A 114,373-nucleotide genomic window follows, 5' to 3' on the forward strand; every position below is an offset into this window, starting at 1 on the left:
TTGGTCTTTCCACCCGACTGACCACTACCTCATTTGGGGACCTGACCGAAGGGAAGGCAACGGCTTTGCGGTCGCCTTTTCTTTGCTTACTTTCTTTTGGCGAAGCAAAAGAAAGTGAGTAGCTGCCGGGCTACCCCCGGCGTGTATCCACGGAGTAGTGAACGTTTTAAGTAACGACGGCCGATCGTTCATTGAATGCCACGGCACTTACTCCGTGGCCCGTTAAATGGGGTCAGAGTAATTTTCGCAAAGGGCCGCGAAAAAAAACTCTGACCCCATTTAACTAATTATGCCGGCTCTATGTCGAAATGCCCGAGATAATCGAGCTTCCCCACCGCCACACCCTTGTTCCGCAAAATGTCATGCACCGTCGTCACATGAAAGAAAAAATTCGGCAAGGTAAACGTCAACAGATAAGCATCGCCCAGCAAGGTAGTTTTGAATTTCCCAAAACTCAAGGAAACCGACCGCGTCTCACTCCCCTGCAAATCCTCCAACCGCACGTCATCCAGAAAAGCAATCGTCTTCGCCACCCGCTCCTGCAACTCAGCAAACGTCGCCTCATTATCCTCAAAGCGCGGCGCCTCAATCGCCGACAAGCGCCCAATCGCATTCTTCGAAGTATCGCTAGCCCGCTGTATCTGCCCCGCCAGCGACAACATATCCGGCGCCAGTTTTGCATTCACCATCTCAGCCGGATCGATATTGTTAGCCTTGGCATAAGCCTCAGCCTTCTCCAGATAAGCAGCCAGCACACCAAGTCCACGCACGAACACCGGAACGGAAATTTGATACATCGATAAGGACGACATGTTGAACTCCAGAAAAAGGAAAGGCGTCAAGCCGGGACCATCATCCTATCCGTTTTGGCACATCGCCGCATTTCCTGGCAAGCCCGCGCACGGCTCTACTTTGACAGCGAATCTGGTAACACCCGCGACTGCAGGTCGAACGGCACATTGAGCGGTATGGCGGCCGGATCATCCTTGTGCTGGAACAGCAGCGAATACTTGGACTCGATGAAATAGACGCGATTGCCGACAATCACGCCGGAAGACGGATCGTTAAGCCCGGCCACGATGGTTTCCAGCGTCGCGCTGTTGCCGTTTATTTTGGCTACGCTGATCTGACCGCCGTAAGCGCCGGTCTTGCCAAAAGCATTGCTTTCGAAAATCGCCATCCGCCCCGGCGCGTAAATACGTATCGCATCCGCATTCTTCAAAACCCGCGGCATATCGACACGGCTAACCGCGCCCGCAGCGCCGTCCTGACCAACATCCACCTTCAGCACATAAGGCACTGCTGTCACCAAACTCACATAAAGCTGCCGATCGCCATCCAGCGCAATCCCGTTCAGGAACACACCATCGCTGCCGGCGCCCATAGTGGGATCCTCCTTCCATACAGTCAAAGCCGAAGCCCCAGGCAACAGACGCAACACGCGCGGATGGAAGGAATCGGTGACATACAAGACGCCTTGGCTATCCTGTGCCAGATCGTTGCAGTAACCCTTGTCCGGCATCAGATAGCTGGCGCGCGGCGCGCCGCTGGCAAGGTCGTAGCTTTTCAGCGCGCTGGGGGTCGACGACACGCTGGTGTAACCCCAGTTGCCGGAACAGACCCAGAGCAACTGATGCGCGGCGTCGACCAGCACACCCTGGCCGTTAGCCAGGCCATTGGAGCCGGGCGCAACCAGGATTTCCGGCGCGCCGCCGTGCGGCGAGACACGGGCCACCGCTCCCTGGCGCCAGCTGCCGATATAAAACGCGCCATCCGGCCCGGTCGCAATACTTTCCGGATACCAGTCCGCCGGCAGGGCCAAGGTCGGCAGCGCAGCAGCGCCGGCGTCGGCATGGGCCGGCCGTTGCCAGCAAAACAAGGCGGCCAAAAAGGTGGCCAATAAAGCGACGCTATGCAAAAGGGTGTTCGACTTCATTTTTTCTCCACTGAGGACAAGGACAAGCCATTCTCAATCCAGCGCCAAATTTGATAAACTGGCCTTTTCTTTCTTCACTCAACACTCAGGCTTTGGAATGGATCGATTAACCAGCATGGCTGTGTTCGTACGGGTAGTGGAAAAAGGCAGCTTCGCAGCGGTTGCCGAGGAGTTCTCGCTCTCCACCACCATGGTGGCGAATCACGTACGGGCATTGGAAAGCCATCTGGGCGCCCGCCTGTTGGACCGCACCACCCGGCGCCACAGCCTGACCGAAATCGGCAGCGTGTACGTCGAGCGTTGCCGCGATGTGCTTAACAGCGTGCAAGCCGCCGACTATGTGGCCGAAGCCTTGCGCGCCGTGCCGCGCGGCAAATTGCGGATGACCGCGCCGGTCACCTATGGCGCACATCGGCTGGTGCCGCTGATCGGCGAATACATGGCCTTGTTCCCGGAGGTACAGGTGGAGCTGGTGTTGAACGACCGCGTGGTGGATATGGTGGAGGAGGGATTCGAAGTGGCGCTGCGTTCCGGCAGCTTGAGCGGCGCCAACCTGATCGCCCGCCCCCTGCGCCCATCGCGCATGTTCGCAGTGGCCAGCCCGGCTTACCTGGAGCGTCACGGCAGGCCGCAACATCCGGCCGATCTGGCCAATCACAATTGCCTGGGTTTCATGTCTTGGGGCAAAGATCACGAATGGCGGTTTACCCAGGGCGAGCAGGCGCTGTCGATCCCGGTGCGCGGATCGTTTGTCAGCAATAGCGGCCAGGCTTTACTCAGCGCGGCTGTGAGCGGCATCGGGGTGGTGGTGCAAGGGGATGTGCTGCTGGAGAGCGCTATCGCTTCGGGACAGCTGCTGCAGTTGCTGCCGGCCTGGGACTTGCCGACGCGGCCGATCCATCTGGTGCGCACCAGGGACGCCAGGCCGACCGCCAAGCTGCGCACCTTCGTCGATTTCCTGGTGCAGCGGCTGGGCTGAGGCAGCCATCAATCGAAAAAAAAAGAGAGCCTGGGTGGCTCTCTTTTTTTTGATTGCTTAGGTTCGACTGCTTATGTTCGACTGATTATTTCGGTACGGCGCCAGGCGCTTGCTGAACCGCAAATTTCGTATTGGCTTTGAGCAGATCCGATTGATCGCCGAGAATTTGCGCGGCCTCGTTCAGCAATACGTCCTTCGCATTCTTCTGCGCTTTTTCAGCCGCGAGCTGCGCACTCAGGCTGCGTTCGTTGACTTGCAAACCGTCATCCTGGAGGTCGAGATCGGTGGCGTCTTTATCGCCATCCTTGGCACGCGCCTTGAGGCGGGCTTCCTGCAGATTCATTTCAGCGCGGCGGTCGGCTTCGTTGAGCGAGATGACGCGCTTCTTGCGTTGCACATTCAACTCAGTCACATCTTCCAGGAAACGCTGGAAATCCTTGTCTTTCTCGACGCGTGCATCGTGCCGGCTCTGGATCTGCGGCAGCAAATCCTTGACACTGCCGACAGGCGCATAATCCGCCGCCTTCACTTGCGTCCACGGCAACGCATTGTCGTAGCTCGACTCGCCAAAACTCTCGGTATCCGAGAAACCCGGCAAGCTGATGTCAGGCGTTACGCCGCGCAGCTGGGTGGTGCCGCCGTTGATGCGGAAAAACTGGGCGATGGTCATTTTCAGTTCGCCGTATTTTGGCTTGTCGTTGTGCGTCAGTTCGTCAAGATTGACCATGGTTTGCACCGTGCCTTTGCCAAAACTGCCTTCGCCAATGATGACGCCGCGGCCATAATCCTGGATCGCCGCCGCAAAAATTTCCGAGGCCGAGGCCGAACCGCGATTGATCAGAACGGCCAGCGGGCCGGTCCAGGCTGGAACAGAGCGATCGTCGGCTTCGACATTGACGTCGCCACGCGCATTGCGTTGCTGCACGATCGGCCCCTTGCCGACAAACAGGCCGGTCAGATCTACCGCCTCGGTCAGCGAGCCGCCGCCGTTATTGCGCAAATCGATCAGTACGCTGTCGACCTTGTCTTTTTTCAGTTCGGCCAGCAGTGCCGCCACATCGCGGCTGGCGCTGCGGAAATTCTTGTCGCCTTTACGCCGCGCATCGAAATCTTCATAGAAGGCAGGCAAGGTGATCACACCCACTTTGCGAGTGGCGTCGCCGTTCTTGGTGGTGATGATGGTTTTCTTTGCCGCCTGTTGTTCCAGGCTGATCTTGTTGCGCACCAGGTTGATCAGTTTGTGCTTGCCATCCGGACCGGCGTCGGCCGGCAATACATCCAGCCGTACCACAGTGTCCTTGGCGCCGCGAATCAGTTTCACGACGTCGTCGATACGGGTGCCGACCACGTCTGTCATGACGCCCTTGTCGCCTTGGGCCACGCCAACGATCCGGTCGCCGACTGCAAGCTTGCCGGACAATTGCGCCGGGCCGCCCGCCACCAGCTCGCGGATGGTGGTGTATTCATCTCTTTCCTGCAGCACCGCGCCGATGCCGACCAGGGACAGCTTCATGGAAATATCGAAATCCGCAGCTGCGTTGGTGCCCAGGTAATCGGTATGCGGCTCAATCGATGTCGCATAAGCGTTCATGAAAATCTGGAATACATCGTCGCTCTTGTATTTATAGGCGCGCGTCAGGGAATTTTCATAACGCTTGCTGAGCGTATCGCGAATCGCCGTGTCTTTCTTGCCAGCCAGTTTCAGGCGCAGCCAGTCGTTCTTGACACGTTTGCGCCATAGCTCGCGGCTTTCTGCTTCGGATTGCGGCCAAGGCTCCTTGTCGCGCATGAAGGAATAATCTTCTTTCTGGCTAAAGTCGAACCCCTGCTTGAGCAACCCGCGCGCATACGTCAGGCGTTCGACAATGCGCTGTTCGTACAGATTGAAAATGGCGAAAGGGATGCGCAGGTCTTCTTTATAAATCGCGTCATCGAGCTTGCTGTTTTGCGCCGTGAACTGATCGATATCGGCTTGCACGAAAAAGAATTTCTCCGGATCAAGCGACTTGATATAACGGTTGATGATCTTGGCGGACAAGGTATCGTCCAGCGGCACCGGCTTGTAGTGGAAGCGTGTCAGGAATTGCGCGCTCAGGTGCGCCGCTTGCGCTTGTTGCTGCAACGGCGCCAGGACTGGCGGTGGTCCGGCTTCCAGCGCGTGGGCGGCAGTGGAAATTGCCAAAATTACACATAACAGACTATTTTTTACGCGCATATAACCTTCAATTCGATGTTCGATGTTAGCTGCTGATTTGAGCGGCAAGAGCATTTTTCTTGCCGGCCGCTCCTGCTTATAACCTTGCTTACTACAGCAGGAATGGCCGCCGGAAGGCTGGGTGTTATGCCATTCGACCGGCACAGCGGGCAAGCGTTCAAATTGGGTAATTCTACTGCGCTTTGCTTAAGGTTTACTTAAATCGGGGTTTTCCCGGGGCAGGCTGAGGGCCGGATCTCGCGCCGGTCATCAGCGCAGTTTTCCCGGGGCAACTCTTGCTTGCTTTTCAAGCAGGAGTTGCCCCTGGATCAAGGCAGTGGCTGTCAGCCCTTGACGCCGACAATCACGTGCGACGCTTTAAAAATCGCCACTACCGGTTTGCCGGCGGCCAGACGAAGTGCAATCGCGCTTTCCTGGGTAATGATGGCCGTCAGCGTCGCGCCGCCATTCAGGCTGACTTCTATTTCGGTATTCACTGCGCCGGGTTTCACCGTTTTGACGGTGCCTTGCAGGCGGTTGCGTGTAGAAAACTTGATGCCGGCGTCAGGTGCGGACAAAATTATCCAAGGCGCCTTTACCAACGCCAAGGCTTCTGCGCCTGGCTTCAGGTCCAGGTATTTGGTGCTCTCGCGCGTGATGACCGCAACGATGCGATCGCCGCCGGGAAGAGTGATCTCCACCTCGTCATTGACCACGCCCTGGTTAATGGCGGTGACCTTTCCTGCGAATTCATTGCGTGCGCTAGTCAACATTTTTAACTCCTTGGTTTTACGATGAGAGCCGGTTTGAGGCGGCTTGGAAGGACGGGGTTTTATCATACCGGATCGCTTGATCCTGATGGCTGCCTCAAGCTTCTAATGCTTATAGCTCAATAGCAATAATTCTAGCCAAATTGTCATGCTCAGGCTTATGACGAATGTATTGCGCAAGCGATTCCGATGCATCTGCATGGCGACGGATGGTGCTGAGAAAATCGCTGTAAAATATTTCTGCTCAGAAATGAACTGTCTCCCCTCGCGTCAGGTCAGACCGGTATCGGCATGCAGCAGCCATTGCCATCCGCCGCAAGCTTATTTGCTGCCGGCTCGCAGCATTTGCTGAAATCGAAATATCTGTTTGTCCTTCCACGCTGTATCTGTTTCAGAAACGGAGTAACACAGTCATGGCAAAAATCCCTGTCCCCGGCAGCGAACGCACGGCCCTCTCTGGAGCCCGATGCGTCGGTGCTGCCGACCCTTCCGAGCAGCTCGAAGTAACGATTATCATGCGCCGCAATGCCGATCTGGAATTGTGCGATATGGTCGATAAGCAAAATAAGCAGGACGCCAGCGGCGCCTGCGAGGCGCATCTTTCACGTGAAGAATTCGCTCGCAGATTTTCTGCCGCGCCACTGGATATCGCCAGGATAGCCGTGTTTGCGCGAGACCATTCATTGCAAGTGGTACGCGAGAACGCCGCTGGCAGCAGCGTCACCTTATCCGGATCCGTGGCGCAGTTTAATCAGGCCTTCGATGTCGATCTGCAGCGTTATGAATCGCATCTTGGCAACTATCGCGGACGTACCGGCGCAGTCAAGATCCCGGCTGAATTGCAAGATATCGTGACGGCGGTGGTCGGTCTCGACGATCGGCCGCAGGCGCATTCGCATTTCCGTTTGCAGCCGCCATTCCGCTTCGCCCCGCACAAGGTTTCCACCTCTTATCTGCCGCCGCAACTGGCGTCCTTGTATGACTTTCCAGGCAACTTGGGTAAAGGCCAATGCATCGGCATCATCGAGCTGGGCGGCGGTTATCAGGCGGCCGATCTGAAAACGTATTTTTCCAAGATCGGGGTGGCGCTTCCTAACGTCACTTCGGTAGCGGTGAATGGTCCGGGTAATCAGCCTAGCGGCGATCCCAATGGCCCCGATGGCGAGGTGGTGCTGGATATCCAGATTGCTGGTGCGCTGGCGCCGGAGGCGCACATCGTGGTGTATTTTTCGACGAATACAGACGCCGGTTTCCTTAACGCACTCAACAGCGCCGTGCATGACAGCAGCAATCAACCGTCCGTCATCTCGATCAGCTGGGGCAGCGCCGAGCCACGCTGGACGCAGCAAGCCATGCAAGCCTTCAATGCAGCGTTGCAGGCGGCGGCAGCGATGGGGATCACGGTATGCATCGCCTCGGGCGACAGCGGTTCTGGCGACGGTGTGGCAGGCGGCGGCAATCATGTCGACTTTCCCGCATCCAGTCCCTACGCCCTGGCTTGCGGCGGCACCCGCCTGCTGGCTGCCGGCACGGCTATCGAGAGTGAGGTTGTCTGGAACGACGGCGCCCAAGGCGGCGCCGGCGGCGGTGGCGTCAGCGCCGTCTTCGCATTGCCGGCCTGGCAGCAGAACCTGGTGCTTACCGGCAGCGACGGCAAGCAGCAGCCGCTGTCCAGGCGTGGCGTGCCGGATGTGGCCGGCAACGCCGACCCGATCACCGGCTATCAGGTGTATATCGATGGCAGCGATGCGGTGGTAGGCGGCACCAGCGCCGTGGCGCCGCTATGGGCGGCGCTGATCGTGCGCATCAATGCGGCGAAGGGCAGCGCGGTAGGTTTCGTGAATCCAAAGTTATATCGGCAGCAGGCTGCCTTCCATGATGTCACGCAGGGCAACAACGGCTATTTCGCCGCGGCGCCGGGATGGGACGCATGCACCGGGCTCGGCAGCCCTGACGGCAAGAAACTGGCAAGCGTACTTTGATGCACCGTATTTGATCGTGCTTGATCGTATTTGACCGTACTTAACCGTGGCGGCCGCCCGATCGGCCGGCCACATCTAGAAAAGGAAAAGATCATGAGTGCCACGCATGCATCGGTCGGCGCAACGGACGCGCCGCAAGACCAACCTTGTTTCGATCCCACCGCCTACGGCAACGGTCCTGGCGATGCGGTCACCGATACGACAGAAAATGCAGCCGTCACCCACCACAACATCACCATAGGCAAGCGCGCCTACCCCTACACGGCGACTGCCGGCCATCTGGTAGCGGTGGACGCTGGCAGTTCGCAAGCCGCGGCAAAAATGTTCTACGTCGCGTTTACCGTCGACGGCCAGGATCTGAATGCTCGACCGCTCACCTTTTTCTATAACGGCGGACCCGGTTCGTCGTCGGTGTTTGTGCTGCTGGGTTCGTTTGCGCCGAAGCGTATCAAGACTTCCATGCCTGGCTTCACGCCACCGCCACCCTATACCCTGGAAGACAATCCGGACAGCCTGCTCGACAAGAGCGACCTGGTCTTCATCAATCCGGTCGGCACCGGTTATTCGGCCGCCATCGCACCCTACAAAAACAAGGATTTCTGGGGCGTCGACCAGGACGCCAAATCGATCAGGCAATTCATCAAACGCTACCTCACCGCGAATGACCGCTGGAACTCGCCGAAATTCCTGTTCGGCGAATCGTACGGCACGCCGCGCAGCGCGGTGCTGGCGTATTTGCTGCACGAGGATGGCGTCGATCTGAACGGCATTACGCTACAGTCGTCGATCCTCGATTACGCGCAGGCTGGCAATCCGGTAGGGGCGCTGCCGACGGCAGTAGCCGACGCCTGGTATCACAAGAAAACCAAGCTCACGCCCGCACCGATCAGTCTGCCGGCGCTGATGGCGGACGCGGCGCTGTTTGCACGCAGCGACTACGCTACCGCGTTGCAGAATTTTCCAAAAATCGATCCGGCAACGCTGCAGAAATTGAGCGACTTCACCGGCATCGATCCCACCACGCTGACCGCATGGGGGCTGGATATGACCGCCGGCGACAGCCACGGCAGAACCTTGTTCCTGATCAGTCTGTTGCGGAGCCAGGGGCTGGCGCTGGGCTCCTATGACGGCCGCGTGACCGGCATCGATACCGGGATTGCCGCCGACATCTCGCCCAACTCGGGCGGCAACGATCCAAGCATGACGGCGGTCTCCGGCGTATATACCGCGATGTGGAACAACTATTTGAATGACGGCTTGAAGTTCACCTCGAATTCTGCCTTCACCGATCTCAACGACCAGGCGTTCCAGAATTGGGATTTCAGCCATATCGATCCGACCGGCGCGCAAAAAGGCGTCGACGCCACCGGCAATGTCATCTTGTACACGGCTGGCGATCTGGCGGCGACGATGAGCTTGAACGTCGATCTGAAAGTACTGTCTGCCAACGGCTATTACGATTTCGTCACGCCGTTCTACCAGACCGTCATCGATCTGCAGAAAATGCCGCTGATCGATCCGGCCATACGAAAAAACCTGAGTGCGAAATTTTATCCGTCGGGCCACATGATCTATCTGGAAGCGGCTTCACGCACCGCTCTGAAAGCCGATGTGGCGGCAATGATAGACGGCGCCACCTCAGATCACCAGGCGATGGCCAGGATCAGGACATTGCAAACGCTTAAAACCGTTTGAAACCGCTAAGCGCGTGGCGGATAGATATGCTTATCCATAGTTCATGCGACGTGCCACCCTGTCAAAATTGACAGTCTTACCCAATCGATTGCCATGTCCTAACATATTTCATAGTGAGGGCGTCGTATCCATCGATTGGGGGGAGTATCTTGAAGCTAGCCGTGATCAATACCGGTGGCACGATCAGTTGCGTCGGCACACCCCTCAGCCCAATGTCGGCGCAAGCTTTTGCCAGCGCATGCGAGAGTCTTGTAAATCCGATAATCAAGCAAAACTATCCGGCATTGAGTATCCACTATGTGGTGGATCTGAAGTTCCCGGAATCTCCCAAAACCGGGACGCTGGACAGCACCAATCTGCAGCCAACGGACTGGTGTCTTATCGCAAATCATGTGTTGAAAAACTATGCGGCTTATGACGGCTGGGTGATATTGCATGGCACCGACAGCATGGATTTCACCGGAACGGCTCTACCGTTCTTGCTATCGTCATTCAATGCAAACGGCATTCCAACTGCCGCACTCAGCAAACCCATCATTCTCACCGGATCGCAGATGCCGATGTTTTATCAGGCGCGGGGCAGTCAAACGCCATCGTCGCTGATATTCAACACTGACGCATTGCAGAATTTTTGCGGTGCAATTGCAGCGGCACAAAGCGGCGTCCCTGAGGTCTGCGTCTATTTTCAGAACCATTTGTTGCGTGGAAACCGGGTACTGAAAACCAATGCAAGCGGGTTTGATGCGTTTTCTTCTCCCAACTATCCTGCACTTGGAGAGTACGGGCTGAACTTCGATATCTACAATGAAAATGTATTGCCGCCACCGGTCAACTATGACGTAAGTCTTGATAATTCGTCGGTACTTGGAGACGCGCTTGCACAACTGGAAGACATAAGCGCGACTATCAACACATTTCCGGTAATGCAGTTCAACGCGTTTCCGGCGTGGTACGAATTCAACGATGCTACCGGTACTAGCTCCGGCCTCCTTGCGAACCTGCTTAACGCCTGTGTTGCGCAGGGTATCAAGGGACTTATTCTGGAATCCTATGGGGAAGGGAATTTCCCTTCCGGAAATCCGGACACGCCGTCCCTGGGTGCGACCTATCAGGCCTTGGACAGTGCTAACCGCAGTGGCGTTGTGATTGTCGACTGTACCCAGGTGATAAAGGGTGTGGTGAATAACAATGCTTATGCTGCCGGCGCCTGGTTGCCTGCCGTCGGCGCATTGAACCCTGCCGATATGACGCCTATGGCGGCTTTTGCGAAACTGATGGTGTTGCTGTCGTCAGCTAGATACAACGACTGGAACGCTGCCGATGTGAAGAATCTTTTTCAGCTGAACCTGCTTGGTGAAATGATGAGTGTCAGCAGACTGGATAGCCGCGCCAATGCCGAGCTGCTGGCGGGGCAGTCTCTAAGTGCAATTGACGGTAGCGCAACGCTCGTCAACGATCCGGTGCTTGGCCCGATATTGCGAGACAGCAGCGGCAAACAATTGTGGACAGCCCTGTCATCGCAACCTTCCGCAGATAAGATTCCAGGGCGCTTGATCATGCAGAACGATGGAAACCTGGTGTATTACAGCCGCTCCAATTCGGCGCTGTGGGCAAGCAACACCGGCATCAGCACTGGCGCCTCGTCCATGTTGATTTTAGGTGGGTCGGCGTCTGCCAGCGCCAATAATCTGTCGCTGCAGGTTTACAACTATTCGGCCAACACTGTCAGTAAGACTCTGTACTCACAATCAAAAAAAGGGGAGTGACAATGAATACGCCAATCCGACAATTCAAATTCAGCGGCATGATCGCACCGCAAGATCCTTTTCATCAGATAACCAGAGCCCAGCCGGGCGCCGCGCTGGCTGATGAACACTATATTGCCCCAACCACGGTCAATGTGACCGTCATCGTGCCTCCCGGAACCGGCACGATCGGCGTGCCGCAATACGCGCCGACAGTCATCGGCGAGCCGGCAGCTGCTTATGATCCGGCGCATGATTGCCGCGGCAATTACATGTCATACAAATTTCAGCCGAACAATAATTGCTATGCCTATGGCTGCAATATCACTCCAAATACTTTTCCGCAGCCAGGGCGGCGCAGTGGCTACCTGCTGACGGCAGCAGACTTTCAACAGTCGTTCGATGCGCTTGGAACGGCGGTGAGCGGCTATGCCGTGCGTGACGGTCTTACCTTTGTCGGCAAGACAATGGCAGATATCGTGGCGTTCAAATCGGCGCGGCAAGGCACATCGCCAGCCACACAATCCAGCGCCGCCAGAGCCGGCTATCTGGGCGGTCACTTCGTGGCGCTGATGGTGTCGACGGCCGGCGATGCAAACTGGCCGGGAGATTATCATTGGGCGCGCTGCGACAATTCTTCAGGGCCGTGCGATTCGTGGTCGCAGAAGGACGGCGGCGACCAGGTGACCAACTTCGACTTCGCCGGCAATCCGATTACCGATCCGTCGACAGCAAACTGGACCGTCAATCAAGGACCGTCCCCTCAACCACCCAATCAGGGGCAAGATCAAATCGTCGGCTACGGGTTTTACTGTTTTATGTTCGTGCCGGATAAAAACGTAAACATCGTTTAGCCGGTTTCGGATTCAATCGTAGGAGTTGACGCTGCATCGCGCTGCGGCGTCAACAGATCGACATAAGCACCTTCGATCAGCTGTGTTGCTTCGATGCCAATCTTGGCCATCAGCGCATGCGCTTCATCGACTCCGGCTTCGGCAGACTCGCCGTCGCCGAGAACAACTTCCAGTTCCAGAAAATCACCCAGGCCTTCGACACGGTCAAGATGGATACGAGTGCGTCCCGCCAGATACAGCGTGCGCTGTTTCACAACCCTGCCGACGCGGCCATGCGCCGCGGACAATACTTCGCGCAGCAAATCCGGCTCGGAGCTGTTTGAAATCAGATAGAACGATTCCTTTGGTCCGTCCCGATCCGAGCGGCGATAAAAAATCAGCTGGCAGCTGCCATTGCCAAAAGCGCGCAGTTTCAAGCGGCCATTGGCGCAGCCAAAGAATGCGTCGTCCTGGGCAATTTCAATCGGGCCTTGATCTGCAATCGCTGCTACTTTGGTGATCAGTGCGGGAGTGATATCGATGCGCGCTTTTATTTCTATATTGCTTGCCATGTAGTGCTGCCTAATCTATATGAAGGGATTGTTGAACATTAGACAGTGTCCCGCAAGGCGCGCTTTAGTGGCGCCGGCATAAAAATTACAGATTCAAAGAGACCGCCGAATGTGACGGTCTCTTCCATTGTGACGTTACGCTGCTGTGCATTACTCAATAGCCCGCGCTCAATAACCCAGCGCCAATCCCGAATTGCGGCGCGGATCGTTGGCGCCGTAGAAGCGGTTCTTGCCGACCGGCTTGCCAGCTAGCGAAGGCGCGCCAACCAAGATCGCTGCAACATGGTTGAACGGCTGCGGCACGGTGAATTTCTGGCCCCAGCCTTCGAGGATTTTCTGTGTGTCAGGGCTGAGAGTGAACGGTTCAAGATTGGTTGCCTCCGGCAGCCATTGCTGATGGAAGCGCGGCGCATCGACTGCCTCCTGGATATTCATGCCGTAGTCGATCACGTTCAGCATGGTCAGCAGGGTTGCCGTGATGATGCGGCTGCCGCCCGGCGTGCCGACTACCATCACGGTCTTGCCGTCCTTGGTGACAATGGTCGGGCTCATCGAGGACAACGGACGTTTTCCAGGTGCGATAGCGTTAGCCTCGCCTTGCACCAGGCCGTACATATTGGGCACGCCTATCTTGGCGGTGAAATCGTCCATCTCGTCGTTCAGCAAGACGCCGGTCTTGCTGGCCATGACGCCGGCGCCGAACCAGTCGTTCAGGGTGTAGGTCACCGAAACCGCGTTGCCCCATTTGTCGACGATCGAGTAGTGGGTGGTGTTGCTGCCTTCGTGCGGCGCGACTCCTGGTTTGATGTCTTGCGACACTCCCGCTTTGTGGGGATCGATGGCGGCGCGTATCTTGGCCGCATAACCCTTGTCAAGCAGCCGCGCCAACGGATTTTTCACGTAGTCGGGATCACCCAGGTAGCTGTTGCGGTCGACATAGGCGTGCCGCATGGCTTCGATCTGGTAGTGCATCGCCTGGGCCGAGCGGAAGCCGAGGTTTTGTATCGAGTAGCCTTCGAGGATATTCATGATCTCGCAGATAACCACGCCGCCTGAACTTGGCGGCGGCGCTGAGACCACATGGTAGCCGCGGTAGTCGCACTCGACCGGCGCCAGCTCGCGGGTCCGGTATTGATCGAGGTCAGCCTGCGTGATGAGACCCTTGCCAGCCTGGCTCGAAGCGACGATGGCTTTGGCAACCCAGCCCTTGTAGAAACCGTCGCTGCCCTTGGCGCCAATTTCGCGCAAGGTCTTGGCCAGATCCTTTTGCACCAGCTTCTGGCCGACGTGGAACGGCTCGCCTTTATTCAGGAAGATAGAACCCGAGTCAGCCGCGTCCTTCTTGAAAACCTCGGTCGCGGTCGCCAGCAAGTCAACGTCGCCCTGGTCCAGTACGAAGCCGTCCTCGGCGTACTTGATGGCCGGTGCGATCACCGCAGCGCGTTTCATCGTGCCATATTTGCTTAACGCCAGCTCCATGCCAGACACCGTGCCCGGCACGCCGACTGCCAGGTGGCCCTTGGTGCTCAGGTTTGGAATCACATTGCCGCTCTGGTCGAGGTACATATTGGCGGTAGCAGCCAGCGGCGCTTTTTCGCGGAAATCGAGGAAGGTCTTGCGGCCGTCGGCAAGCTGGATGGTCATGAAACCGCCGCCGCCGATGTTGCCTGCGGCGGGGTAGACCACTGCCAGCGCGTAGCCAACCGCGACTGCGGCGTCGACTGCATTGCCGCCATCCTTAAGGACGTCGACGCCAATCCGGGTGGCCAGGTGCTGGGCCGTGACGACCATGCCGTTTTCGGCGGCGGCCGGGGCTTGCGAAGCGGCTTGTGCGCCGGCATAACAAAGGGCGAACGCCGTTGCCAGCAGCGATTTGACCAGGGGATCGAATTTCATGGTGTGAGTCTCCAGTGCTGAACAGTGCAGAAAAAGAGGGACCTTGTTAGCAGCACGGCCTGGCGCTCCACGCTAGGAGTCGCCAGGACCGTGCACAACATTCTATAGTGAATGAAGGGGGATGAAGCGTGAAGAATAGCAACTAAGACAGCAACTAAGACAGCAACTAAGCGGCGCTGGATTTCGCGTTGCGCATCTCTGTCAGCGATGTGCGCTGCTGTCCTTGCGCATCGAAGTTATCCGGCGCCAGCCACCTTTCAAAGGCCGCGCGCAGCGCCGGCCATTCGCGGTCGAGGATGGAGAACCATGCGGTATCGCGCGAGCGCCCCTTGTAGATGACGGCCTGGCGAAATATGCCCTCGAACTGGAAGCCAAGGCGCGCGGCTGCCTGGCGCGAGGGTCCGTTCAAACTGTCGCATTTCCATTCGTAGCGCCGATAACCCAGTTGCTCGAAGGCGTGCTGCATCAACAGGTATTGGGCTTCGGTGGAAACCGGCGTGCGCTTTAAAAGGGGCGAGAACGTGACATTTCCGACTTCGATGACACCGTTAGCCGGGTCGATCCGCATCAGCGCCAGGGTGCCGACTGCGGTTCCGGTCTTGAGCTCGATGACCGCGTAGTGCAGGGGATCGGTGCTGGCTGCGGCGCGCTCGGCATAATCGAGGTAGCTGGCAGCATCGGCGAACGGGCCAACCGACAAGTAGGTCCAGTCGCGGCCATCTGCGGCTTTGCTGTAGGCCGCATACAGGTCTGCAGCGTGGCGTTGCGGGTCTAGTGGTTCCAGGCGGCAGTAGCGGCCTTCGATCGGGTTGTTATGCGGTGGCCGCGGGCGTGCGCTCCAGGCCGGTAAAGGTTCACCGATTGGTTGCTGGTATTGGTTCAGGGTATTGGGCATAGATGGTTCCTTGCTTCCTTGGTTGCTCGCTGCATGAAGCCAGACGTGTGCCGGGCATGTGCTAAAGTATGCGCTTCGTGGCTCCTGTAAAAGCGCCACATCATATGTATTTCATGGTGCCACGAGTTTGAGTCCACGCCCGCACCATACGTTCGCATTACGCTCCTAGCACATTCGGATCCTGCCATGACGACGACCGCCCCGGCCCTGGTGCCACAGGTTTTGCTCGAAGCCCCACTGGACAAAGAGCGCGACGCGCTGTCCATGCAACGCCAGCTGCATCATCGTATCAAGGAAGCGATCCTGGATGCTCGCCTGGCGCCCGGAAGCCGTCTGCCGGGCTCGCGCGCCTTGGCCGAGGCCTTGTCGATTTCCCGCAATACAGTGACTGCTGCTTACGACCTGCTGGCTGCGGAGGGTTATGTGCAACCCGACCGCCAGGGAACCAGAGTGGCGGCGCTATCGCGTCCAGCGCCGCCGCATGCCATGAGGATGACGGACTCGCCGCCATCGGTACCGGTCATCGCGCTACGTCTGGAGCGTATTCAGCCGACCGCACCACGTGCCGACGCCGGCGCGACCTTGCGTCCGGGCGTGCCGGCCTTGTCTCACTTCCCGCTGGCTGCCTGGCGTCGCGCCGTCGACCGCGCTATCCGCCAGGCGGGATCAGCGGCGCTGGGTTATGGCGATCCCCTGGGCGAGCCCGCGTTGCGCGCAGCCATCGCGCGCCACCTGGGCATCGCTCGCGGCGTACGTTGCACGCCGGCTCAGGTCGTGATTACCGAGGGCGCACAAGAAGCCCTGGCCTTATGTGTGCGTTTGTTAAGCAATCCCGGCGACACGGCCTGGATTGAGGATCCGGGCTATCGCGGTGCGAAGGCGGCGATGCACGCGGGCGACCTGCACATAACGCCGATGCGGATCGACGCCGACGGCCTGATCGTGACTGAAAGCGATTGGAAATCTCAGCCGCCGCGCCTGATCTACACTACGCCTTCGCATCAGTACCCTAGCGGCGCGGTGCTGACCGTGGCGCGCCGCCTGGAGCTGATCGCGCAAGCGCGGCGCCACGGCGCGTGGATCATCGAAGACGATTACGACAGCGAATTCCGCCACGCCGGCGAATCCATCGGCGCCATGCAGGGGCTGGTGCCGCAGGCGCCGGTGCTGTACGTCGGCACTTTCAGCAAGACCATGTTCCCATCCTTGCGCCTGGGATTCCTGGTGCTGCCGCAAGCGCTGGTCGCGGCAATCCAGACGCCGCTGGAAGAAATGCTGCGCGGCGGCCACCGCTATGAACAGCTGGCGCTGGCCGAATTTATCGAAAGCGGCCAGTTCAGCCGGCACCTGGGCCGCATGCGCCGCTTGTACCGCGATCGCCAGCAAGCGCTGCGGCATGCCTTGACCCGGCACCTGCATCTACCGCATGCGATCGCAGGCGGCCACTGCGGCTTGCACCTGACTGTGCGGCTACCGGCGCGTTACCCGGACCACAAGATCGCCGAGGCAGCCCGGCGCTACGGCATCGCACCCGGGCCGCTTTCGGGTTTTGCGCTGCGCCCCATGCCCGAGGACAACGGCTTGGTGTTGGGATATGGCAATACCCCCGCTGAGTTGTTCGAACCCTTGGTCCGACGCTTGTCGCAACTGATCCAGGCAGCCGAGATTTCCTAGTGTGCGCTTAAGCAACGCAGCTAACTGGGGTCAGAGTGAACTTTCTGCGCGCTTTTTGCAGAAACTTCACTCTGACCCCACTTAGCGGACCACATGACTCTTGCCGTGGCGATGTCATGAATTATGGAACTCGCAATTATTGCGAATATCGCGACTTTATTTAGCACGCATTTGGCACATAAATTGCTATCCTCCTCTTGTTCACGCGCCTATGTTCCCACTGCGTGCGATATGAGATGGCCCTCACACTTCCTACTGGGGTAAAAAATGAGATTCGCGAAATTGCTCGTACTTCTGTCTGCCGGCCTGATTGGTGTAGCCGCTCAAACCGCTAAAGCGGACGCCCTGGCGGATATCAAAAAGACTGGTGTCCTGCGCATCGGTGTGCCGCAGGATTTTCCACCGTTTGGGTCGGTTACTTCTGATATGCAGCTGCAAGGCTTGGATATCGACGTTGCAAAATTGCTGGCCAAGAGTCTTGGCGTGAAAGCAGAGCTGATTCCGGTTGGCAGCGCAAACCGGATCGCCTACCTGCAGACACACAAGGCGGATCTGATTATTTCATCGCTCGGTAAAAATGCAGAGCGCGAAAAAGTGATCAGTTTTTCTCAGCCTTACGCCCCATTCAACAACAGTCTTTTCGGTATGGCCGATATCAAGGTAGCGGGCCCTGCTGACTTGGAGAATCAAACTGTCGGCGTAGCCAGAGGCACTTTCGAGGACACCTTGTTAACCGAAACGGTGCCAAAAACCACTGTGCTAAAGCGCTACGAGGATAACAACACCTTGATCTCCGCGTATGTTTCCGGCCAGGTAAAGCTGATCGGCACAGGAGATTTTGTAGCGACCACGATCGGCGTAAAAGATCCTGCCCGCAAGCCGGTAATGAAATATGTGATCAAGGAATCGCGCTGCCTGGTGGGCTTGAATAAAGACGAGCCGGCGCTGATGGCGAAAGTAAATGCAGCGCTGACCAGCGCCAAGAAATCGGGAGAGCTGAACACGCTGGTCAAGAAATGGCTGAATGTCCCTCTGCCCGACAAGCTGGCAAACGCGATCGAATAGTGATTGCCTTGCCAGAACGAGTCATGTTTTGTCGATATGATTTTTCAGTTCATCGATGAATACACGCGTCTTCTTCGGCCGGTGCCGTGCGGCCGGGAACACCGCGTGAATGCCGCCGCCCGGCAGATGCCAGTCGGGCAGTACCCGCAGCAGGCGACCGGCCGCGACATCCTCCGCCGCGGCAAAGTCCGTCAATATCGCCAGCCCGGCTCCCGCCAGCGTGGCGATGCGGCCAGCGTAGGCCGTGTTCGCGGAAAACGCCGAGTTGAAACGGATGGTTCTTTCTGCATTGCCCTCTGTCTTTCCCTCGGTCTTACCCTGCGTCTTAAAGGTCCAGGTCACCGGCTGTGGCAATACCGATAGCGCGATAAACGGCAAGTCCCGGAGATCTTCCGGTGTTTGCGGCTCGCCAACCCGCTCAAGAAACTGTGGAGTAGCCACCAGCCATTCGGCAAAGCTGCCGATGCGCACCGCTTGATAACCGGAATCAGGCAGCCGGCCGATACGGATGGCGACATCGATGCCGTCCGCGATCAGATCGAAGTAGCGGTCGCCGGCCAGCAATTCTATTTTCAGCAGCGGATAGCGCTGTTGCAGCGCCACGGCAAGCGGCGCGACGACAGTCGCGCCATAGTCGATCGGCGCGGTGATGCGTAAAGTGCCGCGCGGCTCTGCCGTATCGTGTCCGGCTGCCGAGATTGCAGTCTCGGCATCGTTGAGGATGCGACGGCTGGCTTCGTAAAAGGCTTCTCCGGCGTCGGTCAGATTGAGGCGGCGCGTGGTGCGCACCAGCAGGCTGGCGCCGATCTCACTCTCCAGCCGCTGCATGTGGGTACTCACCATGGTCTTGGCCAGGCCCAGCCGGTTAGCGGCCGCAGTCAGCGAGCCGGCCTCCACTACCGTAACAAACACCAGCAGACGATTGAGATTGACCGAAGCAAGATTTGCCATGTTGATTGGAGTTTTTATTGTCCATTATTAGTGAACATAGTTTAACCAATTATCCATCTTATCGACGCTGTTGAATACAGGTATCTTTCTCCTATGGAATATTTTAAAGAATAAAAAAATCACCGCCCACCATTCTTTCCCATCAGGAGAACAACATGAAATCGAAATTGATAGGATTATTCATTACGCTGCTTTCCGCGCTTGAGGCGCACGCCGCGGCACAGGTGTCTTACCGCACCCAGGACGTGGATGGCGTCAAGATCTTTTACCGCGAAGCCGGCGACCCAGCCAATCCGACCATTCTGCTGTTGCACGGCTTTCCTTCGTCATCGCATATGTACCGCGATCTGATTCCTGCGCTGATGGGCAGATTTCACGTGATTGCGCCTGACTATCCGGGCAGCGGCTATAGCGAAGTGCCGGAAGGCGTCAGCTTCACACCGACATTCGACGGCCTGGCCGATGTCATGACGCGCTTCGTGCAAAAGAAAGGACTCACAAAATTTGCGCTGTATGTCCAGGATTTTGGCGGGCCGGTCGGCTTCCGCATGGCCGCCAATCACCCTGAATGGATTTCCGCCCTGGTTATCCAGAACGCCAACGCCTATAAGGAAGGCCTGTCTTCGCAATTGGCAAGCGAGATCAAGCAGCTCAGTGCCGGCATCAACGCCGACACCGAACGCGCCATGTCGCAGGTCCTGAGTCCGCAAGGTGTGCAATTCATGTATAAAACCGGCGCCCGCAATCCGGAACGCTTGAATCCGGATGCGTGGAAGCATGATGAAGAGAGCTTGCAAAATGACTTGAATCGCAAGATCCAGATGCATCTGCTGACCGACTACCATTCGAATCTTGAGCAATACCCAGCCTGGCATGCGTATTTCCGCAAGAGCCAGCCGCCGACCCTGATCGTGTGGGGCAAGAACGACCCCTTGTTTATAGAGGCTGGCGCCAAGGCTTATTTGCACGACATCAAAAATGCCGAGCTTCACCTGCTCGATAGCGGCCACTTTGCGCTGGAAGAGGATTCAGCAGAGATCGCCAGCCGCGTTACCAGCTTCCTCGATGCTCGCTCAACTCTCGTAAAGTAATTGGGCTTAAATACGGGCTTAAATACGGGCTTAAATGCCCCGGTATGTTTCTAGCTCAGTTTCGACAATTCTCGATAAAAGAAAGATAAAAATGAAATCGCAATCAAGCCAACGCGGCGTTTTAAAAATCGGTTCGCTCCTATTCGCAGCAATGATGCTGTCCTGGCTGCCCGCAAGCGCTCAGGCGCAGGCCGCTTCGGAGACGCCGGCAAAGAGCTTGCTAGAGATTCACGGTAAAGGCCAGTTTGCGCCTTCGAAATTCGGCAAGATCTATTATGAAACCGAGGGTTCCGGTTCGCCGGTCTTCCTTATCGCCGGCGGCCCCGGTTCAAGCCATGCCTCATTTCACCCGTGGTTTTCGCGGCTCGCCGCGGAACATACCGTGGTCTATCTGGATAACATCGGCAGAGGCCGATCGGATAGATTGGCGCCGCAACGCTCCTCGGAATACACAGTAGAACGTGACGCGGAAGACATCGAAGCACTGCGCATCGCGCTCGGCTATGAACGGATCTCGGTGATCGGTCATTCATACGGCGGCATGCCTGCGCTGGCTTACGCACTGAAGTATCCGCAGCATGTCTCGCGGCTGGTCTTATCCGACACCTTGCTCAATGCACAGACCTGGCAACAGAATATCGACAGCGTGAATTTCACTGCGCGCAATCAGTTTCCGGAGATATGGGAGCAACTGATGCAGCTGCGGGCACGTGGGGTTAAATCGGGCGCAGATGAATATGGCGAGCTCTACGGCAAGACGGAACTCGACATCTACTGGCGCGATCCGGATATGGAAAGCAAGCTCTACCTATCCGGCGACAAGGCGGACGCCTACAATTCCAATGTGTACCTGAGTTTCATCGGCGACGATCCGGAGTGGCAGGTGGGCGGCAGCATGAAGCGCTACGATCCGCGCTCCCGCATGCAAGCCCTGACTGTTCCGACTTTGGTTTGCGTCGGCCGTTACGATCGTGTCGGTACGCCAAAAATCGCCAGTGAAATCAAGGCAGCCCTGCCTGCCGCCAGCAGTAAGCTGGTGGTGTTTGAACGCAGCGGGCACCGGCCCTGGGTGGAAGAAACGGATGCGTATTTCAGTCTGCTGAAGGAATTCTTGCCAATTGAAGATGGCAGTTCAGCGCCGGTCGTAAGCATGCAACAGTAAATAAGCAGTTTCTATCCGATACGACATTATCTTGGAGCCGTGCGCGGAGCCGTACCCGCAAAGCGCCGCTGGATAGGTTCTCCAGCGGCCGGCCCGGCGGCCATGACATGTTCTGCTTCGCTGATCCGCTTACCGGTCGCGCCGTCGACCAGCACCGGCTCGACCTTCTTGCCGGTGCTGGCGTCGAGCAGCACCACGCTTGCCCCCTCGGGAGCGAAGTGTTTGTTGCCCCACTCCAGCAGCGCCAGCAACACCGGCCGGAAATCGCGGCCGCGCTGGGTCAGGCGGTATTCGGAGCGGGGCGGTTTTTCGCAGTAAAGATGACGCTCCAGCAGACCTTCCTCGACCAGCGCGTTAAGCCGCCGCGTCAGCATGTTAGGGGCGATGTCCAGACTCTTCTGGAACTCATCGAAACGGGTCAGGCCGTAGAAGGCGTCGCGCAGGATCAGGATGCTCCACCATTCGCCAACCCGTTCCAGGCTGCGGGCGATGGGGCATTGCATGTTGCCGAAACTCTTGCGTTGCATGATGGCTATCCTCTCAGCGTTCTTAAGACTTTCAATATGATAGCAACTATGCCCTGATACCGGGACAAATCCTCAAGCGCCCCTCACGGTTTGTAAAGGAAGCCAGGCTATCGGCCTCAGCGTTGCAGCGGCGCCAGGTAGATGCTGCTCGACAAGCCCTGCTTGACGGTGCGCGTTATGTCGTCCGCCAGCACTTCTTCCAGACCGGCTTCCAGTCCGGCCAGGGTTTGCACTGCAACTTCCTGCGCACTCACCTTGGGCAGATCGAAGCCGTGCGTCATGTCGGTATCCATGAAGCCGACATGCAAGCCGAGCACCTGGGTGCCTTGTGCGCGCAGGGCAGTGCGCAAGCCGTTGGTGAAGCCCCAGGCGGCAGACTTGGATGCGCCATACAGCGACAGTTCCGGCGAGTTGACCCAGCTGGCCACCGACAATATGTTGACGATAGCGCCACCGCTGTTATGGGCGAGGACAGGGGTAAATGCCTGGCTCATGCGCATCGTGCCGAAGAAGTTGGTTCTGAAAATCTCGCGTGCGGTTTCGATTGCGTCCGGATCGAGATAGCTGAATACGCGGGCGATGCCGGCATTGTTGATCAGCAGCGACACGTCCTGGCATTGGGCGGCAGCCGCGGCAACTTGTTCGGCATTGGTGACGTCCAGCTTGACCGCGACCACGCCCGGCAGCTTGATGCTGGCCGGATCGCGCACGCCGGCGTAGACCTTGCTGGCGCCGCGCGCGAGCAATTCATGCACCAGGGCCAGCCCGAGGCCGCGATTGGCGCCGGTAACGAAAGCGACTGAGTCTTTGATTTTCATGATGTGTTTCCTTGGTTTCGGTTGAGGGGGCAACAAAAAAATAACGGCAGATTGAAATTGCATCTGTGCAACTTGGGACTAGCAGTAAAAGCAAATTACTTTCATGATGAAAGTAACTTTACACGCGTGACTAGCGTAATGCAAGTCACTGCCGATACCTTTTAAACCGTCAAGCTCGCATGGTTTTGGCGGCAGACGAGAGCCGTGCCGATAGCGATTTGCTGGAGCTGGTCAACTTGCGTTTGAAGGAGGGCATGGCGACCCAGCGCGAGCAAGCCCAGACGGAAGCGCGCCTAGCGGCATCCAACGTGCGCATCGGCGTGCCGGCGGCAGCCCAAGAAGCCGCGCAGAATAATCCTCTTAGCGGAACTTTCCTGCCTCCTCCTAGTTGTTTTGTCCTGCCCCCTCCCGGATTAAAAGAGACCTTGGTCCTATCCAAATAAGGACCGCTCGTCCATGTACTTGTCCTGTTGCCTTTCTATACTCACTTCAACGACGCGAGCATTGCAGTCGAATTGAAACAAACCGAGCCGAACCATCAAAAAATACCGTGGAGAAGAGTATGCGATTACCCGACGACCTATCGCACGCCCTCACGCGTTTCTTGAAGGAAGAGGATGGTGCCTCGTTTATAGAGTACGCGCTGGTGGGAGCGCTGGTGGTTGTGGTCTGCACGCTTGTGATGCTGGCTCTGGTAAAGACCGCATAAGAAGCCGTCTTGGATGCAAGCCGCAGTTGATTTCCGATCACGTTTTATTTCAACGATTACAGAGACCGATCATGCAAGCTTTTTATTCACTACTCGACCTTCTCGGCATGCTCATCACGAATCCGCGCACGGGTGTCCTGATTGCCCTGCTGATTGTGGCGTCGGTGTGGGATTACCGGGTCTACAAGATTCCCAACTGGCTAACCGCGAGCGGCGCAGTTTTCGGTCTGGTGTACAGCACGGTAGCCGCCCTGTCGCCGCAGGCTGGATTCTTCTTCGCGCTTGAAGGCATGTCGCTCGGCTTGCTCATGATGCTGCCGCTGTATGTGATCAAGACCACCGGCGCCGGCGACGTCAAGCTGATGGCGATGGTCGGAGCTTTCCTCGGCGCCCCCGATATATTTTATGCGGTCATCACCACTTTTATTGTCGGCGGCGTCGCAGCGCTGGGGTTTGCACTGTTTAACGGAGTGTTGGGACGCATGCTAGGCAATGTAAAGAACATCGTGCAGATCGTGGTGGTGTCGGCAAGCGGAGGCATTCTACCGGACGCCCATATCGAAGCAAGCAAGTCGGTGGGGAGATTGCCGTATGGCGTCAGTGTCGGCATAGGCACCGTCGGCTATATGGTGGCGCGGCAACTAGGTTATTTGTAACTTGCAAAACAAACCTGACTAGGATCGAAAATGAAAAACGTCAAAGCAATCGGATTGCTCATGCTGGCCTCGGTGATCGGTCTGGGAGCCGCTGTATATGCGGCTGGGTGGGTGTCGAAGCAAGGCAACATCGCGTCCAACAAGGTCGTGGTGGCTGTGTCCGATATCGAACTGGGAAGCAAGATCAATGCGCAAATGCTGTCGACCATCGATTGGCCCAGCGGATCGGTGCCCGCAGGCGCTTTCAAGGAAATCAAGGATTTGCAGGACCGGGTGGTGAAAGTCGGTGTGTTGCGCGGCGAAGCGATTCTCGATGGCAAGCTGGCGCCGGTTGGCACGCAAGGGGGGCTGTCCGCCGTGATTGCCGAGGGCAAGCGGGCCATGACGGTAAGGGTCAACGATGTGGTCGGGGTGGCTGGGTTCGCGCTTCCCGGCAACTATGTAGACGTCATGGTGAATGCGCAGCAAGACAAAAACAAGGGCGAAGAAGGCAAGCAGATAAGCAAGACCGTGCTGGAGCATGTGCTGGTGCTGGCGGTGGCGCAAGAGGCTGGCCGCGACGATACCAAGCCTCGGGTAGTGAGTGCGGTGACGCTGGAATTGACGCTGGAAGATTCCGAGAAGCTGGATCTGGCGCGCAGTGTCGGCACCCTGTCGCTAGTGCTGCGCAACCAGGTCGACAAGAACACAGTAGCAACCGCAGGCATTACCAAGAACCAGCTGTTTGGAGAGCGTGCAGAACCAGAAGCATTACCGGTCAAGGTTGCGCTTGCCAAGACCAGGGTGGTGCGCAGCAAACCGATGGTGGCGTCAGCCTCGCAATCGCAATGCGTCGAGGTAGTTCAGAACGGCAGCCGGACGCTCAACTGTTTTTAATTAAAACAATCTAGGGAGCAGTTCAAGTGAACAACAACTACAGAAATGCGATTTTCTTCGCTGCGCTGGCCTTGTGTGACGGAGCATTCGCGGCAAGCGCACCTTTCGCCAACCAAACTCCAGGCTCTTCCGGCCTGAGGCCTTGCGGATCCGTGACGGTTGACCCTGTTACCTACGTCACGCTCGGCAAGTCGAGTGTCATCCGGCTGGATGTTCCCGCTGCACGTATGCTGGTCGGCGGCCTGCCGTCGAGCCGGGCAGGCCGGCCAGCTGCAGCATCGAATGACAAGACCGTGCCGCCGGGGCCGGCAAATGCACCTCCAGCTCCGGCGCAAGCGGCTTCAGACGGTGTGGCAGATGTGGATATCACGCTGCTCAGTCCTACCGAACTGTTCTTTCTAGGACGGAAAGCAGGATCGATGAATGTGGTCCTGCAGAGTTCGGATGGACGCTGCGTCATCAAGGACATCATCGTTACCGTCGATCCAGGCACCTTGCAAGCCAAGCTAGCCGAATTGATGCCTGAAGAAACCGGGATCAAGGTGCGCGGCGCGGAAAATGCACTGGTGCTGACCGGTAAAGTCAGCGACGGCGTCAAGCTCGACGAGGCGATGAGCCTGGCCACTGCTTACGGTGACGGCAAGAAGGTGGTCAACATGCTGCGCATCATGACTCCGCAACAGGTCATGCTGGAAGTGAAGATCGCCGAAGTCAGCAAGACGCTGCTCGACAAACTGGGATCGAGTGTCAACCTGCTTCGCTCCAGCAATGGTGGTGGAAATACCTATTCCCTGCTATCCAATTTCCTGAGCGGCGGCAATGCCTTGTTACAGGCGTTGAAGATCGGCAGGACTGCGGTAAACATCGACGGACAAAAGGATGACGGCCTGGTGCGGGTACTGGCTGAGCCCAACATCATGGCGATCAGTGGTCAACAGGCCAGCTTCCTGTCGGGCGGTAAGATTTTCATCCCGGTATCGCAAACCAACAATGCCGGCGTGCCCACCATCACTCTGGAAGAAAAGGAATTCGGCATCGGCGTGAAGTTCATGCCCACCGTGCTGGACGGCACCCGGATCAACCTGAAGATGGTGTCCGAAGTATCCGATCTGTCGCAGGTAGGCTCGCCGTTCACCACCGTCGGCGGCGTCACGGCAGTGCTGCCATCGCTGACGGTACGGCGGGCGGATACCACCGTCCAACTCAACGATGGCCAAAGCTTCGCGATTGCCGGCCTGATCAAGAACAACGTCACGGAAACCATGAAGCGTTTCCCCGGCTTGGGCGAGGTGCCAGTGCTGGGGGCCCTGTTCAGGAGCTCCGAGTTCCAGACCGATCAGACCGAACTGCTGTTCGTGATTACGCCGCACCTGGTGAAACCGCTGGCAGAAGCGCCGACGCTGCCGACGGACAATCATGTTGTCCCTAGTCGTGGCGAAGTGTATTTCAACGGCAGCCTGGAAGGATCCGCTCCGGCTCAGGTTCCAGCCCCAGCTTCGGCTCCAGCTCCAGCTCCAGCCATGCCGCCAGCAGCTAGTGCTGAAGACACCGCCGCTCCTGCAATCAAATAAAAGGAAAGTCCATGAACAAGCTCGCAATCGCACTGTTGCTCGTCCTGACGGCGGGCTGCTCGACAGTCACTCCTAACTACGACACCAAGTTCGGCGACGCCGTGCGCGCCGCCAAACTGAAGATGACCATCAATCCTGACGCTGGCAAGAATCCCGACCAGGTGGCAGGCATGGATGGCAAGGCGGCCAGGGAGGCCATCAATCTGTATCAAGGAAGCTTCAAGGCGCCGCCGCCGGCAATCAACGTGATCAATGTTGGCGGCAGCCTGGGCGCCACCCAGTAACGTAAGAATGATGCACCAGGGATCTTATTGATTAAGGCAGCAGGATAAGCTGCCAGTAGGAAAGGGAGTCATATTTTTATGGCTTTGCAGGAGAAGCAGGTAGTAAGCAAGCAGCACCAGGGAAGTAAATTTCAATTCACAATTAATCTAAAGAGGTAAAAAAATGAACGCTACTCTTAAATTGGTCAAAACCTCCGTCCGTTCCTTCGCGCAAGACGAAGACGGCGCTCAAGTCGTCGAATATGCGCTGATCATCGCTGTCGTGTCGATCGCGCTGGTGGTGGCATTGAAGGCGCTTACTGCCAATGGCGGCGGTTTCGCGACTTTTATCACTCGCGTGACAACCTGCCTGACGACAGCGGCATGCGTTTGATCTCAGTTGGTGTCGGCGAGGCGGCCGTATGGCCGGCTCGTCTACCAGTTCAAAAGGAGATTGTCATGTTTCATCAATTTTTGCAGGAGGAAGACGGCGCCCAGGTCGTTGAGTACGCATTAATCATTGCGGTCATATCGATAGCGTTGGTCATAGCGCTCCAGGCTCTGACCAACGGCGCCAGCTTCACTACCTTTATCGCTCGCGTGGCAACCTGTTTGACGACAGCGGTGTGTGTTTGATTTTTTTGCCAAATCGGAATCTCGAAAAATCTTATAAAAAGGCATCATCGTGGACCGTGTCGTTATCCAGCGCCAGTGTCATCATCAGGACGGGGCAGTGATAGTCACCGTATCGCTCGTCCTGCTATTTCTGATGGGATTCATGGCAATTGCCTTGGATTTGGGCCACTTGTTTGTAGTGAAAACAGAGCTGCAGACGGCGATGGATAGCTGTGCCCTGGCGGCTGCACAAGAGCTTGACGGCGAGAGCAGCGCGCTGACGCGCGCCACCAGTGCCGGCATTACCGCCGGTAACCTGAATAATGTCAATTTCCAGTCAGCCACATGGAGTGGTAAAGGCATGGTGACAGCTACGGATATCAGTTTCAAGGATGCCGCCTATGGCGCCACTACCGTTGCCGCGAACGCCAGGTACGCACAGTGCCAGCATACGCAGCCTGGCGTGAACATGTGGCTGCTGCAATCCATGGCTGCTTTTTCCGGCAACACGGCTGCTTACACGAATACGCAAAATGTACTGGCGCTCGCGGTAGCGACCCGTGCCAGCGCTCAAACCACTTGTCCGGTCCCGGTCGGGCTGAAGCCCAAGACGGGCGGGACTGCGCCGAATTACGGATTCCAGATCGGCGAGTGGGTCACCATGATCGGCAACGGGACGGCGGTTAATGGTGAAATGGGTTGGTACAACTTGAACGGCAGCACGAATGCTAGCGAGACAAAGACGGAACTTGGCGAACCAGGATATTGCGGCACCAAGCTAGGCGACACATTAGGAACGCCGGGCATCCAATCTTCCGTGGATACCGTGTGGAATTACCGCTTCGGGATTTACAAGAACAATGATCCCGGTCCCAGCGTCGATCATCCTGATTTTTCAGGCTACGCGTATACCTCGGCCAATTGGAAGAACGCATCTCCACAAAACGCCTGGTCGGGAACGCCGGCAGCGGGTTCAGATTCGACTGCAGCCAATTTCACTACGAAACGCGCGGCCTTTGCCTCTTATGACGATACAGGAACCAGTGTCAGCAAAGGGGACACCATTACAAGTTTGAGTATGAAAGGCGGTTTCAAGACATTGGCTACACCCGGCGCTGGCGGAGAGCACAATTTGTACGGCTTTAGCAGAAGGTTGGTGACTTCGCCGGTTGTCGATGCCTCGAATAAGGTGATTGATTACGCATGCATGTTCATGCTGCAACCGTTGAGCGGACCGACGGTATCGGTGCAATTGGAATTCCGCGGCAATGCCGGCAGCACCAGCAGTCCATGTACGACCAATGGATTGGCGGGTGGTACGGCCGGCCCGCTGGTCCCAACGCTGGTTCGATAAGAGGACTGCTATGAAAACTACGCAGAAAAGCGTCAGACAGAAAGGCACGGCGATCGTTGAATTTGCCCTGATCCTGCCATTGCTGCTGCTGCTCACTTGCATCACGACGGAATTTGGCCGGGCGATGTTCCAGTACAACACCATCACCAAGTCGGTGCGGGATGCGGTGCGTTATCTGTCCTTGCAGACGCCGGGAACACATATCGCCGAAGCGCAAAATCTGGTGGTGTACGGTAACACTGCGGGGACGGGAACACCCTTGGTGCTTGGTCTCACCCTGTCAAACGTGCTGACGCCGACCTGGCAGACCGCCGGCTCCAATCCGCTGATCAACACCGTGAAGATTACGGTCAGCGGCTATAAATTCGTCCCTCTGTATGGCAGCGTGTTTGGCGTCGCGTTCGCTGATGCGACAGGCAAAATTTCATACAGCAATATCAGCGCCACCATGCGGAGCTCGATATGAATCAGCAATTGAATCTGCAATCGCAATCCGGAGCCACCGTCGTCGAGTTCGCCCTGGTGATGATTGTTTTCCTGACTTTTCTGCTGGGAATCACCGATTTCAGCCGCATGCTGTTTACCTGGAGTGCGGCAGCCGAGGCCACCCGCGCCGGGGCGCGATATGCGGTGGTATGCGACGACACCACCCAGAAGGCGAAAGTCCTGGCGAAGATGCAGGCGTTGCTGCCGCAGATTGCCGATATCAACCTAGCGTGGAGCCCAGCCGCATGTACCACGGCGACTTGCGTAGGGGTGACGGTAACGATTACCAGCCTCAACTATCAGTGGATCTCGCCCATCGCCGGCAGTGCAGCACGTGCTGCAATCGCGATGCCGGTCTTTTCTACCTATCTGCCGCGGGAAATAATGAGAACGGATCCGAACAGTGCGGCAATTTGTTCTTAACGCTCAGGGAAATGAAAATGAAAATCGCGCTGATTTCTCCCAACACCGATAACCTGCATGAGATGGGCAGGATCCTGGGTACGTGCTCGCACTCGGTTACGCTGGTTGAAGGCGGTAAAAGCCGGATGCGTAACGTCGCCGAGCAGGAGCAGCCGGACCTGATGCTGGTGGAGGGCATGTGCTGCGATCCGACCGAACTGGCCCAGGTCGAATATGTCACTACCCATCATCCAAGTATTGCGGTGATCTTGCTGTGCGCTACCCAAACGCCGGAGTTCCTGATCAACTCGATGCGCGCCGGCGTGCGCGAAGTGCTGCCGTCGCCGGTGACTGCCATTGCACTGGAAGCCGCTGTCAGCCGGATTGCGGCCAAGCGTATCGGCGGCCGTGCCAAGACGCTCGGCAGGATATTGGCGTTCATGCCGTGCAAAGGCGGCAGCGGCGCTACTTTCCTGGCGACCAATCTCGGCTGGCAGCTGGCGCAAGCCAAGTCTGTGCTGCTGATCGACCTCAATCTGCAATTCGGCGAAGCGCTGTCGTTCATGCATGATGGCGAACCCGGTTCAACCCTGGCCGACGTCGCCCGTGACATCAGCCGCCTGGACGCCACATTCCTGGCGGCCAGTACGGTCAGGGTGGCGCCGAATTACAGCATACTGGCGGCGCCGGAAGATCCTGCGCAAGCGATGGAAGTGAAGCCGGAGCATATCGACGCCGTCCTCAACCTGGCAGTGACTCAGTATGACTTCATCTTGCTCGATGTAGGCCGCACCCTGGACACGGTTTCGATCAAGGCGCTGGATCGCGCCGACCGGATTTTCCCGGTATTGCAAGCAGGATTGCCCTACCTTCGGAACGCCAAGAAACTGCTGAAAATATTCAAATCGCTGGGCTATCCGTCCAACAAGATCGAGCTGATTGTCAACCGCTTCGAGAAGAGCAGTGAAATCGGGATTGATCAGATACGCGACTCGTTGGGAGTGGTAACCCTGCACACGGTTCCTAATTCGTATAAAGAGGTCAATGCATCGATCAACCACGGCGACCCGATGATAGAAACGGCGCGTTCCAATGCAGTGACCAGGAACCTGGCCGCATTCGCCTTATCCCTGAGTCCCAGGGAAGAAGAAAGTCGCAGTTTGTTAGACCGGCTGTTCCGGCGGGCATAGGCAGAACCTAAGCAAAATCTACGCAAAACCACAAGTTTCCAACCGGACCCAGGCGCGAGCCAGTAAATTTAACCGGAGCATATCAAAATGTCTTTTCGAGAAAAATTAAACGCCGTCAAGATAGAGCCGATGGCGCAGGCTCAGGGGCCGGTCGCGAGTGATGCGTACAAGATATTGAAGGGCAGGATGCATCTCAAGCTGCTGGATAAATTCGATTTGACAGCGCTGGAAACATTGGCTCCAGAAATGCTGCGGCAAGAAATCACCACCATGATCGAGCGCCTGCTGCAAGAGGATCAAGCGGTGATCAATGACCTTGAACGACGCACTCTGATCCGCGACATCCAACATGAAATGCTTGGATTCGGCCCGCTCGAATTGTTAATGGCCGATCCCACCGTATCCGATATTCTGGTCAACTCTTACGACCAGATTTATGTGGAGCGCAGGGGCAAGCTGGAACTGACCAATGTCACCTTCACCGACGAGAAGCACCTGCTGCGCATCATCGACAAAATCGTGTCGCTGGTCGGCCGCCGGATAGATGAATCCAGCCCTATGGTGGACGCCAGGCTGCCTGACGGCTCGCGGGTCAACGCAGTGATTCCGCCGGTGGCGCTGGACGGCCCCATGATGTCGATTCGCCGATTTGCGCATATTCCCCTCAAGATGAACAACCTGGTCGACGAATACAAGAGCTTGACTGCGGAAATGGCGTTCGTGCTGGAAGGCTTGAGCAAGGCCAAGGTCAACATGATTATCTCGGGCGGCACGGGTTCCGGCAAGACGACATTGCTGAACATCCTGTCCGGCTACATTCCAGCATCAGAGCGGATCGTCACTATCGAAGACGCGGCCGAGCTGCAGATGCAACAGCCGCACGTGGTACGCATGGAAACGCGGCCGATGAATATCGAGGGCAAGGGCGAGATTACCCAGCGCGCCTTGGTGCGCAACGCGCTGCGGATGCGGCCGGACCGGATCGTGATTGGCGAAGTGCGCGGCCCCGAAGCGGCCGATATGCTGCAGGCGATGAACACCGGCCATGAAGGATCGCTCACTACGATTCACGCCAATACACCGCGAGACGCGCTATCCAGGCTGGAAAACATGGTCGGCATGGCCAATCAGAATCTGCCGCATAAGGCTGCGCGCCAGCAAATTGCTTCAGCCATCACGGTAATGATTCAATCCATTCGGCTGATCGACGGCAAGCGGAAAATCACCAGCATTCAAGAGCTGACCGGAATGGAGGGCGACGTTATCACCATGCAAGAGATATTCGCCTTCAAGCAAACCGGGATTGGCGTTGACGGCGAGGTGCAAGGCTATTTTCATGCGACAGGTGTGAGGCCGAAGTTTACCGAACGCCTGCGCTCGTTTGGCGTGGTGTTGCCGGACGCTATGTTCGATCCCACTAAACACTACCAATGAAGGGAGCGGAAATCATGTTGCAACCCATGCTACAACCCATGCTGCAATCAATTGGCGGCAACGCTTTCCTGATCTTGTCGGTACTGGTTTTCGTCGCGGTGGTTCTGCTGCTGGAAGGCTTCTTTATGATGTGGAAATCATACAGAGGACCGCAAGCCAGGAAGATTACGAAGCGACTGCAGGCACTCTCCGCTTCTCTCGATAAAACCAAGCAAACGCAGCTGTTGAAACAACGGATGCTGAGCGAAATACCGGTATTCGAGCGAATCTTGCTGAGCCTTCCCAGGGCGCGCAGGCTGGACAAATTCATCCTCCAGGCCGGGCTTGACTGGAGCGTATCCAAGCTTCTGCTGTCATGCCTGGCATCGGGAGTGGCGGGGTGCCTGATGATGACTTTGCTGGTGCATCAATCCATCCTGCCGGCGGCGGCGGTTGGCATCGCGCTGGCGGCTTTGCCGTCGCTGTATGTACGTCACAAGCGCAGCCGGCGCCTGACCAGGATTGAACAGCAGCTGCCTGATGTGCTTGATTTGATCACCAGGGCGTTGCGTTCCGGGCATGCATTTTCGTCCGGCCTGCAAATGGTCGGAGAAGAAATGCCGGAGCCGATTGCCAGTGAATTCCGCATCGTCCATGATGAAGTCAATTTCGGCGTATCGCTGCAACAGGCGCTGACTAACCTGAGCGAACGGGTACCGATTACCGATCTGCGTTACTTCGTGGTCGCGGTGCTGATTCAGCGCGACTCGGGCGGCAACCTGACTGACGTGCTCGGCAACCTGAGCCGCTTGATCCGTGAACGCCTGAAGCTGCTGTCCAGGGTCAAGGTATTGTCGTCCGAGGGGCGCTTGTCGGCCTGGGTCCTGGGGCTCATGCCCTTTGCATTGGGCGCTGCCATGAGTTTCCTGAATCCGGATTTCATGGCGCCCTTGTGGCACGATCCTATCGGTATCGCAATCATTAAATACATGCTGGTCTTGATGGTTCTCGGCGTTCTGGTCTTACGAAAAATAGTCAGAATCCGGGTATAAAGGGGAACGAAATGCTCATACTTTCCGTACTCGTTTTCTTCGCTGTGACGTTGGGGCTGGCAGGATTGTTTCTCTGGCTGGCGCCAACCAAGACAGCGCAGCGGCTGCAGGCAATGTCCAATCCGGCCGAGAAGCCGCAGTGGACGGAAACCATGGTGAATCTGGTCGGTCCCTTTGCCAATCTGTCTTCACCAACCGGTAACTGGGAAGCATCGCCGTTGCGAATCAAGTTTCTCAATGCCGGCATCCGGCATGACGACGCCCGGCTGATTTATTTTGGCGTCAAGACATTGCTGCCGCTGGTCTGTGCGGCGCTGACGTTCATGGCGCTGAGAACAATGACTAACTTTGACGGCCTGGCGTTTTTACTGTACTTGATGCTGGCAGCCATGATCGGCTGTTATCTGCCTAACGCCCTGCTGCATTGGAAGATAAAAATGCGCAGGCGCGAAATTTTCGAGAGCTTTCCCGACGCCACTGACCTGATGCTGGTTTGCATCGAAGCAGGATTAGGGCTGGATGCCGGCCTCACCAAGGTAGCTGATGAAGTCAAGATCAAAAGTGTCGCCCTGGCGGAAGAGCTGCACTTGACCAATCTGGAGATGAGAGCGGGCGGCACGCGCGAGAAATCCTTGCGCAATCTGGCGCTGCGCACGGGTGTCGAGGAAATCAGCATATTCGCCACCATGCTGACTCAGGCCGACAAGTTCGGCACCAGCATCGGCGAATCGTTGCGGGTGTTTTCCGATGACCTGCGGCACAAGAGGCAAATGCGCGCCGAGGAAATGGCCGCCAAGGTGCCGACAAAAATGCTGTTTCCTTTGGTGGTCTTCGTATTTCCGTCAATTATCATGGTAATCATGGGGCCGGCTGTGATCCAGATTATCCGAACCATCATGCCAATGTTAAGTGGAATCCATTGAGCCGCAATCAGGATTGGGGATTTCCCAGCTGGTGCTTGATCGCATACACGTATAGCTCAAGCCGGTTGCTCACGCCCAGCTTGTGATATATGGATGTCAAATGGTTGCACAAGGTGTGTTCGGATATGTACAGCCGTTGCGAAAGCGCTTTGTTCGAAGCGCCGCTTCCTTCGACAATCGTGTGAATGATTTTTTGCTCCTTGGCCGTCAGGGTCGCTTTCTTTTCCGCTTCGGAGTCAAGTTTTTGGGCTCCGACTGGAGTCATGAGTTCGCCGAAGACTCTGCCCAGCGTTTCACGGTCAAGCCACAGCTCCCCCTGATGGGTTTTTTCTATCGCCTTCAGCACTTGTTCCGCCGACGCGTCTTTGCGCAATAGCCCACGGGCGCCGCGAAGAACCGCGATATCCAGCGTCGCTTGTTTGCGTTCGCCGGTTAAGATCAATACGCGCGACACCAGATTCGACAGCAGGGCGGGAAGAATATCGATGGCGTTTTTTCCGTCCAGGTCGAGGTCCAGCAAAATGACGTCGGGGACCAGCTGGTCGATTTTCGCCAGCGCTTCTTCGCAAGTTCTTGCGGTCCCGACCACCTCCATCTTCGGTTTTTCGCCATCGATCAGTTTACTCAATCCCCACAACATCGTCTGGTGATCGTCGACGAGCATTACGCGAATGGTTTCGTGCGCCGGTTTCATGGTCCCACCTTCTTAGACGGGTATTTCGATCAATACGGCGGTGCTGCCGCCAGCCCCTTGCTTCACGTGGGTCTTGCCGCCCAGCGCGGTGGCCCGCTCGGTAATCGAGCGTGGCGTGAAATCGATAAACTGAGTGCCAAACCCTTCATTTTCAATTTGAATCTTGAGCAAGCCGTCTGCGCACTGGAGTTTGACGAAGCCGCTTTGCGCATCGGTGTGCTTGCAGATGTTGCTCAATCCTTCACGCACGACCTGCAATACTTCTGCGGTCAGGCGGTCGCTCACATTCAGTTCGCCTTCCATGCTGACTGCGATGTCGATGCCGTAGAATTCCCGGACTTGCGCTGCCTGCTGGCGCAGAATCACGAGAAATATCGGTTCAGTCTGTCCTAGTTCGTTTTTAAACGTTCCGGCATAGCGCCGCAAATCGCCGATGACCTGTGCCGCCATGTTCATCAGTTTGTCGAGATCGTCGATCAGGGGATTGTCGGGAGCCGCTTTATTGCGCACGGCGCTCAAGCCCATTTTCAAGCCGATATACGGTTGGATGGCAGTATCGTGAATATCCAATGCAATCTTTTTCCGTTCTTGCGAAACAGCCTCCGAGGCCATCCGGTCGAGAAGTTCGATGTTCTCGATAACCGGAAATGCCTGTTCGGCGATATGACTCAAAAACAGGGCGTCCGCTTTGCTGAATCTGTTTCTCTTTGAGATGACATAAATACGGCCTTCTCCTTTTCTCAATGACAAAGGAACGCTGATAAATGAATCTGTCTCCAGCAGCTCTGCCATGTCCTGGCTGGTTTGCTCCGCGCGTTTGAGCCAGCTGCCGCTGGCACTTTCATACACCAGGGATCCTCCGAGTATAGACATGGCTGGGCCAACCGGGCGCGTGTACACAACCATCTGGTCTTGGGAAAAAACCATCAGCCGCGATGCCGCTTCTGCACGAATTTGCACGGCATTGATTGATTGCTCAGCATCGCCTTCTTTGATTGTCCGCAATGAATCGATCGCGGAATCCTGGTCCCGGATCACCAGGATACAGCTGCTGCCCCTGAAAAACGCCAATGTCTTTTTCAGGACGGAGGTGATGGTGTGATCGACCCCAAAACGCGGATTTGATAGCCGGCTGACATCGCGCAGCAGGGCAATCCGGCGTTTCAGCTCTATTTTTGACTCGCCCCAGCGCGCGCTCATGTAGCCGAACGTCAGCAAGAAGGTGGTACGCAACAATAAGCGGGGAAGATCTTGTTTTGTATCCAGCATCAAACCGCATGCAGCCAGCAATATCGCTGAGGTGACGGTAATCCGCGCACCCTCCTCGAAACCCCAGCGAAAAGACGAAGTGAGAATGGCGAAAAAGAAGAACAGGAAAAAAAAGCTGCTGACGCCACCTGTGAATAAAACGATCAGCGCATACCAGCAGACATCCATCCAATGAATCAGCTTGCTCTGGCAGAACGGTTTGTTAAGCAGCGCAAAAATGTAAAGCGCAACGCAGTGCAAGACATACCCGGAAAAGACGATCCAGGTAAAGCGGCTGACATCGCTCAAGCCTGAGGGGTCGATAAAAATCGCCAGTAAGCCCGAGATCGCCAATACCAGCCGCATCCTGCCGACCATTTGGGCATCGGCGGCGTCGCTGGCAAGACTCAATGCCATTTCATTTTTTTTGTCTAACCCGTGGACGGCCATAGTGTTCTCACGCCAAAACATCGAGCGTGATCCTCCCTTTGTTTCCTCCGCGCGTTAAGTTTTTGAATACGCTATGGGGCGCGCCGAAGTATGGAAACTGCCAAGTTAAAATTGTATTTCATTAACAGTTACTCAAAATTTATTTTGAGTAACTGTTAATTGTTATTGGTTATTAGTTATCAATTGTTAACTTGTATATTGGCCCTCAGGCATCGGCATGTCAATCTCGGGATGGGCATCTGTGGTAAGCGGAGTCAGTCGCTGCTCAGCCAGCCTCAATCGATCCTTGCGATACCTTCGTCAAACCTGGTGCGCGCCTCAACGATGTGCGCAACATGCCCCTGCGCCCAGGTACCGAGCGGTTCGACAGCTTTCCACAAGGAATGTCCGAGAGGGGTCAGCTCGTAATCCACGCGCGGCGGAATCGTCGGGAACTGGGTTCGCGTTACCAGGCCGTCCCGTTCCAGTCCGCGCAGTGTAAGAGTGAGCATTCTCTGTGAAATGCCGCCCACTGAGCGCTTGATTTCATTGAAGCGTTTTGGCCCGTCGCCGAGCAGGACGATGATAAGGACGCTCCATTTGTCGCCAACACGCGCCAGTACGGAACTGACGGCGCGGCAATCTTCGCTCGCATGATCGGGGTGCTTGACAGTCACTTGAATGTGCTCCGGTATCAGATATGTGCCTTCTTGTGGAGCTTATCACAGGTAACTACAATAGTCTCAGGCACAGTTTGATACCTAGTCATAGTTCGTTGCCAGGTGTGAAGCTGCTGACTCGGAACGATCCTCATTGACTCGTCGGCGCTCGATGGCGCAAGCGGATCTTCATTTTCCAACTATCAGCAAGGAGCAAAACATGACTGTCATTTCCGTGATTATCGGGAGCACTCGCGAAGGCCGCTTTTCCGATCAACCGGCAAATTGGATTGCACATCACCTCCGGCAACGCGATGGCGTCGAAACGCGGCTGCTGGATCTGCGCGACTTTCCGATGCCATTCTTTGACCAGCCCGTGTCGCCCGCCATGCCCGGCCGCGCCCCTTACTCGAACGAAGTGGTTCAAAAATGGACTGCCGAAATCGCCAAGGCAGACGGCTTTATCTTCGTCACCCCTGAATATAACTACGGCCCGCCAGCGGTGCTCAAGAACGCACTGGACTGGGTTTATCCGGAATGGAATCGCAAGGCGGCGGCATTCGTGAGTTATGGTGGCGCCGCCGGCGTACGCAGCGTCCAGCAACTGCGCCAGACCGCCACTGAGCTGCAACTTGCCGCGGTCCGTTCTTCGGTACATATTCCGGTTGCAACCCTTTGGGCGCACTTCACAGGTGGCGACGTCGGCGCCGGACTGGCTGAACTCTCGGGGCCTGCTGAAACAATGATCGACGACTTGCTGTGGTGGACGGCGGCGCTGAGGACAGCGCGCGCAAGCGCATAAGCTACTCACTACGAGGATACAAAGTGTCTACCTCTACTACTTACCCCGCCGCTGCATCCGCTCCCGTGCGTCGAATTGCACGGGTCACCCGAGGACGCACGCACGGCCCGGTCACGCGCCTGATGAGTCCGTCCGACTTAGGCGAAATGCTGAAGCCGTTTGTATTCCTCGACCTGATTGAACACGAAGGTCCGCCCTTCATTGGAAATCTGCATCCGCATTCTGGAATAGCCACCTTGACTTACATTACAGAAGGCGCGGTCAACTATATAGATCCCGACAACGTCAAAGGCTTGCTGCCAGCCGGCGGCGTCGAATGGATGCAGGCCGGAGGCGGCATGTGGCACGGTGGCGGGCTCGACAAACCGGGCCGGACGCGCGGATTCCAGCTCTGGATAGCTTTGCCGCCGGAGCTTGAATTAGGCCCCACCGTCAGCATCTATCAGGCGCCGGAAGAAGTGGCGGCAGACGGCCCGGTGCGCGTCCTCCTTGGCAGCTGTGGCGCCGCATCCAGCGCTATCAAGCCGCCCTCATCGATCAATTATCTGGCCGTGCGCCTGAAGGCTGGCGAGCGCTGGCGCTACCAGCCGCCGGCGGATCACACGGTCCTTTGGGCCGCTATCGCAGCGGGCGCCGTAGCGGCGCCAAATACGCTGCTGCATGGCGACCTTGCGGTTTTCGAGCCGTCGGGCGAAGCAGTAGAGTTCGAGGCTCTGACCGATGTCGAATTCGTTCTCGGTTCGGCAGCCCCTCACGAACACGATCTCGTTCTCGGCTATTACTCGGTTCACACGACGTCTCAAGCGCTACAGCAAGGAGAGGCACGCATAGCGGCGATCCGAACCCGCCTTGTTCAAGAAAACCGCTTGTGAAACCGCTTGTGAAACCGTTTGTGACTGTGACGCCGGGGTGGGAGCGCCTGGCAGCGCCAGCAAGGGTGCGATCGTGGGGGTGCGCGGGCGATTTTTTGCTATGCTAGCGTCTTTTCGCTGGTCGGCGCTACTGCCTGGGCCGGCGGACCCTATTTACGGAGCAGCATATGGCCTCTTTGCAAGAGCAATTTTTGAAAGCTGGCCTGGTCGACAAAAACAAAGCCAAACTGGTCAACCAGGACAAGAATAAGCAGAAGAAGGCCGAGCGCCGGAGCGGCACGGCCAGTGTCGACGAAACGCGCCTGGCTGCACTCGAAACGCAGCGCAAGAATGCCGAGCGGGCGCGCGAACTGAATGCCCAGCGCGATGCGGCCGCCACCCAAAAGGCGATCGCGGCGCAAATTACCCAGATGGTGCAGAAGAATCGCCAAAGCATGGGTAACGGCGACATCGCCTACAATTTTACCCACGACAAGAAGGTCGAACGGCTGTATGTGTCGGCCGCGGTCCAGGCTCATTTAATCGCCGGGCGCCTGGTGATCATCTGCCAGGGCGACGCCAGAGAATTGGTGCCCAGGATCATCGCCGACAAGATCGCCGAGCGCGATGCCTCGCTCGTCGTGCGGGTGAACAAGACCAGCACCGAGATCGATGCGGACGATCCGTATGCGGCCTTCCAGATCCCGGACGACTTGATGTGGTAGTTGCGGCGCCCCGATGCCGGATCTGTTCAGGGGCGGCTTTCCCTTAGGACTTCGCTTTCTTCGAAGGTTTCGACTTGCCAGCACTGTTGAGAGCGGCCGCCTGGCGAACGAGCATCTTGAAGGCGGACTCGTCAATTTCTTCTCCTTCGAGGATGTCGATCGCACGGCGCACGTTGCCGTCGAGACTTGAGTTGAAGAGACGGGCCGGATCCTTCAGAGACGCACCCTTGGCGAAGGTAAGTTTCACCTTGTCCTTGTAGGATTCGCCGGTGCAGATGATACCGTCGCGCGACCAAACCGGTGTGCCCATCCACTTCCACTCCTCGATCACGTCCGGCTCGGTTTCCTGGATGAGCTTGCGCATTCTGTCGAGGGTTTCTCCGCGCCAGTCGCCGAGGTCGGCGATTCTTTTCGAAATGAGCTCCGATGCCGACTGGCTTTGGCTCGCGTCCGGGTTTTTCATGTTCTCACCTTAGAGATTCAGATATATTTCATTTGCAAACCGGTGATAGAGCGCGGCTCACGTCAGCCCACTCACCACGCGTTCGAGGCCTGCGAAGAATTTCTGCCATCCGTACTTGGCTCCCTGGTAAGCCTGTTGCTGATCCGGTCGGAAGCCCGACTGCTCCATGCGCAGGTGAGTCCCCGTGCCAGCAGGGGTGAGAGTCCAGGTAACAACACTCTTGAGACCAAGGGCTTCCCATGCGTAAGACAGCGTTTTGTTCGGCTCGACTGCCAGGACCTGGCAGTCAACCACGCCCCAGTCTGCGCGCAGATCGAAACGGTGGCCCACCACAGGCTTGAAGTCGTTTTTCATCAGCCACTCCTCGATCAAGGGGGCCTGCGTCAAAGCGCGCCAGATCTTCTCGGCAGGGTGCGGCAACTCCCTCTCTACAATCAGGGTTTGGGTGTCGTTAGTTGGTGTCATTGATCCATCCTCGTCAGTAGGGTTTCTAAACGGTCAAAACGGTTATGCCAGAAGGTCGAATAAAAACTGATCCAGTCAAACAGCGGCGCCAGCGCTTTCGGCTCGGCGCTGTAATACGTCTCACGTCCGTCACGCCGGCCGCGCACCAGGCCAACTAGCTTGAGCGCGCCGAGGTGCTTCGAAATGGCGGGTTGCGATACCCCGGACGGATCAGTTAAGGCGTGCACTGTCATTTCACCGTCTCTGCTCAAGCGTTCGAAAATTGCACGCCGGGTTGGATCAGACAAGATTTTCAGGACGGCTGTCGGTTCGGCGTGCATTGTGAATCCTTGTCTATATGAACTGCGTATCGGTTTCTGGGTTTCTGCGAAAGTTGCTAGCTGGCATGGATGAATCATAGCCAATTGGTTATGGATGTCAAGGTTCATTTTCTGGAACGATTCGTTGTGCTGTGCACGATTGTCCGGAACGATCGAGCCTCCTATATTGACTACATGGCGGCAACGCCATTCCTAACCAATCTATAGGAGAACGAACCATGAAACTCACGGAATATGAGCAGCTTACGCGGGACAACGCTGTACTTCTCATTGTCGACCACCAGCTGGGTCTGTACACAGGGGTGCGTGACATCGACACGATGCAGCTCAAGCACAATATCGTCGGTCTGGCGAAGGCCGCCCAAGCGCTCAAGATTCCGGTCATCGTGACCACCACCACCGAAAGCATGTGGGGACCGATGATTCCGGAACTGCGCGAGGCTCTGCCCGGTAACCAGCATATCGAGCGGACCACCGTCAACGCCTGGCACGACCCGCGCGTGGTTGCCGCAGTTAAGGCAACGGGCCGCAAGAAATTGATCATTACCGGCATCTCGACCGATGTCTGCCTGGCGTTCCCCGCAATTTCCGCGCTGGCCGACGGCTACAGCACCTACGCGGTGGTCGACGCTTCCGGCAGTTTTACCCGGCAGCAGTCGGACCTCGGCGTGATGCGGATGGTGCAAGCCGGCGTGATTCCGGTCGGCTATTCAACCGTGGCTGTCGAAATCCTGGGCGACAACGCGGCCCCTGAAGCAAACGCTGTGTATGCCGCATTGAGCATGCCGTTTGCGGGCCTGCTCTACAACCTGAACCAGTATTTCTCGCACAAATAGGCGCATATCGAGCAGGAATAAGTCGTGCCGGATAGCGACTCTTACCCGGCGGCCTGGACAAACTTGGCATGTATCGTTATTGACGATGGATCCTATCGAATTTTATGGGCTTCCCTCAAAGTGACTGCATACCTACTATTTATCCATCTATTTTTGTCTCTCTTGTATCTGTCTCTCTTGTATCTGTCTCTCTTGTATCTGTCTCGCTTGTATCTGTCTCGCTTGTAGCAGCGATTTTCCAAACCGATTGCGGCACACCCGCGTCACCCCCGTCACTTAATCAGGAGGCTCCAATGGCTAAGGTTCTTGTTCTCTATTATTCAACTTACGGACACATAGAAAAGATGGCTGAAGCAGTTGCAGCGGGCGCGCGCAGCACTGGCGCACATGTCGATATCAAACGGGTGCCAGAAACGGTGCCTGAGGAGATCGCCAAAGCCGGACATTTCAAGCTTGATCAAGCGGCGCCGGTTGCCACAGTTGCCGACCTCGAAAACTATGACGCAATCATCGTCGGTACCGGTACTCGATACGGCCGTATTTCTTCGCAGATGGCGGCGTTTCTCGACCAGACCGGCGGCTTGTGGATGCGCGGCGCACTGAATGGCAAAATCGGCGGCGCCTTTGCCTCAAGTGCTACCCAGCACGGCGGCCAGGAAACGACGCTGTTCTCAATCATCACCAACCTGATGCACTTGGGTTTGATCATCGTCGGTCTCCCGTATAGCCATCAAGGCCAGATGAATATGGCCGAGATTGTCGGCGGAGCTCCATACGGTGCGACCACTGTGGCAGGCGGCGACGGCTCGCGCCAGCCAAGCGAAATCGACCTCGCCGGTGCGCGCCATCAGGGGGAGCTTGTGGCAAAAACAGCCGCAAAAGTATTTGGCTGATCTTTTCCGCAAACTGATTAGCCTTGTTTTAACTGACCTACAAACCACCTTCCTGCAGGGCCGGGTGGCATGTCCTTGCGGTATATGGCATGCATGGAAAAGGATGAGCCTATCGAAGGATGGGCCTCCAATTCCATCGCCACCAGTGTCCCGCGTGCGATGTCTTCTTCTACCATGTGTCCCGGCATGATGCCCCAGCCCAGGCCGGCACGCAAAAAGGCATGCTTGGCGCCCAGGTCGGCAAGCCGCCATACCAGCGGCGACATGACGCCAAAATTACGACCTTCCGTGAGATTGGAGCGGTCCGTCAACACCAGCTGCACATAAGCTGCGGCAGTGGCGCGAGGAATCATGCCGCCCAGGTTTGCCAGTGGATGCGAGGCAGACACCACCGCAATTGCAGGAACATTCAACAGATACTCGGATTCGCAATTGCTTGGCACATCCGGAAAAGAACCGATGATGCCGATGCGGCTGCGGCCATCCAGGACCGGCTGGACTACTGCGCCAAGCGCCTCGACATACAGCCTCAACGGCGTGATAGGAAAGGCAGCATGAAAGGCGCGTACAGCGTCAGTGAGCGCTGCAATCGGATACATCACATCCACCGCGACGGATAATTCAGGTTCAAGACCTTCCGCCAGTGTGCGTGCCCTCGCCTTGAATCCATCCATGCTATCCGCTGCGGCACGGGCATCTGCCAGCAATGCTCTTCCGGCCTCTGTCAATTTTGGATAGCGGCCGGTTCTTTCAAACAGCGGGAATCCGACTTGCTGCTCAAGATTCGCCAGCGTCTGGCTGACAACCGATTGCGCGCGCCGCAGCTTGCGTCCTGCCGCGGAGAAGCTTCCTTCGTCTGCTGCGGCAATAAAGATGCGCAGCTGGTCCATGGACATCGCATCTAACATGTATCGCTCCCAACGATTGATTCCATCGAAATATATAGGCTTCCGCGATATCGGTCTAGTGTCTACCATGCAGTCATTGGTTCAGGACGTCTCAAACCTCCACAACCAACGCATACCAAAGCATCAGCGGCTAAAGGCGGCACAGTTTTGAAAACCAAAACTAAGGTCGCTAAGGAAATATTTCACTCACTAAGGAGAGTAATCATGTACGCAATTTCTAGCGACAATGCTGTTCTGCCAGGGCCAGCAACGTCACAAGCACGTCAAATCATTTATCGCACAAAAGGCAAGCGCCAAGAGTGGTTTACTCGCCTTGCAAGCCCATCAGGCATCGGTGAAAAAATCAAACCTTTTGTTTTTTTAGACGACTTTGATATCCGTTCCACCGGCAAGCCTCTCTCGGGCATGCACCCCCATTCCGGCATTGCCACCGTCACTGTCGTCGTTTCCGGCAATATGGACTACAAGGATACGACCGGGAAAAGCGGCACGCCGTCGGCTGGAAGCGTCGAATGGATGAACGCCGGCGGCGGAGTCTGGCATGCCGGCGGCGCCGCCGAGGGCGAGCGCGTGCGAGGCTTTCAACTGTGGATTGCACTGCCGCCGGAGGACGAAAACGGCCCCGCACACAGCCAGTATCTGGCGCCTGAGCAAGTACAAACCCATGGGCCAGCCCGTGTCATTCTCGGTCGCTACGGGAATGCGACGAGCGCCATCGCCACCCGCGCATCCATCAATTATCTGCATGTCGTGCTGAAAAACGGACAGCGCTGGCGCTATCAGCCGCCCGCCGGGCACACAGTCGGCTGGGTCGCCCCTTACGCAGGCAAGCTGCATGCGGCAGGTGTGGGCTTACAGAACGAGCTCGCTGTATTCGAAGAATCGACAGCCGCCCTGGATTTTTTCGCAGAGGGTGATACCGAATTCGTTTTGGGCTCCGCAGTCAAGCATCCCCACGATCTGGTGCTGGGTTATTACTCGGTTCACACGGACGGTTATGCGCTGGAACGCGGCGAAGCCGGGATCGAGCGGATCAGAGAGCAATTGGAAGCCAATCGTAGTTTGTAATTTCAAGGATTAATCCCGCAACTTGGCAACACGGCAGCACGGCAACAACTATCAGAGCAGTTATTCAACCACTTATTTTTTTTACTGATTTTCTACTTCATCAGGAGCTAACATGCAAAACGCAACTAACACCTCATCTTCTTTTCCACTCATCGGCCGACTCATGATGGCGGCGATTTTTCTCATCAGCGGCGCCGGCAAGATTGCCGCTCCCGCCATGACGATAGGCTACATCGGCGCCATGGGGTTGCCGTTCCCCGTCTTGGGATTTGCGCTTGCTGTAGCAGTTGAGATCGGCGGCGGCTTGTTGCTGGCGTTCGGTTTCCAGACACGCATTACAGCCTTGGTACTGGCCGTATTTTCGGTGGTCACCGGTCTGGTGTTCCATCACGCCATCGGCGACCAGAACCAATTGTTCAATTTGCTCAAGAACATTGCAATGGCTGGCGGCCTGCTTCAAATCATGAGCTTCGGGCCTGGCGTATTCAGTCTTGATGCCCGCAAGGCGCTAAAAATCGTGCCGCGCGCAGCCTAAGATCGGTATCAACTACGACAACAACCAAAAGGAATCATCATGTCGAATAATTCACAAATCAACAAAGAAGGCATTCAACATATCGGCATCATTGGCGCCGGCGCTATTGGCCAGGCCATGGCAAAGCAGGTCGTCCGGGCCGGACTGAAGGTCACACTCAGCAACAGTCGCGGTCCTGAAACGCTGGCCGACATAGTCGCTCTCCTTGGCCCAAACGCCCGCGCCGGCAGCGTTCGAGAGGCAGCAGCGGCAGACATTGTGGTGTTGAGCGTGAACTGGGCGCAACTGCCGTCAGCCTTGGCCGGTTTGCCATCATGGGACGGCCGTATCGTCATCGATGCTACCAATCCCGTGATTCAACCCGGCTATCAACTTGCCGAACTTGGCGGGCGCAATTCCAGCGAGGTAGTGACGGCTATGTTGCCCGGAGCCAGGCTGGTGAAATCGTTCAATACCCTGCTTGCTGCAGTGCTGGCAAGCGATCCGAAGCAAGCCGGTGGCAAGCGCGTTGTATTTTTATCGGGCGATGATGCAGCGGCCAAATCCACAGTCGGACAATTAATAGACCAACTGGGATTTGCCAGCATTGATTTAGGATCCCTGGCTATAGGCGGTAAGTTGCAACAGTTCCCGGGTGGCCCGTTACCTGCGGTGAACCTGATCAAACTCGCAAACTAAAGCTGCGGTTAAACCAGCTGTGCCGGGTGGTGCGTCGAAAAACACGAGACGACCGCCGTCCGGACTGGATCAGATCGCGCAAGCAAAGCATTGAGTCAGACAGGGCCTGAAGCGGCCCTGGTCCGGCATCCCGCTGGCGCCGTGGCGGGCGGGACGCCAAGCCATATCAGCTATTTCCGGTGAACTGGAATCTGACGGTACCCAACAGCATTTCCTGGATGCCTGTCATCTGTGTACTCGGCACGTCGATCAGCAAATGCGGCGCGCGCAAGAGCAGGCTCTTCTTGAGCATCATCGGCGGTACGAACGCCGTAAACGCGGTGATCTTTTCTTTGCCCTGCAATGTTCCGCCGGCCGGAGCGTAGGTGTAGGTCAGGATAGGATCTGGCGCGTTTGCCGGCCACTGGATGGTTTGGGAGAAAGTGTTGGTATCGATCGGGTGCAGCGGCGAAGAATAGCTGATGGTGCCGTTGCTGTTGATTAAGGTGAACTGTATCGTGCCCTTGCTATCGATCGGAATGTTGGACAGCATCACGCCGACAGTCACCTGGCCGCCGGCCGAGACGCCGGCGACACGCGTTTGCGCATTCATGAACGCGCCCGCTACCGCGACGTCATTGGTATTGCGCCATGCCATGTTGGGATGCGCCGTGATGAAATTTCCAAGATCGGTCCAGTCCGTGAAATTGGCCCATTGGGATAAATCGGGCGGGCTTGGATTTGCCGTATTGTCTACCCACGCGACCAGGCAGTAATGCGGATAGCTTGAAGACGGTTTCCAGGTCAGCGGCGCAGGGCTGTAGGCGATATCGTTGGCATTCTTCGCCGTGACATCGAGCCAGTTTTGCAGATTGTTGTTGAACGTGAAATTGTAAGGACTCCATTGTCCAGGTAAAAGTATGATGGACGAATCGACCCAGTAAAAATAGATACGCGATGTCTGCGCGCCGCTGGCCGTGTTCAAACCACGCACATAGACATTGTTGTACTGGTCCAGTGTGATGTTGTTGGCGTAATCGCTGTTGTAGTTGGCTTGCTGTCCCAGGACGGAGGAATCGGGCATCGGCTGGGTGCCCCAAGGAACAATGTCCGGGGACAAGGTCCAGCCGCTGCCGTTGTTGCTGGTCGGGGTTGCGCCGATGTAGTCGCGCATGAAAATGCCAAGATACTCGGAGCCCGTGCCCATCGCTGCGAGGTGGACGGCCATAGTGACCGGATTGGCGGCCAGTTGCGCCGTCAGCGACACATTGTCAGAGAAGGCGTTGGCGGTGAACAAACCTGAGCCGTCCGGTGCAATCGCAATGCCCATCGGGAAGCTGCTGCCGGGGAGGCTGATGTTTTGCGTGTTTTGCATGGAATCGGTGGAAAACACCCGGACCCCGAGGTTGGTGTCGGTCACGTACAAGCTGGAGCCGTCAGGTGCGATGGCCATGCTGCTGATCTGGAACGATACCGAGTTCGGCAAGACGAAATTTTCCAGCGTGCGTGAAGCGATGTCAAAACTGGCGAAGCCGCTGTTGCTACCTTGATTCATCCAGATGTAAAGCTGGCTGTCGTCCGGCGCGCAGCTCATGGCGCGCGGCATGTAGATGAAATTGTAGGTATTGCCGTCGAGGCTATAAGTCCCCGTCTGTGTGCGTGAAACGATATACAGTTTTTGAAACGAAGCGTCCGTGACAAAGGCGCTGGAACCGTCTGACAGCGCCGCCAGCGAATGGCCGGAAGACGCCGGCTGGGTGAACAGGCTGACGCTGGAAACGACGCTGTACTGGCTGGTCTTGGGATCGGAAGCAATGGCCACTAGTTGATAGACGCCGCCGGTATCGACCGTTAATACAAATATCATGTTGCCATACGGTGAAATGGCCGTGGCGACGGCGCGGCAAGTGCTGGAACTGGAGAACGCGATAGTCGAGCTGGTTGAAAAATCGACAGTGCTGAGAATCTGCAAGGTATTGCTGCCGTACACCGTTGCAATGGCGGTGTTTTGGCTGCTGTCCGGCCAGAACTCGAAGGTTGTGTATTGCGTGCTGCCGTTGACTACGCTGGTGGTCTGCGTATTTCTGTCATACACGGACAGGCCGGAGGTGGCAGTCTTGCCCGGATAGGAAATCTGGATGTTGTAGTTATGCCAGGAAACCACGTATTGCGCGCTGGCGGCGACGCTGGTCGCCAAGGTAGCGGAAAGGCTTGATCCCTGCGTGGTGAAAGTCTGGTTATTCCACACGCTCAGGCTAGGGCCGTTGTTGGCGACATAGATTACGCTGCCTTGCGCCGAACTGCTGAGCGCAACCGGACTGGCGCTATTGGCCAGGCTGCTTTCCAGTACACGGCACAGTCCGCTGCCTTTGAAACACGATATCAGCGACAGACTGTTATCGCCGCTGTTGGCGACATAGGCATAGGCGCCGGTTTCAATCGCCAGCACGCGCGTCGGATTACTGCCGACGCTGAGCTTCTGCTTGCCTGCCACACTGCTGACTTCTTTGCTCACCGCATAGACGCTGTTGCTTCCCGAGCAGACGATCAGGAGCGTACCGGAATCCTGTCCGACGATCGCGATATCGGTCAGCGTGTCGGCGCTGGCAAAACCGCCTATGGTGCGCACCCATTGGTAGGAATGATGGATGCTGTCATAGCCCACCACATACACGCTTTGCGCCGCCTGGCTGACCAGGAAAATCTGCGCTGCCGACGGCAATACTGCGAGTTCGCTCACCTGTCCCGGGAACCGCACGCTATTGCTGACGGAATAGTTATTGTTGGTGCTGATCACCACGTCCAGCGTTCCCGGATTGGTGTTGCTGCTGTTGCTGCTGACAAAAACAGCGGTATCGTCCGCAGAAACCTGCAGTGCAACCGGCACGCCTGACAAGTTGACATCGCTGCCCGCCTTGGTGAAGACATAGCCGCTGCTGCCGCCGCTGAATGTGACGTCGAACACGGTCAACGTGGAATCGCCGCCATTGGCGACGAACAGCTTGCTGCCGTCATGCGAAAAACTGAGCGCCACCGGTTGGCTGCCGGCCGATATCGGATTGCCGTAGGCTGTATTGGTGATGGTTTCAAGGATCAGGATCTGATTGCTGTTCTGCTGGATCAGGGCACAGATATTCGCGGTCGGCGACAAAGCCAGAGCCTGCGCAGCATTGTTCAGGGTGACGCTGTGCTGTTGCAGTTCAAACGCGGAAATGACTTCGTTGCGTTCGATGAACAAAGGCAGGCCGCCGCTTTGCGGCTTGATGCTGAACATTTGCGGCTGCGTGATGCTGACACCGGTGGTGTAGTTCGGCGGCAGGTACTGGACATTGGAATTGACGCTGTTGCTCAACGCCACCTGGTTGTTGGAATTCACGCTCCAGTCCAGTAATACGTCGTGCGGAAAATCCTTGTAGTAGACATTTTGCGGATTCGCCACGATGCAGTTGATCGCCGGGAAAATCTCTACCAGCAAGTCGCTGGAAGCGTAGTTGGCAGGAGATACTCCCTGCGAGATCAAGGTGAATTGGGTTGATTCCGCAATTTTCGCGGTATAGCTCTGCTGGCCGCTGACGTCGATCATTCCTGGCATCAGGGTCAGCCTTGCGCCGCTGGCGTTCCATGCCAGGTCGACCGTAGCCAGTCCCTGGTTGAGAGTCGCAGGATTGGGGCTGGCCAGCAGGGAATGGATATAGACGTGGGCTTCCTTGTACAAGGGAATCGAGAACGCACCGTCCTGATAGCCTGGCACGCCGCTATAGCTGACGAGCATCAGGGTGGCTCCGGCCTGGAAGGTGGTGAAGATGTCGCTCAGCACAAAGCCGACGGTCGATCCTGCGTTGGTGCCCAGGATCGGCTGTCCGGCCAGCGGTTGCAGCATCCAGCCTGGATTTTGCGAACCGGCGGCTGGCGGCGTGATCACCCAGGAAGCGGCGTTGTCGCCGGCGTTGACGTTGATGTCGAGCGCATTACCGATGGTGGTCAGGGCGCCATAGCCATACTGGTCGGTGGCATATACGAAACTGACGGTGAAAACGGTATTGGCGCCGGCGTTGATCACTTTCGGATTCGGGCCGGGAGCGAAAGTCAGGTTGAGCGTATTTTCAATCGCCGGGTAATCGCTGCTCGACTGCACCACAGTGTTGTTGACGAGTGTTGCGGCAATCGCATTGTGCAAATCCAGCGCACCTGAAGGCGGCGCCTGCAAGGTCACGACATTGTTGTAGGTGAACGGCAAGCCGCCGCCGGAGACCGGGCTGGCGCGATAAAAACTCATGTACAGCTGGGCGCTGCTGCCGCTGGGAGCCTGGCTGGCAGTGAAACTGCCGACGGCGGCGATCAGTACCTGGCCTTTGGCCACGACCGTATCTTGCCGAGGCGTCAGGCAGATCACTTGCGTGTCTGCGAACACCTTGGCGTTCCAGCCGGCAAGGGTTACCGACAGATCGTTGAGTTCCGATCTGCTCAGCCCGAGATTTTTGATATGCAGATAGAACAGACTGCCGCTGGCGCCGGCCGCCTGGCTCTCCTCGACCGGTGTGCCGGCAGTCAGGGTGAGGGTGGCGGTGCTGCTGATCAGCAGGCTGATGTGATTGACGCTGGGATCACTGGTCGGCATGTAGATGGTGTTTGTGGCGCTGCCGTTATTAATCGTAAAGCTGATTTGATCCATGTTTTTCTCCATCGAAAATAGTTGAAATGTCATTCCGCTCACGATTTCCGGCGCCCTGCGTATCCGGAACCGCGGAACAACTGCGAAGCCAATCAGCGGGACGGCTTTCGGTCCATCCCGAATCCATCAAACTCCATCAAACACCGTCAAACACCATCAAACACATATGCCAACTGCCTAGAACGCCTGTCACGGATATTTCCGAGACATGACTGAATTGCGATCCAAATACTTTGCCCTCCTACTGTTGTGCGATAACCAGGCCATCCTGGTAGACCCCATCATTGATATTGGTGATCTGGTAGTAGTCGGTATAGACCATGATTTGCTGCTTGTCGGTAGTAATCTGCAGACGATCGACCTCAATCGAGAAATTTGCGCCGCCCGCCAGCACCACGTCTTGCGTCGGGCTGGCGGCCCAGTAGCTGCCGTACTGGCTATCGGTGATGCATGAAAATTGCCAGCCGGCCGCCGCCAGCACAATGCTGGCCACCGTCGCCTGCGGCACGGCGCTGCCGAAATGCAGATAGAAAATGGAACCGGCAGGGGGCGTCCCTTCCGCCACCAGGGGCGCGGGCGAGAAGGTGATCGGACGACCCTGGCGGTTGGAGACAGTCAGCGTCAGCTTGTCGTTGCGTCCTGGCGTCAGAATCGCCTTATGGCTGGCGTCGAAGATTTCAAAGCTGAGCAAGTCCGGGTTGATGCGCAGCCAGCCTTCCAGCAATGTCTGCGGCGTATAGCTCCACAGGCTGGAGGGCTGGGGATTGGCGAGATCGCCGCGGATCTCCCAGCGCGCGCTGTTGTCGACCATTCTTTCTTGTATCCAGGACCATTGGTAGCCGGCTTCGTTAGGCAGCGGCAGGTTGAAGGCGCTGCTGCCGGACAGTACGGGCGAAGTCAGGAAGGTCATTTCCAGGCTGCTCAGGGTAGCGGCGTACATGTCGGATGGAATACCTATGCCGATCGTCGGCAGGATGCCGGTGGTGGCGTGCACCACGGCGCGCGGGTCGATCAGCAACAGCTGCTTGCTGGCGGCACTGGCGGCGGTGGTGCCGCTCGCGTCCGGATAAGGTTTGACGGTAAGCGTATTTTGCCCGGGAATTTTGACCCCGCTGCCGCTGCCGGAGGGCGCGCCCATGGAATAGAAACTCGACCAGTCGTAATTGTTCTGTCCAAATTTGAAATAGCCGATCAAGCCATCGTTGAGGTCTTGCATGTTACCCAGCACCACCGGAAAGTCGATCTTGCTGAAATCGTTATCGGTTTCGGCCAGGGGATTTTTGTCCGGATCGAGGCCGAGCACGCTCCATGACTGGTTGTATTGCGGCGTCCCTTTCAGCTCCAGGGTCAGCGCCGTTTGTACGATGGCGATCGGGCGGCCGATCAATACCGCAAGGTCATTGTTGGTGGAGACATCCTGCGGTTCGACAAAACCGTTGACGCTGTCGATCGCCGTCATGAAGTCGTTAAAGTATTGCGGCGCCGATGCGCTCAGTGAAAGCACCAGGTCGCGCAATTGCGGCTGCTGGTCGCGCATCACGGACTGCACATCTTCATCTATGGTGTGGTCGCTGCCGGGCGCCGACTGCCACATGATGAGGTTCTTGCTGTCATTGAGGAACAGCGCCCCCAGGCTGGCGCCCTGGGCGTCGTAGATGAACAGGCTGGCGCTCAGATGGTTAGGCAAAAGCCAGCCGCAGATCGGCGTAGTGGCGGGATGCAGGTTCATTTCCTCAAGATTGGCGGCGTCAGCCGCCAGGAAACGGAACAACAGGCGCGAGGCTTGCGAAATGCGTGGCGGCAGGTAAGCCATGGCGGCAACCGGCTGGCCCCGGTAGCTCGCCGTCAATGTCTGCGCGATGTTGATCGTGGCCGGCGCCACGCGCTTCTTTTGCCCGTAAATGTCAATCAAGGTCAGGTTGACTTTCAGGAAGCCGGCGCGTACCGGATTGTAGTAGCTGTTGAAATTCGGCGCGCTGCTTGCATATCCGCCCAGCGCCAGGGCGACCGCCTGCGTAAGCGGGGCATATTCCGACCCGTCCGGCACCTTGATATTGAGCTGCAGGTCCTGGTCTTGCATGAGGAAGGCGGTATTCAGCCCGCTCAGCGATTGCATCACCATGTTCTGCTGCTGGATGGCTTGCAGGCATTTCTGCAGCACCGGGTCGCTGCTTTGCTTGAGCTGTTGCACAAAGCCGTTGATGGCACTGGTGGACAGGATAGAGACGCCCGTATAGGACTGTTTGAAGGCGCCGCCCGCCGGATCGGTCGGAGCCGCGTAGCCGATAGCGGCGCCATCGTTCTGTTCAACAGTGAACTGGCTGGTGAAGAAATCGCTGGCATAGTTGTACAGCTGCGTCTTGCTGTCGTCGGTAGTCGCGAACACCGGCTGGAACTCCACCTCCCAGGCAGCGAATAAGGGCACCCAGGGGTTGCCGTCCCAGTTGCTCAGACTGACCGGTGACGGCGCGTTGCCGCTCACTGCCAGCAACGGCGACTGCCCGGGCAGTGCCGCCAGGACGTCGCTGAAGCTGATGGGTACGGCGCTCAGCGCCGACAGCAGGCTGGCATTCAGTAGCAAGGCCTCGGACAGCAGCGCGTTAAAGGTATCCGGCGCCGGCAGGGCGTTGGGAGTCGGCAGCCTGGCGCTGGTAAACGTGTTGCCGTTGAGCGTGACGTTATTCGCAGTGGCGCTAGTGATTAACTGGTTTTCCAGGCGGCACAGCAGATAGCCGTCTGCATTGAACTGGCCGTTAGTACCGTAACGGCTGGCGGGCGGCATGGCTTCGCCGCCAAGCAGGAACACCAGGTCATTGGCTTGCCAATAGCGCGGGGCCGGCACCTGTTCCAGCACGCAGCCCTCGGGAAGCTGGCTGTTGAGCAGCGCAATTTGCTGGTTGAGGACGGCGGTCGCGTTCGCCAGCTGCTGGGTTTGAGCAGCCAGGCCGCCGTATTTCTGATAACTGATGTTGTAGGCGGTTTGCTGCTGGCTGCTGACGGCCATGAAGATACGATACCAGTCGGCAAATAGCTGCCATTGATAATTTTCCAGGCTCTCCTGCAGAAGCTGTACGCCTTGGGCGTAGAAGTTCAGCAGGTTGAGCGCATCGCCGACTTTGGGCGGCAGAATGTCGACCGGCACAATGGTGACCACCGGATGGTCATCGGGACCGTAGGTGGTGAGCTGCTTGACGATGGTGTAGATGTATTCCGCCTTGATCGACTGGAAACCGTTCTCCTGCAGCTCTTCCTTCAAGGTTGCAAACTGGCTCGGCGCCGGATGCTGCAGCTTCCCCAGCAAGCCTTCGAAGTAGGCGTTCAGCAGCACCTGGAAGTAGGGCAGCGCCGGTTGCAGCTTGTTTTGCAGATAGCAAGACATGGATTCCGGCGGATTGTTGCCCAGGCTAAGATCCAGTTCGATTTGCGGCAGATGTTGCGAATAGTCCGGCAGGTAGGTCTGGTCGGGATGCCAGACGATGCCTTGCGCCGAACCCTGGTAGAGCGAATAGTCCGGTTGCACGTCCAGCTGGGTGGCGTCGAAGGTCCACGCCAGCGCTTCCTGGATGTGCGTCAGGTCGAGGCCGCCGCACAAGGGATCGTTATGGTTGTTGCTGTACCAGCCGGTCACCGTATACATCAGTTCGACGCTGCTGTTGGGCGGCAGCTTGAGGTCGGCCAGGCTGTCGGCGAAACCGAATACGCCGCGGCAGTTCGGGTAGAACGAGGCAAATACGGATTGGCCGCTGGCTACCGCTGACAGTTCCTGACCGGTCTGGACCATGAAACTCTGGGTTTGGGGAACCGCCGGCTCTGCCCATTGCTGGGTGAAAGCCTGGAATTCGCCGCTGTACTGATAGTCCTGGCCGGAAGCGGTGGTATAGGTGGGCAGGGTGATGGAGGTCTGGCCGCTGGGCTGGGCGTCGTTCAGCAAATCGCTCAGCACCACCCAGGAACTGCGGGTTGCCTTGCCGCCGCTGATGAGCAGGCGCTGCACCAGCCAGCGGTTGGGCGCCGCCATGAACGCCAGCTTGCCTTCAGCAGTGGTGTTGGCCTTGGTCAGCGCGTCCGGCAATGCCCAGTGCACATGCACGCCGGCCTGCAGCGGCTGTGCCGGAGCGCCCGTCAGGCTGCGGTTGACGTTGGCGCCGAGGAATGCCTGATTGGCCCCCGTCTGATCGGTGAATACCGTATTCGCGCCGGAAAAATAAGGCGTTGCGTCGTGCGCATCTTTTTCATTGACGGCAAAAGCCAGCACATTGAGCGGGACGACCAGCGCTTTTGAGGTGGCGTTCATTGACTCCCCTGTTCCTAATTATGTTGGCTGAAATTGACTTTCACTACCCCTTTGATCATTTCAAGGGCGAATTCAGCCGAGGTGAAATCCTGGATGTTCTGGTTGAAATCGTTGTTCAGCTTGGACTGAATACTGGTGGCGGCGTGCGCTACCAGCAGCGTCTGCGCGTCTGCCCGCATCGGGATGACAGCAGTCGGCGGACCGCCCTTGGGATTGGTCAGGAACTGGCTGCCGGGGCGGTCGCCGGTGACTGCGCGCAGGGTGGTGCTGTAGGGCGCGCCATTGATCTCTATCCCGCAATGCAGCTGTTCCGGCGGCTCGTGAATCGCCACTTGCTTGATTTCGCCATCGAAAATGCAGATGATGCAATCCGAGGAAAGGCGATCCATGCGCAGTTTCTTGATTTCCGTGCTGATATCGTCAGCCACCGCATAGCCGTTGACCTGTACGTTGGGCCAGCCGGTCACCACCTGCGAACGCAACAGAAATCCGGTGTACTGCTGCACCGCGTTGGCCGCAAATCGTTGCCCCTTTCTTTGCCGGCGCTGATTCAGCGTGACCGGATGCGCTGCGTTTTGCAGCTGCCCGAACAGACTGGCGTCGACGCTCTGCTGCTTGCTACAGGTGCGGCCGATGCTGAATGCGCCGTCGACGATATGGTTGATCCAGTTCAGATCCAGGTAAAAAAAGCGCAGCGACTCCAGCGGCAGCATTTGCTCATTCGGCACCAGGTAGTTGAATGGCACGCCATACAGCAGCTTGAGGCGGCTTAGCCACAGGGTGACGATATCTGGCAGCGGCGGCTGCTGGCCCAGTGCATTGCTGCGGGTACGCAGCAGGCCGCTGAATGGCATTTCCTGGTTCGCTGCCAGGTTGGCGCCGAGCGCTGCCTGCAATATGCTCTGTTCCGCCTGGGTGGCGGTGACGCTGTTGACAGCTTTCTTCCAGTTGAACAAGGCATTCGCGTAGCTGGTGTTCTGCAGCGCCAGCAGTTGGCCGATTTGCCATGCCGCGCCATACGAGACGTCGAACAAGCCGGTTTGCGGGTTGTAGCGGTTGGCGGCGTCGGCCGAGCCGGTCGAAACGAAGCTGGTCTCGCTGACTGCGAATGGCGTGCACGGCCCGCGGAACCAGGACACGCTGGTATTGGCATGGCGCATTTCGTGATTCATCGGGATATAGCCTTGGCCAAAGGCGTTCTGCACCAGCACCTGCGAGCTGGCCGCATCGAGCTGGCCATTTGCCTGCGCCGCCAGCGCCTGCTGCACCCGGCTATCGTCAGGCTGGACCAAGGTAGCTGGAAACTGCAGCGTGGTGATCTGGCGGCCGTCGACCGCGGGCCGGTTCAGGTTTTCCAGCAGCTGCTGGAAATTCTGGTCCATGGTGTTCGCGGTAAAGCGCCATGAACGGTAGCAAATCAGGCGAACGCTCTTGATGCCCGCGGGGAAGCTGGCCGGCTTGCCGTCGTCGCCTGGCAGATAGCTCCCCATGTTTTCCAGCGAAACCAGGAAGGCGTAGGCCGGCTGCTCATTTTTGGCGATGCGGTTGCCAAGCACTACCGAAAAAACGCTTTCTTCGCTGCCGTTCTTTACGGTGTCCATCGTGTCCACCTGGCGGATATGCGCCAGATAGGCCATGTCATTCATGCTGGGTGCGACGCGGTTGAAGGTGGTCAGATCGATGTCGATCACGCTGCAGGATTCATCCGGCGTCTCGCCATAGCCCAGCGGATTCATGCCGGGATAGGAAAAGACATCGGCAGGCAGCTTGCCGACGCCGGTCAGCTGCTGGTTGCCAAGCACCGTGATTTTCTGGTTCAGGGTAATCAGGTCGCTTGCCGTTGCGCTGTGGGTCAGCGGCTGATGGTCGGCGTCGAACAACAGCACCGCCAGCCAGGGCAATTCCGTGTTGGAGGTGTCGAGGTAGCGTTCCCACGGCAGCGTACGGCGGTTGAGCACGACACTGGCCAGCGAGCCGTCGAATTCTCCGTTCGCCAGATCGGGCGGGAAAACCGAATCGATCTGGCCTGACTGGAAACTGAAACGTTCTCCGCTAACCGCAAAATTGCGCGACGTAGTGAAGCTGTTCGGCGCCGCCGTATTGGTGGTTTGCGTGACCTTGAGGGTATATTCGTCGACCTTCAGCGCCGGCTCGTCAAACTGGATGAAGGTGACCAGTTTGCTGACGGGATTGTTGTCTGTGGAATGGTTCAGCGTAGCGCTCTTTTTCATGCCTGGCTCTCTTAAGGTTTACCTGCCGTTGCTGGACACCGGCCTCAGGCCGGCAATCGCACAGCGTTCATGTCTTGACCGCGAATGGCGGCAGGAAAGTAGTGGCGCCGCCACGCGTTTTGCTTACACATTGTTTTCTCCCAGCAGGCTCAAGACCGGTTCCGACAGCAGGGCGGCGTGGGTGGGGTTGGTCATGGAATCCAGGTTGACGGAGGTGGCAATCGCCGCGATGTAGTCATGGATTGCCGGCAGCAGCGCGGCACGATTGGCCACCGCGGCGGCGCTCATGATGGTGTCTTCCACTGTCTTGTCGCCGAAAGCGCTGCCGGCAGGAACATACGCGCTGCTCCAGGAAAAATACTGGGCGTTGATGTCTATCGTGTATTGCAGGTATTCCAGATTGATCGGCAGCGTATGGTCCGGCACCTGGGCAATCGGAATCACCCGGTAGCCGGTGACGACGTTGGCCGTGGTGGCGTCATTCAAAGGATCGCCCAGGATCGGATTGCCGTTGCCGTCGAAATTGAGTTTCTGCCAAAGCGAATTGGGAGCGTTTGAAAAGATTCGCACACATTGCAGCGTCACTTGCACATCGGCCTGGGCGGGATCATTGGTCAGCGTGATGGCGACGTCGAAAGTCGGGATAAAACTGTCGCTGGCGGTACCGGTGGGGCCGACGCCAAAAGCCTCGTTGGGGATAATCGTCTGGCCGTCCTGGTTGACCGGCTGCAGCGCCGATGGAGCCAATTTGACCAACCCTGAAAAACTGGCGTGCGATTCCTTGATCGGGATGGTGGCGTTGACCGTCAGTTCGACCGTCTCCGGGCTGACCACAAAATCCAGAATGCTGGGATCGTCGCTCAGGGTCTTGACCAGGCCGTTGGCCACATTGATATGGATGCCGCTGATATCCTGCGCCACGGCGCCCAGCGGCCGCCGCGTGCGGGCGTCACCGCGGGCCTGGAAGCTGCTGGGGGTCAGTCCGGGCAGCATTTGCGTGACAAATTCGGGCCAGGAAATGGTGGTCTTGGTGCCCTGGTTCGAGGCGCCGAAAGAAATGGTGAAGGAAATGATGTCGAGATCGATGGTGGCGCGGCCGGTGAAATCCGGTCCCCATATTTCGAGACTGGCGCCGACGTGGATGCTGATGGTGATGTGGGTGAAAATCAGGCTGATGCGGAAAGACGCGCCAATATCGACGCTGGCGTCCAGGTAGTAGTGGAACGGCTGGTACACCATCAGGAAATCGGCCTGTACGTTGAACCAGGCCTTGATGCCGCCGCTGCTCCAGCTGGCGGACAAGCCGCCGCCGGCCATCACCGCGGCAGAGGTCACGGCGAAATATTCGTCGCCTTTGACCACCAGGTTATCCGAGACATTCCAGTTGATGCCTAGCCGCGGCACCGTCGGATAGAAACTGGGGACCGTGAAATTCGGATTGTAGCCGCCCATGGTGATGACGAAATTTCCCTCGAGCGGGCCGGAAAACCAGAAGTAATAGGCAAATCCTCCGGTCAGGTGGCAATCTGGCGACAGCACATAGGATTGCGCGGTCAGCTGGCCGCTGATGCCGATAAAGCCTTCTGCCGGCCGGAACGAGGCCAGCAGCTGCATCTCGGCGAAAATGACCGGTTCGGCGGGCGGAATCGCAATGGTGGTGGTGCCCAGCAAATCGATTTCGAATTCCGCGCCGAACTTGACCACCGCTAGCGCAAAGGAATTGGCGAGTTCGAAGGAGGTGAACTTTACCCCCGCCGCCAGCCAGTACTGGCCGACCTGCGGCGCCACCACGCCACCACTGGAAAGCCGCTCCAGCACATCGTTGACCTGGCTGCCGATATCGCCGCCCATGTTCATGCCGGGAGGATTGTTGTCGCCTTGCGCCCATTCCACCAGCGGGAAGGTGGAAATCCCGCTCACCGCCGGCAGCTGCAGATCGCGATTGAAGCCGAAGCCGCCGGCAAGGCCGGTGACAAAGAAACAGGCAGGGCCGCCCAGCGGCGCATTCAACACGGCGTACAGGAACATCGACGGACTACCTTCGACCGAGGTGTAGCCGCACAGGCCGGCAATGCCGAAACTCTCGGCATGGACCATCAGTTCACCGACGAAATTGACCGGGTCTATGCTGCCTCGCAGGCCACCGCTGATCTCGACGCCGCCGCCGGAATAGCTGACGTCGATGCCCTGGATTTCAAAGCTGGGATCAAAATCCGATATGCTGCTGCCGATGCCAAAGCCCAGCAAGCCAACCGTCAGGCCGGCGCCGGTCAGGCTCATATTGACCAGCACATAGATTTTTTCATTCTTGTACTGCACGCCGATCTTTTGGATCGAGACCGGACCGAAGTTCTTTTGCAGATTGAACCAGAGCACGCCATCCGATGACGCTGCGCTGCTGACCGGTGCATTCGGTGGACTGCTGACCAGAATCAGGGCGCGCTCGTCGCTGGGCAGGGCGTCGAGCCTGAGCGCAGCATTTTGCTGGCTCGACTGGCCGGCGCCGAACATGATAGGGATCTGATAAGCGCCGACCGCCACCACCATGGAAAATCCCAGGCCGGCCGGCATGCCTTGCTGGGCGGTGTCTGGAATCGCCGGATAGGATGCCCCCAGCTTGGCGATGATGGCATTGACCTGCGTAGCCAGCGCGTCGTTAAACAAGGCAGAAGCGATCACCACCTGGATCTTGCTGATCTGTACGGTATCCTCCTTGGGCAGGAGGTCGCCGATCAAGGGCAGATTGCTGATCGGAATCGGCTTGTCGATGTTCAGGCCGAAGAAGAACTGCCATTTCTTGTCGCTTGGATTGGTCACCGCGGCAAATACCGCCGAACCATAGGTCTCCGACTGCAGTCCGATCACCAGTTTGCTGTTGCTGTAGTCGTAATAGAAATCCGCTTCTTTCAAGCCCAGGTCGAGATCGCTGGGTATGCTTGGAATCTGGCTGCTGGAGAATCCGAATGCGGTCGCGAGATCTTCGAACTGCAGGTAATCTGCCTTCGTCAGGGCCTGCCACTTGGCGCTCATGACGATGGTAGGATTGCTCGGCGCCTGCGAGCTGCTGTTGCCGAGGTCGAGTTCCAGCACGAAATTCTGCGAGCCGACCAGGAAGCTGCCTCGCAGCACCACGCTGTAGCCGCTCGGCGAATAGTTGGCGACGACGCTAAGGGAGGCTATCAAGCTGGTATTCATGATCGGCAGGGCAATGTTCGCCTGGCCGTAGATCGTGTACGAATAAGCAGATCCTTCCTGGTTGGCGACCACGCCGAAGTTGGAAAAACTGATATCACTCAGAACGCTCGGCAGCAACGCCGTGTTGCCGACGATGCCGCCCACCAGGTCGCTCAGCTTGACCTGGCCCAGGTAGGCGCCGCTAACGGTTGAAATCTGCCAGCCGGCATGCGGAGTGGCGCTAAGTCCCAGGAAAAAATTGAAATCGCCGGTGAAGATGCTGGGGAATATTTTTGCGCTTGCGCTAAGGGATACGATCGTCAGGCTCGACGCGGTTCCCGGCAGGTAGGAGTTCATGTCGAGACAAAGGTTTTCCAGTACCAAGACATTGTTTATCAAATTCAGGCTGTAGCCAGGATTGCTGCCGATGACAAAACCGGTCATGCCGATCCCGCTGTTGCCACCCTGGGTAATGACGAAGGATTGCAGCGTCGCCAGGTTGAAGGCGTCGTTCAGAGCGCTGGGAATATATTGCTGGAACCCGGCGCCGCCCGGCAAGGCCAGTATTTGCGGGATGCCAAAAACGTGGCCAGGAATAGGCTCGGCAAAAAAACTCAAGAGAACGTTGTTGCTGAAAATTTCAACGCCGAAAGTCAAGTTTTCGGTGCTGGCGGAAAAACGCATTGTCAGGTTTTGCAGGCGCGCTTGCGGGGCTGATACATTGATGCCAAGCGCCAGCTTGCCGACTGTCAGCTGGCCTGGAATAATCGTGAAGCTCTGCGCCAGCAGGGGCGAGCCGATATCCATCACGGGGTAGGGCGTGGCGGCGCTGACAGCGATCGGGCCGAAGAACTTGTACTTGTCGGTATTGTTCAAGACTTGCTGCAGCAAGACCAGGGCGCCGCTGAAGATATTCAGCTGCAGCCAGCTCGCCATGTTCAAGCCGGCGACTAGCGCCACGCTTTCAGTGGCCTGGTCCGGCCATGGGAAATAGGCGCTGGCCGGCTGTGTTGCATAGATGGCATGGCTGCCGCTGGCGCTGACCTGATTGAACGGGAATACGGTTAAATGAGGAAAGCTGTCGGCGAATTGCCAGCCTGCGGCAAATTCGACCGCAATCGTGAACTGCAGGGTTTGCGTGGCGTCGACCGTAAACACCACCTTCAGCGCAAGGCCCTGCTGCGCCAGCACATTGGTGGCGCCGGCAGTCAGGACCAGTTGCTGGTCCGACGGATCGGGGATGTCGCCAGCCGTGATCGCATTGATCGTGAAATAGCTTTGCGCGGCAAGATCGAAACCGGATTGCAAGGCGGCGATTTGCGCGGCTGACAGGAAGTCGCTGTTGAAAACAATGCTTTGCTGGTGGTTTGCTTGTCCGCGCAGAACACCTGCCAGTGTATTCAGATCCATGGCAGATCCGCCGTTACCAGGAATAAGGCTGGCAGACGATGCGCCTGTTAGTGTATTCAGATCCATGGCAAATCCACCTATAAAAATGGAGAGACTGTAGACAATCAGCGTGGAGCGTGGATAAGGGCAGCAGTTATAGGGCAGCAGTTATGGGGCAGCAATTAAAGGGCAGCAATTAAAGGGCAGCAATTAAAGGGCAGCCGGCAGCAACAAGCCGATCACCGGCGCACCATTGAACGGATTAAACGGATTAAGCGGGGCAGCGGGATACCAGCCCTGCTTGATCGCTTCCGCCATGAATTGCTCTATGGCGCATGACTGGGTCCGCTGGGCGATGGCTTGGTCGTTATTGAGTGAATTCGGCAGCACCGTTTGCCGGATGTAGGTTTGCAGCGTCACCTGTGCGCCGCCGCCGACAGGCAGAAATGGAATTTCTCCTTCGATGCCGTCAAGCAGTCCCAGCAGGCGATTGCGCCGTCTTGGAATTTCCAATGAGGCGCCACGGTTGGTCCATGGATCATTGGCAGGCTCATATTTCACGATGCTGCAGGCGGTGATGATGCGTTGGTCCAGATGATTGAACTGCAGATAGCTGCTCAGGCTGACATCCTCGTTGGATGCGACAAACAACGGGCTAAAGTTGATATTGGCGGCGCGCAGCTGATCAAGATTCCATAGCACGACTTGCTGTAGCAGGCCGGAGACGGTAGTGCCGAAGGCAGGCGGAACGGCAGCGAAAGTCAGCGTTCCTGGGGCGTAGAGGGTAGCCGCACCGGTATTCACGGTGGCACCGGTGAACCCGATACCCCAGATAGGAGCGCCGCCCCCCAGCGGCATGAAGGCTTCCACCACGTCCAAAGTATTGGGGAAACCGTTGACATTGACGACGTTGTCATCCACCGTCCATGCCTGATGATAGCCCTGGTTTATCATCAACTGCAGCGCAGCGTAACGGCTGGCGCCGAAGCCAACGATATCCAGTGCCGGCGCGGTCGCGGTGAATTTGTAGCCGACCACAGTTACATTGGGAAATGCGCCGCCGCCAACGCGTGCTTCGTAGTAGTCGTACTCTGACCAGTGGACCACAATATATACCGGCCGGCCGGACCGCAGCGGTGCATACCACGGCACTACGTCCGAGTGAAACGAGGTGGCGTCCAGATAACCGGTAAAGGGGCCATGGTTGGCGGCATTTTGCAGTATCGCCTGCATCCAGTTGGCGCGATTGCTGGAGACCACCACCAGCGGCGCCACGGCAATGGCCGGAACCGGTAAATTTCCATAGAAATTAAGGGTGTTCGGCGGATAGGCATTGATGCCTGTCAACAGGCCCTGGCGCGCGGAAAACAATTGCCGGTAATAGGCATGGTCGGGGGGGGCAAGAGCAGGATTGTCAAGCGGCTTATACTTTTGGTTGATCAGGTTTCCGCCGTAGGTGCCGTTGTTTCGGGCATTGAGTACTAAGGGCATGTGTGATCCTAGCCAAAGTGACAGAGTTGTGATCGCTACGGATACGCCGAGGCGCCTGATTTCACGCCAGAGGCTTTTTTTGAGACTGCCTGTCGCGCCTAAAGCAGCTGCTTTGCAGGCGCGACAGATATGCTGCAGGACCGATGTTCTCTATCGCAGTTCGGTACAGATCGTCACGAATGTTAATCCTATATTTACCCAGCTGGCAGCTGTCAATAGTGATAGGTGGCAAGGTTTTTCTGCACGCCTTTGGTGAGCTTGCTGGGTATGAAGCTTACCCAGGTCAACCCCTGCCAATGTCACATTGTTCATGACGGCCCCCGACAGTAAGAAACCCTGCCGGCCTGACCGTTGGCCGGGCCGACTGGCATAGCAAGCATTACCTTCACCAATTTGGTTATCTTTTTGTCCCAAGCCAGGAGCGCGTCGAGAGCAGCTTGAGGGAATTCGCCAGTGACGGTCATTGTCGGCATATTTGGTGTCCCATGAAGAAGTTCGAATTTAGCGTCAATAGATGATTTTGTGGAATTGCTCTTCATTTGCTCAAATTTCAGATCTAAGTCAAAACGGATCGCATAGTCTGTCGAACCTTTTATAGGCGCGGTTTATGGGTGTAAGACCAAGAAGACTATGGTGTGGATTGCGAGATAGAGATCGCTAGCCCGGATGACAAGGCGACCGGATTTATATTCAAAACCCAGATCAAGGGGCAGGAACGGGTCAGCTACATCAATAGCGGAACCCATACCCTTTCGCGAAATTGTCTCCATATTGCTTGCGTGATGTTCCTACTTGGGTGTCGTCCACCTTTTTGCGGATTTCGCCATTTTTATCACGCATACAATTGTCTAATTCTTTCGGGAAGTGCTTGGTCACCCCCCAAAGAATGCCTTCACGATCGGCCTTGCGGCGCTCCTTTATTCCGGCAGCCCCGCTCTGCGTAGACCGTCCACCAATGTGGCGAGATTCTCGGGCCGGCGGATCGGTAGCCAATCTGCAATATTGGAGAGGCGCAACGTGGAGTCGAGCTGGCGCAAATTATCCATCGCACGCTGCGCTTCGGCCATCCGTCCGGCAAGCGCATGGCTCGCCGCGAGGATGGCGACCACCGGCAGAAAACTCGGCAAATCCCGTAACGCTTTCTCTGCCCATGACGACGCAACCTCAAAGTTTCCCATGAAGAGATGTGCGAGCGCCATTCCGGTTTGCATTCTGTACAGTTCCGGGTCGAGGGGACTCAAACGCATGGCGCACGCAAGCTGCTCGATGGCTGTATCGGTTTCGCCGTGCAAGATTCTGAGGAATGCGCCGAGGAACCAGGCTCCTGCGAGGTTCGGATTGAGCACGAGTGCCTTGTCCAGCAATGCAATGCCGCCCGAGAGGTCGCCGGCAAGATGGCCAAGCGCATGGCCGCTTCTGGTGAGGGCCACCGCATCGCTCTTGTCCAACTCCACGGCGCGGCGAGCCAGTCGGACGCCCTCCGCCATTTCCCGTGGGCGATCGGTCATCCAGCGATTGATCTTTCGCATGCAATGACACCATGCCGCCATCGCATAGGCCGACGCAAAATCCGGATCGATCTCCATTGCCTTGTGGAAGAGCGGCAGCGCCTGGTCGATGGTCTCCCTGGTGCCCTGATGCAATTTGGCCATTCCGCGCAGATAGTAATCGTAGGCGTCGAGGTTTTCGGTTGGCTTATGCCTCGCACGTTCGATCTCCGCCCGCTCGAGCTCAGGAGCGATCGCGCCGACCACGCTCGTGGTAATCTGGTCTTGCAGTTCGAAGATGTCTCCAAGCACGCCTTCGAAACGGCCCGCCCAGTGATTTGCCCCGGTTGTCGCATCGATCAGCTGAACCGTGATGCGCACACGATTTTTTGCCTTGCGCCAGCTGCCCTCCAGCACATAGCGAACACCCAGCTCACGGCCGACCTGTTTCACGTCCACTATTCGGGCCTTGTAGGTAAAGCTCGAATTACGCGCGACGACGAACAGCCAGCGATACTGCGATAACGCCGCGATGATGTCTTCTACCACGCCGTCAGCCAGGTAGTCTTGCTCCTGGTCTCCGCTCAAGTTCACGAACGGCAAAACAGCAACGGACGGTTTGGCAGGCAGGGCTGGCGCAGATGCAGAGACTTGATTGGATGCGGCCGACTCGGTGCCAGAAAGTTCAACGCCATCCAATGACTTTACTTTCCTGATATCGGCGACGAACCGGAATCCTTTGCGGGCAACCGTTCGAATCACGCTCTGCTGCTGACCGCTGTCGCCGACCGCCTTGCGCACCGCGTTAATGTGGCTGGCCAAGGTCGACTCCGAGACGATTCGGCCGGCCCATATCGTATTAATCAGGTCGTCCTTGCTGACGACGCGCTCGCGGCTCTCCGCCAGGTAGGCCAGCAGGTCGAAGACTTGAGGCGCGGTTGCAATGACCCGGGACGCCCGCAGGAGTTCCCGCCGGTCCAGGTCGAGTACGCAGTCGTCAAACACTAGTAGCATTCAGGGTTCCTTGCCCCGTGCTCATGCGCCGGGAACGTGACGTGGTCAGAGGGTGTCCGCGATTTTGTGTCATCGGGAAATCGTTTAATGCCGCTGCATATGCTCATTGAACAGGATGGTGAACCGGTTCAGCACGGCCTTCCAGTTCTGAATCGGCATCGCCCGGTATCGCCCTGCATCACTCATATCTTGCCGATGTTGCGCAATCTTAAATAATACAGCTTGAGCATCGTCACGTCATTTGGAAATGCGCCACGGCTCTTGGAAATGATGCGCAGATCAGCCGTAACGACACCGCTTCGTGGACAAATATCCAAGCAAAATTCAATGGAAACCCAAGGTATTGGCAAAGCATTCCGCCCGGCTGGCGCGCAGACTGAATCCATCGATCCCCGCAATGAAGATGATCGACACTAAACCGAGGAGCGAAACATGAAAATAGTCGTTATTGGCGGTAGCGGCCTTATCGGGTCGAACATTGTAAACAGACTACGTCTCAATGGTCATGAGATTGTGGCGGCATCGCCTGGTACGGGCGTGAACACCATCACCGGGAAGGGATTGGCTGAAGCACTTGCGGGTGCTCAGGTCGTCGTCGACGTGGCAAACTCCCCGTCATTTGAGGACCGAGCCGTATTGGAATTCTTCGAAACCTCCGGTCGAAATCTTCTTGCTGCCGAAGCTGACGCCGGCGTGGAGCACCACCTCGCGCTCTCTATCGTTGGCACCGATCGCCTTCCGGAATGCGGTTTCTTTCGGGCAAAAGTCGCCCAGGAAGAGCTGATCAAGGCGTCGAAGATTCCCTACACCATCTTGCGCTCGACGCAGTTCTTCGAGTTCGTCGAAGGCATTGTCAACGCGGGCGCCGACGGCAACACGATTCGCCTGTCGCCCGCCCTTATTCAGCCCATCGCAGCGGATGACGTCGCGGCTGTACTGGCCGATCTCGCGGTCGGGGTTCCGGTGAATGGCATCGTCGAGGTGGCCGGACCTGATTGCTTCCCTCTCGACGAACTTGGGCGCAAGTTTCTTGCCGCGCGCAACGACAAGAGGCAGGTAATCGCCGACGTGCATGCACGCTATTTCGGCAGCGAGTTGAATGATCGATCTCTGGTCGCCGGCGACAACCCGCATATCGGCCCGACCCGTTTCCACAACTGGCTCAGCCGGTCATTGGCGCAAGGATGAGCAAACCAATCATTAATCTACGTTCTTATCACATTGAGGAGCCATCATGACCCAACGCATCGATTACCAGAAGCAATCCCCCGAGCTATTCAAGAAGTTCGTCGAGTTCAGCCTTGCCTTCAAGAATTCCGCGATCGAGGAGTCGGTCCGCGATCTCGTGGATATCAGGGCATCGCAGATCAACGGCTGCGCCTTCTGCGTGGACATGCACGTCAAGGAAGCTGCGATACACGGCGAACGGCCGCTCAGGCTGCATCATGTCGCTATCTGGCGCGAGTCAACGCTGTTCAGTCCGCGTGAACGCGCTGCCTTGGCGTGGACCGAAATCCTGACCCAGATTCCTGCCCAAGGCGTGCCTGATGACGTCTATGAGCATGTTCGCACGCAACTGTCCGAGAAGGAATTGTCCGATCTGACCTTTCTGGTGATGTCGATCAATGCCTGGAATCGCATCAACGTGGGCTTCCGGCTCGTACCCGGCACATACGACAAAGCATTCGGCGTAGACAAGTCCGGCCTGTCCTGACCAGACGTTAGCGCACAGCTAAAGCGGGATGCAAGCGCAACACTATGCGCAGTCTCGCTTGGGATTCCTCATTCCGGCCTGCCGGTAGCCAGCAAACGGAGAAACACCATGCTTGATATTAAGAAACTAATCGCCGTGGCTTGCACCATGGCAGGTGTGATCGCTACTCAGCACGCGACCGCTGCTGGGGATGCTGCAGTTACACCGCTGCTCGAGAAGTCATTCAATAACCTCCCCGGCAAAGAGGGACTCATGCTCCTGGTTGAATACCCGCCGGGCGCCGTCGACCCAGTCCATCGCCACGATGCGCATGGGTTCATCTACGTCTTGGAGGGTTCCGTCGTGATGGGAGTAAAAGGAGGGAAGGAACAGACGCTTACGCCTGGCCAGACGTTCTACGAAGGCCCTGAGGACATCCATACGGTCGGTCGGAATGCGAGCGCCACCATGCCCGCAAAATTTCTTGTTTTCCTTGTAAAAGAAAAGAAAAAGCCAGTATTGATACCGGTGAAGTAAAAGCAGCCGGGCGTCTGGTCACCCGCCGCAACGAAGACGACGAATGTCAGCGCAGTAAGGCAGGGTCAATTAGCCCCGTTTGCCTGGAGTTTGGTTTTTCATCTGTTAAATAGGAGCTGTTCATGCGCATTCCTCTCATTGTCATATCTTGTTTGTTGCTTGCTTCCGCCAGTGCTTCCGCGGCGGACGTGAAATCCATCTCTCGCCTCGCTGCAGGGCCCGACAACATCCTTTTCGTCGCCGACTGGAAAGAGGCGCGTGTCCACGCGATCAAGCTTCCTGCGGCGCCGCAAAAGCCGGCCGGAACGGTATTCAATGTGCTCGACCTCGAGGAACGTCTTTCCAGGCAGGTTGGCGGCGCCAAGGTTACTGTCGAGGATATGGTCGTCCGACCGGGTACGGCGGAGGTGTACGTTGCGGTTAGTTACGGCCGTACGAAAACGCCGGCGCTTATCGTGGTGACCAGCGACAAGAAAGCCCGGCGCGTCGACCTGAAGGCGGCGGCGTCGACATCGATAGCGCTTCGCGACGCACCCACAACGGACTACCAGTTCTGGAGGGAAACGCCCGAGCGCAGTTTCACCGTCACCGACATGAAGTGGCGCGATGGAGAGCTCTTCGTCGCCGGCTTGTCCAACCAGGATTTCGCGTCGACCCTGCGGCGGGTCAAATATCCGTTCGGATCGCAGCAGTCAATTACCTCGGTGGAAATCTACCATACCGGTCACAACCTGATCGAAACCCGGGCGCCAATTCGGGCGATGAGCTTCGCGACTTGGGGCGGCAAGACCTACCTCGTGGCCGCTTATACCTGCACCCCCCTCGTAATCATCCCGCTCGACGACCTGAAGGATGGCGCCCACATCCGCGGCAAGACCGTCGCCGAACTAGGCTACGGCAACACACCCGCCGACATGATCGCGTACACGAAGACCGATCAGGGTAAAGCTGAAGATTTTCTTTTGTTGGTGAATTTTAACCGTGTATCGAACGTCATCCCAGTCTCTCAACTTGAGGCCGCAGGAGCCCGGCCAGGCATCGAGACGATCGTGCCGTACGGGCAGATCGCTGGCCTGGACGTGATGCAGGCCCCGCTTGTTGGTACGCTGCGACTCGACAACCTTGACGATAAGTCATTCGTCTTCGTGCGTAGGCGACTCGAGAAGGACTCACTGGAATTGGTGTCCATGGGAAAAGGCTTAAGCTTCCGGCTGACCGACCACATCTCGGAGTACGCATTCCCGGAACACAGCTTTAAGGACAACGCGTTTCAATTGCAGTACGTCAAGCCACTGCAGGACACATTGCTGAAGGAAGAGGGCTTCCCGGAATTCATCAAGGCATCGGAGTAGTTCATGCATCCCGGTCGATTATTCGCCGCTGCAGCGCTGGCGCTTGTGCTCAGTGGGACTGCTGCCGCGCAACCTGCGCCACACGTGGTGCTGGTTCGGCCGTCGGCTCCCGAAGTTCCGGCGAACCTGCTTCGCATCTCCATCGAGTTTGCGGAGCCGGTCGAAGGCCCGGTGCTGCCCAGGATCGCCTTGGTGCGCGCCGACGGCAGGCCGATCCGGGAACCGTTTCTTCAGCAGGAGCTTTGGTCCCCGAACGGCAGGATTTTGACTGTCATGATGCATCCCGGACGCGTCAAGACCGGCCTGAATGCGCGAGAAGAAATGGGACCGATCCTGGCGCTTGGGGACGAGGTCGCTCTTGCGCTTGATGGACGCCCTATCCAGCGGTGGATCGTTGGGGCCGCGCGTGAGGATGGCCCGGTCCCGTCAGCGTGGAAGCTGTCGCCGATCAGCGTCGCGTCGAAGCAAGCCCTCGTCGTGGCGCTGGATGGACCCATCGATGGCCGGGACGCCGACTACCTGGCAATTGCGGACAGTCGCAACCGCAGGGTCGATGGGCGCGCCCAGCTGAAAGACGGCGAAAGGGTTTGGACGTTCACCCCGAGCGTGCCATGGCGGGCCGGCCAGTACCAGCTGGTCGTCCGTGGCACTTTGGAGGATCCCGCCGGCAATCGTTTGGGCGGCCACTTTGAAACGGCAATGGATAACCCGCCGGGACCTGCGGCTGATGCCGTGATCACCTTTGCTGTGGGTTCGCGCCCGTTTCGCTTGGTACGGTCCTCGATCCGGTAGCGCGGCTCTCTGGCCCGTACCCCGCCATTCATTACACATCGTAAGCACGCAGCCATGAATAACCCCATCAAAATCCTTTTGCAGACCACCATCGTAAGCACCGACAATGACTGGCATATCGGCCGTTTCTCTTTGCTGCGCGATTTCCTGGCAGGCTTGAGCGGCGCCGATTTCGTGAGCGAGACGCCCGGAAACAGTCTGGCGACAACTCCTCACGCACTGCGTTCGGTGCACCGATACGTCAGCAATGTCGCGCTGTGGCTGGCCGGACGACTGAACCCTGCTGCGCCTGTCAATCTCCCCTCCTTCAACAGGATGCTGCAATGACCTCACAACCTGTGCTGTCACAACTACAGCGGTGCGCAAGCGCGACGCTATGCGCAGTCTCGCTGGCTGGCTGTGCGGTTGGCCCCGACTTTGTGAAGCCAGAGAACGGGCTTCGCGAAGTGACGCTGGCGCCCAGGGCGGACTACGCAAACGTCGCCCAGACTTCCGATTCCAACGTTCCCTCCCAGTGGTGGATGTTGTTCAACGACGCGGTATTAGCCGATCTGCAATTACGCGCGCAGGCTGATAACCTCGATCTGCAAATAGCGTCCGAACGCATTGAACAGAGCCGGGCGCAATTGGGTATTGCCTCCTCACAGTTGTTGCCCAGCGTCAGCGCTGGCGCCAGCTACGCGCGCGAGGCGCTCAGCGAACACGGCAAGTTCGCGGCACTGGGAGCGCCGACCAGCCCCAGCGATTTCTGGCAGTTTGGATTCGATGCCAGTTGGGAGATCGATCTGTGGGGCCGTGCGCGACGCGCACGCGAGGGCGCCGCAGCGGCCCTGGAAGCCACGGTGTATGACCGCGAAGCAGCACAGGTGGCCTTGTCCGCCGAAGTGGCTCGAACCTATTTGCAGTTGCGCGGAACGCAGGCGCAATTGGACATCGCCCAGCAGAACCTGACAGTCGCCGAGCGCATCCTCAAGCTGACCGAAAGCCGCGAGCGCAACGGCGTCGCTACTCGCTTCGACACCTCGTCCGCTCGCGCACAGTTGGCGACGATCAAGGCCATGGTTCCCGAACTGATCCAGCATCGCAACGCCCAGATGAATGCACTTGCATTGTTGTTGGGGGAAAAACCGCGCGCACTCGATGTGCAACTGCGTGAAACCATGCCCTTGCCTTCGCTTCCGACCAGCGTGCCGGTCGGCGTCCCCTCTGAATTGGCTCATAGGCGGCCGGATATCCTGCGCGCTGAAGCACAGCTCCATGCCGCCACAGCAGCCATCGGTGTAGCCAAAGCTGATTTCTACCCACGTATCGGCTTGCAAGGGCGAATCGGCGTGGAAGCCTTCGAAATTGGCGATCTGGCTAGTTGGGACTCCCGCTTCTTTTCGGTCGGCCCGACGGTTTACCTTCCTGTCTTCCAGGGTGGTCGGTTGACGCAGCGCCTGGCCCTGAACGAAGCACGGCAAAAATCGGCCGCCCTCGCTTATCGGCAAACGGTATTGCGAGCCTGGCATGAAGTGGACAATGCGTTGGATGCCTGGGCCGCTCAACAGCGCCAGCACGGTGAATTGCTGGTTTCGTATGAGCAGAACAGCCAGGCACTGCATGCTGCCGAGCGAGGCTATCAGGAAGGCGCTGCCGACTATCTGAGCGTACTGACTGCGCAGCGCAACTTGCTTGCCAGCCAAACCAGTCTCAATGCGAGCGCAACCAACGCGACGCTCACCTTGGTCAACCTGTACAAGTCGCTAGGCGGCGGTTGGAACCAGGATGCACTCAAAACCGCGCCGCGAGCTGCCATGGTGTTGCCGGTCGCGTCACGGTCAAAGGGCAGCCAATGAGTAGCGCTGCATTGTCGCCAACAGCGGCGTCCCTGACCACGCCCTCGACACACCCCATGGCTGGACTCGTTGGCATTTTCCTGGCGGCCATGATGGCGGGGTTGAACAATCGTGTTGGCGCGTTGGCGCTGGCAGATGTACGCGGCGTACTCGGTTTTGGCCTCGATGACGCCTCGTGGCTTACCACGGTGTACAGCGCCGGGGAATTCATTGCCATGCCTTTTTCGGCATGGTTTGCCGTTACGCTCTCGGTTCGCCGCTTCGAATTGTGGATGCTTGCTACCTGCACGCTGCTGGCGGTGATCCTGCCCTTCATCCACGATCTGAGCCTGTTGCTGATCTTGCGCTTTCTGCAAGGCATTGCCAGCGGCACGATGATCCCATTGCTGATGATGGCGGCCCTGAAATTCCTGCCGCCGCCCATACGACTGCATGGACTGGCGTTGTATGCGATGACCGCTACCTTCGCACCCAATCTCTCCATCTGGCTGACCGGATACTGGACAGATGGGTTACTCGACTGGCGCTGGGTGTACTGGCAAATCGCTCCCCTCGCCGTCGTCGCCGGATTGTTGGTAGGTTGGGGGCTGGCGCGGGAGCCCATCCAGACCGCACGCTTCCGGCAGGCCAATTGGTCCGGCATGGTCTGCGGTGTACCGGCGCTCGGCTTGATTACCGTCGCACTGGATCAAGGCGTACGGCTGGACTGGTTCCATTCGTCTTTGATCACGCTATCGCTGGTGGCCGGGGTGGCCCTGCTGGCCGTCTATCTGCTGACCGAGTGGTACCACCCGTCGCCGTTCATCAAATTGCAGATGCTGGGACGCCGGAACCTGGGGCTGGGCTTCTCCCTGTTTGTCTTCCTGCTGGTGGTGCTGATGTCCAGCTCGCTACTGCCCGCCAGCTATCTTGGGCCTCTTCAAGACTACCGGCCGCTTCAGATGGCGTCGATCGGTCTGATCGTCGCCTTGCCACAACTGGCCCTGGGGTCTGTGGTGGCATTGCTGCTGTACCAAAAGTGGGTCGATGCGCGCATCGTGTTTGGGGCGGGGCTGTTGCTGATTGCGCTGGCGTGCTTTTCCGGCGCGCAATTGACCTCCGACTGGGACCGCGACCAGTTTATCGTGGCGCAAACGCTGCAAGCCTTTGGCCAGCCGATGGCCGTGGTATCCATGCTGTTCCTATGCACCAGCGTTGTGCAGCCCGACGAAGGACCTTACGTGTCCGGCACCATCAACACGCTGCGCGCCTTCGGGTCACTGCTTGGCGCAGCGGTGGTCGGACAGCTTATAAACGTGCGGAGCCGCTTCCATGCGGAAATGCTGCTGGACCATGCTGCCCAGGTAGGTAATTCCCTCCCGCTTCCGCCGGAACCTTCCCAGCTGATGAGCATCATCGGCCAGCAGTCGCTGGTGCTGTCGGTCGCCGACGCCTATCGCGTGCTGGGCATTCTGGCACTCCTGTTGATTCCTCTCGTGCTGCTGTTGAGCTACATCCCGGCACCCGACTTGCGCGCTGCCTCACCCCCTCCTTCTGTTCCATCTTCCTCACACGGATAACCCATCATGGCATTACCAAAGAAAGCCAAAATCATCAGTGCGGTGCTGCTGCTCGCAGTGGCGATCGGCGGTGTTCTCTATCTCAATCGCGCCGAATCCATCGCATCGACGCAGTCCACAGATGATGCCTACATACAAGCCGACTACACTACGGTAGCGCCGCAGGTATCGGGAACGGTTGACAAGGTATTTATCGAAGACAACCAGCAGATAAAGAGAGGGGAACTGCTCGCTACCATTGACGACCGTGATTTCGTCGTGGCCGTGAACGCGGCAAAGGCCCAGGTTGCCGGTGCCCAGGCCAGCATCGCTAGCCTGGAAGCGCACCTGATTCAACAAAAAAGCGCAATACGCCAAGCACAAGCGGCGGTTGCCGCAGATGACGCTGCGCTCAAGCTGGCCAGAGCAAATCAGACGCGTTATCACAACCTGGCCACCGACGGCTCGGGAACTGTGCAAGCGCTGCAACAGGCTGAAGCGCAGTTGAGCATTCAATTAGCCGGCCGGGAAAAGAACCAAGCGGGTCTACAGGCTGTCCAGCAGCAAGTGGACATTCTGAAAGCTGATCTGGAAAAAGGCCGGGCGGCTCTTGCCCAAGCGCAAGCCGCGCAAGCCGGCGCGGAACTGAAGCTTTCCTATACCCGCATCGCTGCACCGATCGACGGCACGATTGGGCAGAAATCGATACGCATCGGCGCTTTCGTCAATGCCGGGAAACCATTGCTGGCGATTGTTCCGATCGATGCTGTCTATATCACGGCCAACTTCCGGGAGACGCAACTAGCGCGCGTACAGACGGGTCAAGCCGTGGATATCGAGGTGGATGCCTTGCCGGGCGAAGTGCTGAAAGGAACGGTGGAAAGCCTGGGACCAGCCAGCGGAGTCAGCTATTCTGCCGTTGCGCCGCACAATGCCACTGGCAACTTCACGAAGATCGTCCAGCGCTTACCTGTACGTATTCGCATCAATCCCGGTCAGCCTGTGGCGGCGAAGCTGCGAGTAGGTATGTCCGTAACACCGAAGATCCATATCGGTAAATGACTTTATCAAATCGAGCGGTCGCCGTCGTCGCGTGCAATCAAGAAACTGGAAGAAGACCTAGGCGTGACGCTATTCGCACGCACCGCCCGGTTGCAGACACTTCTAAGGGCCTCCGCCCCGAGATGGCATAGATCTGACGACCCACATCACGACTCGAGTCGCCCAACTGCTTGCCCGGGGATCCGCTTTGTTGGCGTATATCGACTATTTCGACCTAGTCGCTGCGCCCGGACTTGTGGAATTGCTGGTGACATTGATCTAACTGGTGTTCCGATAAAATAGGCCCTCGACCCTGCGTCCTATCAAGTCACTGTGAGATGCGCCATGCACCTGGGAAAATCGTACACAATATTTGAATTTATGTTCTGGTCGAGACGGCTACTCTATGCCGCCCTCGTCTGCGGTTCGGTGCCCGTTGTCCTCTATCAATTCCTCGGGCTGAAATGGCTATCGATCCCGGTCTCGGTTGTGGTGCTTCTTGGCACGGCCACATCATTTATCGTGGGTTTCAGGAACGTACAGACTTACGGCAGGGCCTTGGAGGCTCAGCAGATCTGGACTGAAATTCTGAATAGCAGCCGAAGTCTGGGTGTAATGAGTCGGGATTTTCCGGCAGAACGGGCGTGCGGCCGAGAACTGATTCTCCGGCATTGCGCGTGGCTGACAGCACTGCGCTACCAACTGAGGACGCCAACGATTTGGGAAAACGTAGGCAAGGCATCTAACGTAGAGTACCGGAAATACTACCGTGTTCCAGAGTGGGAAACTCCATTGAACGAGGCACTTGCGCGCTACCTGTCACAGGCCGAGCTCGACTCGCTTACGCAAGCCGTGAGCAAGCCAAGTCGGTTGCTGGGAACGCAAGCAGAAATGATCAAGCGCTTCCTTGATACCGGCGAGATCAGCAATGCCTTCTATATGGAGTTAGTCGGAACGATCAGATGCTTCTTCGCGCTGCAAGGACGGGCGGAGCGTATCAAGGATCATCCATATCCCAGGCAATATGAGGTCATCAATAAGCTCTTTGTTCGTACCTTTTGTCTGCTGCTGCCTTTTGGCATTCTTACGGAGTTCGAAAAGCTCAATGCCAGCGTTTTAGGCTTCATGCATGGTAATCTGATCTGGCTGGTCATTCCATTCAGTGCGATGATCTCGTGGATGTACCTCGCGCTGGAGCAGGTAGGCGAAAGCACGGAGAACCCGTTCGAGGGAAATCCCAATGACGTACCCATGGCACAGATTTGCCGGAAGATCGAACGCGAACTTATGGACATGTTTGGCGAAAAGAGCGATGTCTCCGAGCCAACGGCAGAACACGGAATTATCCTCTAAACCGTTTCAAAACTACCGCTTTCCCGCCTCAGCGCAGTCGTCGCTCCCGTTAGGGGCGTAACGGTAGTGTTGCCTAGTACAGGATGACTATTCCCAATCTCGCCGGATGTAGACGCATTAGAATTCCGCTGCAGGGAAAAGCAGATCACATGGAGCGTGTGGAATTGCGCCCCATTTTTGCAATGTACGCTGACCCATGGTTTCACTTGAGGCACCGAGTGCCGCGCGTATTTTCAGCCACCTTGCTGGATCATCGCCAGCCACAAAAGTTGGCCAATCCAGTACGCAAATCTACAGACGTGAAGGTTATAGCACGGGGAATTACTACACATTTCCTAAAAAAACTTCTAACAAATTCCCATTGTTTTTCTCTAAATTTCATGCCGAGCGCTTCGCAGAACGCCTTCCTAATAACGACGAATTGGCTGTATTTTGCCTACCTCAGCCGCTCAGATCGGCGTTACACAGTCCGCCCTCAGCCAAACAGTCCGATCGCTGGAGCATAGGCTTGATCTAAAACTGCTCAACCGCACGACGCGAAGCGTTGCACCCACGGAGGCGGGCGAGCAGTTGTTCCGAATTGTCGAGCCCCGGCTGGCCGAGATCGAAGCCGAGTTGGCAGTTCTCGGCAACATGCGCGGCAGGCCCGTTGGCACTGTTCGGATCACTGCGACCGAACACGCGGTACGGTCAATCGTTTGGCCGAGACTTTTGCCGTGGCTGCCAAACTATCCCGAAATCAAGATCGAGATCAGCAGTGACAATCGATTTGTCGATATCGTGGCGGAGCGCTTCGACATCGGCATTCGCCTTGGCGGCGACGTTGCCAAAAACATGATTGCGTTGCGCATTGCGCCGGACATGCGCATGGTTGTCGTAGGAAGTCCTGCTTATTTCAAACGCAATCCGCCGCCGTAGACGCCGCAGGAACTGAGCGAGCACGACTGTATCGGTTTGCGCCTACCGACATACGGTGGTTTGCTTGCCTGGGAATTCAAGCATGGCGAGCGAATTACTACCGCCAACGTCGAGGGCCGCCTCATGTTTAACCGGAGCGACTTAATGGCCGATGCCGCAGTAGCCGGGGAATGGGCTGGCGTGGCTGCCGGACGACATGGTCCGTGAGCATCTCGCTGCAGGGAGGCTCGTGACGACTCTCGATGAGTGGGAGATCACCTTCCCCGGATATCACCTCTACTATGCAAGTCGCCGCTCCTCATCTGCGCTGTCACTTGTTGTCGATGCCTTGCGACTTCCAAAGTCGCGCTGACCCAAACTTAAGATGACAGGTCACGCAGGACATTTTATTTTTGGTATTTGTGTCGAATAAAGCAGCTGCTGTTTTTCCCCGGCAGTTAAAACGTGCACTGCCTTGACATCCATGATGGCGGTAAATTTATCCGATTTGGGCCTCTTCTAGACTACCGGCAACTTCACGAAGATCGTCCAGCGCTTGCCTGTACGCATTCGCATCAATCCCGGCCAGCCTGTGGCGGCGAAGCTGCGAGTAGGTATGTCCGTAACACCGAAGATCCATATCGGTAATTGACTTTAACCAATGTTCAACCAAAGGTATCCCCCAGGAGGGTCTTCGGCGTCAACCGTGCAATCAGCCAAAAGTGAAGGCAAATGCGCCGACGCCTGCATCGAGAAAACGAATTTCGAAGGTGGATTCCTTCACCTTGCCAAACTGGCGCACAAGTTGGTAAAGGCGTGACTCGGTGACGATACCGTTGCCTTCCGCATCGGTATCGGAGCCGTGATCCGCGCGAGGTGCATGACCATCAATCTTGACTTGAAAACGTACTGGTCTGCCGTCCGCGCGAGGCCCAAGAACCAGATGCAAGTCGCGCGCGTTGAAGCGGTACGTAACACTACCGCCGGCCCGGTTCAGATTCGCACGTTCTGCGCCGACGGTCCAGTTGCCTGCAAGACTCCACTCGTTCAAATGCGGCACCTTCATGACGTAGTCGTAGGCAGCATCTCTTTTCAATCCGCTGTGCGAGGCGAAATTCGATGCTTGCTCGTAACCGACGTAAGTTTCACCGGAGCGCAGATGCGCGATATCGGGCGCTACTTGCTCGGCGCTGGCTTGTGGTGTCGTTCGCGCGCCCGCGGCATCGGCCTTGCCAGCTTCGGCCAATAGCGACTGGATGATCGTCTCTGCCTTTTCGTAGCTGCCTTCGCCGGCGAGGCGCGCCCTGACTCGCCCCTGCGCATCGGCGAAGTAAAAAACCGGCCATGCGTTGTTATGGAATGCGTTCCAGATTTGATGTTCGCTGTCGACTGCAATCGGGTAATCGATCTTGAAGCGCACTATCGCCTTCCCGATATTCGCAGTGTCTTTTTCGAAACCAAATTCAGGTGTGTGTACGCCAATCACGACCAGACCTCGATCGCGGTATTTCTCTGCCCAGGCACGCACATGCGGAAGCGTGCGGATGCAGTTGATGCAGGAATATGTCCAGAAATCGACCAGCACCACCTTACCGCGTAACTGTGCGGAGTCGAGCGGCGGCGAATTCAACCACGCCGACGCGCCGCTGAGAGAAGGAAGATGTCCAAGCACCGGCAAATCGCTACCGTACGATTTCATTGCTTTGTCTCCTGTCTCGGCGGCGGAGATGTTCGTGAACATCGCAACACCAAGGCCGAGTGCGATGAGAGCGCTGCGGACGAACCAGCGATGCAAGCGCTTTCGAAACAGGGAGGTGGTGAAAAGCAGCATAAGAAATTCCTTTTCATTTACGTTACGACTGATGGCTATCAGTTCCTGAAACACCTCAAGATCGAACATGTCAAACTCCCTGCCTTTGCCTGACTGCCTGAAACCGCCAAAAAGCGCAAGCAAAGCAGGAGCATCGTGACGGATTAACTACTTGTTGCCGGCGGCTTCTTCAATCACCTTCGCCACTACATCCGGCCGGGAGACCATGAGTACGTGAGAAGCACCTTTCACTTCGACGACATCCTTCGCGCTGGCGCGCTTGGCCATAAAGCGCAAAGCCTCGACAGGAATGTTCTTGTCGGCAGTGCCATACACGAAATAAGAGGGCAGCTGCTTCCAGGCAGCACCGTTCGATGCCTCATTGAGTGCAGCGACAGTCACCGGACGCTGGCCGGCGGCCATCAGCGCGGCCTGTCGCGGCGGCACGTCTGCAGCAAACTGCTGAGCGAACTTGTCCTGTCTGATGTAAAGATCCTTGCCGCCGTCGGCTAAGGTGACAGGATCGGCAAGCGCATCGCCGAGTGTACCGCCGGGGAATTTGCCTGCCAGGCCGGCGACTGTTTCGCCCTGCTCGGGCGCAAATGCGGCCACATAGACCAGCGCCTTTACTTCGGGATTACCTTCGGCAGCCTTGGAAATGACCATGCCGCCGTAGGAGTGACCGACAAGAACCAGCGGTCCCTTGACGGCACCGATCACGCTGGCTGCATATTGCGCATCATTGGCGATGCCGCGCAGCGGGTTGGCGACGCTCAGCACAGGATAGCCATGAGCAGTCAGTTTCTTCGCCACGCCATCCCAGCTACTGGAATCGGCGAAGGCGCCGTGGATCAGCACTACGGTGGGCCTGGCGATCGTGCCCTGGATCGAGGTAATGGGCGCTTCGGCATGCGCCAGCGGCAGGACGGCAGCAAACGATGCGGAAGCGGCAATGGAGATCAATAGTTTCTTGGCAGTCATGTTGGTTTCCTTATTGGGATAGGTCGAAATTGCCTCAGGCCAGGGTGACACTCACTTCGATGTTGCCGCGAGTCATTTTCGAGTATGGGCAGATCTGATGTGCGGCATCGATCAAGTCTTGTGCAGCATCGCCTGGCAGGCCGGGCAGATTTACTTTGAGGCGTGCCTGCAAGAGGAAGCCATCGTTTCCAGTGCCGAGGTCGACTTCGGCATCGACGGCGGTACCGGCTGGCAGGGAGAGATTCTTGTCCTTGGCGGCCCGCCCCATGGCGCCTATGAAGCAGGCCGACCAGCCGGCGGCGAAGAGCTGCTCAGGGTTGGTACCAGCTGCATGGCTGCCAGGAGGGGACAACTTGATGTCGAGACGGCCATCGTCGCTTTGCGCGGCGCCGTCGCGGCCGCCGGTGGTGTGCGTCCTACCGGTATAGAGAACTTTTTCGATCTTGCTCATGATGTTTCCTTTCAAGTGATTGAATGATGCAAAACTGCAATGACATGCTGCGGATGAATGGGTGAATGCCATTGAGCGTTGGCACCTGCAGGCAGGATGCCATCCCGATCATCATCAGAAATGATCGACTTCGATCACGGCATCCGCGAATGCGCGTGGTGCTTCTTGCGGCAGGTTATGGCCGATGCCACCGGTGACAAGCTCATGCTTATACTTGCCGGTGAAACGCTTGGCGTATGCCGCAGCCTCAGGGTGAGGCGCACCGTTGGCATCGCCTTCCATGGTGATGGCCGGCACCGCAATGGACGGGAACTTCGCCAACCGTGCTTCCAGTTCGTTGTATTTCGCTTCGCCATTTGCCAGGCCGAGGCGCCAGCGATAATTGTGGATGGTTACTGCTACATGGTCCGGATTTTCCAGATTCGCGGCACTGCGGTCGAAAGTGGCATCGTCGAAGCGCCATTGCGGCGACGCTGTTTGCCAGATGAGCTTGGCGAAATCGTGGCGGTTCTTTTCGTAGCCGGCGCGGCCTCGCTCAGTAGCGAAGTAAAACTGGTACCACCATTGCTGCTCGGCGTTCGGCGGCAAGACTTGCTTGCCGGCTTCCTGGCTGCCGATCAAATACCCGCTGACGGAAACCAGGCCCTTGACGCGTTGCGGCCACAGCGCAGCAACGATATCGGCTGTGCGAGCACCCCAGTCGTAACCGGCGAGGACGGCCTTGTCTATTTTCAGCGCATCCATCAGCGCGACGACGTCGGAGGCAAGCGCCGCCGGCTGGCCGTTGCGCACTGCATTGGGGTCGAGGAAACGCGTGGTGCCGTAGCCGCGCAGGTGCGGCACGATCACGCGATAGCCGGCGCTGGTCAGCAGGGGCACGACGTCGATAAAGCTGTTGATGTCATACGGCCAGCCGTGCAGCAGGATGACTACCGGGCCGTTGGCCGGGCCTTCGTCAACGTAGCCGACGTTGAGGTCACCGGCGTTGATCTGCTTGATGGACTTGAAGCTAGCCAGTCCGTGGTTTGCCGTTGCAGTCACGTTCGCCACTGCGCTTGCGGATTGTGCTTTGGCTGTTCCTGGCAATGCGAACTGAGCGCCGGCAAGGGCGAACGCGACAGTGGTAAGGACGAGGCGGCGATGGTTGTTGATGTATTGGTGCATTTGCTTTCTCCAGTAATGGTCGGGTGGTTTTCGGGCTCTTGTTGCAATCGATACGATGTGGCTAGTAGCAATAATTAGTTATCGTCATAATTATTGTGAAGATAAATATATCTGAGCTCGCCGCAATTTTCAAGTACGATAATCATTATTTCGATAAATAAATTTTGAAAGATATTAAATGAGCAATAAATCCAATCCCAGCAAAGACATTGCCAGGCTCGGCGACTTCATGTGCTTTGCCGTCTATTCGACCAACCTCGCTTATTCGCGCGTCTATAAACCTGTGCTGGAAAAGCTCGGGCTCACTTACCCGCAATACGTCACCATCATTTGCCTTTGGGAAGAGGACAACCAGACCGTCAAGGGGCTGAGCGAAAAGCTGTTCCTGGAACCGAGCACGATGACGCCTATGCTGAAGCGGTTGGAAGCGATGGGCTATGTGCGCCGGGAGCGCGACAGCGAGGACGAGCGCAGCGTGCTCGTGTCGCTTACTGAAACGGGGAGGGAACTAAGGGAAAAGGCCTTCGCCTTCCGCGAGGTGACGGCCAAGGCATCCGGCCTGGCGCCGGAGGAATTCCGTGTGCTGCAAAAAGCTATCGTCAACCTGCGAACCAATCTGATGAAGGCCTCCAGCCAGAACTCCGCCTAAGGCAGCAAGTACGGACCCTCATTCTTGCTCTGGAGAGGTTTCTTGGTACGCTTGCTCGTACTCCGACCTGTCGGCGAAGCTATCAGGCGGCACCTCCTTCTTGTGGGAATAAGTCGACCAAAGGTTCCAACTGGCGGGAAAAAACCGCAAATGCCAGGGACCAGTCTTTGAATTCAGAAACCAGTTCGTCGGCGGCCTCCCAATACTCGTTGCTTCGCGTGGCACAACCAGTCGCGCACCATTGATGACAGTGTGCGCCATTGCGTGCAGGCGTAGTAGATCTGGTGAACTTGTCGCTCGATGCCTGCGGGCAGGTCAAGCGCCTGCCAAGCCTTGAGGCGCTCGATGTGTTCGAGCATGTGTCGAGATTTGGCTTGACGGCCGACTAGCGTAGCCATGCCAGCATCGTCACTTTGCTGCCGTCCTTGCGCTTGAGAAGTTCGTCACCCCTTCTTTGACGAACTCCATGCGTACGTGCCCACGTTAACCCACATGGACACGTATGAAGGAGAAGTGTTAATTTGCATCCAAAATTGATAATCATCTAGCCGTCCTCCCTCGCGAACGCCGAGCGATAAAGTCATGGTGCGAACCCAACTTTATAAAGGAGAACGGCATGTTATTTTGCAGGATAGACCTTCATTCAAACAATTGTTTCGTCGTCATCAACGATGACGACGATCGGGTCCTATATTCCAGGCGTTTGCCCAATAATTTGACTGAAATTTGTACGGCGCTGAGGCCATACCGAGCGGAATTATCTGGTGTTGTCGTGGAGTCGACTTATAACTGGTATTGGCTTGTTGATGGTTTGATTGACACTGGTTACTCGCTGCACTTGGCCAATACTACCGCGATCAAGCAATACTACGGTCTCAAGCATCAAGGAGAAGAATCCCTGGACGAAGCCTTCACGAGGTAGTCTGTAGGCGCGGCTTGGTCTTTCTCATTGACATGATGATTGCAGCAAGGATCCGAACTGCTGCCTCCATCTGCTCGTTGCTGAAGCCACCTAAACCGAGGACGAGTCCTGAGCGGCCATTGCCTTCCGAATACATTGGAGACACTGCCCGCACAGCGACTCCAGCCTCCACGGCGCGTGACGCCAGCAAAACGTCGTCGATACCGTCCGCTAGCCAGAGCACCAGGTGCATGCCCTGATCGCTAGGCTGCAGCCATCCAAGATTCTTGGGAATCCATCGCTCGAGCATGCCTAACAGCTGGCTTCGACGGTCAGCGTACACACCGCGAATGCGTCGGATATGCCGATCCAGATGGCCTTCGGTGATGAAAGCGGCGAGGACGTGCTGGTCGGCGCTTGGCGTGTGCCTGTCCATCAGAACGCGCGCACCGCAGAAGGCTGCTACCAAAGCGTCAGGAACGATGGCATAGCCAAGGCGCAGCGACGGAAACAGGATCTTGCTGAAGGTGCCGAGGTAGACGACGCGATCCGGCGCCAGCCCCTGCAGCGAAGGAAACGGATGTCCGGCATAGCGCAGTTCGCTGTCGTAGTCGTCCTCTACGATCCAAGCCCCGCTCTTCCGCGCCCAAGCCAGCAGTGCATTCCTGCGCCCCATGCTCATCGGCATTCCCAACGGATATTGATGCGAAGGCGTGACGAATGCAGCACGCGCATCCTTTGCCATTGCCACGCCTGCGTCGACATCGATGCCGGCAGCGTCAACCGGAACGCGCACCATGCGATCCTGCCGCCCCGTGCTTTCGAGAATTCCCGTAATGCCCCGATAGGCGGGGTCTTCCACCCATGCGATGTCGGCGGCGCCCAGCAGCACTTGGCAGGCGACGTACAAGCCTTGCTGGGTTCCCGTCGTGATGATGACTTGTTCAGCATTGCACTGCACCGAGCGCGACCTCCTCACATACTCGGCCACGGCTTCCCGCAATGCCTTGACACCTTGAGGATCATCATAGCCCGAGGGCGCACCTGGTCCTCGGGCGCGAATGCGGTTGCCGAGTCGTCGCCACGCTGCATCGGGCGCTGCCGGGCCGGTGGGAACGGAAACGGCAAAGGGTACCGGTGGGAGCGGCTTAAATTGCTCCGCGACTTTGGCGAAGGCGGCTGCAGGCGCAGGAAGTGAAGCGGGCGTCGGGTTTGCCGCCGGCTTTTGCGAACCGCTGACCGCGGACCGCGATTGGGCCAACGCGGAAGCGACTCGTGTGCCCGCCCTCGGTTGTGCATCGAGAAATCCCTCGGCGATCAGCTGTTCGTACGCCTCCATGACGGTGCCGCGCGCGATATCGAGCGCGGCGGCTAGCTGACGGCTCGAAGGCAGAAGATCGCCAGGCTTCAAGTTGCCGCTACGTATTGCCTCGCGCAGAGCGTGCGTCAATTGCCGGCCAAGATGCCCGCTGCTACGGTCTATGCCGCTAATGGGCGGCAAATCCACAGCTTGGGGACGTCGTGGCATATTATTCTGGCCTACTGAAATTGTTCAATTGTGGACCTATATAGTAATCCAGCAAATAGCGATAATCCACATCAGATAACTGCCTGCAAAGACATATGCGTTTCAATCAGGGTTAAGACCGGGAGAACTGATATGTATGTACCCAACCATTTCGATGAATCTCGTACAGAAGTGCTGCATGACCTCATCAAGCACCATCCTTTTGGAATACTGTTCACGCACGGCGCAAGTGGACTGGATGCCAACCATATTCCTTTTGAACTCGATCCCCAGCAGGGCGAGATGGGTGTGCTGCATGCCCATGTGGCGCGCGCCAATCCGGTGTGGCAGGACGTATCCAATGGTGATGAGGTACTAGTGGTCTTTCGGGTCGCCGATGCGTATGTGTCGCCCACTTGGTATCCGTCCAAGCATGAGTTCCACAAGCAGGTACCCACCTGGAATTACGTGGTGGCTCATGCCTACGGACGCATCACCATCCGCGACGATGAGCGCTTCGTGCGCGGCCTGGTTGCCCGCCTGACCCGAACCCACGAAGCGTCACAGCCGACGCCGTGGAAGATGACGGACAGCTCCAAGGAGTACATTGACACGATGCTCAAGGCTATCGTGGGCCTGGAAATTGAAATCACGCGCCTTGTCGGCAAGTCAAAACTGAGCCAGAACAAGGAAGTGCGTGATATCCGCAGCGCCGGCGAGACGCTCAAGGCCCAAGGTGATCGTGTGATCGGCGACGCCATGCTGGCTTGTGCTGACGCCAAGCCGGCATAAATTTTCTACCTATTTGTAATCAGACCTCATGCGTCGGCCGACGCTGACCCTCACCTGAAAGACGCTAACACCATGTCATTCCTTGCCTTCGTACTCGCCGCCGTGGTCCTTGCCATCACCCCTGGTCCTGGCATTGCTTACGTCGTCGCGCGCACGGTCGCTGGCGGTCGCGCAGAAGGCTTGGCCTCATGTTTCGGCACCGGAATCGGCGGAATGCTCCACGTTTTTGCGGCGGCGCTCGGCCTGTCCCTGATAATTGCTCAGTCAGCCGTGGCTTACAACCTGGTCAAGTACCTTGGTGCCGCCTATCTCGTGCACATGGGCATTCGTCTGCTTCTGCGCAAGGATCAGGCGCTCACCGTGGAGCCGGTTACTTCTCAGGGGACGCGCCGGTCACTTTACGAGGGAATCGTTGTTGAGACGTTAAACGTCAAGACAGCGCTTTTCTTTCTGGCGTTTCTGCCTCAGTTTGTCTCACCAGGCAAACCCTTGGTCCCACAGTTGATGACACTTGGCAGCATTTGCGTCATCCTTAACACGATGGTCGATGTCATCGCGGTTTTCGCAGCTGATCGCTTACTCAAGTCAGGCGCCGCGCGCGCTGCTCGCGCTCGACTACTCACCAGGGTATCAGGCGTAACAATGCTGGGGCTTGGCGCCTTCTTGTCACTGGCAGGGCGTGAGGTCTAAAGGCCTCACGAGGCAGCATGCCCTCCCGATTCATCAAATGCACTGTCCTTAGAAATCAGTCCGAAATCCAGTATGACTCACAGTTATTAGTTGCTTCCAACACCGGCGGTTGTTTTCGTGATTGCCAGTAGCGGCATCAATACAAGCTATGCAGCACTCTATTGGTAGCATGCCGCAATCGTCTCCAGCAAAACATCTCCAAGTTATGATGGATTGTATATGAAGCATTCTGACCACAAAATACGGTTATTCCTCGAAATCTGTCGTTGCCCGACCCTATCCGAAGCTGCAAATCTGTTGGATATGAGTCAATCCAGTTTGAGCCGTACATTGGCTAGTCTGGGGACGGCAATTGGAAATCCACTATTTGATAGAAACGGGAGAGGAATTAAGTTAACCGAGGCCGGCGTACGTTAAGAGATGCTGTACGTCCGGCCTATGAGGTCATTGATGACGTAGTAAAACAACTTCGCAACGAGCAAGGCGTGACTGGTGGAAATATAAAGGTCGCTACTATTCACACTCTGAGCTACTACTTCATGGGAGACGTAGTGGCGAGCTTTATGAGCCAGCGGCCCTTGGTAAATATTTCAGTAGTCGTTCGGAGTTCACCAGAGGTAGTCGATCTCGTTGAAGGAGGGAAGGCAGAGATAGGCTTTGTCTACGACACCGCAGTAGCAACCGATGCGGTAAAAATCACACCGTTGTTCGAAGAAACGATGATGCTGATTGTTCACGAATCGTCTCCTATTTCCAGGCAAAAATCGGTCAATTTGGCGACGCAGAAGGTCCCCTTAGTTACATTTCCTCCGCATTACGCATTGCGCCGAATGCTCGACCGACATGGTTTGACCTCTGATGTATCGGTAGAGGTTGAAGCCGTCGATGCCATGCTGAAGCTGGTATCTCTAATCCTGCTTCAGCAGATCACGGACCGCATCACGATAATTTCGCAGCGGACGCCCCAGCATCTTCTCCAGCACCTCCACTACGCCTGGTGCGGCATGCATGCCGATGGTCTGGATGCGTCCCATCATCAGGCGCATGTCATAGGCCATCCAGTCGGGGCCATAGGCCGCCAATTGCTGCTCGAAACCGTCCAGGCTATCTCCGCCGTAGTGAATCTCGCGGTGAAGCTCCTCGCCCCACACACCGGCGGCCACCGGTCCGGTCAGGATCTCGGGCCCCACCAGTTCGAGCGTGCGGCGCGGTAGCGCATGTGTCGTGTGATGGCGCGCCAACAGCTCGGCCGCCGCGATGTCAGCGATGTCGCGCACATCGATCATTTCCACTCCGGCCTCGCCGATCGGCATCGGGTAGATGCCATAGCCTTCGATCACGGACTTGATGCGCTCGTCGTTCTGCATGAAATAGGCTGGCCGCAGGATGGTCGCCGGCAGCTCCAGGCTCTCGATCATCCGCTCAACTGTGTGCTTGCCCGTGAAGTGCGGAACATTTGTGTAGAGATCGGCGTGGATTACCGAGAGGTAGACGATGCGTTCGATTCCCGCCTCCTTGGCCAGATTCAGCGTCATCAGCGCTTGCGTCACTTCATCTGGCGTCACCGCGTTGAGCAGGAACAGGGTGCGCACCGACGACAGCGCCGCGCGCATGGATTTAGGGCTGCTCATGTCGCCCACGACCTCGGTCACGCCGTCGGGTAGCACGGCCTTGCCGGGCGTGCGAACCAAGGCCTTGAGTTCGACGTTGGCCGACGCCAGGCGTTGCAGGATCAGGGAGCCGATGGTGCCAGAGGCACCGGTAATCAGGATGCTCATGTCGTATTTCCTTTATGAATGGATGCGGATGGATGAATCAGAGGGAGAAGGCGACGACGGTCTTGCCGAGTTGCGGTCGGGTGCGGTTGCGCTCGATCGCGGCGGGCAGATCATCGAAGGGAACGACGGCGTCGATCCGAGATTGCAGGCGACCGTGCGCGACGTCTACGGCGATCTCCTGTAGCCGCTCGGCGTCGGGCTTGTTCATGAACCACAGGCCGCGGCAGCCAGCGGGAGTGCTCTGCAGGATCGCCGGGGAGGCAGTGCTGACGATGGCGCCGTTGGCAGAGAGCACCTGCCAGGAGCGAGCGAGGGTGTCTGCGCCGACGTAGTCGAGCACCAGGTCAATGTTACTGACAGCGGCCTCGAACTGGCCGGTCTGGTAATCGATTGCATGGTCGGCGCCCAGGCCGAGCACGTAGTCGAAATCGCGGGTCAGCGCAGTGGTGAACACCTCGGCGCCGGCGCGGCGCGCGAACTGCACCGCGAAGCCGCCCAGCCCGCCGGCCGCGCCATGGATCAGGATGCGCTGTCCGGCGTGGACGGGCCCGGCGAAGTGCAGGCTTTGCCATGCGGAGACGGCCGCCACCGGTAGTGCCGCGGCGTCGGTGAAGCTCATTGACGCGGGCATGGGAGCGAGGTTGGCTGCATCCACAGCCGCCAGCTCGGCATAGGCGCCCAGCCCGCCGAGCGGCCCCATCACGCGATCACCCTTGGTGAAGCGGGTGACGCCGGGGCCAACTTGCTCGACCACGCCGGCCAGCTCGATGCCCAGCACGGTCGGCAACACCAGAGGGAAGGCGTCCCTGACGTAGCCTTCGCGGACCTTCCAGTCCAGCCCGTTGACGCCGGCGGCGTGCACGCGCACCACGACCTGGCCGGCGCCCGCGACCGGCGCCTCGATGAGGGAAATCCTGGCGGCGTCGGGACCGCCATACTGCATCAGCTGCAAAGCACGAATCTTTTTCATGACAACTCCTTGTGGTTGGGTACGGACCTAACAATAATGTGTTTCATATTCAAAACAAAGACCATAAAATATAGACACACTGTATTGATATTGAGACGACATGGACATTAACGCGCTGGCAGATTTCCAATTGGTGGCGACGCACGGCGGGTTCGGCCGCGCCAGCCGCGCGAGCGGGCGCTCAAAGGCGACCTTGTCGCGCCGGATCGCCGAATTCGAGGAAGCGCTGGGCGTGCGCCTCATCGAACGGGGCGCGCGCAATCTTGAGTTGACGGAGGCGGGACGACTCCTGCTGAAGCGCTCCGAGGCACCGATGCGCGAACTCGCTGAGGCGCTGGCCGAGGCCCGGGAAGGTGTGGACAAGCCGCGCGGGCGACTGCGCATCGCGGCGCCCCTGGTCTTTTCGCAGATGGCACTGGGAGGAATACTCGCCAGGTTTCAGGCGAGCTATCCGGAGGTGGAGGTCGAGGCCGTGGCTGAAGACCGATTGGTTGACTTGGTGGAGGAACACTTCGACGTCACCATCCGTATCAACCCGCGCAAGGACAGCGTTCTGGTAGGCAGGTGCTTCGCCAGAGACCGGCTGGTTCTCGCCGCCGCCCCATCGCTGCGCGCCCCGGGTGGACGAGCCGCCAAGCCCGTCTCTACGCCAGCGGTAGTCATGCCAACCTACCGCGACGGCGACCTGTGGTCCGCTACCGACCGCAAGCTGGTGGTGGAGCCGCGGCCGGTCCTGCGCCTGTCGTCGTTACTGATGGTGCGCGATGCCGCCGCGGCCGGCGCCGGCGTGGCGCTGCTGCCGCAATCCTTGGCACAAGGCCTGGTCGACGAGGGCAGACTGACGACTTGGGGAATGGTCGGCGAGGAGGTCGAACTCTGGATCCTCTACACGTCGCGCCGGCTGCAGAGCCCGAAAGTGCGGGCGTTTGTCGACTTCATTTGCGGCCAGTATCCAACAGGATGGTTTGCTGTTTAACTCTGTGAGCCAGGCGATCCTTGCGCATTTTGCCATGCCGAGTCCATATTCGTCAGTATCGCTGTGCGCAGATAGCCTGCTGATGGCGGATTCAGTCGTTGAATCCACAGCCAACACCGGTCATTCAATTTTTGGGTTAAGCAAGATAAAGCGAAAGCAAATGATTAATCGCGATGAACTGCTCCAGTTACTCTGCAAAACCTGTCCTGGATTCAGGGATAAGAATGAATGACGGCAGCACCATCCGTGATTGGGTTGCATCAAATCGTGCAGTAAGCGGCTTCTGGGAGGTCATAAGATCGAAGCACGGTGCTATGCAGGTTGTATGGGAATGCAAGAATTATTCGGAACTACAGGCAGACGACTTTCACCAGTTCGCGTATTATTTTAGCAATACGTTTGGTAACTTTGGCATTATCGTTTCTCGTTCGACGGAAATTAAAGATGCATAAAGAAACCGCCGAAGCACTGAGCAAGCGTGTAAATCAAAGAACAATCTAAGTTTTTGGGGCAGTACTGAAACAGAGTGATACGACTAGCCCAACATGTCAGCGCGCCTGCAGGATCTCGGACAACCGATCCGGAGTTCCGGGCACACGTTCCAGTGCCGGAAAACGTTCGCCGTCGTGATAGTCCAATAGCAGCGGTGCCGCGGCCCGCAACGAAACTTCGATGGCGGCGATGCTGGTTTTCGCATCCCGTATCGCCTCCTGCATAACGGCGTTGCTGTACGGCTGCCCATTGACTGCGGTGATCGACATGCCAGGCACGAAGCCCGCCTTGGCACCAGCGCTATCAGGAAGGACGTCGCCAACCACACCGGCGCCGCTGATATTCAAGCCGATCGAATATTCAAATGCCTTGGTGCCGTTAGACTTGGACCAGTCGCTGGGCCGGTCTCGGTACACCAGCCGGTAGCCGCTGCCGGTGATGCCACCCATCGGACCGTCACCGCTGTGCGAATGTAGGCGCTCGTTGAGAAAGCTCGCCCAGTCGTTCGGCACCACGCTGTTCAGCGCGGCGACCAATTGGGCGAAGGAGTAAGGCTTCACTTGCGCGCCAAGATTGGCGCCAGCGTTGAACATCGCCAGGAAGTCGTCCAGCGATTTGCGGCCGTCGCTGCGATTGCGCATTGTGACATCCACATCTAGCCATATCAGGGCGCCCTCGCCGTAAAACTCGAAACCGTTGCGACGCCAGTTGTCGTAGGCGCCGCCGCCTTTGTCCCACAAAGCCATAGCCGCCACCGCTGTGTCTTGCAGATCGCGCCACTGGCGTCCGCTACGGTGACTGAAGAGGGCTGCGCTTGCGCCCAGCATGCCGAGGTATTGTTCACGGTTCCAAAGGCCGGCACGGGCCGTGAGCACGGCACCCAGATAATCGGTCAGTCCTTCGTAGGCCCACAAGCCGCTGTTGTCGACCGGCACTTGGAAGTTCGGCGTGGTCATGCCGTCGGGCCGGCGGTATTTACCGTTCCAGCTATGGACCAAATCATGCGGCATAAAATTAGCATAGCGCGACATCATTCCTTCATCGGTCAGAAATCGCGCGGGGCGGCGATTATCTAGCGACTGGTGATGGTCGGCTGCGTGTCCTTCGATCTCGTCCGACAGGGTGACGAGCATGCGGAAGGCATCGTAGTGGTGGCTGCGGAACATTTTACTGCTTTGGCTTATCAGTTCGGACAGCTTGTCAATGTAGGCCTGATTGACTTCCAGGTTCTCCGGCGCATCGGCCACCATGTCGAGATAGTGGGGAGGAGTGATTCCCAACGCCAGCGGCACCTCACGGAAGTAACGGCCTGTGATCAGAGGCGAATCGACCAGCTGTTCCAATGACACTGTCTGGAATGCGATCGGGCCGGTAGTGCCGACGGCGGCATTGTCAGCTGGATGCAGTGAGCTGGCATGCCGCCATCCCGCGGGAAGCAACAGCGACGGCGTTATTTTGATGCGGTCCACGCGCGTGGCTGGGCCGACGTAAGGATAAAGCAGCACGTCGTTCCAGCTCAGCAACGCCAACTTGTCGCTGGTCGAGCCTCCGGCCGTTCCTCCCGCCGACGCGGTGATAAAATCGGTCCGGACTTCGATGCTGTGCGCACCGTTGGGAACCGTGATGCGGTAGGCGTAGAGGTCAAGCGGATCGCGCCGCCAAGCGAGCTGCTTGCCGTTGGCGCTGATCGTCAGCCCGACCTGCTGAGCGATCGGTGCCACCTCATGCGCATTCGGCATCCACTTCGGATAAGCCAGCGTCAAAGTCCCAGGCTGCACTGGAATGGTCAGTGTAGCGTGAATGATCTTGCGTGGCACGTCGCGCATGTCGACAGCCAGTTGTATCGGTTCGGTGGCGGCTGCGGATAGGGGGAGCAGTAAAATGATCAGCGAAGTGCGCAGGCTCATGTCAATTATCTCTATAAAAAATATAGCGAGTTAATAAGATAGCCCGACCTTTTGACCGATCCATGAAGTATCTTTAGCCGAGCGAATCATAAAATGAGCAACGTCTGCTCGCGAAATTTTTCCGGTACCCCAAGGATTTAATTTTGCTTCCGTGCGGTACTGCTTGCGGGCAGCATCGTTCGTCAATTGAGCAGGGCGCACTACCACCCATTCTTCGGAGTAGGATCTTAAAAGTGTTTCAGCCTCTTCATGATCGCGGTAAGTCTCACCAATAAATATTGGCAAAAATATTTTTCCAACCACAAATGGCAAATCGGATCGAGTCTCATGAGTGCCGTAGGCACTCATGTAGATGATTCGTTTTGGCTTTCCTTTCATAACGGCCAAAAGCGAATCCTTTAAAATTCCCTTAATTGGGTAGTCTCGCGAGAGGCCAATATTGTATCGGACAAGATTCCAAGACATGGGATGGCCCAGGGCAAAAAACACGGTTTCTTGTTTTGACGCCCATGCCGTCAGGGCTTCTTGATCCGAAACTTCGCCGCGAATAACCTCCAACGTCATTTCTTTAGGTAATTTGTCAGGTTGCCTTACAAATACCGAAACGTCATGGGAGGGAAGCTGTTTGAGAATCTCAAGCCCTGTTAATCCGGTGGCACCCACTATTCCGTATTTCATTGTTAATTTCTCCTTAATTTAGAATTAAAAATGTAATTTTCCAAGGTCAACTCCTGGGGTAAATATGACGATGCGATTCTTCACCAGATTACTGTCGGCCGGCCGTAGCCTTCACGTTCATAAGAACGTTTGCGGTGAACGCCGCCAGGCCAATAATGACGATGCTGGCAGAGATGGATACGATTGGAGTTGCAGCTGTATGACCGGTAAGCACCAAGCCGAGGCCGAGCATGAAAAATGGCAGGCCGATGTTGTGCAACCAGAAATGAATTCGCGCGAGCAGCGTCAACGTTGCAGCCGGGTAAAGGTGATAAATCAAACCCGCTATTGCGAGCGAAGCCCAGCCTAGCAAAGCGAGATGAGCATGGAGTGGGGACAATGCAAAATTTTCGGTCGCCCCCATATAACCGCCTAGTAACGCGCCGACGAATAGATAGATCACCGCGATCTTGAGAAATCGAATACCCATTGGAACCTCCTGTGAAAAACATACAACTGATCGTTGACACGGCCAGCTAAATTAATCAATTGGTCATCAGCCAAACTTCGACGCTGCAGAGGCCGAGTCAACCAACAGCTCAGCGCAACGCGGCGCATCCCGTTGGTTGACAAAGCATGGGCTTGGCGGCAATGTGCCAACAATTGTCTACGCCTTAAGTTCCGCTGCAATCGTTTCAGCCATCGGCGTTGTTGGTCGGCCGATCAATGTGCTGAGCTGGCGCTTATCGTCGAAAAGGCCACCTTGCGAAGCGCCGCTGTCAGAATCTGCGAGCAGATCCGCGATTGGTTCGGGCAGACCAAAGCCCACCAGCGCCGCTTTGTAATCCGCACGCGGCAGGTTCATGTAGTTGACTGCCTTGCCTGACTGGCGCGAGATTTCGGCCGCGAACTCCGACAAGGTGTAGGCAGTATCCCCCGCCAGTTCGTAGACCCGTCCAGCTTGATCGGGAAGCGTCATCGTCAAAGCGGCCGCGGCGGCATAGTCAGCCCGCGAAGCCGAAGCAATTCGTCCGTCGCCGGCGCTACCCATCAGCGCACCGTGAGCCAGCGCCGTTGGAATTGAAGTCGCGTAATTTTCGGTGTACCAACCATTGCGCAAGAGAACGAATGGAATGGCTGAAGCTTTAAGCATCACCTCGGTTTGGTTATGTTCATCCGCCAACCCCAATGGAGATGTGTTGGCGTGTAGAACGCTCGTGTATCCGATCAACTTGACTTCACAATAAATCGCCGCATCAATTACGGCGCGGTGGTGAGAGGCGCGCTGTCCGAGCTCGCTCGAAGATATGAGTAGTAACTTATCGGCACCAGCAAGCGCTGTCTTAAGCGACGCTGGCTGCGTGTAATCAGCCTGACGGACTTGAACACCGAGAATCGATAGATCGGCCGCCTTCGCTGGATCGCGAACTACAGCGACGATGCTTGACGCGGGTTCCGTGCGTAGAAGGTTCTGAATTACCAGACGACCGAGCTGCCCTGTGGCTCCTGTAACAACTATCATGACAAATTCCTTGGTTTGGTTGAGTAAGGCACTTACAATAAGGCATTACCTTACTTTCCGTAAGTACGCACCGAAAGGTTAGTGTGGAGATGGCAACGCAAACCAAACTGATCGCATCTGAGTCCTTTTCCGAACAAGTCCGACGCGAGGGACTCCCATCAACTGAATGCCCATGTCGTGAGATGCTTAAAGACGTCACGAGTCCTTGGGGCATTCTGCTGCTTATCGTGCTGATGGGCGAAGTTCGACGTTTCAGCGAGCTGCGCAGAATGGTCGGCGGCGTGAGCGAAAAAATGTTATCGCAAACCTTGAAGCGCCTGGAAGCACACGGGTTGGTTCATCGGAAGTCTTATGAGACTGTACCGCCCCACGTGGAATATTCCTTGACTCCACTGGGAAGAACTGTGGGCGAGAAAGTTGAGGCGTTGGCCGACTGTATCGACACCATCCTTCCCGACATTTTGGATGCCCGGCGCTCACCCCCTTCGCCCAAACACGCCTATCCTGATCTTGCAAGCACCGATAATCCTGTTACTCGACTTTGACGGCGTGTTCCATCTGGAACCTTGCTAGAAGAAGGTACAGCCGCTTAGGGCAACTCAGAGTAAGTTACTGCTTTTCGAAGAGATCATGCGGGAAATTCCGCAAGCCGGCATCGTGGTCAGCCCCCCTGACGACAGACTCGCGCTTTGTCCCAGTGGCCGGAATTATTCCAACCATACCCAAAGCACTCGCGGCCCGCTCCAGATAGACCATGTTCCACAGCACGATGCCGGACCAGCAGTGGAACCCCGATCTCTGCTTCCAGCTTGGCGATCTGCCTGCTAGCTTTCACTTCCATTTTCGCGAATACGCTCCGGAATTTCAGGTGCTGGAAATCTTGATCAGCCTGGAGGACATCCATCTCGCTCAGGTGGCCACTCTGGATTTATTGAAGCGCCACCCGGACCAGGTCGGCATCTATGTGGCAGGCGGCGGGATCGAGGGGGTGATTCAGGCTCTGCAAGAAGGCGACGGACTACCCGGCTCGTCACTGTCTGCCCCGACCTGCCCGAGATCACCCGGCAGGCGCTGATCGATGGCCGGGTCGACATGGTCATTTCGCATCCGCAAGAATGGATGGCCCGCCGCCTGGTAGAGGTGATGTCTGACGCCATTTGTGCCATGGGCACAAAAGATTCGGTGCAGAGTATTCTGCCGCTTACCACCTACACTGCAACGAACGTCTAGCGATTACAGCAACGCTGATCGTGTTTGCATATATTGCAGCAATCGACCTCGGTCCTTCTTTATGACGCGTTTTGGATGGAACATCGCTCCTCAGAATCTGCCCGATATTTAACGCTACGTTTGCGGTACAGTACCAACGTTGCGATCAGGCCGCACACAGCAGCAAATGTCATCCATAAGCCCGGCGCGGCCTTATCGCCCGTCGCTTCGATCAACGCGGTGGCGATGGCCGGCGTGAAGCCGCCAAAAATCGCTGTCGCCAGACTGTAAGCCAGGGAAAAGCCAGCCGTGCGCACCTCGACCGGCATCACCTCGGTCAGCGCCACGACCATAGCCCCGTTGTAGCTGGCATACAGGAACGACAACCACAGCTCGACGACCAGCATCTTCTCGAAGCTGGGGGCGCCGGTTAGCCAGGTCATGGCCGGATAGGCGCTCAGAATGGTCAGCGCGGTAAAAAAAATCAGGATAGGGCGGCGACCGAGCCGGTCCGACAACGCCCCCATGACCGGCAGCCAAATAAAGTTAGAAATACCAACGCACAGAGTCACGATCAGGCTGTCGGCAGTACTGAGTTTGAGTACGTTCTTGCCGAAAGTAGGTGTGTAAACCGTGATCAGGTAGAACGAGACGGTGGTCATCGCCACCAGCATCATCCCGGTGATCACCAGGCCCCAGTTATCGAGCATCGAACGGAAAATGGCGCGCGCATTGGGACGCTGCTTGCGCTTCATGAATTCTTCCGTTTCTTGCAGGGAGCGGCGGATCATGAACAGTACAGGCACGATCATACAACCGATGAAGAACGGAATACGCCAGCCCCAGGAACCGATTTGCAGCGGGGTCAGCCATATGTTAAGTGCGTAACCCAATGCCGCCGCGACGATGATGGCCACCTGCTGGCTGGCCGATTGCCAGCTGACGTAGAAGCCCTTGTTGCCCGGCGTTGCCATCTCAGCCAGATAGACCGAAACACCGCCCAATTCGACGCCGGCGGAGAAGCCTTGTAGCAAGCGGCCGATCAGCACCAGGAATGGCGCCAGATAACCGATGGTCGCAAAACCCGGCACGAAAGCAATCAGAACGGTGCCAAGTGCCATCAGGGCCAGGGTCACGATCAGGCCCTGCCGGCGGCCGACGCGGTCGACGTAGGCGCCGAGCAGGATGGCGCCAAGCGGACGCATCAAAAAACCGGCGCCGAAGGTCATGAAAGTCAGCATCAGTGAGGCGAATTCGTCGCCCGATGGGAAGAAGGTTTTGGAAATGTAAGTGGCGTAAAACCCGAACAGGAAAAAGTCAAACATTTCCATGAAATTGCCGCTGGTGACACGGAGGACCGTGCCGAACTTCGACGGAGTTGCTGCTGCGATGGCTGTCATTTTGATCTCACAAACGATTGGAGCCTTGCGCCTCACACCAGGGCATGGCGCAGATTTCTACGAATACCGTTGCTAATAGCGCAGGCGGAGTTATTGCTTCGGATCCAGTCCGCTTTTGATCACTTCGTCGCGCGCCTCGGGCGAGGCCAGGTAACGGATCAGTGCGCGAGCGGCGTCTGGATGTTTGACGCCGACCGGTATCCCGGCTGAAAACGTGGTGATACTTTGGACCTGCTCCGGAATCCTGGCGACAAAGTCGATCCCTTGCACTGGGAGAATTTCGCTTACCTGCTGGAAGCCTAGTTCGAACTCGCCGCTAGCCACCAACGATCCGACGGGAGTTTTCTGGATCATGTGTGCTTTTGGTTTGACTTGCTCTTCAATGCCCAGCTTCTTGAACAGTTCACGCTCGATGTAGACGCCGCTTGCGCTGTCGGAATAGGCTATCGATTTAGCGTTGAGCATGGCTGATTTCAAGCCCTCCACCGTGCTGATGTCTGGCTTCGCAGCGCCGGCCTTGACCGCCATGCCGATGCGGGAATCGGCCAGGTCGACGCGACTGTCGGCGTCGACTTTTCCCAGCTTGATCAGGTCGCTCAGTGCATAACCGACCATGATCACGACATCGGCCGATTCGCCACGTTCGAGGCGGTTGGGAATAGCCTCCGGCGCCTTGCCCATTGAAGGTCCGAAGGCGGTAGACAAGGTGTTGCCGGTAGCCGCCTCGAATTTAGGCGCCAATGCTTTGTAGGCCGCAGTGAAGCCGCCCGAAATCATCACGTTAATCTCTTCAGCCTGAGTCGCGCCGGACAACAGGGCTAGACTGACTGCGCCGAGAGCGAACAGTCGGTAAATTATTTGTTTGACACGCACTTTCTTTGTCTCCTGTTTTTTATGCAACTGCGCTGCAATTGAGGTTTTGTCGAACAATTATCACGAACCTTATTGATAAAGTAAAATGCATAAATCTTTACTTTTGATGCGTTAAAGGTATCAATAAAAATGTATCAACTACGTTTTGATTTAAGCGACCTGCAAGCCATGGTGGCGGTTGTGGAACAGGGCGGTTTCCGGGCGGCGGCGTTGGCGCTGAATATCTCGCAGCCGGCGCTGTCACGCCGCATCGGCAAGCTGGAAGACGCACTCAACGTCAAACTGTTTGAACGTACCACCCGGCGTGTGGCGCTAACTCTGGTAGGGCGTGAATTTTTTGCCAAGGCAGTCGAGATCCTCAATGGCGTCGAAACGTCTTTGCACAACATCAGCGACATTTCCTATACGCATTTTGGGCAAATCACGGTGGCCTGCGTGCCTTCGATAGCGCACAATTTTCTAGCACCGATCCTGCAGCGCTTCAATGCGCAATTTCCTTTGATTCGCATCCGCATCGTGGACGAAGGCGCACATGAAGTGCTAAACAATGTTGCACGCGGAGATTCCGATTTCGGCATCAATTTTCTCGGCGCACGGGAACAAGGCGTCGACTTCGAACCGATCATGCAGGAGAGTTTTGTGATGGCCTGCTTACCCGACCACCCATTGGCGCGCCGGCGTGCTGTCAATTGGCAGGATATCGGCAAGTATCCCTACATGACGGTGGCCAAATCGAGTGGTAATCGGATGATGCTGGATATGGCGATGGCACCGTCAGAAAAGCAGCCCGCTTCGTTCATTGAAGTGCGCCATGTTTCAACGTTGCTTGAGATGGTGAAGGCCGGGCTCGGCATTGCCGTGGTGCCGCAACTCGCGATGCCGTCGGATCGCTCAAGCGTGCTGCGCGCAATCCCGCTCAAGGAGCCGGCTATCACGCGTACATTGGGCATTATTCGCCGGTCCGGCCGCGTGTTCTCGCCGGGGGCGCAGAATCTCTATGAAATGCTGAAAAAGGCGTCAGCATTTTCAGCCTAAAACTGAATCGCCCCCCCTTTTTCAGGCATTCGTCATCTTTCAATATACAGTTGCTTGTAATACACCCGCAAGCCGCACCCGCAAAGGGCTCGACAGACTATATTGTCGGTTCTAACTAAAAATTGAAAAATCGGGGCCAGCCCGACAGACTTTATAGTCGATCTCTTGATTTTTATGGAAAAGAAAAATCAGGAGATTGACGGTACGTCTGTCGGGGCAACCTCTATTTTTAAACTTTTAGTCAAAACGGATAACATAGTCTGTCGAGCCCTTTGTGGGAGCGGCTCTGCTAGGGTACCAGCTCTACCTGGCCTTCAATGACATTGAGCGCACCAAGACGAAGGTTCGACATCCGCAGACTAATGGGATCTGCGAACGTTTCCATAAAACCATTCTGCAGGAGTTTTATCAGGTCACGGTCCGGCGCAAGATCTACCGCTCGATTGAAGAGCTGCAAAGCGATCTGGACGACTGGCTGGCTTATTACAACAACGACCGCACACATCAAGGGAAGATGTGCTGCGGTCGGACGCCCAACCACGCCTTATTCGAATTGTCGTTGTAATGCAGGTGATACAGCTGGCCGATCAGGTTCAGAGCAGGCGTGACGCCGTACGCCGCACCGGCATAGTAAAGCTGGTTCTTGGGCGGCGCACTTCCCTGGTTATGACGCAGCGAACCACCAACGCCGACTTTCAGCTTAGCTGCACGCAATCTTGCAGGTCAATCTCGGTCGAGTACCATCGCGTTTCCCAGTCTGCGCAGTAAGGAAAGCACCGATTGGGCCGCCAAGGATGAAGTCCCGGGATTCATCGATGCAACAGCTTCAATGGAGAGGTGCATCGATCCGCTATCGGCATAGACCTCGATCGCGTGATGGTTCCTGCGTGCATCCGGATCAATCCATAACTCCACTATCGTGCGTAGGGGCCCGATACCCGCAAGTGATAATGCGGCGGCCACATTCAGATTGGTCGGAAAGTAGCGGACTGCATCAAATGCGGTGCCCGAAAACACCATCGTCGGCCGCCGTACCGATTCAGGGACGATACCTTGCTCCTTCAGCCAGGAAACGCTGCGCAGGGCACCCGGGGGCTTCCTGGTCACAAGCTTGGCAGAGCGAATTTCCCCCTCTGCCATGGCGGCCACCGCATCCAGGCCGCCGATAGCGCCGCTGGGAATGTGGATATGGCGACGATATTGTTCCCAGAGCGCAAGCAGCTCTGGCGATGAGACTAAGGCGCTCGCACTTAGGACCACCAACTGCTTCCCGGATTGCAGTACAGGCGCGGCAATCTGGCGAAGCACTTCGGCCCCTGCACATTCGACGACGATGTCGGCGCATTCTCCAATGCGCTGCAGAGGCACGTATTGTGGTGGCTGCGCCAAGCTCTCTAGGCGGCTTCGCGCGGTAGTCTGGTCTCGCACTGATACTGCGACCAGCCGTATGCCGTCGAGTCCTTGGTCGATGCCTTCGGCGACGGCATTGCCGATAGCTCCGAAACCGGCGATTGCGATTGTTTTCATGGCTGCTCCTCTTGGCATTGACGTACCAATATTAGACAGCCCCCTTGGAGCAGACAAATGATTATAATAGGCCCATGCATTCATTGAGATCATGCGTCTGTGTCGATGGCGCTTTCGGCGTCGCCCGATATTCGCTTCCATCCATCCCATGAATAAGCTTCCTCCTCTGACAGCATTACGCGCCTTCGAGGCGGCAGCGCGCCTGCTTTCTTTCACGGCGGCAGCCAATGAATTGCACGTCACCCAGAGCGCAGTGAGTCGGCAGGTACGCATTCTCGAACAACATCTTGGGCACAAGCTGTTTGTTCGCCTTACCAGGCGCATCGAACTTACAATGCGGGGGGAGTCCTACTTTCTGAAAGTGAGACAGGCCTTCGAGATTATTTGTGACGCTGAGCTTCACTTGAATGGACGCAAGCAACGCGCACCCTTGTCGGTGGCAGTGCTGCCAGGTGTGGCCTCACTGTGGCTAATACCCAGGCTCGAATTGTTCTGGCGCGAGAACCGAAATATCGATGTACGTATCGTGGTCGATACCGGAGCGGCCGATTTCCGCCGCACGCAGATGGACATGGCAATCCAAGTCGGCGCGCTACCCGGAACGCGCGCCAAGGGGCTCCCGTTGGGCAAACGGATGGCCGTGGACTGGCATGGCCTGCATGCCGATGTATTGTTCCCCGATGCCTTGGTGGCGCTATGCCATGCGCGGCTGTGGCGGCGACATCCAGTCAGGGAAATTTCAGACTTGGGCCAACATTGCCTGATCCATACGGCAATACGTCCGGATGCATGGGTTCACTGGCTGCGAGAACATGGCGGCCGTATCGGCGTCGGACAGAAAGCCATCGAATGCAGTCAATATGCTATGGCGCTACAAGCTGCAATGAATGGCGAAGGTATCGCCCTAGTACCTTCTGTGCTTGCTGATAGCTTCGACCCCGAAGGCCGGTTGCGACGTCTTTTCAATGGGCCGACACCGAGTGCCGGGCAGTATTATCTTCTTACTCCCGCAGATCGTTACGAAGATGCTCCAGTTCGCCGCTTCAGGAGTTGGTTGTTGACGCAGGCCCGGGAGCTGCGCTAAACCCCGCTTCATAACTCAATGATCGCAGCTCTAAGTAGAGCTGCTGTGTGCCAAAGGCCTTGCTCGTTCAAGTACAAGTGGGCATGAGTTTTGAGCAAGCGCGCGGCGCGTTCCATGATGTTGCTATTCAATTCGAATTAGCACCGAACGCTGGCGATCTCCGCCAAGGAGACCTGGTCACGAAGGTGCCAGCATTCGCTAGGCAATGGAGGGAGGGCCAAACTGAGTTGGTCAATTCGGCGCGCAAAAGAACGGGTAGGTCAAACTGATCGGGTAAACTCAGCCAGCAAACGGACATACAAGGAGAAAGGGGCGACAATTACCTATTTCCGCGTGTTGGGAGCGGGCCTGGAATAGCCTGAGAGGAATTCGACGAAACATCAGTTATAAGCAAGATTCCATGCTGCCGAACAGCGTCGAATCCTGCTATGTTCATCGACTTCCAGCCCTACGAGATGTACCAGGACTCCTTGCCGGTTTCAACATGGCCCGCCAAGCGGCGCAGAAAGCCGATATGGGAATCCGCGCTGACAGTGAGGTCGTACCATTGATGACTGGACGCCAGCCGCCAGCGCTGTTCGACGTTCTTGCCGCCTTCGACTACCAGGACACGGACGGAGTCGTCGTAGATGTTGTCGACTACGGTTGCTGTTACCGTCTTCTCTCCATGGTTAGTGATGCGTAAAACAATATCGCCTGCCGCTGCGTCGCAGTAGGCTCTTACGGTGGGCTCCTGCAGGCTGCTCGCGAGCGGGATGGCGCCCTTGAACCGGCGCAAAAAACCGTTCGGGCCGTAGACGCTAAGATCGTAATCTTGATCTGCGGAATGCGCAGACCAGGAATCCGACAATTTTTTTCCGGCTTCGAGCGTGTATGTTTTACGATCGCCTCGCCCTTGATCTGAATAGACTTGCAAAACCGCGCCTGCTTTGCCGCTGTTGTCGAAGTCCAGCCGGACCAGGCCGGAATCGGGGATTAAATAATCGTCTACAGATAATGCATAGGGTAATGCCCGGGCTCGCCTGGCTCCCGGTTCCTGCTGTGGCAACGACGGCAGGTCCGGCGGCAAGGGCGGCGGTAGCTTATGCTGGGCATCGGATCTGATTTGATATGCAGAGGTGTCAGGTAAATCCGGTTTGCCCGGGTCTGCCCTGGAAAAATCAAAAGCCGATGTCAGGTCGCCGCATACCGCTCTGCGCCAGGGACTGATATTCGGTTCCTTGACATCGAACACCTGTTCCAGAAAACGGATGATCGAGGTGTGATCGAACAATTGAGAACAGACCGCTCCGCCCTTCGACCAGGGGGAGACGACAAACATGGGAACCCGCGCGCCCAAGCCGTAGGGAAGATTGTCTGCCGGATTGACGTAATCGCCGACGGTATGAAACTCTTGCGTCACATCGACTGTCGACAGCCCGTCCGCGGGCGATATCGGCGGCGCTGGCGGCACCATATGATCGAAGAAACCGTCATTTTCGTCATAGGTGATCAATAGCGCGGTGCTGCTCCACATGACCGGATTGGAAGTCAATATGTCGAGCACCTTGCTGATATAGCTTGCGCCATAAGCTGGCGTCCATGCCGGGTGTTCGGAATTGATCTTGGGCGGCATCAGCCATGAAACCTGGGGCAGGGTGTCATTGGCGACATCTTGAGCAAGATTTCCCAGCGTGTACTTGCTGCAGCCGTTGACCCATAGCGGCGAGTGCGCCGCAGCCGTTTGATATTGCCGGAAAAAATGCTGCAGGATGTTGAAATCGCTCGGATAGTCCCCATCGTGCGTTTTCAGATCGTCGGTTCCTTGGTATACCCGCCAGGAGATATTGTGCTGCAGCAGACGTTCCGGATAGGTGGTCCAGGTATAGCTGTCGGCATCGGCTGGAATCTCACCGGGAACGCCAGACCAGAGTCCGGGATTCGGTTGATAGGTGACCGGGCCGCCGTTCGCGCCTCGAGGATCGACCGTTCCTGTCATCATGTGAAAACGGTTAGGATTGGTCGAACCCAGTACCGAGCAATGGTAAGCGTCGCAAATGGTAAATGCTTCGGCCAGCGCAAAGTGAAACGGGATGTCGGCCCTGGTGAAATATCCCATCGTCACCGGATTCTTCTTTGCCTCTATCCAGTTGTCATATCTCCCATGGTTCCACGCCGCATGCTGGTCTTGCCAGGAATGCGGCAGATTGCCGCCGGCATGGCCGGCGCTGGTCGTCTCCATCTCCATCCTGAACGGCAGGATAAGCTTGCCATGCTTGTCTCGCTGGTGAAACACCGAGCTGCCGTCGGGCTGCGGCCTCGGGATCCTGTCGCCGAAGCCGCGCACTCCTCTCAGGGTGCCGAAATAATGGTCGAATGAGCGGTTCTCCTGCATCAGGATCACCACCCGTTTTATATCCTTGATGGTCCCTGTCGGCGATGACGCCGGAATCGCCAGCGCTTTTTGAATGGATGCAGACAAGCCGCCGAGAGACAGGGCCGCACCGGCCGAGCTTGCGGATAATTTCAGGAAGCGGCGCCTGCTTTGCGAGGGAGGTGTCATAGATGGGAATTAGCCTGGCTATAAAAATTAGTTCAGATTGAAATGCAATTCGACTTCGCCGATCACGCCACCGTCGTTCTGCTGAAATTTCCAGCGCAGCAATGCGCGCGTTGCGGCTTGATCGAATATCTTCGGCGGTTGTGCGCTGACAATATTCACGGCGCTGACGCTGCCGTCCTTTTCTATCGTCACGTGCGCAATCACCACGCCTTCGGTATTGGCGGCCAGCGCGCGCGCCGGATATTCCGGTTCTATCCTGAGCAGCGGCACAATGCCGCGCCGCACGCCGGCAGGCTTCTCCGGTTTGGGCGGGGTCGCCGGCGCGGCACCTTTTGATACCGCCGGCAGGACGTTCGGCTGGACATCTTTTGAGGGATTGTCGTTTGACGATGACGTCGGCGCGACAGCGGCTGTATCGGCCGCTGGTTGCCGCGGCGCCGGGGAGGGTGCAGTTTTGGCCGCAGGCTTGGGCGGTTCAGCTTTTTTCGGGGCCGGGGCCGGGGCAGGCGCCGGCAAGCTTGGCTCGTCCGCGACGGCAAGCAACCTGGCGACCTTGACCGGTTGGTCGACGCTGACCGGCGCCGAATGTGCGCCCAGCGCCAAACCAATCAGCGCCAGTTCGATGCCGGCCGCAATTGCCAGCGCCGGCAGCCATCGCACAGGAAACGCCGATTCCGCAACAGGGTCGGGGATAGGTAATGAGTTAGTCATTCATCTCTCAACGCTTGGCGGCGATGCCTATGTCTTCGACACCTGCGGTACGCGCAATGTCCATGACGTGCAGCAGATTTTCCAGAGACACTTCTTTGTCGCCGGCGATTAATACTTCCAGCTTGCTGGCGGCGGCGCGTTCTTTAATAGCTTGCGTCAGCATCTCCGCCGAAACAGGTTTGCCATCGACGTACAGGTCGCCATCCTTCCTGACCGTGACGGTCAGCGACATCTTCGGCAGGGGAGCCGCGGTCGATGCTTGCGGCACATTGATCTTGATGCCGCTGACATCGATCATCTTCAGCATCGTCACCATGAAAAAGATCAGCAGAAACATCATGATGTCGATCATGGGGATGATCTCGATATGAGGTTCATCCGCTGCAAGGTAACGGCTGCGGCTCATGCTCCGGCTCCCGCCACCCCGGTTTCCGGAACTCGCATGAGCGACGAGTGCTGGCCGTGCACGAAATGTAAATGTATTTCCGCGCCGCGGTAATCGTACAGGTGCCAGCGCTTGACGCATAGCAGCTTGATCAGGTCCAGCTGCAAGATGGTCAGGCGGACGCGTTTAGCGAAGTAACTATTGGCGGCGACGCCTGCAATTGCGACCAGGAGGCCGCAGCCGGTCGCGATCAGCGCATGGCCGATGCCGCTGGTTACCGCGCTGCCGCTAGGGCCGGCCGTGCCTAGCACGTTAAACGATTCGGTAATGCCGATGATGGTGCCGAGCAAGCCGATCAGGGGTCCCAGCGTGACCGCGGAACCGAGCAGCCACAGGTACTTGTCGAGCAAGGGCAAGGTGCGCACGATGCTTTCGTCGATATAGCGATCCATTGCTTCCGGCGTCTCCAGAGTGCGGGATTCGACCGCGGCCTGCAGGGTGGCGCCGAATATCGTCGAGCCGTAACTGTCAGCAATTTCGCGCACCGCGTCTTCGCGGCGGTGATCGACAGCACACAGTTCGCCGTCGAGCTTTTCTCCCGACGGCAGATTGAAGCTGAAGAAAATACTGCGTTCGATGGCGACCGCCAATACCACGAACAGCAATACCGTAAGAATCGGAATGATGCCCATCGACTGTATGCTCAAGTCGATGAACTGTTGAAAATATGGCATGGATAATCCTTTAGTAAATGAAGATGGATAGGAATTGCTTACAGATCTTTCGGCGCATAGTTCAGGCCTACCCAGATCGTCCGTCCCAATGAAAACGTGTCTTTGAGCAAATTCCGATTGCTTCCCGTTACGCTCGTCACCGGCGAATTGTTCAGGTTGGCAATCTCGGCAAACACCTTCCAGCCGGCGCCAAGGTCGTAGCGCGCCTGCACATCGATTTGCTTGCGTGCCTGCCAGTACACATCCTGGCTAGGCAGATTGGCATCGACCAGGCGCAGGCTGGTTCCGCTCCAGTTGTAGGCGGTACTGACGCCGAATTTCTGGTAGTTGTAGAACAGCGTCAGATTGCGGATCTGGTCGGGTTGATTGACCAGATTCTTGATGGTGCGCGTCGCGCCGGAAGCCGTGATTGCCTGTAGCTGGCCGTTCAAGAAGGTCAGATTGGCGCTGAAACCGAAACCGCGCAGATACGGGCTGATCCAGCCCAGCGAACTCTGTACATAATTCAGCTCGACGCCGTTGACCCTGGAACTGGATGCGTTAAGCGGCTGAGTGATGGTCGCCGAGCGCGTGGCGCCGTCGAAAAAGAACGATCCTTGGCTTGAGAGCGTGTAAATCTCATTCTTGATTTTTTTGTCGAACAAGGCCAGCGACGCCAGGCCCGAGTCAGACAGATACCATTCGGCAGAGAAATCGAGGTTGTTCGATTCGCGCGGCTTGATGCTTGGATTGCCTTGCGTGACCGCCACGGTGCCATCTGTATTTTCTGTAATGGTGGTGTTCGGCGCATAGGCGTCGTAATTGGGGCGGCCGATGGTCTGGCTTGCCGCGACCTTGAGCTTGATCGCGTCCGTGGCGTTGAATGTGAGCGAAGCGGCCGGCAGTAGAAAGTTGTATTTCGAATCATTGGTCTGCGACAGCCAAGTGGCGGCGCCGTTGACATTGTTGCGCACATTGCCGGTGGTCGACAGATCTGTACTGTCTTGCCGCAAGCCGAACATGGCGCTCAGGCGGTCGGTCCGGTAAGTGCCCATCGCATACGCAGCGGCGGTCTGCTCGTTATGCGAATAATTGCTTTGCAGGCTATTGATCAGATTGACGCTGGTGGCGGGGGCGACGATGCGGCTATTCGCGGCCAGCTGCTGCCAGGCTTGTGTCGGGTTGATGATCACGAACGGCAAGCCGCCGCTGTATGGCATGATCGTGCTGGATGTATAGCCGTTGCCGGCCAGGGTCAGGCCGCCCGCCGTCGGATAATACTGGGTGTTGGCGTAGCTGTAGTCATGGTTCAACCGGCGGTAATCTACGCCGGCCGCAGCGCCCAGCCCACGCGCATCGGCATCCATGTTCCAGCGGTAGTCGAGTTTCAGATCGCCGACCCGGTCGTCGATCTTGAACTCTCCGGTTTGCCAGTAATACGCTTGCCAATTGTTCAGATTGGTGAAGTTGGCGGGAGTATTAAGATTCACCGCCGGTTCGGCGCCCGAGGTGTCGTAGCTCATGGCCAGTCCCGGTGTGCCGCTAAGCGCCGGGGCAATGCCGGCGCCGGGATACTTGAACTTGGCATAAATGTATTTGGCCATGGTGCGCGGTTCGCGCTGGCTGGCTTCCGACAGCGACGAACGCAGGGACAACGCCTGCTTGTCGTCCAGCTTCCAGTCGACGCCGCTCTGGATCGACTCGGTGGTGCGTTTGACGGTCGAGGCCATATAACCAGCTTCTGCTTCGCCCAGCCCAAATCGGCCCGACGTCGGCGTCTGGCTCGAGACCGGATTGGCGCCGGTGCTGCGGCTGTCGTCGATGAAGGTTTCGTTGCGCAGCGTGTGCATGCTCTCGCTGTTATAGCCGAGACTCAAAAAGCCATAGACATCGGGATTGAAGTTCGCTTCCAGTTTGGCGTTAATCCCTTGCCGCTCCAGGTTTTTCTGCAATTGCCAATACTTGAATTGCTGGGGGACGGCGATGCCGTTTCCGGTATTCGGGCCGCCGGTGGCCGCCGGATTGGCAATCGTGCCGTTGGCGTTGTAATAGTTGTAGAAAACATTATCGGTCGTCATGTGACCGATGGAGGTCGTGTTTTCTTTTTCATAATTTGCCGAAATCACATAACCGAATACCTTGGCCGGGCCGAAGGTATTGCTGAAGGTGATATCGGCTTTTTTGCCCAACCCTTCCGCGCCGGACAGCACTTTGCCCGTGCCGTCGGCATGACCAAGAGCTGTGGTCGCATTCAAATACTGCTTGCCGCCGTTATCGAAAGCGCTGCGCGTGACAATGTTGACGGAGCCGCCTACCGCGTTCGGGTCCATATCAGGTTGCCAGGTTTTGAATACCTGCACTTCCTTCACCATGGATGCCGGTAGCATGTTGGTGCGCGCGCTGCGCGTGGTCTGGTCGACCGAGGCCATAGTCGCACCGTCGATCACCACATTGTTGTAGCTGCCGTCGAGTCCGCGGATGGCGATGAATTGGGCTTCGTCGCGGCCGTTGACGTTGTCAGGATTGAAACTGACGGAGACGCCGGCGATACGCTTGACGACGTCGGTAACGCTGGCGTCGGGCAAGGTTTCTATCTGTTCCTTGGTGACGGCATCCATCACCCGATCCTGCGTTTGCTTGTCGGCGACCGCCGCACTGTTCTGCGAGCGCTTGCGTACGACGACGACGTTCTCCAGATGCTTGACGCTGTTCTGGTCGGCGCCGGCTTGCGCAACAGTCGTCTTCTCATCGCTGTCGGCGGCATGGGCCAGCAGCGGCAACGCAGCAGCAACTGCCAGCGTCATGATCGATAAGCGTAGATAACTTTTGCATTTCTGTCGATGGGACATGTTTACCTCAATGTGTGATGCGTCATTTGTCTGCAATCACCTCGCATTTTTTATGCGGATGATTAATGAAGTCGTTTGGAATTCGTTTATTTGAACGTTCTAATTTCTGAATGCATTTTTTGAATGCATTAATAGCAAGTGAGGCGGGCGAATATGTTTTATATGAAAACGTATTGACACACTGCTATCCAAGCTCGAACCTCAAGCTATTGGAACGTTCTAATCAGGGGCGGATTCTGAGCTGCTTTTGTTACGCCTTCATTACAAGAAGCAGCATTTCGAAGAAAAATCATTTCCGTCGGATTGCATGCACTTGATATATTATTCGCGTACTTTTTATCGGCCATGCAGGCATGCTGGTAAGGCAATTTTTACTGCGCCGCATGGCGGAAACTTCCATAAAACATGAAACAAAAGGCAATACGCATGCCGATTAATATCCGGATCGGAACATGGCCAGGTTAACCATCAAAGACGTTGCCAAGATGGCGGGAGTCAGTTTTCAGACGGTATCGCTGGTATTGAATCACCCTGAAAAAGTTGCACCTAAGACCCGCGAGCTGGTGCAAGCCGCCATCAACGCGCTGAACTTCATTCCAAACGTTGCTGCGCGTTCCTTGCGCAATATCTCTACCAAGACGCTGGCATGCGTGATGTTCAACGGTTCGTCCTACGATGAGCGGTCGGAGCGGATCCAGGATACCCATTACAACAACGTGCTGCAGGCGTTGACGCGGGCTGCGGATCGCGTCGGCTACACGCTTTTGCAACGTAATCTGATGAGCGACGATGCGGCGTCCCTGGCCTATGTGCGCGATCTTTTTTTGGCAGGCCGGATCGATGGCTTGATTGCAATGGTGACCGTGGCCGGCCATCCAGTGCTGAGCGAGTTGCAGCGCATGGGATTTCCATGCGTGATTTACGGCATGGCCGATCCGCAGTTCCACCATGTCGCTCAATCAGACCGGCTGGCCGCTTTGTCGGTGGTCGATCATCTGGCGCAAGCAGGCTGCCGGCGCATCGCTTTCGTGACAGGGCCGCTCAAAGAGCATTCGTCCGAGGTAATGCGCGACCAGGCTGTCACTACCTCCAGCGAAGCGCGCTATCTAGGATACCTGGACGGCTTGGACAAGCATGGCTTGCCGCTCAGGTCGGAATGGGTTGCGTCCGGCGACTGGTCGCTGGATGGCGGATATCGGGCTGCCAAACAGTTATGCAGCGCAAGGCAGAGACCCGACGCCATTTTCCTCGGCAATGACAGGATGGCGCTGGGCGCACTCAAGGCGCTGCACGATCTCGGCTTGCATGTGCCCGGCGATATCAGCGTGGTTGGCTTCGATAACATGCGCTACGACGATTTCAGCATACCGTCGCTGACCAGCGTCAACGTGCCGATGTATGAGATGTCTGAGCATGCGGTGCGGATCCTGCTCGATTGTATTGAAAAGCGCGCTCCTGCCGGCCTGGTGCAACGGATTTTCCCGACCAGCCTGGTGGTACGCGACAGCACCCGCGTGCCAAATTGAAACGCTCCATGCTCCGGCTCGGCTTGCTATGCGCTTTAACGCTGGCATGGCCAGCCAGCAAAGCCGCCAGCTTCGATTTCTGGTATGCCCATACCGGCGGTCCCATCGCCGACGCCATCAAATCTCTTTGCGATGGCTTTAACGCCTCACAACGCCGGCATCGGGTGCGCTGCACGTCACCGGGCACCTACGAACAGACGATGCAAAAAACGATAGCGGCGTATCGTGCCGGTAAGCAGCCGGCTGTGGTGGAAATCTACGATGTCGGTACTCTCGACATGATGCTGAGTGGGGCCGTCTATCCGGTGTTCCAATTGATGCAAGAAGCAAACCAGGCAGACGATCCGGTCGACTGGCAAGATTACATCGATGCAGTGCGCAGCTACTATGCGACATCGGCCGGGAATCTGTATTCGCTTCCTTTCAACATTTCGACGGCTGCGCTTTATACCAATACGGCGCAGCTCGCAGCGGCTGGTGTAACTACCGCACCTCAAACCTGGGAGGCGTTCCAGGCGGCAGCGGAAAAACTCAAGGCGGCCGGGCAATCCTGCCCAGCCGTGAGCGATTACAATCCCTGGATCATGCTGGAACAGATCGCTGCGGTCCAAGGAGCGCCTCTGGCTACCCAGAATAACGGACACGGAGGGCTCAATGCAAAGTATGTGTTCAACACAGGCATGCCTCTGCGTTTCATGGAGGATGTCATGCGCTGGCGGCAGCAGCGCCTTCTGATTGATGCTGCTGCGACCCGCACCGGCAGCCAGACGCTGGCTTTCGCGAACGGCGAATGCGCGATGGCGATCGATGCAACTAGCGCCTGGAGCGCGATCCGTACCAGCGGCATCGCCAATGTCGGCGTCAGCCCAATCCCGGCGTATGCCGGCACCTTGCGCCGCAACAGCGTGCCCGGCGGCGCCTCGCTGTGGGTCATGAAGGGGTATGACACCCAGGTTTATGCCGCTGTCGCAGCATTCTTTTCCTACCTCCGGCAGCCGTCGAGCCAGATTGCGTTTGCCCGGCGGACAGGCTATGTTCCGGTGACGCGAGAGGCCGTCCGGGTATTACAGCAGAACGGAGCGGCGGACTCGTTGGCGCCGGCGCTGGTTGGCATCAGCTCCATGAGCCTTCCAGGCAATGCCTACAGTCCGGGAGCGCGGCTTGGATTTTCTACGCAATTCCGGCATGCCTGGAGGGAAGAGGTAGAAAATGCATTCGCTGGCCGACAGAGCATGAAGAGTGCTCTCGACAGAGCAAAGAGCCGCGGGGATATTTTGCTGAGAAGGTTTGAAGAAACCTATGCGGGAGCAACGCTGCCATAGCTGGAATGCAGCATGTAATACGGAGCATGTGATGAAGTCAAGAGCAATGTTTTCCCGCCGCTGGATGCCGCTCATACTCGCAGCGCCGCAATTGGCGATCGTATTCTTGTTTTTCCTTTGGCCCGCCTGCAAGGCGATCGGCTGGTCCGTTTATCTGGTGCGGCCATTCGGCAACGGCTCGGTCTTTGTGGGCCTGGAAAATTATCGGCGGATTCTTAGCGATGAGAGTTTCTATGCTTCGTTGCAAGCCACATTCATTTTTACCGCCAGCAGCGTCGGAATGGCGATTGTCATCGCGCTTGTTCTGGCCGGCTGCACTGAGTTGAATCTGCGCGGCGCAAGATTTTTCCGGCACGCCTTTATCTGGCCGTACGCGATTGCCGCTGCCGTGCTCGGGGTCATCTTCAAGTTCGCGATGAACCCGGTGGTTGGAGCAATGTCGTTTCTCAACGACATCATCCCGGGATCATGGGCGCCATATATCAATAGCAGCGAAGCCATGTGCATGTTGATAGCCGCCTTCGCCTGGACCCAGGTGCCGTTCAATTTCGTGATTTTCGCGGCTGCTCTGCAATCCGTGCCTGACGACTATCTTGCGGCTGCAGCGATAGATGGCGCCGGGCCGATCCGCAGGTTCGTCGATATCCAGTTGCCGCTGATCGTGCCATTCATCTTCTTTGCCGCCGTCGTCAACGTTATCGAGGCATTCACGCACAGTTTCGGCCTGGTCGACACCTTAACGCAAGGCGGGCCGGGAAGAGCCACCAATATTCTCGTATATCAGATTTTTTCAGACGGATTCGTCGGGATGGATTTATCAAGGTCATCGACGCTCTCGGTCATCATGATGATCTGTATCGCCTTGTTGACTATGCTGCAATTCCGATTCTTCGGGGCGCGCACGCGCTATGGAAAATAAGGCATGATCGAAGCTCGCCCCTTCCTTACCTGCCTGGTATATGCCGTACTGGCTCTCGGCCTGTTGTTTTCACTGGGACCTTTATATTTGGTGCTGTGTTCAGCCTCAGTGCCGAATCAGCAGCTGTTAAGCCACGGCGCCGCATTGCTGCCAGGCCCTGATTTGATCGGCAACTTGCAGGCAGTTGCGCAGCGTAGTGATATCGGTCGGCAGTTGTTCAACAGTCTGATGGTGGCAAGCGCGGTAGTGATCGGCAAACTGCTGCTTTCAGCAATCACTGCCTTCGCAGTCGTGTATTTCCGATCGCCTTTCAAGCCGCTGATTTTCTGGACCGTATTTGCCACCTTGCTGATGCCGCTTGAGGTGCGCATCATTCCCACATATGCAGTGGCTTCCAATCTTTTCGAACCGCTCCAAACTATTCTTCAATTGACCGGTCTGGATGAATTTGTCGCAAATGTCGCGGGCATCAAAATCACCTCCTCGCTGAACTTGCTGGACACCTATGCCGGTTTGTCCTTGCCATTGATTGCATCAGCTACCGGCACCTTCCTTTTCCTGCAGTTTTACCAGACCATACCGGTTGAACTGGCAGAGGCTGCGCTGGTGGACGGCACAGGTCCATTACGGTTTTTCTTCGATATACTCTTGCCTCTGTCGAAAACCAATTTTGCGGCCCTTGGCACAATAGCCTTCATTTCAACCTGGAAGGACTACATGTGGCCCCTGGTGATCACTAGCCAGGAACATATGCGTACGGTCACGCTGGGCATGGCAAGCTTCCTTCCCGCGGAGTCAGGGCAATGGCCGGAGTGGAACCTGCTCATGGCAGCAGCATTGCTTGCGGTCATCCCGCCGGGTATTTTCATCTTGCTGGCCCAGCGATGGTTTGTAAAAGCGGTTGTTGACATCGAGAAATGAAACTGAGGCAGAGGCGGAGTCGAAGGATTTGTGCTAGCGCTATGTTTTGTTTTCCGGAATGAGCTTCTTCTGGTCGGCGATCATGGCGCTTCTGGATGCGCATATCGCGGAGTGGTCTATGAGTGTTACTTTTCCGTCGTGGAGTGTTGTAGGCGTATTGCCCTATTGTCCATGCCGCGGTCTAGCGGAATTGGCATACCTGACGGCCGGTCTAGTTCCTAGCGGGGAACAAAATTTCGAGCTGCGGTTGGACGCCAGGACGCGCCTCGTGAACCCAATCGGTAAGTACTAGTGCCAAAACTAAAACACGGTACCAACAAGCGGGGCCACCTCTCAAACCTTGGTGACGTTCATTTCAGTCAGCAAAAAAACCAAAACCGGTAGCAATCTACAGATGCTTGGACTCACTGCTGAGCAAAGAAGCCCATATCTTATCTACTGTCACGCTGTTGCTTTCTGCTGCTCGATAGAGTCGGACTTCCAAGATGCCATTCCATTGGGAAATTCCTGCAGGAACCAGTTTTCCTTCGGAAATTTCTCTTTCCGCACAGCTTTCCGGCAACCAACCAAGGCCATGTCCGTCAATGACCATCGCCTTCAACGCCAGGGCCATATGTGTATCAAAGGAGCGTTCGAAATAGCAGCGCTGGCCGACACTAAGGAGAATCATTTCGACAACGTGGGCGAGATACGTACCGGGAGAGTATGCGAGAAAAGGTACCGCGGCTTCCGGTTTACCAGGAAGTTTATAGAGCGGACGGCCCTTCTCGTCAGGTGCCGACAATGGAAGCATTCGATCGTTGGCCAGGACCAAATGCGGGTAGCGGGTGGGGTCGAGTAATACAGGTAATTGAGGGTGATGATAGATAAGCAGTAAGTCTGTTACTCCTTCGATGAGCGCCGCTGCGCCATCCTGGATGTTAACAGCGCCGACCCGTACTGTCACTGGACCGAGAGCAGTTTTTAGCTGTTTAAGCCATCGAGGAAAGAAGGTAGAGGCTAAAGTGTGAGTAACGGAGAAGCGTACCGTATCCATGCCAACCATCGTTTGACCACGCAAAATAGTGCGCATTTCGTAAGTCCGACGCAGCATGTCCGCGGCGAAGTTCCGGAATAATCGGCCGGCAGGTGTCAGCGTAACCCCTTGCGACCGGCGATCAATCAGTTCCGCGCCTAACCAATCCTCCAAAGATTGGATGTGTCGGCTCAACGTCGGCTGAGACACATTGCGCGACCCGGCAGCTCGAGAAAATGCGCCAGCTTCGCTCAGACTCAAAAAATCTTCAATCCACTTAATTTGCATAAGGCGGCCTATTCAAGTAGGCCAATAATTTGGCCAGCAGTTTGCTTTCCGCCTATTTACAAGAGTTAACAACGGACGCAGAGGGCAGTGTATTCCAATTTCAGTGGTACGTTATGCAAAAAGTGAATGACTTGTAGGTAACTCGCGAACGTTCCAATAGCATGGA

The 114,373-nt window shown here is 57.0% G+C and carries 102 protein-coding genes and 5 pseudogenes; 62 read left to right on the top strand and 45 right to left on the bottom strand.

Annotated features, from left to right (window positions below; genetic code table 11):
• Positions 1-287: 287 nt before the first annotated feature.
• Positions 288-812 (bottom strand): DUF1993 domain-containing protein, encoded by a 525-nt coding sequence (locus VNZ60_RS18175; RefSeq protein ID WP_325661600.1) that lies wholly within the window; start codon positions 810-812, stop codon positions 288-290.
• A 95-nt stretch (positions 813-907) separates the two neighbouring features.
• Positions 908-1,936, bottom strand: coding sequence for an SMP-30/gluconolactonase/LRE family protein (locus VNZ60_RS18180; RefSeq protein ID WP_325661602.1), 1,029 nt, complete (start codon positions 1,934-1,936; stop codon positions 908-910).
• 97 nt (positions 1,937-2,033) lie between these two features.
• Here VNZ60_RS18180 and VNZ60_RS18185 point away from each other — a divergent pair, with 97 nt between their 5' ends.
• Positions 2,034-2,915, top strand: a complete 882-nt coding sequence (locus tag VNZ60_RS18185) for a LysR family transcriptional regulator (protein ID WP_325661604.1) — start codon at positions 2,034-2,036, stop codon at positions 2,913-2,915.
• An 85-nt stretch (positions 2,916-3,000) separates the two neighbouring features.
• Here the strand turns inward: VNZ60_RS18185 and VNZ60_RS18190 are convergent, their stop codons facing one another.
• The gene (locus VNZ60_RS18190; protein WP_473964752.1) at positions 3,001-5,097 is read right to left on the bottom strand and encodes a carboxy terminal-processing peptidase; all 2,097 of its coding nucleotides are present in this window, start codon (positions 5,095-5,097) and stop codon (positions 3,001-3,003) included.
• 356 nt (positions 5,098-5,453) lie between these two features.
• The gene (locus VNZ60_RS18195) at positions 5,454-5,882 is read right to left on the bottom strand and encodes a TOBE domain-containing protein (protein ID WP_325661608.1); all 429 of its coding nucleotides are present in this window, start codon (positions 5,880-5,882) and stop codon (positions 5,454-5,456) included.
• Positions 5,883-6,292: 410 nt separating this feature from the next.
• On the opposite strand from VNZ60_RS18195, the gene VNZ60_RS18200 reads away from it, so the two are divergent.
• From VNZ60_RS18200 to VNZ60_RS18215, 4 genes are all read left to right on the top strand, one after another.
• Positions 6,293-7,861, top strand: a complete 1,569-nt coding sequence (locus VNZ60_RS18200; protein ID WP_325661609.1) for a S53 family peptidase — start codon at positions 6,293-6,295, stop codon at positions 7,859-7,861.
• A gap of 93 nt (positions 7,862-7,954) precedes the next feature.
• Positions 7,955-9,556, top strand: a complete 1,602-nt coding sequence (locus VNZ60_RS18205) for a S10 family peptidase (RefSeq protein ID WP_325661611.1) — start codon at positions 7,955-7,957, stop codon at positions 9,554-9,556.
• Between the two features lie 149 nt (positions 9,557-9,705).
• Positions 9,706-11,322, top strand: coding sequence for an asparaginase domain-containing protein (locus VNZ60_RS18210; protein ID WP_325661613.1), 1,617 nt, complete (start codon positions 9,706-9,708; stop codon positions 11,320-11,322).
• A 2-nt stretch (positions 11,323-11,324) separates the two neighbouring features.
• Positions 11,325-12,155 (top strand): hypothetical protein, encoded by an 831-nt coding sequence (locus VNZ60_RS18215; RefSeq protein WP_325661615.1) that lies wholly within the window; start codon positions 11,325-11,327, stop codon positions 12,153-12,155.
• Here VNZ60_RS18215 and VNZ60_RS18220 read toward each other — a convergent pair.
• The 3 genes and pseudogenes from VNZ60_RS18220 to VNZ60_RS18230 form a co-directional block, all read right to left on the bottom strand.
• Positions 12,152-12,706, bottom strand: a complete 555-nt coding sequence (locus VNZ60_RS18220; protein WP_325661617.1) for a class IV adenylate cyclase — start codon at positions 12,704-12,706, stop codon at positions 12,152-12,154. The two genes, VNZ60_RS18215 and VNZ60_RS18220, sit on opposite strands and share 4 nt — an antisense overlap.
• Before the next feature lie 168 nt (positions 12,707-12,874).
• The gene (ggt, locus tag VNZ60_RS18225) at positions 12,875-14,497 is read right to left on the bottom strand and encodes a gamma-glutamyltransferase (protein ID WP_414648900.1); all 1,623 of its coding nucleotides are present in this window, start codon (positions 14,495-14,497) and stop codon (positions 12,875-12,877) included.
• 277 nt (positions 14,498-14,774) lie between these two features.
• Positions 14,775-15,497, bottom strand: a pseudogene (locus VNZ60_RS18230) (GNAT family N-acetyltransferase); the annotation flags it as partial.
• A 186-nt stretch (positions 15,498-15,683) separates the two neighbouring features.
• Here VNZ60_RS18230 and pdxR (VNZ60_RS18235) point away from each other — a divergent pair.
• Together pdxR (VNZ60_RS18235) and VNZ60_RS18240 are read left to right on the top strand one after the other, a co-directional pair.
• On the top strand, positions 15,684-17,171 hold the full coding sequence (gene pdxR / locus VNZ60_RS18235) for a MocR-like pyridoxine biosynthesis transcription factor PdxR (protein WP_325661621.1): 1,488 nt from the start codon (positions 15,684-15,686) through the stop codon (positions 17,169-17,171).
• Between the two features lie 267 nt (positions 17,172-17,438).
• Positions 17,439-18,236 (top strand): transporter substrate-binding domain-containing protein, encoded by a 798-nt coding sequence (locus VNZ60_RS18240; protein ID WP_325661623.1) that lies wholly within the window; start codon positions 17,439-17,441, stop codon positions 18,234-18,236.
• Between the two features lie 21 nt (positions 18,237-18,257).
• Here VNZ60_RS18240 and VNZ60_RS18245 read toward each other — a convergent pair whose 3' ends face one another.
• Positions 18,258-19,187, bottom strand: coding sequence for a LysR family transcriptional regulator (locus VNZ60_RS18245; protein ID WP_325661625.1), 930 nt, complete (start codon positions 19,185-19,187; stop codon positions 18,258-18,260).
• Positions 19,188-19,342: 155 nt separating this feature from the next.
• On the opposite strand from VNZ60_RS18245, the gene VNZ60_RS18250 reads away from it, so the two are divergent.
• Positions 19,343-20,278 carry an alpha/beta fold hydrolase gene (locus tag VNZ60_RS18250; protein WP_325661627.1) on the top strand — a complete coding sequence of 312 codons (936 nt, stop codon included), beginning with the start codon at positions 19,343-19,345 and terminating at the stop codon, positions 20,276-20,278.
• Positions 20,279-20,369: 91 nt separating this feature from the next.
• Positions 20,370-21,440 carry an alpha/beta fold hydrolase gene (locus VNZ60_RS18255; protein ID WP_325661629.1) on the top strand — a complete coding sequence of 357 codons (1,071 nt, stop codon included), beginning with the start codon at positions 20,370-20,372 and terminating at the stop codon, positions 21,438-21,440.
• Between the two features lie 26 nt (positions 21,441-21,466).
• Here VNZ60_RS18255 and VNZ60_RS18260 read toward each other — a convergent pair whose 3' ends face one another.
• On the bottom strand, positions 21,467-21,967 hold the full coding sequence (locus tag VNZ60_RS18260; RefSeq protein WP_325661631.1) for a winged helix-turn-helix transcriptional regulator: 501 nt from the start codon (positions 21,965-21,967) through the stop codon (positions 21,467-21,469).
• A gap of 116 nt (positions 21,968-22,083) precedes the next feature.
• On the bottom strand, positions 22,084-22,785 hold the full coding sequence (locus VNZ60_RS18265) for an SDR family oxidoreductase (RefSeq protein WP_325661633.1): 702 nt from the start codon (positions 22,783-22,785) through the stop codon (positions 22,084-22,086).
• A 179-nt stretch (positions 22,786-22,964) separates the two neighbouring features.
• Here VNZ60_RS18265 and VNZ60_RS18270 point away from each other — a divergent pair, with 179 nt between their 5' ends.
• From VNZ60_RS18270 to VNZ60_RS18340, 15 genes are all read left to right on the top strand, one after another.
• Positions 22,965-23,228 carry a hypothetical protein gene (locus VNZ60_RS18270; RefSeq protein WP_325661635.1) on the top strand — a complete coding sequence of 88 codons (264 nt, stop codon included), beginning with the start codon at positions 22,965-22,967 and terminating at the stop codon, positions 23,226-23,228.
• Positions 23,229-23,347: 119 nt separating this feature from the next.
• Entirely contained in the window at positions 23,348-23,494 is a 147-nt protein-coding gene (locus VNZ60_RS18275; RefSeq protein WP_325661637.1) for a hypothetical protein, read from the top strand.
• A 71-nt stretch (positions 23,495-23,565) separates the two neighbouring features.
• Entirely contained in the window at positions 23,566-24,150 is a 585-nt protein-coding gene (locus VNZ60_RS18280) for an A24 family peptidase (RefSeq protein ID WP_325661639.1), read from the top strand.
• A gap of 30 nt (positions 24,151-24,180) precedes the next feature.
• Positions 24,181-25,026 carry a Flp pilus assembly protein CpaB gene (cpaB, locus tag VNZ60_RS18285; protein WP_325661640.1) on the top strand — a complete coding sequence of 282 codons (846 nt, stop codon included), beginning with the start codon at positions 24,181-24,183 and terminating at the stop codon, positions 25,024-25,026.
• A 26-nt stretch (positions 25,027-25,052) separates the two neighbouring features.
• Entirely contained in the window at positions 25,053-26,597 is a 1,545-nt protein-coding gene (locus VNZ60_RS18290; protein WP_325661642.1) for a type II and III secretion system protein family protein, read from the top strand.
• A gap of 11 nt (positions 26,598-26,608) precedes the next feature.
• Positions 26,609-26,881 carry a hypothetical protein gene (locus VNZ60_RS18295; RefSeq protein WP_325661644.1) on the top strand — a complete coding sequence of 91 codons (273 nt, stop codon included), beginning with the start codon at positions 26,609-26,611 and terminating at the stop codon, positions 26,879-26,881.
• Between the two features lie 163 nt (positions 26,882-27,044).
• On the top strand, positions 27,045-27,254 hold the full coding sequence (locus VNZ60_RS18300; RefSeq protein WP_325661645.1) for a Flp family type IVb pilin: 210 nt from the start codon (positions 27,045-27,047) through the stop codon (positions 27,252-27,254).
• A 65-nt stretch (positions 27,255-27,319) separates the two neighbouring features.
• Complete coding sequence (locus VNZ60_RS18305; protein WP_325661647.1) at positions 27,320-27,496, top strand: Flp family type IVb pilin; 177 nt, start codon at positions 27,320-27,322, stop codon at positions 27,494-27,496.
• 49 nt (positions 27,497-27,545) lie between these two features.
• On the top strand, positions 27,546-28,829 hold the full coding sequence (locus VNZ60_RS18310) for a pilus assembly protein TadG-related protein (RefSeq protein ID WP_325661649.1): 1,284 nt from the start codon (positions 27,546-27,548) through the stop codon (positions 28,827-28,829).
• A gap of 10 nt (positions 28,830-28,839) precedes the next feature.
• On the top strand, positions 28,840-29,295 hold the full coding sequence (locus VNZ60_RS18315; RefSeq protein WP_325661650.1) for a TadE/TadG family type IV pilus assembly protein: 456 nt from the start codon (positions 28,840-28,842) through the stop codon (positions 29,293-29,295).
• Positions 29,292-29,738, top strand: a complete 447-nt coding sequence (locus VNZ60_RS18320) for a TadE/TadG family type IV pilus assembly protein (protein WP_325661652.1) — start codon at positions 29,292-29,294, stop codon at positions 29,736-29,738. The genes VNZ60_RS18315 and VNZ60_RS18320 overlap by 4 nt, the downstream gene beginning before the upstream one ends.
• A 17-nt stretch (positions 29,739-29,755) precedes the next feature.
• Complete coding sequence (locus tag VNZ60_RS18325) at positions 29,756-30,907, top strand: CpaE/TadZ family protein (RefSeq protein ID WP_325661654.1); 1,152 nt, start codon at positions 29,756-29,758, stop codon at positions 30,905-30,907.
• 87 nt (positions 30,908-30,994) lie between these two features.
• Positions 30,995-32,341, top strand: coding sequence for a TadA family conjugal transfer-associated ATPase (locus VNZ60_RS18330; protein WP_325661656.1), 1,347 nt, complete (start codon positions 30,995-30,997; stop codon positions 32,339-32,341).
• 38 nt (positions 32,342-32,379) lie between these two features.
• Positions 32,380-33,372 carry a type II secretion system F family protein gene (locus VNZ60_RS18335; protein WP_325661658.1) on the top strand — a complete coding sequence of 331 codons (993 nt, stop codon included), beginning with the start codon at positions 32,380-32,382 and terminating at the stop codon, positions 33,370-33,372.
• Between the two features lie 11 nt (positions 33,373-33,383).
• Entirely contained in the window at positions 33,384-34,295 is a 912-nt protein-coding gene (locus tag VNZ60_RS18340; protein WP_325661660.1) for a type II secretion system F family protein, read from the top strand.
• Positions 34,296-34,302: 7 nt separating this feature from the next.
• On the opposite strand, the gene VNZ60_RS18345 is transcribed toward VNZ60_RS18340, so the two are convergent.
• Complete coding sequence (locus VNZ60_RS18345; protein WP_325661662.1) at positions 34,303-34,989, bottom strand: response regulator transcription factor; 687 nt, start codon at positions 34,987-34,989, stop codon at positions 34,303-34,305.
• A 12-nt stretch (positions 34,990-35,001) separates the two neighbouring features.
• On the bottom strand, positions 35,002-36,426 hold the full coding sequence (locus VNZ60_RS18350; protein WP_325661664.1) for a sensor histidine kinase: 1,425 nt from the start codon (positions 36,424-36,426) through the stop codon (positions 35,002-35,004).
• Positions 36,427-36,429: 3 nt separating this feature from the next.
• Here VNZ60_RS18350 and VNZ60_RS18355 point away from each other — a divergent pair, with 3 nt between their 5' ends.
• The gene (locus VNZ60_RS18355; protein WP_325661665.1) at positions 36,430-36,552 is read left to right on the top strand and encodes a hypothetical protein; all 123 of its coding nucleotides are present in this window, start codon (positions 36,430-36,432) and stop codon (positions 36,550-36,552) included.
• Positions 36,553-36,962: 410 nt separating this feature from the next.
• On the opposite strand, the gene VNZ60_RS18360 is transcribed toward VNZ60_RS18355, so the two are convergent.
• A complete protein-coding gene (locus VNZ60_RS18360) occupies positions 36,963-37,343 on the bottom strand; it encodes a winged helix-turn-helix transcriptional regulator (protein ID WP_325661667.1) in 381 nt (126 codons plus the stop codon).
• A gap of 202 nt (positions 37,344-37,545) precedes the next feature.
• On the opposite strand from VNZ60_RS18360, the gene VNZ60_RS18365 reads away from it, so the two are divergent.
• The 3 genes from VNZ60_RS18365 to VNZ60_RS18375 all read left to right on the top strand — a co-directional run bounded on the left by VNZ60_RS18365 (position 37,546) and on the right by VNZ60_RS18375 (position 39,703).
• Positions 37,546-38,127 carry an NADPH-dependent FMN reductase gene (locus VNZ60_RS18365; protein WP_325661669.1) on the top strand — a complete coding sequence of 194 codons (582 nt, stop codon included), beginning with the start codon at positions 37,546-37,548 and terminating at the stop codon, positions 38,125-38,127.
• A gap of 23 nt (positions 38,128-38,150) precedes the next feature.
• Complete coding sequence (locus tag VNZ60_RS18370) at positions 38,151-38,999, top strand: pirin family protein (RefSeq protein WP_325661670.1); 849 nt, start codon at positions 38,151-38,153, stop codon at positions 38,997-38,999.
• A 167-nt stretch (positions 39,000-39,166) separates the two neighbouring features.
• On the top strand, positions 39,167-39,703 hold the full coding sequence (locus VNZ60_RS18375) for a DUF2058 domain-containing protein (protein WP_325661672.1): 537 nt from the start codon (positions 39,167-39,169) through the stop codon (positions 39,701-39,703).
• Between the two features lie 43 nt (positions 39,704-39,746).
• Here the strand turns inward: VNZ60_RS18375 and VNZ60_RS18380 are convergent, their stop codons facing one another.
• The 3 genes from VNZ60_RS18380 to VNZ60_RS18390 are packed head-to-tail and all read right to left on the bottom strand — an operon-like array spanning position 39,747 to position 40,951.
• Positions 39,747-40,166, bottom strand: a complete 420-nt coding sequence (locus tag VNZ60_RS18380) for a DUF1801 domain-containing protein (protein ID WP_325661674.1) — start codon at positions 40,164-40,166, stop codon at positions 39,747-39,749.
• 57 nt (positions 40,167-40,223) lie between these two features.
• Positions 40,224-40,631: an SRPBCC family protein gene (locus tag VNZ60_RS18385; protein ID WP_325661676.1), complete on the bottom strand. Its 408-nt coding sequence runs from the start codon at positions 40,629-40,631 to the stop codon at positions 40,224-40,226.
• Positions 40,628-40,951: an ArsR/SmtB family transcription factor gene (locus VNZ60_RS18390; protein WP_325661678.1), complete on the bottom strand. Its 324-nt coding sequence runs from the start codon at positions 40,949-40,951 to the stop codon at positions 40,628-40,630. Before VNZ60_RS18390 ends, VNZ60_RS18385 begins: the two co-directional genes overlap by 4 nt.
• Positions 40,952-41,169: 218 nt before the next feature.
• On the opposite strand from VNZ60_RS18390, the gene VNZ60_RS18395 reads away from it, so the two are divergent.
• A complete protein-coding gene (locus VNZ60_RS18395; protein WP_325661680.1) occupies positions 41,170-41,787 on the top strand; it encodes an isochorismatase family protein in 618 nt (205 codons plus the stop codon).
• A gap of 293 nt (positions 41,788-42,080) precedes the next feature.
• Positions 42,081-42,680, top strand: a complete 600-nt coding sequence (gene wrbA, locus VNZ60_RS18400; RefSeq protein WP_325661682.1) for an NAD(P)H:quinone oxidoreductase — start codon at positions 42,081-42,083, stop codon at positions 42,678-42,680.
• A 17-nt stretch (positions 42,681-42,697) separates the two neighbouring features.
• On the opposite strand, the gene VNZ60_RS18405 is transcribed toward wrbA, so the two are convergent.
• The gene (locus VNZ60_RS18405) at positions 42,698-43,588 is read right to left on the bottom strand and encodes a LysR family transcriptional regulator (protein WP_325661684.1); all 891 of its coding nucleotides are present in this window, start codon (positions 43,586-43,588) and stop codon (positions 42,698-42,700) included.
• Between the two features lie 204 nt (positions 43,589-43,792).
• On the opposite strand from VNZ60_RS18405, the gene VNZ60_RS18410 reads away from it, so the two are divergent.
• The 3 genes from VNZ60_RS18410 (at position 43,793) to VNZ60_RS18420 (ending at position 45,869) form a co-directional block, all read left to right on the top strand.
• Positions 43,793-44,656, top strand: a complete 864-nt coding sequence (locus tag VNZ60_RS18410; protein WP_325661686.1) for a pirin family protein — start codon at positions 43,793-43,795, stop codon at positions 44,654-44,656.
• 112 nt (positions 44,657-44,768) lie between these two features.
• The gene (locus VNZ60_RS18415) at positions 44,769-45,191 is read left to right on the top strand and encodes a DoxX family protein (RefSeq protein WP_325661688.1); all 423 of its coding nucleotides are present in this window, start codon (positions 44,769-44,771) and stop codon (positions 45,189-45,191) included.
• A gap of 39 nt (positions 45,192-45,230) precedes the next feature.
• Positions 45,231-45,869, top strand: a complete 639-nt coding sequence (locus tag VNZ60_RS18420) for an NADPH-dependent F420 reductase (protein WP_325661690.1) — start codon at positions 45,231-45,233, stop codon at positions 45,867-45,869.
• Positions 45,870-46,035: 166 nt separating this feature from the next.
• On the opposite strand, the gene VNZ60_RS18425 is transcribed toward VNZ60_RS18420, so the two are convergent.
• The 5 genes from VNZ60_RS18425 to VNZ60_RS18445 all read right to left on the bottom strand — a co-directional run bounded on the left by VNZ60_RS18425 (position 46,036) and on the right by VNZ60_RS18445 (position 63,099).
• Complete coding sequence (locus VNZ60_RS18425; RefSeq protein ID WP_325661692.1) at positions 46,036-50,520, bottom strand: YncE family protein; 4,485 nt, start codon at positions 50,518-50,520, stop codon at positions 46,036-46,038.
• 241 nt (positions 50,521-50,761) lie between these two features.
• The gene (locus VNZ60_RS18430) at positions 50,762-54,814 is read right to left on the bottom strand and encodes a hypothetical protein (protein WP_325661694.1); all 4,053 of its coding nucleotides are present in this window, start codon (positions 54,812-54,814) and stop codon (positions 50,762-50,764) included.
• 14 nt (positions 54,815-54,828) lie between these two features.
• Positions 54,829-57,045 carry a hypothetical protein gene (locus VNZ60_RS18435; protein WP_325661696.1) on the bottom strand — a complete coding sequence of 739 codons (2,217 nt, stop codon included), beginning with the start codon at positions 57,043-57,045 and terminating at the stop codon, positions 54,829-54,831.
• Positions 57,046-57,168: 123 nt separating this feature from the next.
• Positions 57,169-61,629 carry a DUF6603 domain-containing protein gene (locus tag VNZ60_RS18440; RefSeq protein WP_325661698.1) on the bottom strand — a complete coding sequence of 1,487 codons (4,461 nt, stop codon included), beginning with the start codon at positions 61,627-61,629 and terminating at the stop codon, positions 57,169-57,171.
• A 189-nt stretch (positions 61,630-61,818) separates the two neighbouring features.
• Complete coding sequence (locus tag VNZ60_RS18445) at positions 61,819-63,099, bottom strand: hypothetical protein (RefSeq protein WP_325661699.1); 1,281 nt, start codon at positions 63,097-63,099, stop codon at positions 61,819-61,821.
• 632 nt (positions 63,100-63,731) lie between these two features.
• Here VNZ60_RS18445 and VNZ60_RS25275 point away from each other — a divergent pair.
• Positions 63,732-64,043: pseudogene (locus VNZ60_RS25275) on the top strand (hypothetical protein); the annotation flags it as partial.
• Here VNZ60_RS25275 and VNZ60_RS18450 read toward each other — a convergent pair.
• Entirely contained in the window at positions 64,017-65,600 is a 1,584-nt protein-coding gene (locus VNZ60_RS18450) for a winged helix-turn-helix domain-containing tetratricopeptide repeat protein (protein WP_325661701.1), read from the bottom strand. The pseudogene VNZ60_RS25275 and the gene VNZ60_RS18450 sit on opposite strands and share 27 nt — an antisense overlap.
• A 432-nt stretch (positions 65,601-66,032) precedes the next feature.
• Here VNZ60_RS18450 and VNZ60_RS18455 point away from each other — a divergent pair, with 432 nt between their 5' ends.
• From VNZ60_RS18455 to VNZ60_RS18515, 13 genes and pseudogenes are all read left to right on the top strand, one after another.
• Positions 66,033-66,788: an SDR family oxidoreductase gene (locus VNZ60_RS18455; RefSeq protein WP_325661703.1), complete on the top strand. Its 756-nt coding sequence runs from the start codon at positions 66,033-66,035 to the stop codon at positions 66,786-66,788.
• A 46-nt stretch (positions 66,789-66,834) separates the two neighbouring features.
• A complete protein-coding gene (locus VNZ60_RS18460) occupies positions 66,835-67,314 on the top strand; it encodes a carboxymuconolactone decarboxylase family protein (protein ID WP_325661705.1) in 480 nt (159 codons plus the stop codon).
• Between the two features lie 108 nt (positions 67,315-67,422).
• Entirely contained in the window at positions 67,423-67,830 is a 408-nt protein-coding gene (locus VNZ60_RS18465; RefSeq protein WP_414648896.1) for a cupin domain-containing protein, read from the top strand.
• Positions 67,831-67,952: 122 nt separating this feature from the next.
• Positions 67,953-69,182 carry a hypothetical protein gene (locus VNZ60_RS18470; protein WP_325661706.1) on the top strand — a complete coding sequence of 410 codons (1,230 nt, stop codon included), beginning with the start codon at positions 67,953-67,955 and terminating at the stop codon, positions 69,180-69,182.
• A 3-nt stretch (positions 69,183-69,185) separates the two neighbouring features.
• Entirely contained in the window at positions 69,186-69,974 is a 789-nt protein-coding gene (locus VNZ60_RS18475; RefSeq protein WP_325661708.1) for an Ig-like domain-containing protein, read from the top strand.
• Between the two features lie 54 nt (positions 69,975-70,028).
• Entirely contained in the window at positions 70,029-70,301 is a 273-nt protein-coding gene (locus VNZ60_RS18480; protein WP_325661710.1) for a hypothetical protein, read from the top strand.
• Positions 70,298-71,812, top strand: coding sequence for an efflux transporter outer membrane subunit (locus tag VNZ60_RS18485; protein ID WP_325661712.1), 1,515 nt, complete (start codon positions 70,298-70,300; stop codon positions 71,810-71,812). Before VNZ60_RS18480 ends, VNZ60_RS18485 begins: the two co-directional genes overlap by 4 nt.
• 56 nt (positions 71,813-71,868) lie before the next feature.
• A complete protein-coding gene (locus tag VNZ60_RS18490; RefSeq protein ID WP_325661714.1) occupies positions 71,869-73,371 on the top strand; it encodes an MFS transporter in 1,503 nt (500 codons plus the stop codon).
• A gap of 6 nt (positions 73,372-73,377) precedes the next feature.
• The gene (locus VNZ60_RS18495) at positions 73,378-74,412 is read left to right on the top strand and encodes an HlyD family secretion protein (RefSeq protein ID WP_325661716.1); all 1,035 of its coding nucleotides are present in this window, start codon (positions 73,378-73,380) and stop codon (positions 74,410-74,412) included.
• 324 nt (positions 74,413-74,736) lie between these two features.
• Positions 74,737-75,744: a bestrophin family protein gene (locus tag VNZ60_RS18505; protein ID WP_325661718.1), complete on the top strand. Its 1,008-nt coding sequence runs from the start codon at positions 74,737-74,739 to the stop codon at positions 75,742-75,744.
• A 432-nt stretch (positions 75,745-76,176) separates the two neighbouring features.
• A complete protein-coding gene (locus VNZ60_RS18510; protein WP_325661720.1) occupies positions 76,177-76,662 on the top strand; it encodes a LysR family transcriptional regulator in 486 nt (161 codons plus the stop codon).
• Between the two features lie 175 nt (positions 76,663-76,837).
• Complete coding sequence (locus tag VNZ60_RS25280) at positions 76,838-77,014, top strand: LysR substrate-binding domain-containing protein (protein WP_414648901.1); 177 nt, start codon at positions 76,838-76,840, stop codon at positions 77,012-77,014.
• A 153-nt stretch (positions 77,015-77,167) separates the two neighbouring features.
• Positions 77,168-77,293: pseudogene (locus VNZ60_RS18515) on the top strand (HlyD family secretion protein); the annotation flags it as partial.
• A gap of 60 nt (positions 77,294-77,353) precedes the next feature.
• Here VNZ60_RS18515 and VNZ60_RS18520 read toward each other — a convergent pair.
• The 4 genes from VNZ60_RS18520 to VNZ60_RS18535 all read right to left on the bottom strand — a co-directional run bounded on the left by VNZ60_RS18520 (position 77,354) and on the right by VNZ60_RS18535 (position 81,047).
• Positions 77,354-78,541, bottom strand: coding sequence for a thioredoxin family protein (locus VNZ60_RS18520; protein WP_325661722.1), 1,188 nt, complete (start codon positions 78,539-78,541; stop codon positions 77,354-77,356).
• 78 nt (positions 78,542-78,619) lie between these two features.
• Complete coding sequence (locus VNZ60_RS18525) at positions 78,620-79,432, bottom strand: alpha/beta fold hydrolase (protein ID WP_325661724.1); 813 nt, start codon at positions 79,430-79,432, stop codon at positions 78,620-78,622.
• 34 nt (positions 79,433-79,466) lie between these two features.
• Entirely contained in the window at positions 79,467-79,883 is a 417-nt protein-coding gene (locus VNZ60_RS18530; RefSeq protein ID WP_325661726.1) for an organic hydroperoxide resistance protein, read from the bottom strand.
• 114 nt (positions 79,884-79,997) lie between these two features.
• Positions 79,998-81,047 (bottom strand): alpha/beta fold hydrolase, encoded by a 1,050-nt coding sequence (locus VNZ60_RS18535; protein WP_325661728.1) that lies wholly within the window; start codon positions 81,045-81,047, stop codon positions 79,998-80,000.
• 178 nt (positions 81,048-81,225) lie between these two features.
• On the opposite strand from VNZ60_RS18535, the gene VNZ60_RS18540 reads away from it, so the two are divergent.
• A complete protein-coding gene (locus tag VNZ60_RS18540; RefSeq protein WP_325661730.1) occupies positions 81,226-81,696 on the top strand; it encodes a MarR family winged helix-turn-helix transcriptional regulator in 471 nt (156 codons plus the stop codon).
• A gap of 173 nt (positions 81,697-81,869) precedes the next feature.
• Here the strand turns inward: VNZ60_RS18540 and VNZ60_RS25210 are convergent, their stop codons facing one another.
• Together VNZ60_RS25210 and pdxR (VNZ60_RS18550) are read right to left on the bottom strand one after the other, a co-directional pair.
• Positions 81,870-82,094, bottom strand: coding sequence for a hypothetical protein (locus VNZ60_RS25210; RefSeq protein ID WP_349255814.1), 225 nt, complete (start codon positions 82,092-82,094; stop codon positions 81,870-81,872).
• Between the two features lie 513 nt (positions 82,095-82,607).
• Entirely contained in the window at positions 82,608-84,125 is a 1,518-nt protein-coding gene (gene pdxR / locus VNZ60_RS18550) for a MocR-like pyridoxine biosynthesis transcription factor PdxR (RefSeq protein ID WP_325661732.1), read from the bottom strand.
• 132 nt (positions 84,126-84,257) lie between these two features.
• Here pdxR (VNZ60_RS18550) and VNZ60_RS18555 point away from each other — a divergent pair, with 132 nt between their 5' ends.
• The 4 genes and pseudogenes from VNZ60_RS18555 to VNZ60_RS25290 form a co-directional block, all read left to right on the top strand.
• Positions 84,258-84,896: an FMN-binding negative transcriptional regulator gene (locus tag VNZ60_RS18555; protein ID WP_325661734.1), complete on the top strand. Its 639-nt coding sequence runs from the start codon at positions 84,258-84,260 to the stop codon at positions 84,894-84,896.
• A gap of 72 nt (positions 84,897-84,968) precedes the next feature.
• On the top strand, positions 84,969-85,586 hold the full coding sequence (locus VNZ60_RS18560; RefSeq protein WP_325661736.1) for a LysE family translocator: 618 nt from the start codon (positions 84,969-84,971) through the stop codon (positions 85,584-85,586).
• A 219-nt stretch (positions 85,587-85,805) separates the two neighbouring features.
• Positions 85,806-86,003, top strand: coding sequence for a helix-turn-helix domain-containing protein (locus tag VNZ60_RS25285; RefSeq protein ID WP_414648897.1), 198 nt, complete (start codon positions 85,806-85,808; stop codon positions 86,001-86,003).
• A gap of 68 nt (positions 86,004-86,071) precedes the next feature.
• Positions 86,072-86,482 (top strand): annotated as a pseudogene (locus VNZ60_RS25290) (LysR family transcriptional regulator substrate-binding protein); the annotation flags it as partial.
• 12 nt (positions 86,483-86,494) lie between these two features.
• On the opposite strand, the gene VNZ60_RS18565 reads toward VNZ60_RS25290, so the two are convergent.
• Positions 86,495-87,364, bottom strand: coding sequence for an SDR family oxidoreductase (locus VNZ60_RS18565; RefSeq protein ID WP_325661738.1), 870 nt, complete (start codon positions 87,362-87,364; stop codon positions 86,495-86,497).
• Positions 87,365-87,401: 37 nt separating this feature from the next.
• Positions 87,402-88,334, bottom strand: coding sequence for an NADP-dependent oxidoreductase (locus VNZ60_RS18570; protein ID WP_325661740.1), 933 nt, complete (start codon positions 88,332-88,334; stop codon positions 87,402-87,404).
• A gap of 100 nt (positions 88,335-88,434) precedes the next feature.
• On the opposite strand from VNZ60_RS18570, the gene VNZ60_RS18575 reads away from it, so the two are divergent.
• On the top strand, positions 88,435-89,310 hold the full coding sequence (locus tag VNZ60_RS18575) for a LysR family transcriptional regulator (RefSeq protein ID WP_325661742.1): 876 nt from the start codon (positions 88,435-88,437) through the stop codon (positions 89,308-89,310).
• Between the two features lie 548 nt (positions 89,311-89,858).
• On the opposite strand, the gene VNZ60_RS18580 is transcribed toward VNZ60_RS18575, so the two are convergent.
• The 4 genes from VNZ60_RS18580 to VNZ60_RS18595 all read right to left on the bottom strand — a co-directional run bounded on the left by VNZ60_RS18580 (position 89,859) and on the right by VNZ60_RS18595 (position 93,888).
• Positions 89,859-91,709, bottom strand: coding sequence for a M61 family metallopeptidase (locus VNZ60_RS18580; RefSeq protein ID WP_325661744.1), 1,851 nt, complete (start codon positions 91,707-91,709; stop codon positions 89,859-89,861).
• Positions 91,710-91,739: 30 nt separating this feature from the next.
• Positions 91,740-92,387, bottom strand: coding sequence for an NAD(P)-dependent oxidoreductase (locus VNZ60_RS18585; RefSeq protein ID WP_325661746.1), 648 nt, complete (start codon positions 92,385-92,387; stop codon positions 91,740-91,742).
• Positions 92,388-92,475: 88 nt separating this feature from the next.
• Positions 92,476-92,856, bottom strand: coding sequence for a hypothetical protein (locus tag VNZ60_RS18590; RefSeq protein WP_325661747.1), 381 nt, complete (start codon positions 92,854-92,856; stop codon positions 92,476-92,478).
• A gap of 177 nt (positions 92,857-93,033) precedes the next feature.
• Entirely contained in the window at positions 93,034-93,888 is an 855-nt protein-coding gene (locus VNZ60_RS18595) for an SDR family oxidoreductase (RefSeq protein ID WP_325661749.1), read from the bottom strand.
• Between the two features lie 89 nt (positions 93,889-93,977).
• Here VNZ60_RS18595 and VNZ60_RS18600 point away from each other — a divergent pair, with 89 nt between their 5' ends.
• Both VNZ60_RS18600 and VNZ60_RS18605 read left to right on the top strand, forming a co-directional pair.
• Complete coding sequence (locus VNZ60_RS18600; protein WP_325661751.1) at positions 93,978-94,433, top strand: winged helix-turn-helix transcriptional regulator; 456 nt, start codon at positions 93,978-93,980, stop codon at positions 94,431-94,433.
• A gap of 209 nt (positions 94,434-94,642) precedes the next feature.
• Entirely contained in the window at positions 94,643-94,963 is a 321-nt protein-coding gene (locus VNZ60_RS18605; protein ID WP_325661753.1) for a type 1 periplasmic-binding domain-containing protein, read from the top strand.
• 214 nt (positions 94,964-95,177) lie between these two features.
• Here VNZ60_RS18605 and tcuC read toward each other — a convergent pair whose 3' ends face one another.
• Positions 95,178-96,497, bottom strand: coding sequence for an MFS transporter (gene tcuC, locus VNZ60_RS18610; RefSeq protein WP_325661755.1), 1,320 nt, complete (start codon positions 96,495-96,497; stop codon positions 95,178-95,180).
• A 90-nt stretch (positions 96,498-96,587) separates the two neighbouring features.
• A complete protein-coding gene (locus tag VNZ60_RS18615) occupies positions 96,588-97,370 on the bottom strand; it encodes a substrate-binding domain-containing protein (protein ID WP_325661757.1) in 783 nt (260 codons plus the stop codon).
• 129 nt (positions 97,371-97,499) lie between these two features.
• Here VNZ60_RS18615 and VNZ60_RS18620 point away from each other — a divergent pair, with 129 nt between their 5' ends.
• Together VNZ60_RS18620 and VNZ60_RS18625 are read left to right on the top strand one after the other, a co-directional pair.
• Positions 97,500-98,405 (top strand): LysR family transcriptional regulator, encoded by a 906-nt coding sequence (locus VNZ60_RS18620; RefSeq protein ID WP_325661758.1) that lies wholly within the window; start codon positions 97,500-97,502, stop codon positions 98,403-98,405.
• A 295-nt stretch (positions 98,406-98,700) separates the two neighbouring features.
• Positions 98,701-98,970 (top strand): annotated as a pseudogene (locus tag VNZ60_RS18625) (integrase core domain-containing protein); the annotation flags it as partial.
• Here the strand turns inward: VNZ60_RS18625 and VNZ60_RS18630 are convergent.
• Together VNZ60_RS18630 and VNZ60_RS18635 are read right to left on the bottom strand one after the other, a co-directional pair.
• Positions 98,910-99,119: a hypothetical protein gene (locus VNZ60_RS18630; protein WP_325661815.1), complete on the bottom strand. Its 210-nt coding sequence runs from the start codon at positions 99,117-99,119 to the stop codon at positions 98,910-98,912. The pseudogene VNZ60_RS18625 and the gene VNZ60_RS18630 sit on opposite strands and share 61 nt — an antisense overlap.
• Before the next feature lie 9 nt (positions 99,120-99,128).
• A complete protein-coding gene (locus VNZ60_RS18635) occupies positions 99,129-99,932 on the bottom strand; it encodes an aspartate dehydrogenase (RefSeq protein ID WP_325661759.1) in 804 nt (267 codons plus the stop codon).
• Positions 99,933-100,080: 148 nt separating this feature from the next.
• On the opposite strand from VNZ60_RS18635, the gene VNZ60_RS18640 reads away from it, so the two are divergent.
• A complete protein-coding gene (locus VNZ60_RS18640; protein ID WP_325661760.1) occupies positions 100,081-101,016 on the top strand; it encodes a LysR substrate-binding domain-containing protein in 936 nt (311 codons plus the stop codon).
• A gap of 448 nt (positions 101,017-101,464) precedes the next feature.
• Here the strand turns inward: VNZ60_RS18640 and VNZ60_RS18645 are convergent, their stop codons facing one another.
• Genes VNZ60_RS18645 through VNZ60_RS18665 form a run of 5 tightly spaced genes read right to left on the bottom strand, consistent with a single transcriptional unit; the run spans position 101,465 to position 108,216 of the window.
• Positions 101,465-103,558, bottom strand: a complete 2,094-nt coding sequence (locus tag VNZ60_RS18645; RefSeq protein WP_325661762.1) for a phosphocholine-specific phospholipase C — start codon at positions 103,556-103,558, stop codon at positions 101,465-101,467.
• Between the two features lie 27 nt (positions 103,559-103,585).
• On the bottom strand, positions 103,586-104,269 hold the full coding sequence (locus VNZ60_RS18650) for an energy transducer TonB (protein WP_325661764.1): 684 nt from the start codon (positions 104,267-104,269) through the stop codon (positions 103,586-103,588).
• A 7-nt stretch (positions 104,270-104,276) separates the two neighbouring features.
• Positions 104,277-104,675, bottom strand: coding sequence for an ExbD/TolR family protein (locus VNZ60_RS18655; RefSeq protein ID WP_325661766.1), 399 nt, complete (start codon positions 104,673-104,675; stop codon positions 104,277-104,279).
• Positions 104,672-105,388: a MotA/TolQ/ExbB proton channel family protein gene (locus VNZ60_RS18660; protein ID WP_325661768.1), complete on the bottom strand. Its 717-nt coding sequence runs from the start codon at positions 105,386-105,388 to the stop codon at positions 104,672-104,674. The genes VNZ60_RS18655 and VNZ60_RS18660 overlap by 4 nt, the downstream gene beginning before the upstream one ends.
• Before the next feature lie 38 nt (positions 105,389-105,426).
• Entirely contained in the window at positions 105,427-108,216 is a 2,790-nt protein-coding gene (locus VNZ60_RS18665; protein WP_325661770.1) for a TonB-dependent receptor, read from the bottom strand.
• 452 nt (positions 108,217-108,668) lie between these two features.
• On the opposite strand from VNZ60_RS18665, the gene VNZ60_RS18670 reads away from it, so the two are divergent.
• From VNZ60_RS18670 to VNZ60_RS18685, 4 genes are all read left to right on the top strand, one after another.
• Entirely contained in the window at positions 108,669-109,742 is a 1,074-nt protein-coding gene (locus tag VNZ60_RS18670; protein ID WP_325661772.1) for a LacI family DNA-binding transcriptional regulator, read from the top strand.
• A gap of 8 nt (positions 109,743-109,750) precedes the next feature.
• Positions 109,751-111,064: an extracellular solute-binding protein gene (locus VNZ60_RS18675; RefSeq protein WP_325661774.1), complete on the top strand. Its 1,314-nt coding sequence runs from the start codon at positions 109,751-109,753 to the stop codon at positions 111,062-111,064.
• Between the two features lie 31 nt (positions 111,065-111,095).
• Positions 111,096-111,983 carry a carbohydrate ABC transporter permease gene (locus tag VNZ60_RS18680; protein WP_325661775.1) on the top strand — a complete coding sequence of 296 codons (888 nt, stop codon included), beginning with the start codon at positions 111,096-111,098 and terminating at the stop codon, positions 111,981-111,983.
• Positions 111,984-112,145: 162 nt separating this feature from the next.
• Positions 112,146-112,904: an ABC transporter permease subunit gene (locus VNZ60_RS18685; protein WP_325661777.1), complete on the top strand. Its 759-nt coding sequence runs from the start codon at positions 112,146-112,148 to the stop codon at positions 112,902-112,904.
• A 388-nt stretch (positions 112,905-113,292) separates the two neighbouring features.
• On the opposite strand, the gene VNZ60_RS18690 is transcribed toward VNZ60_RS18685, so the two are convergent.
• On the bottom strand, positions 113,293-114,207 hold the full coding sequence (locus VNZ60_RS18690; protein ID WP_325661779.1) for a LysR substrate-binding domain-containing protein: 915 nt from the start codon (positions 114,205-114,207) through the stop codon (positions 113,293-113,295).
• Positions 114,208-114,373 lie beyond the last annotated feature (166 nt).

Origin of the sequence: Collimonas sp., assembly GCF_035566375.1 — a bacterium.
Lineage (GTDB): Bacteria > Pseudomonadota > Gammaproteobacteria > Burkholderiales > Burkholderiaceae_D > Collimonas.

What these genes read in the sequence shown, in the direction of transcription:
- cpaB (WP_325661640.1), top strand. Translation starts at nt 24,181, where the DNA reads ATGAAAAACGTCAAAGCAATCGGATTGCTCATGCTGGCCTCGGTGATC.
- VNZ60_RS18335 (WP_325661658.1), top strand. Translation starts at nt 32,380, where the DNA reads ATGCTGCAATCAATTGGCGGCAACGCTTTCCTGATCTTGTCGGTACTG.
- VNZ60_RS18475 (WP_325661708.1), top strand. Translation starts at nt 69,186, where the DNA reads ATGCATCCCGGTCGATTATTCGCCGCTGCAGCGCTGGCGCTTGTGCTC.
- VNZ60_RS18385 (WP_325661676.1), bottom strand. Translation starts at nt 40,631, where the DNA reads ATGACACCAACTAACGACACCCAAACCCTGATTGTAGAGAGGGAGTTG.
- VNZ60_RS18415 (WP_325661688.1), top strand. Translation starts at nt 44,769, where the DNA reads ATGCAAAACGCAACTAACACCTCATCTTCTTTTCCACTCATCGGCCGA.
- VNZ60_RS18375 (WP_325661672.1), top strand. Translation starts at nt 39,167, where the DNA reads ATGGCCTCTTTGCAAGAGCAATTTTTGAAAGCTGGCCTGGTCGACAAA.
- VNZ60_RS18445 (WP_325661699.1), bottom strand. Translation starts at nt 63,099, where the DNA reads ATGCCCTTAGTACTCAATGCCCGAAACAACGGCACCTACGGCGGAAAC.
- VNZ60_RS18650 (WP_325661764.1), bottom strand. Translation starts at nt 104,269, where the DNA reads ATGACTAACTCATTACCTATCCCCGACCCTGTTGCGGAATCGGCGTTT.
- VNZ60_RS18180 (WP_325661602.1), bottom strand. Translation starts at nt 1,936, where the DNA reads ATGAAGTCGAACACCCTTTTGCATAGCGTCGCTTTATTGGCCACCTTT.
- VNZ60_RS18305 (WP_325661647.1), top strand. Translation starts at nt 27,320, where the DNA reads ATGTTTCATCAATTTTTGCAGGAGGAAGACGGCGCCCAGGTCGTTGAG.
- VNZ60_RS18320 (WP_325661652.1), top strand. Translation starts at nt 29,292, where the DNA reads ATGAATCAGCAATTGAATCTGCAATCGCAATCCGGAGCCACCGTCGTC.
- VNZ60_RS18355 (WP_325661665.1), top strand. Translation starts at nt 36,430, where the DNA reads ATGAATCAGCTTGCTCTGGCAGAACGGTTTGTTAAGCAGCGCAAAAAT.
- VNZ60_RS18395 (WP_325661680.1), top strand. Translation starts at nt 41,170, where the DNA reads ATGAAACTCACGGAATATGAGCAGCTTACGCGGGACAACGCTGTACTT.
- VNZ60_RS18570 (WP_325661740.1), bottom strand. Translation starts at nt 88,334, where the DNA reads ATGAAAAAGATTCGTGCTTTGCAGCTGATGCAGTATGGCGGTCCCGAC.
- VNZ60_RS18620 (WP_325661758.1), top strand. Translation starts at nt 97,500, where the DNA reads ATGTATCAACTACGTTTTGATTTAAGCGACCTGCAAGCCATGGTGGCG.
- VNZ60_RS18595 (WP_325661749.1), bottom strand. Translation starts at nt 93,888, where the DNA reads ATGATAGTTGTTACAGGAGCCACAGGGCAGCTCGGTCGTCTGGTAATT.
- VNZ60_RS18410 (WP_325661686.1), top strand. Translation starts at nt 43,793, where the DNA reads ATGTACGCAATTTCTAGCGACAATGCTGTTCTGCCAGGGCCAGCAACG.
- VNZ60_RS18260 (WP_325661631.1), bottom strand. Translation starts at nt 21,967, where the DNA reads ATGCAACGCAAGAGTTTCGGCAACATGCAATGCCCCATCGCCCGCAGC.
- VNZ60_RS18330 (WP_325661656.1), top strand. Translation starts at nt 30,995, where the DNA reads ATGTCTTTTCGAGAAAAATTAAACGCCGTCAAGATAGAGCCGATGGCG.
- VNZ60_RS18605 (WP_325661753.1), top strand. Translation starts at nt 94,643, where the DNA reads ATGTTCCACAGCACGATGCCGGACCAGCAGTGGAACCCCGATCTCTGC.
- VNZ60_RS18220 (WP_325661617.1), bottom strand. Translation starts at nt 12,706, where the DNA reads ATGGCAAGCAATATAGAAATAAAAGCGCGCATCGATATCACTCCCGCA.
- VNZ60_RS18530 (WP_325661726.1), bottom strand. Translation starts at nt 79,883, where the DNA reads ATGAGCAAGATCGAAAAAGTTCTCTATACCGGTAGGACGCACACCACC.
- VNZ60_RS18590 (WP_325661747.1), bottom strand. Translation starts at nt 92,856, where the DNA reads ATGGGTATTCGATTTCTCAAGATCGCGGTGATCTATCTATTCGTCGGC.
- VNZ60_RS18505 (WP_325661718.1), top strand. Translation starts at nt 74,737, where the DNA reads ATGCACCTGGGAAAATCGTACACAATATTTGAATTTATGTTCTGGTCG.
- VNZ60_RS18480 (WP_325661710.1), top strand. Translation starts at nt 70,029, where the DNA reads ATGAATAACCCCATCAAAATCCTTTTGCAGACCACCATCGTAAGCACC.
- VNZ60_RS18245 (WP_325661625.1), bottom strand. Translation starts at nt 19,187, where the DNA reads ATGGCAAATCTTGCTTCGGTCAATCTCAATCGTCTGCTGGTGTTTGTT.
- VNZ60_RS18465 (WP_414648896.1), top strand. Translation starts at nt 67,423, where the DNA reads ATGCTTGATATTAAGAAACTAATCGCCGTGGCTTGCACCATGGCAGGT.
- VNZ60_RS18215 (WP_325661615.1), top strand. Translation starts at nt 11,325, where the DNA reads ATGAATACGCCAATCCGACAATTCAAATTCAGCGGCATGATCGCACCG.
- VNZ60_RS18300 (WP_325661645.1), top strand. Translation starts at nt 27,045, where the DNA reads ATGAACGCTACTCTTAAATTGGTCAAAACCTCCGTCCGTTCCTTCGCG.
- VNZ60_RS18175 (WP_325661600.1), bottom strand. Translation starts at nt 812, where the DNA reads ATGTCGTCCTTATCGATGTATCAAATTTCCGTTCCGGTGTTCGTGCGT.
- VNZ60_RS18675 (WP_325661774.1), top strand. Translation starts at nt 109,751, where the DNA reads ATGCTCCGGCTCGGCTTGCTATGCGCTTTAACGCTGGCATGGCCAGCC.
- VNZ60_RS18665 (WP_325661770.1), bottom strand. Translation starts at nt 108,216, where the DNA reads ATGTCCCATCGACAGAAATGCAAAAGTTATCTACGCTTATCGATCATG.
- VNZ60_RS18540 (WP_325661730.1), top strand. Translation starts at nt 81,226, where the DNA reads ATGAGCAATAAATCCAATCCCAGCAAAGACATTGCCAGGCTCGGCGAC.
- VNZ60_RS18450 (WP_325661701.1), bottom strand. Translation starts at nt 65,600, where the DNA reads ATGCTACTAGTGTTTGACGACTGCGTACTCGACCTGGACCGGCGGGAA.
- wrbA (WP_325661682.1), top strand. Translation starts at nt 42,081, where the DNA reads ATGGCTAAGGTTCTTGTTCTCTATTATTCAACTTACGGACACATAGAA.
- tcuC (WP_325661755.1), bottom strand. Translation starts at nt 96,497, where the DNA reads ATGACAGCCATCGCAGCAGCAACTCCGTCGAAGTTCGGCACGGTCCTC.
- VNZ60_RS18580 (WP_325661744.1), bottom strand. Translation starts at nt 91,709, where the DNA reads ATGAGCCTGCGCACTTCGCTGATCATTTTACTGCTCCCCCTATCCGCA.
- VNZ60_RS18420 (WP_325661690.1), top strand. Translation starts at nt 45,231, where the DNA reads ATGTCGAATAATTCACAAATCAACAAAGAAGGCATTCAACATATCGGC.
- VNZ60_RS18670 (WP_325661772.1), top strand. Translation starts at nt 108,669, where the DNA reads ATGGCCAGGTTAACCATCAAAGACGTTGCCAAGATGGCGGGAGTCAGT.
- VNZ60_RS18435 (WP_325661696.1), bottom strand. Translation starts at nt 57,045, where the DNA reads ATGAAAAAGAGCGCTACGCTGAACCATTCCACAGACAACAATCCCGTC.
- VNZ60_RS18495 (WP_325661716.1), top strand. Translation starts at nt 73,378, where the DNA reads ATGGCATTACCAAAGAAAGCCAAAATCATCAGTGCGGTGCTGCTGCTC.
- VNZ60_RS18535 (WP_325661728.1), bottom strand. Translation starts at nt 81,047, where the DNA reads ATGCACCAATACATCAACAACCATCGCCGCCTCGTCCTTACCACTGTC.
- VNZ60_RS18390 (WP_325661678.1), bottom strand. Translation starts at nt 40,951, where the DNA reads ATGCACGCCGAACCGACAGCCGTCCTGAAAATCTTGTCTGATCCAACC.
- VNZ60_RS18405 (WP_325661684.1), bottom strand. Translation starts at nt 43,588, where the DNA reads ATGTTAGATGCGATGTCCATGGACCAGCTGCGCATCTTTATTGCCGCA.
- VNZ60_RS18350 (WP_325661664.1), bottom strand. Translation starts at nt 36,426, where the DNA reads ATGGATGTCTGCTGGTATGCGCTGATCGTTTTATTCACAGGTGGCGTC.
- VNZ60_RS18585 (WP_325661746.1), bottom strand. Translation starts at nt 92,387, where the DNA reads ATGAAATACGGAATAGTGGGTGCCACCGGATTAACAGGGCTTGAGATT.
- VNZ60_RS18340 (WP_325661660.1), top strand. Translation starts at nt 33,384, where the DNA reads ATGCTCATACTTTCCGTACTCGTTTTCTTCGCTGTGACGTTGGGGCTG.
- VNZ60_RS18635 (WP_325661759.1), bottom strand. Translation starts at nt 99,932, where the DNA reads ATGAAAACAATCGCAATCGCCGGTTTCGGAGCTATCGGCAATGCCGTC.
- VNZ60_RS18295 (WP_325661644.1), top strand. Translation starts at nt 26,609, where the DNA reads ATGAACAAGCTCGCAATCGCACTGTTGCTCGTCCTGACGGCGGGCTGC.
- pdxR (WP_325661732.1), bottom strand. Translation starts at nt 84,125, where the DNA reads ATGCCACGACGTCCCCAAGCTGTGGATTTGCCGCCCATTAGCGGCATA.
- VNZ60_RS18345 (WP_325661662.1), bottom strand. Translation starts at nt 34,989, where the DNA reads ATGAAACCGGCGCACGAAACCATTCGCGTAATGCTCGTCGACGATCAC.
- VNZ60_RS18560 (WP_325661736.1), top strand. Translation starts at nt 84,969, where the DNA reads ATGTCATTCCTTGCCTTCGTACTCGCCGCCGTGGTCCTTGCCATCACC.
- VNZ60_RS18660 (WP_325661768.1), bottom strand. Translation starts at nt 105,388, where the DNA reads ATGCCATATTTTCAACAGTTCATCGACTTGAGCATACAGTCGATGGGC.
- VNZ60_RS18455 (WP_325661703.1), top strand. Translation starts at nt 66,033, where the DNA reads ATGAAAATAGTCGTTATTGGCGGTAGCGGCCTTATCGGGTCGAACATT.
- VNZ60_RS18680 (WP_325661775.1), top strand. Translation starts at nt 111,096, where the DNA reads ATGAAGTCAAGAGCAATGTTTTCCCGCCGCTGGATGCCGCTCATACTC.
- VNZ60_RS18265 (WP_325661633.1), bottom strand. Translation starts at nt 22,785, where the DNA reads ATGAAAATCAAAGACTCAGTCGCTTTCGTTACCGGCGCCAATCGCGGC.
- VNZ60_RS18645 (WP_325661762.1), bottom strand. Translation starts at nt 103,558, where the DNA reads ATGACACCTCCCTCGCAAAGCAGGCGCCGCTTCCTGAAATTATCCGCA.
- pdxR (WP_325661621.1), top strand. Translation starts at nt 15,684, where the DNA reads ATGACGACGACCGCCCCGGCCCTGGTGCCACAGGTTTTGCTCGAAGCC.
- VNZ60_RS18690 (WP_325661779.1), bottom strand. Translation starts at nt 114,207, where the DNA reads ATGCAAATTAAGTGGATTGAAGATTTTTTGAGTCTGAGCGAAGCTGGC.
- VNZ60_RS18655 (WP_325661766.1), bottom strand. Translation starts at nt 104,675, where the DNA reads ATGAGCCGCAGCCGTTACCTTGCAGCGGATGAACCTCATATCGAGATC.
- VNZ60_RS25285 (WP_414648897.1), top strand. Translation starts at nt 85,806, where the DNA reads ATGAAGCATTCTGACCACAAAATACGGTTATTCCTCGAAATCTGTCGT.
- VNZ60_RS18325 (WP_325661654.1), top strand. Translation starts at nt 29,756, where the DNA reads ATGAAAATCGCGCTGATTTCTCCCAACACCGATAACCTGCATGAGATG.
- VNZ60_RS18440 (WP_325661698.1), bottom strand. Translation starts at nt 61,629, where the DNA reads ATGGATCTGAATACACTGGCAGGTGTTCTGCGCGGACAAGCAAACCAC.
- VNZ60_RS18485 (WP_325661712.1), top strand. Translation starts at nt 70,298, where the DNA reads ATGACCTCACAACCTGTGCTGTCACAACTACAGCGGTGCGCAAGCGCG.
- VNZ60_RS18555 (WP_325661734.1), top strand. Translation starts at nt 84,258, where the DNA reads ATGTATGTACCCAACCATTTCGATGAATCTCGTACAGAAGTGCTGCAT.
- VNZ60_RS18600 (WP_325661751.1), top strand. Translation starts at nt 93,978, where the DNA reads ATGGCAACGCAAACCAAACTGATCGCATCTGAGTCCTTTTCCGAACAA.
- VNZ60_RS18315 (WP_325661650.1), top strand. Translation starts at nt 28,840, where the DNA reads ATGAAAACTACGCAGAAAAGCGTCAGACAGAAAGGCACGGCGATCGTT.
- VNZ60_RS18240 (WP_325661623.1), top strand. Translation starts at nt 17,439, where the DNA reads ATGAGATTCGCGAAATTGCTCGTACTTCTGTCTGCCGGCCTGATTGGT.
- VNZ60_RS18430 (WP_325661694.1), bottom strand. Translation starts at nt 54,814, where the DNA reads ATGAACGCCACCTCAAAAGCGCTGGTCGTCCCGCTCAATGTGCTGGCT.
- VNZ60_RS18425 (WP_325661692.1), bottom strand. Translation starts at nt 50,520, where the DNA reads ATGGATCAAATCAGCTTTACGATTAATAACGGCAGCGCCACAAACACC.
- VNZ60_RS18195 (WP_325661608.1), bottom strand. Translation starts at nt 5,882, where the DNA reads ATGTTGACTAGCGCACGCAATGAATTCGCAGGAAAGGTCACCGCCATT.
- VNZ60_RS25210 (WP_349255814.1), bottom strand. Translation starts at nt 82,094, where the DNA reads ATGGCTACGCTAGTCGGCCGTCAAGCCAAATCTCGACACATGCTCGAA.
- VNZ60_RS18520 (WP_325661722.1), bottom strand. Translation starts at nt 78,541, where the DNA reads ATGTTCGATCTTGAGGTGTTTCAGGAACTGATAGCCATCAGTCGTAAC.
- VNZ60_RS18575 (WP_325661742.1), top strand. Translation starts at nt 88,435, where the DNA reads ATGGACATTAACGCGCTGGCAGATTTCCAATTGGTGGCGACGCACGGC.
- VNZ60_RS18255 (WP_325661629.1), top strand. Translation starts at nt 20,370, where the DNA reads ATGAAATCGCAATCAAGCCAACGCGGCGTTTTAAAAATCGGTTCGCTC.
- VNZ60_RS18470 (WP_325661706.1), top strand. Translation starts at nt 67,953, where the DNA reads ATGCGCATTCCTCTCATTGTCATATCTTGTTTGTTGCTTGCTTCCGCC.
- VNZ60_RS18490 (WP_325661714.1), top strand. Translation starts at nt 71,869, where the DNA reads ATGGCTGGACTCGTTGGCATTTTCCTGGCGGCCATGATGGCGGGGTTG.
- ggt (WP_414648900.1), bottom strand. Translation starts at nt 14,497, where the DNA reads ATGGTCGTCACGGCCCAGCACCTGGCCACCCGGATTGGCGTCGACGTC.
- VNZ60_RS18275 (WP_325661637.1), top strand. Translation starts at nt 23,348, where the DNA reads ATGCGATTACCCGACGACCTATCGCACGCCCTCACGCGTTTCTTGAAG.
- VNZ60_RS18380 (WP_325661674.1), bottom strand. Translation starts at nt 40,166, where the DNA reads ATGAAAAACCCGGACGCGAGCCAAAGCCAGTCGGCATCGGAGCTCATT.
- VNZ60_RS18200 (WP_325661609.1), top strand. Translation starts at nt 6,293, where the DNA reads ATGGCAAAAATCCCTGTCCCCGGCAGCGAACGCACGGCCCTCTCTGGA.
- VNZ60_RS18365 (WP_325661669.1), top strand. Translation starts at nt 37,546, where the DNA reads ATGACTGTCATTTCCGTGATTATCGGGAGCACTCGCGAAGGCCGCTTT.
- VNZ60_RS18185 (WP_325661604.1), top strand. Translation starts at nt 2,034, where the DNA reads ATGGATCGATTAACCAGCATGGCTGTGTTCGTACGGGTAGTGGAAAAA.
- VNZ60_RS18250 (WP_325661627.1), top strand. Translation starts at nt 19,343, where the DNA reads ATGAAATCGAAATTGATAGGATTATTCATTACGCTGCTTTCCGCGCTT.
- VNZ60_RS18205 (WP_325661611.1), top strand. Translation starts at nt 7,955, where the DNA reads ATGAGTGCCACGCATGCATCGGTCGGCGCAACGGACGCGCCGCAAGAC.
- VNZ60_RS18525 (WP_325661724.1), bottom strand. Translation starts at nt 79,432, where the DNA reads ATGACTGCCAAGAAACTATTGATCTCCATTGCCGCTTCCGCATCGTTT.
- VNZ60_RS18565 (WP_325661738.1), bottom strand. Translation starts at nt 87,364, where the DNA reads ATGAGCATCCTGATTACCGGTGCCTCTGGCACCATCGGCTCCCTGATC.
- VNZ60_RS18640 (WP_325661760.1), top strand. Translation starts at nt 100,081, where the DNA reads ATGAATAAGCTTCCTCCTCTGACAGCATTACGCGCCTTCGAGGCGGCA.
- VNZ60_RS18270 (WP_325661635.1), top strand. Translation starts at nt 22,965, where the DNA reads ATGGTTTTGGCGGCAGACGAGAGCCGTGCCGATAGCGATTTGCTGGAG.
- VNZ60_RS18280 (WP_325661639.1), top strand. Translation starts at nt 23,566, where the DNA reads ATGCAAGCTTTTTATTCACTACTCGACCTTCTCGGCATGCTCATCACG.
- VNZ60_RS18460 (WP_325661705.1), top strand. Translation starts at nt 66,835, where the DNA reads ATGACCCAACGCATCGATTACCAGAAGCAATCCCCCGAGCTATTCAAG.